A 115343-nucleotide genomic window follows, 5' to 3' on the forward strand; every position below is an offset into this window, starting at 1 on the left:
CTGGCGCGGCTTTGAGCCCCAGGAGGGCCACCCCGACACGGAGCGGCTCATGAAGACCGCGCGTTGGTTCGCCGAGCGCGGCGCGACCATCAAGGGCCACCCGCTGGTGTGGCACACGCTCGCGCCGCAGTGGCTCATGGACAAGTCCGATGCCGAGGTGGAGGCGACCATCCGCGCCCGCATCCGCCGCGATGCCGGGGCCTTTGCCGGGGTCATCGACCTGTGGGACGCGATCAACGAGGCCGTGATCCTGCCCGTGTTCACAGCCGAGGAGAACGCCGTCACGCACCTCGCGCAGTCCAAGGGCCAGGTGGAGATGGTGCGCATGGCGTTCGAAGAGGCCCACGCCGCAAACCCAAACGGCCGGTTCGTGCTCAACGACTTCGACCTGAGCGCCGACTACGAAGACCTCATCGAGCGGTGCCTTGACGCCGGGATCCAGATCGACGCGCTCGGCGTGCAGACCCACATGCACCAGGGTTACCGCGGAGACGAGGCCATCACCGCAATCCTCGATCGCTTTGGCCGCTTCGGCCTACCGCTGCAGATGACGGAGACCACGCTGCTGTCAGGCGAGATCATGCCGCCGCACATCGTCGATCTCAACGATTACCAGGTGGACTCCTGGCCGTCCACGCCAGAGGGCGAGGAGCGTCAGGCTCAGGAGATGGTGAGCCACTACCGCAACGTGTTCGCGCACCCTGCCACCGAGTCGCTGACGTACTGGGGCCTCGCCGACGAAGGTGCCTGGCTTGGCGCCCCCTCCGGCCTGGTGCGCCTGGACGGTACTCCCAAGCCCGCCTACAACGCGCTGCACGACCTGATCAAGGGCGAGTGGTGGATGTCCCCCACCACAGTGAAGACGGACGACGCTGGCCGCCTGGTAATCGACGGCGTGGCGGGCACGTACGCGCTGACCACGGCCGACGCCACAGCGGCGGTCGACGCGACGGCCACCGGCGTCAACGAGGTCACAGTCACCGTCGGCTAGGACGCGGCGCTGCGGCCATGTGCATCAGCGCTTGGCCGCTAAGCCATGCCTACGGCTTGAGGCGCTCCGCGAGCACTTGCGCGAGGTGCAGTCCCCGCACGCCAGCAAACGCGTCAGCCTGGGTCCGGCAGCTCACGCCATCGGCCAGGTAGACGACGCCCTCAGGAGCCTCGGCGCCCCCAACCCCAGCGTCGTCCGTGGCAAGGCCAGCCGCGCGCAAGGCTGGCAGCAGCGAGTTCTCCGCGATCTGGCGCGAGACGTCGTAGTGGCCCTTCTCGTAACCCCAGTTGCCCGCGAGTCCGCAGCAGCCGGAGGCCTCGGTGACTGTGGCCCCGGCACGGGCCAGCAGGTCGCGATCAGCGGTGTAACCCATGACCGAGTACTGGTGGCAGTGAGGCTGGACCACCGCGGTGACGTCCTCGAGGCTCGGCACTTGCCAGCCGGCACGGGGCTTCACGGGGGCGCGTCCGGTGAGCACCTCTGCCAGGGTAAACGTCGCGGCCGCAACGGCGTGCGCGCGCGGGTCGGCCGGCAGTAACTCCACGAGGTCGCCGCGCAGCACCGCGGTGCACGAGGGCTCCACACCGATGATCGGGATGCCGTTCACCGCAAACGGACCGAGCACGCTCAACAGGTGGTCCAGGTGCTTCTTGGCGCCGTCGAGTTGGCCGGTGGAGATCCAGGTGACGCCGCAGCACGCGTCGCCCGCCGTCACTAGGACGCGCAGTCCGGCGTCCTCGAGCACGCGCACGATCGCTTCTGGCACCTCGGGGCTGAGGCCGTCGGTGAAGGAGTCTGCCCACAGCACGACGGTGTTGCCGCGGATATCGGACGACGCTTCGGGGCCGTCGGCAGGTGCCTCGGTAGCGTCGGCCGCAGGCACCGCCAGCGCCTTGCCTGCCTTGCGAGACTTCGCAAACTCGGAGCGGTGGAACGGCTTCGCCGCAAACCTCGGCAGCGACCGGCGCTTGTCCAGGCCGGCAATCGGCAGGATCAGGCGGCGCAACCAGCCGACGCTCATCACACCGTTGACCAGCCACGGCACCCAGCCGATGAACTTCATCCACAGCGGCAGCCACCCGATCGAGTAGTGGCCCATGGGGCGGAACTTGCCCTTGTAGGTGCGGTACAGCGCCTCCGACTTGTAGGCGGCCATGTCCACGCCGCTGGGGCAGTCCGCACTGCACGCCTTGCAACTGAGGCACAGGTCGAGGCTTTCACGCACCTCTGGCGCAGTGAGCCCACCAATGAGGTTGCCGTTGATCGCGTCCTGCAGCACCCTCGCGCGGCCGCGCGTCACGTCCTTCTCGTCCCCCGTGGCGGCGTAGCTGGGGCACATGAAGCCGGAACTCTGGGTGATGGCGTCGGCGCGGCATTTGCCTACGCCGGTGCAGCGGTGCACCGCCTCTGTCAGGTCGCCGTGGTCGTGCGTGAAGGCGTGGCCGACGCCGGGGGTGCGGGGCGCCGACGGTCGGCGAAGATCGCGGTCGAGCGGCGCCGGGTCGACCATGACACCTGGGTTCAGCAGGCCCTCCGGATCGAAGAGGGCTTTGATTTGGCCGAACAGGGCGATCGCTTCTGCGCTGTACATGGCGGGCAGCAGTTCCGAGCGCGCGCGACCGTCGCCGTGCTCACCACTGAGCGAACCGCCATGGCGCGCCACCAACGCCGCCGCGTCCTCCATGAAGGCCCTCAAGGGGGCGCCGTCGCGCTGCAACGGGATGTCAAGGCGCACGTGAATGCAGCCATCTCCAAAGTGACCGAACGGCTGGCCAGTGACGCCGTGGCGCTCCATCACCCCGTCGAACTCGCGCAAGTAGGCGCCGAGGTTCTCCGGCGGCACCGCCGCGTCCTCCCAGCCGGGCCAGCACTCGGCGCCGTCGGCGCTGCGGCCGGAAAGCCCGGCGCCGTCGGCGCGAATGGCCCACAGTCTCACCGTCTCGGCAGGGTCACGGATGATGCGATACGTACCCGTGCCAGCGTCGGCCGCGAGTGCCGCCATCGCCTCTTCCACCTCGTCGGCGGTGTCCGCGCCCATCTCGACGAACAGCCAGCCCGCTCCGTCGGGAAGGTCCGGCACGCCCTGATTGCCCTTGGCGCCGGCAACCCGCGCCACCAGGCGGGCATCCAAGCCCTCGATCGCTTGCGGCTTGTGGGCGAGCATCGGCACGACGGCGTCGGCCGCGGACGCCATGTCGGTGTAGGCGAACACGCCCATGAGGCGGGCCTTGGGCACGTCTACCAGGTTGACGGTGGCCTCGAGAATGGTGGCGAGAGTGCCCTCTGAGCCCGCGAGGAACCTGGCGACGTGTGCTCCGTTCTCTGGCAGCAGGTGTTCGAGGCTGTAGCCGGACACCTGGCGGCCGAAGCGGCCGAACTCGGTGCGGATGAGGCTCAGGTTGGCGGACACCAACTCATCGAGACCGGGCACCGCGCCGTTGCCGCCTGGACGCGCGGTGAAGCGGCGCCCTGCACCGTCGATGAGGTCGAGCGAGGCTACGTTGTCCGAGGTCTTGCCAAACGCGACGGCGTGGGGGCCGCACGCGTTGTTGCCGATCATGCCGCCGAAGGTCGCACGGTTCGAGGTCGAGGGGTCTGGGCCGAAGCGCAGGCCGTTCGGCGCGAGTTGCTCCTGCAGGGTCGACAGCACCACGCCTGGCTGCACGCGGGCCGTCTTGGCCTCGAGGTCGATGTCCAGGATCTGGTTCATGTGGCGGCTCGTGTCCAGGACGATGCCTGGGCCGATCGAGTTGCCTGCGACGGACGTGCCGCCGCCGCGCATCGTCAGGGGGACGCCGGTCTCGCGAGCGATGCGGTGTACGGCGATGACATCGTCGGCATCGCGCGGGTAGACCACGACCTGGGGTACGACGCGGTAGTTCGACGCGTCGGAGCTGTATTCGGCGCGGCGACGCGCGGAGGCGTCCACTTCACCCTTGATGGCGGCGTGCAGCGCGCCGGCCAGGTCGGTGGCGGAGGTGTCTGAGGAGCGAGGCGCCGTTGTCGTCACGGGGCGATTGTTCCATGCCCGGGACGTCGGACCCGGGCCCTGAGTCACGTGGCGCGCGGCGGGTCCCCCAGCATCTGCTCCACCATGTCCACGAGCGACTCCTTCAGGGGGCGGTAGGTCACGCCAAGCGCTTGAAGAGACTTCGAGTTGTCCGCCACAAACGTGTGATTCACGTTGCCAGCCACATAGCGCCTGCTGATGCCCAACGCGGGAGCGATCAGCCACAGGAACCACTTGGGCATCGCGTTTCGCGGCAGCGGCAGTGCGGAACCGAAGTGCTCGCGCAGCGTCGTCCCCATCTCCAGGGTGTGCGTGCTGTGGCCCGAGACGATGTGCCTGCCCGCAGCATCGGGCAGGAACCCGGCAGCAAGATGCGCCCTCGCAAGGTCGCGCACGTCCACCACGCCGAGCGCCACGCGCGGCGCCCCAAACCGCATTTGCCCGCCGATCAGTTGGCGCATGATGGCGAAGCTCTCCGACGTGGGGCGCGGCTGCAGCGACGGCCCGATCACCAGGGAGGGGTTGATGACGACGAGGCGCCAGCGATCCTGGGCGTCCGCGATGCGCCACGCCTCGCGCTCGGCCTCCGTCTTGGAGAGGTTGTAGGGCTCGTAATCGAGTGAGGCAGTGGTGTTCCAGATGTCCTCGGTGAGCGTCCCGCCAGGCGCGGCGGCGCATTCAGCCGCGTCCGTGTAGATCGCCGCACACGAGCTGGTGACCACCACGCGCGAAACCGAGGCGGTGGCGGACGCGGTCTCGAGCACGTCGCGCGTGCCACCCACGGCGGGCTCCACCAGGTCTCGCTGCGGGTCCTTCACCTTGCGGGAGAACGGCGAAGCCGTGTGGAACACGACGCCACAGCCGGCCATCGCGTCGGCGTACGAGCCTGGTTCGGTGAGGTCCCCCGCGAAGAGCTTTAGCGCGCCCGGTGCGGCCTCGGCGGCGGCCGTGAGGTGCGCAACCTTCGCCGCGTCGTCCGGGTTGCGGACTGCAGCGTGCACCGTCGCCCCCGCGTCAAGCAGGGCCTTCACGATCCACCCGGCCACATAGCCGGTAGCCCCGGTCACGAGCGCAGGCCGCGCGGAGTCGACGTCGATACCGGTCAAGTCGATCTGGGTCACGCGTTCTCCTCGAGGTCAGGTGGCACTCATCCCACGCTAGCGCGCCAGTAGCATCGCCTCATGCGCGCCTTCGTCATCACCGGACCAGGAGCCGGCGCCGTCACTGACGTCCCTGAGCCAGTCGCCGAGCCGGGCCAAGTCGTGGTCGAGGTTGACCGCGTGGGAGTCTGCGGCACCGACATGGAGTTCTATCGCGGAGACATGGCGTATCTGGTCACTGGCGATGCCTCTTTCCCGATCCGTATCGGTCACGAGTGGTGCGGGCGGGTTGTCGCAGTGGGCACGGAACGCGACGCCTTCTGGATTGGACGCCGCGTCACCGGCGACACGATGCTCGGGTGCCGTGCGTGTCGCCTGTGCCTGAGCGGACGCCAACACCTGTGCCGCGATCGCCACGAAATCGGCATCCGCCACGGCTGGCCGGGAGCCCTCGCAGAACGACTCACCGTCCCCACTACCGCGCTGGTCGCCCTGCCGGAGGACATGGACCCCGCGCTGGGTGCGCTCGTGGAACCCGGTGGCAACGCGCTGCGCTCCGTTCGAGGAGCGAATCTGCGCGCAGGCAACTCCGTGCTGATCATTGGCGCCGGCACTATCGGGTTGCTTGTCGCTCAGATTGCTCAGGCAGAAGGCGCCGATGTGCATATCGTGGGCCGCTCCGAGCGCTCTTTGGAGTTCGCACGCAGCCTCGGTTTCGGACACGCCACCACCCTTGAAGGCCTTGATCGCACTCACGCGTTCCAAGCCGTCGTGGATGCGTCCAACAGCAAAGACTCGCCGCCGCTTGCCTTGGACCTCGTTGAACCTGGTGGCCGCATCGTGCTCGTCGGAATTGCGGGAGAGCCAAGCCTCATCGACACCCGGGACGTGGCATTGGCCGACGTCACGATGGTCGGCGTCCTGTCTGCGTCCGGGGGGCTTGAGGAAACGGCCGACCTCTACGCGACCGGAGTCGTGGACCCGCGGCCGCTCGTCGCCGCCACGGTGGGGCTCGACGCGACCGCTGCCATTCTCGCGGGCGAAAGGCCACCGGGCGCCGGGCCTGGGCCCAAGTTCCACATCGACCCCCGTCGCTGACGCCCGCCGCTGAACAGCCCTCGCGACCGGCCGGGCACGCCAGATCGCGCTCGCGCCGTTCGCTAGCATCGGCGTCATGCGCGAACTCTCGCCCGGTTGGGCCACGGACCTCGCCGTTCTCGAGCACTCCGGCTCGGTCATCGACGATCGTGGCGACCACCTGGTGGTGCGAAGTCCCCAGAACCCCGACTTCCACTGGGGCAACTCTGTGTTCGTCACGGATACCACCGCGGTGAACGACGCCGACCGCTGGGTCACGACGTTCCGGACGGCCTTTCCCGACGCCGGGTGGGTGGCGATTGGGTTGAATCGCATGCCGGACGACGCCGACGCTTGGCCCGCGCATAGGCTTGAGGTGGAGTTGGACGAGGTGCTTTCCACTGCCACCCTCCCCTACGAGGCGCCGCTTCCCCCTGGGTACGCGGTGCGCCGGTTCGACCGCGATGACTGGGAACTCTCGGTCGCGCGCAGCATCGCGGAGAACCAGCGCACCGGCGAGCAAGAAGCGCAAGGCTTCGAGCGTTTTGTGAGGGCAGAGGCGGAGACGCGGCGAGATCTCTCCGCGCGGGAGGTCGGGGCCTGGTTTGGAGCGTTCGCGGACGACGCCCTGGTCGCTGAACTCGGCATCGTCCGGTGTGGCGCTGTCGCCAGGTATCAAGCCGTCGGCACGGACGAGGAGCACCGAGGACGCGGGCTCGCCTCCCACCTGCTGGGGGTCGCCGCCAGGTGGGCGGGCGATCACGGCTGCGACCAATGGGTCATCGTGACGGAGGCAACCAACCCGGCTGGACGCGTCTATCGCCGCGCGGGCTTCGAGCCGGACAGCGGCATCGTCACGGCGTATCGCACGCCTGGGGGCCCGTCCTGACCGCCGGAGGTCACCGTGCTTGAACTGCTCGGCGGTTCGCTGGGCACCGTGCTCCTCATGGCGCTGGCCGCGGTCATCATCGGTTTCTCCAAGACGGCCCTGGGCGGCCTCGCCGTGATCTCCATCGCGATCTTCGCGACGATCCTGCCCGCTAAGGAGTCCACCGCTGCCATCCTGGTGCTGCTCATCGTGGGCGACCTGGTCGCGGTATGGCATTACCGCCACGACGCCGACTGGTCACTGATCCGCCGGTTGCTCCCTGCGGTGCTCCCTGGACTCGTACTCGGCGCGCTCTTCCTCCAAGTCGTGTCGGACAGCGTCCTGCGTCGGAGCATCGGCGCGGTCCTGCTCGCGCTCCTCGTGGTTCAGTTGTTGGTCAAGTGGCGCAGCCTGGCATCCGCCTCCACCGCCCACGAACATCGAGCCGCCGCATGGACCGCAGGGATAGGCGCGGGTTTCGCCACGATGACGGCCAACGCCGCAGGCGCGGTGATGACCCTCTACCTGTCTGCTTCCGGGATCGACAAGCGACGGTTCATCGGCACCAATGCCTGGTTCTTCCTGATCGTGAACCTGGTGAAGGTGCCGTTCTCGGTGGGTCTTGGGCTCATGCACTGGGCCGACGTGGGACGCGCCGGGCTGCTCGCGCCGCTCATCCTGCTGGGCGGAATCCTCGGATACGCGACCGTCCGCCGCATCAGCCAATACCGCTTCGACATCGCTGTGCTGCTCGGGTCGGCCATCGCGGCCGCCGCGCTGTTGCTGTAGAAGGCCAGGGAGTGCCGTGCGCTTGACCCTGCAACTGGCCAGCTTTGCATCCGCCGAGTTTCCTCAGATCTCGACTCACACTGACTGATCCCTCTAGGTACAGGTCAGATTCTGTGCCGCTTTGGAGGAAACGACGGCTGTTCCGCCGAGCACGACCTTCTTGGAGGGCGCGAGTGTCACCACCGAGTCGTGAACCGGTCGGGGCGCGCACGCCTGTCTCGAGATGTACAGCGGCGCGCGCAGTTGTCCCGCCAACGCTGCACCCGCCAACGCATCGGGGAAGTTCTCTCCGGTGGCCAGGAACATTGTGTCCGACGAGTTCCTGGGGAAGAACTCGTTGTTCAATAGCGCCGCGGTCGCATACCGATCAGCTCCACCGAAGCGCTCGACGCGATAGCCGCGACCCTTAAGCTGCGTGACGATCTTCGAAGAGATGACACCCTCGCCGCCAGCGACAATCACATCGGTCACACCCAACCTCTCCAACGTCGACAAGGTCGCGGCATTGACGCTTGATGCGGTGCCGTCTATGAGAATCACCGGCGCGCCCAGCTTCCCAGCTACCCCGGTAGCCGACAAGGCGTCCGGGAATGAGCGGCCAGTCGCAAGAACCGCGATGGAAGAGTTGTCGAAAGCATCGTTGACGATCTTGAGGCCCGTTTCATACCGATCAGACCCGCCCAACCGCTGCACAGGGGCGATTGTCTCGAGCGCCGCCACGACCTGGACAGATACTGCGCCCGTGCCACCGATGACGTAGATCTTCTGCGGAGCTAGTCGCTGAATCTCCGCCTTCACGGCCGCCGGCAGGCTTGTAGGACTTGTCAGCAGCAAGGGTCCACCCGCGTACGCAGCTGCAGCGGCTGCAGAAAGCGCGTCGGGAAAGTTGGTGCCCGTCGCCACGTACACCGCAGGAACACCGGGCGAGTAGTTCCTCGCCACCTGAACGGCTGTCTCGTACCGTGACGCTCCAGAAAGACGCGTCGTCCCGTCTGGGAACTCGCCAATGCCACCTGACTCTGCAGGCGGAGTGACGAAAGTGAACGCCGCCGGCGCAGACGAACCCGCGGGGCTCGTGACCAGCACCTCCACAGATCCTTCCGCGTGGGCAGGCGTCAAGACTGCGATCGTGTTGTCCGAAACCACGGTCATGTCCGTGCCCGCGACGCCCCCAAACCTCACCGACGACGCACCCGTGAAGTGGGTTCCCGAGACCGTCACCCACGTGCCACCACCGGTGCTGCCCGAAAGGACAGAGAGCTCATCAAGAGACGGCTTGGCCACCGGGTCCACGGACAAGGTGCCTTGGGCTCCGCGATAAATGTCGTAGAGACCGTTCGTGTCCGCAGGGTTGAGTTGCATTCCAGTCACCGTCGCGGTGTACTCGCCGCCGCGACTCAGCACCCACCAGAAGCCCGCGCGATCTGTCGAGGCGAGCGTGGCTCTCGTACCGTTCGGGAACAACGTGACCAACTCAGATCCGGAGCTTCCACGCGGGAACGCTGGCACGCGCTCAAGGGGTGCCACGACGTATGCACAGCCGCCGCCTGCCGCGACTGCGCCGACGCTACTCTTCTGAGCCTTCTCGTCGAAGTTCACTGTCTGACCGTCTGAGACCCGGTAGCAGCGCACGTCTTGGCCGGTAGCCGTGGCAAACGCAATCGCCGAGCCGTCGAGACTCATCTGCGCGGTGCCCGGCAAGACACCCGTCGCGGCGCTCACATAAGAACCGTTTCCCACTGTGTACACCCGCAGCGAATACGAGCTCGAGAGCCCCTGACGGTACTCGACAGCGACTGTCGAGTCCGTGACGGCGACGACGCGAACGTCATCCGCCGCGGCAAAGGTCGCGACCGGGGTCGTGGTACCGAAGGCGGTGCCCCCCTGCCAGTACAGAGTCTCGGTCCCTGCGGCGACGACCGTGAAGGCTGCGGCGTCTCCGCTAGCGCTGATCTCAGGGCGGCCATACCAATCGAAGGTAATGGGCCTCGCCTGCGACCCGATCTCAACGTTGGTTCCCGATGTGCGGTCATGAACGAACGCCACGTCTCGACTGTCGGCATCCCCTGCCACAGCGCCTGCTCCCCCACTGGGCTCGTACAGCAACACCCGGTTGCCGTCGTCGGACATCCCGAGGACTTCGATTGGACTCACAGCGGTCTGGGAGATGCTCAGCTCTTCTGCGGCATCGGACCCTGCGTCCACCGTGAAAGGACCCGGGTAATTGCCTGCCTCGACGGCCGGAGCCCGTGCGAGGAAGGAATCTGGCGATGATGCCGCGATGGTGCCATTCGATGACACCCATACTCCGTCGGAGAAGACGTCTCCGAACTGGAACTGCACGCCATCCCTGACAACTTGGCCGGTTACCGTCGGCGTCGGCGTGTACTGGACGCTCACTACGTCGGCGATGCCCCCGCCTGCGGTCAAGGCAATGCGCCCGCCCGACGCCGGCGAGGCAGGGACGTGACCCGGGTCTGCCGTGACGACGAACGTCGCGGTTGTTCCAGCGGGCCCCGCGGGGAGACTCACAGATGCGGGAGCGAGCAGCCCCAGCGACGGCGCGAGCGTGATGCTCGCTGCAGAACTCGAGGCAGCGGTACGTTCAATCGTGACGGTGGCTGATCCCGAACTATCGAGGGCGACGTCGGACGCATGAATCCCCGCACGAATCGCTAAGGTCCCATCCACTCCTGGCGCCGAAACCGCCACCTCGTAAGCCAGGTCCGTCGTGATTTTGAGCCACGTTGTCTCCGTGGTCGGCGCGCTATAGAAGGAGAAGTTGCGGCGTTCGTCGGAGGGGTTGAGCCATGAGCAGTAGATCGAGTTGGTCACCGTCAGGTTGCACGGACCCTGCACCTCCCACGTCGCACCTGTGCTATCCATCCACACGTACTCGAAGTGGCGGCGCGCGTCGCTTCCTTCAATCTCATTGAGCAACACGGTGACCGTGACAGGGTCTGTATGCGGTGGTATCTCAACGTAGTTCGGGGCGATGGTATCGAGCGCAGTCTCCACATGAGCCGCCGCGCCCGACGTCTCGCCATTGAGTGAGGAGCTCGCTCGTACGAGTCCCCTTCCACTCGCCGCGTCGGGACCAGTCTCAAACCAATCGCCCGCCGAAATGCTGCTCTCGATCGCGTTCGACATCGAGGCGAGCACCACTCCCTCCAGACAACCGGGACCGACGTCGCACGCCGTACCTGATGGCGCGTTGGCGGGGCTCTGTTGCAGCAGTAGGGCCGCGAGCCCAGCCACGTAGGGAGCGGCCATGGACGTCCCGCCTTGCACCACTGTGTTCGCCGAGAACCAATCGAGCGCCGTCGACTTGGCAGCTTTGATAGATGAGCCGGCAGCGAGAACGTCGATTCCGACGCCGATGTCGGTGGGTCCGTGGCTTGAGAAAGGTGACAGATACTCGCCGTATCGCGTCACACCCGCAGAACCGACGGTGGTTGCGAAGCGTGCTGTGCCAGGGCTGTAGATTGACGACGCGTGGTCGCCGGAGTTGCCAGCAGCCACCGACACGAACAAGCCCTCAGCAACCAATCGATTCACCTGAACACTGGTCGTATCTTGGCCATTCTGCGGGCCGCCGTTTGAACCGAGCGAAAGGTTCACGACGGTAATCCCGTAGGTCGCGTGGTTGTCAATGATCCATTGCAGTGCACCGTCAAGGCTCGATGTCGTTGTGTCTCCATTGCAGTTGAAGACCCTGACGTCGACAATCGAAGCTCCGGGCGCCACACCCTCGATTCCAGGTGCGCTGCTCGTCGCCGCACCGGCAGCGATCGAGGCCACGTGAGTACCGTGGCCCACGGGGTCAAGATCGCCACTGTCAGAGCACACGGCGGTCGTTGGGGAGAAATCTTGGCGGTGGACTACCTTGCCGCCGCCGAGGCCTGGCGCGGCGGTATCTACGCCGGTGTCGACGATCGCGACGACTTGGTCCGTCCCCTGAATACCCAACGAAGTACGCGTCGCCGCAAGATCCGGATCGACGCTGGGGACCGTCGTGACGGTGTCAACCAGCAACTCGAAACTCGAATCCTTGAGTTCGATATCCGAGGGCCCGACGGGGTCGTCCACCGTGATCAGGAGATCTGCAGAGACCCGCAAACCAGTGACGTCGCTGACCGAAGCGAGGTCCGTCTTGCTCACGTCGCCCCGATAGACCCCTTCGCCCACCTGCTCGAGGCGGGCAGCGAGGTTCACGAATGCCTGGTTGTCAAACGCCCTCTCGTCCGCGAGAAAGACGGCGTCGACCGTTGCCCCGTCACCGGCGACCGCGAGCGCTTCCAAGACCCCAGCGTCGGCCGACGAGTACTCACCGTCGGGAACTGGAGGCGACTCGACTGTTGGATCGTTCGGTGGCTCGGCGCTCCCCTCAGATGGAGCCGCCGTTGGTATGGGTGATCGCTCGACTGCGGACGCGTCGACGGATTGCCCGCTCGCCGTATCAGGCGCAGACCCCGTCGCACCGGGCGTGGAGAAACCCGTAGCCCAGACAATCGACGCGATCAGTGCGGCCAGACAGAGCCCACCGACAACGCCGAGCGAACGTCCATTCAGTCGACTCATGTGATGTCACTCCTCAGCACTGCGCAGTCTGCGGCCCCCGGTGCCCGCGTGGCGCCAATGTACCCCGGACAGAACCGGATAGGGGCGCCCTCTTTCTCCCGTAGGCGCAGCCATGTGACCAATCCGACGACGGCATCGTCGACGTCGCCCGCGGGTTGCAGCACGGCAACCGCGTGAGCGGGACGGGATTCCGAGTGGAGCGGAGGGCAACCGGCACTCCGCACGAGTGCAATTCAGCCCATGCAAACTCGCACCAATGGAGCCGCCTAAGGGAATCGAACCCTTGACCTATTCATTACGAGTGAATCGCTCTGCCAACTGAGCTAAGGCGGCGTGCGCCACGGATGGCGCGGTCAGTAAGTCTAGCGCCTACCGAAGCCACGCCAAATCGCGACCTCTGGGAAGCGTCGGCGCCCTGCCTGGCGTCAGCAGCGGACCCCGTCCTCCGGCACCACGCCGTCCACCAAGTAGGCATCGACAACGTCCGTCACGCACTGGTTCGAGCGGCCGTAGGCGGTGTGGCCCTCTCCGCTGTAGGTCAGCAGCGGCGCGCCGAGGTCCTCGGCCAAAGCCTCTGCCCAGCGGTACGGCGTGGCGGGGTCGTTCGTGGTGCCGATGACCAGCATGGGGTTCGCGGAGTCGGCCGCCGCGCCGAGTTCCGTGAGCACCTCGTCGGCCGCATAGGGCCACCCCTCGCAACCACCGGAGCCTGCGAACCACCAACCGAAGGTGGGCGACACCTCGTTCACCTGACGGGCGAAGTCGCGTTGGTCCGCGATCGTCCAGTCGTCGCCGAGACCCGCGGAGTCGAGGCAGGAGATCGCGGTGAACGCCACGCCGGAGTTGCCGTTCCACTCGCCGGTCTCCTCGTTGCGGTCGAGGTAGAAGTTTCCGAGGGACGAGAAGATGCGGGCGGTTTCAGACTCCAGCACCTCGTTGAGCGCGAGCTCCAGGTACTCCCAGTTGATCTCGTCGTACAGGGTGACGATCATGCCGTAGATCATCAGGTTGCCGTTCACGGGCGTCGCGCCGTCGGCGGGGTACGGGTCCTCGAGCGCGTTCTTGGCGATCTGCGCGACCTGCCTGCGTGCGGTCTCGACATCGGGGTTGAGGTCGCACGATTCCCGTTCCACACACCACTCGAGAAAGCTCGTCAGCGCGTTCTCGAAACCGGCCGCTTGCTGCAGCGACTGTTGGGTCGAGTCGAGCAACACGTCAACAGCGCCGTCGAGCACCACGCGGCCCACACGCTCGGGGTAGAACTGGGCGTACGTCGCGCCCAGTTGCGTGCCGTAGGAGAAGCCGAGGAAGTTGAGCTTGTCGTCGCCAAGGACCGCCCTCATCACGTCGAGGTCGCGCGCCGCGCTGACGGTATCGACATTCTCGATCAGCCGACCGGAGAGCTCCCGACAGTTCTCCGCGAACTGCCTGGTCCGTGACCTCGCCTGCTCGAGCTCGTCCTGCGTCTCGACGATGTAGTCGTTCACGTAGTACTCGTCGAGGGTCTTGCCGTCTCCGCAATCCACGGGCGAAGATTCGCCCACGCCGCGGGGGTCGAAGCCGACAATGTCGTAGGCGGCCAGCAGGGTGCCGCTCGCAATGTCCTCGATGCTGTCCAAGAGGTCGATGCCCGAGCCACCGGGGCCGCCTGGGTTGATCAGGAGCGAGCCGATGCGGCCGTCCCTGTCGTCGGCAGGCCTGCGCGACAACGCGATCGCGAAAGTGGGCCCGTCGGGCTCCGACCAGTCGAGCGGCACGTCAATGCTCGCGCACTCAAAGTCTCCGCACGAGCGCCACGTGAGTTCTTGGTCGTAGACGGCCGACGCTTCGGGGTTCTCCGGCGGTCCGCTGCGGCTCGGGCCGTCGTCCTCGATCGACGACGGGCCGGTCGCGTCGTCGCCCCACGGCAGCACGGAGCATCCCGTCAGGGACACGGCGACGACGAGGGCGAGGGCGATGCGCTTCATAGGAAGAGGGTATGCGGTGAGCGGCGTCGCCGACGCACGTAGCGGCAGCGCGACTCGGCTACCCCGCCCTCATCGCTTGGCCGAGCTTGGTGCGCTTCGTGGCGCTCAGTTCCAGCAGCGCCGTCGCGAGACACCCTGCCGTCAGGGTCGGGACGACCAGCCACACCCACCCAGGCACGCTCAACGGCGGACGGCCCTCCTGACCCGTGAGCGCGGCGAGGTCGAGGGGCTCCACCACCGCCCCTGCCAGCGCAATCCCGGCAGCGACCCCTGCCGCGCTGGCCACGACCACCGGCATGGCGAGCGACGCGGCGCCGATCCACGCGGCTCGCGTACGGCACAGACCCAAGACGCGCCACCGCACCGCGCCGGCGGCCCGAAGTGGTGCGCCCGCTACGGCGACGACCACCACCGCGAGGCCACTCATCAGCGCGAGGAGCGCCGCCGCCCCCGGAAGGAGCCAGCGGAAGGCGTGGGCGATCGGGGCTTGGCGATGATCGTCCAGCCACTGGGCACGGGTCACCACCGTGGCGTTCTCCAGCCCTGGTAGTTCGGCGACAGCGGCCGACGCTCCGGCGCCGGTCACCCAGACAACGCTCGGCCACAAGTCACTTGCCTGCACGCTTGACGGCAGCCGCTCGGCGAGCGCCTGCCTGTCGACCCAGACGGTGGGCACAGCGTCGGCTTCGCCGGGGAGGCCGGGAGCCCTTCCCGCCATCACCACCGCGACAGAACCTCCCGGCCACCGCAGCGTGAGTTCCTCGTCACTGTTCGGCACGCCGGTACTCAGCAGCGGGAGCGCGTCAGCCTGGTCAGCGCCCTCGAGCCTGGCGAGTGCCGCGGCATCGGGCAGCGGAGACGTCGAGAGCAGGCGTTCCAGCAGCGCAGCGTCCACGGCAACGACCCTCACGGATTCGTCGACGCCCTGACCAAGGAGTTGGACGTTGGGCTCGATGCGGGCACCCGCGGCGGCCGTGACCCCCGGCTGTGTGGCGAGGGACGCGACGTCCACCTCGACGCCCTCGGCGAGCGGGGCCCTGATCACCACGTCGGCGCCGACGGTAGACCAGGAGGCCTCGACGTCGCCGCCGCGCACCGTCGCGTCGAGCGAGAGGGTGAGGGCGAAGAGGGCCGTGCCAAGAAACACGGCGACGACGGGCAGGCGATCGGTCCGTGTGGTCGCCGCCGTCAACACACTGAAGGGCCCCGTCGTCCTGCGCGTCGAGCGGCGCCACCACCGCCACGCGAGTGGCAACGCGCGATTGAGGGCAAGCGCACCGACAGTGAGCACCAGCACGGGCGCCGCCAGCACGGCGACGTCCGCTGCGGCATTGCCGCCGGAGGCGGCCGCCCCACGCGTCGACAAGGTCATCACTGCGACGGCAGCGGTCAGCGCTACGGCCACCTCCACCACCGTCCGACGCGACCTCGCGATCACGCGCCCCGCCCGGTGGCGGGCGGCGGAAGCGACCCTGCTGCCCCGCCGATAGACCCCCCACGCCAGCACCGGCCCTGGGAGGGCGGCGAGCACGATCACCGGCGCCATCCACAGCGGGTCCGGGCCGGAAGGCAAGAGCACCAGCGCGACGCCGAAGCCGATGGCACCACCGATCAGCGCGAGCACAGCAGACTCGACCGCGATCGCCCACACCACGGCCGCCCGGCTGCCTCCCACCGCACGTTGATGCTCGAGCGTCGGCTCCCTGCGGCGAATGACGATTCCCATCGACAACATCAGCAGCACGCCCGCGACGGCAAACACCCCTGTCAACACCACAAGCGCCTGGGCCGTCGCTGACTGAGTCTTGGCCACCACCAGGTCCAGCTGGCGATCAATCTGAGTCGTGACAGTCGAGCGCTGTCCGTACAGTTCGAAGGCCACCCTGCCCGACGCGAGCGAGCGGGCGGCGGTGGCAACGTCGGGCGCATTGCTCGCGGTCATGCTCTCGGGGACTACCTGGTACGTGAAGGACCGCGACAGTGACGTGTTGCCCACCGCGAAGCGGGCGAATGGCAAGGACTCCTCGCTCAGCAGGGCGCCCACCTCGACTCGCGCCTCGGAGCCGGACACCCTCTTGGGTTCCAGGACGGTGGGCGCGATCTCCCACGCCAGGTCGCTGGCCTCCACGGGCTCAAAGATGCCCGTGACGGTCGCCGTCACCCCGCCGCCGCGAGACATCGACAGGGCGAATTGCGAGCCGACCTGAGCGTCAAGAGTGTTGGCCACCGTGTTCGACAGGGCGATCTCGACGGGGGGCAACTCGAGTATGGGCTCATCCTCATTGGTCGAGACGTCGGAGGCCTGTGGCGGCCCACCCTGGATCCAGGTGACACCGGCGAAGTCGTCGGCCTCGAGATACACAAGCCTCATCTGTGCAGGCACATCGCCCACCCGGCCAGCCTTCATGGCAGAACTCACGAACGACGTGACGGGGCCAGCGAGCACCCCGTCCAGTTCCGTTGGCAGACCTTGCTTGATGCTCGTGGCGATGGTCCTGGCCGCATCGGCCGTGCCGGGAGCCAGCGCGAACTCAGAGCCGTAGGCGTCTTGAAGCGGTACGGAGACGGTCAGTTCCGAACGCTCCGTCTCGCTGGATACGGCCGACCTGATCTCCTCGGTCGCCACGGCCTCCACCACCCGCGGCACCGTTCCGGCCAGGAGCACCGCCACGGCAATGATGATGACCACCAGCGCGAGTGGGCCAGCGTCTCGCCGTGACTGGCGCAAGGTGCTCGCGAGCGGCACGCGGCCAAGGACGAGCCGCCCTCGCGCATGCTGCGGCACGCTCCGCCGTTCGCGCTTGGCCGGGCTCACAGCGGCTCACCCATGCGCAAGCCCACGGCTGCCGAGCGTGCCACCAGCGCCCGAGTCGCCGGCAGCCCCACGGCGATCGTGACGACGAGGATTGCGGCCACCGTCGCGGCGACCACGACCGGCGCGACCGTGAACTGGACCGCGGGAACGGCCACCCCTCCGTCCGATGCCACGACCAACAGCGGCGCGAGTACCCAGCCGACGCCGATGCCCAGGGCAGCGCCAAGCGCCACCGCTCCTGCAGTGAGCGTCATGTGCTGAAGGACGGCGCTGAGCCACACCGCGCGCCGGGGCACCCCGAGCCCCCGCAGCCGCGCCGAGCCGAGCGCGCGCGCCCTCGCCTCTGCGGCCGCGTGTGCCGCAGTGCCGATGAGGACGAGGGCCAAGCACGCCGCCATCAAGAGAGCGAGCGCCACCGGCAAGCCGACGCGCAACGGACCGCTACGCAAGGCGTCTGCCCGCTCCCACCGGGTCGAAGCGTCGGCCAGGCCAGCGTCGGCGAGGGAGGCCGTCGCGACCTGGGTGTCGCTCGACGACCACCAACCGTTGGTCAGGGGCCTGGTATCGCCCGCGGCGAGCGCCGCCCTCGAGAGGGACTCCGCGTCGGCGAGCACCACGGCGCCACGCGGTTGAGACGGCACGTAGGGGGCGATCCCCACGACCTCGACAGGCAGTTCCACCGTGCCGAGCGAGATGGCAAACCGGTCGCCTGACTCAAGACCAAGCTCGCTGGCAGCCGTCGCGGACAGCGCGACGGGAAGCACTTCTGCTGGCGTGAAGGAGAACAGGCGCAATCGATCAGGCTGCCAGCCGAGTTCGAAGGGAGAGAACGTGAACGCGGACAGCACCGTGTCAGTGGTCACCGTCGTGACGTGAGGCACCAGCGCGATGGCGCGGGACAACGGCACTGCCAACCACTCACCTGGAAGCGCCTGGCCGTCCACGACCTCGGCCTCGAGTCGCGCCTCGAGGGTGATGAACCCCACCTCCTCGTAGTCGAGCGACGTTGCCGCCGACATCGAGAAGTCCATTGCAATGACCTCCCACTGCCCGTCGCCCAAAGACACTCCGTCAGGAGCGGTCAGGGGCACCACATGTCGCTCGCCGTCCAAGGGCACGGGGTCCGCGGTCAGCGTCACGCGTCCGCCCCACTCGTCGACCGCCACCACGGTGGGCGTCGCAGTAAGGACCGTCGCTCCTGGCTCGCCGGGAGTGTAGGGGCCCTCGTCGATCTCGCCGGTGACCGCCAACGTGATCACGGGTCCAACGACTTCGATACCAGCCTCGGCCGAATCGGGTGCGAGCCCCTCGACGACAGCCTGCCACGACTCGCCGCCATCGAGGCGACCCCGCATCAGCGTGCCTGCTTGCTCGGTGTCGATCGCCACCACGCGAGCCGCACCCGGTCGCGAGCCGAGGACCACCGGAAGGTCGATCACAGGAGTCACGACGCCCCCTGTCGCCGCGGCAAGACGATCGCCCGTCCCGGGCTCGCCGACCTCGCTCAGCACGACGTCGGCCCCCGTCGCGGCATCAGCCTGGTGGTCTTGAGAGACGGTCCACGTGGACAGATACGTGACAGCGAAGAGGGCACCAGCCGTCGCGAGCACCACGAGGAAGGCTCCTCTGCGCGCGCCAGCGCGCGCGACGTTCCAGCCCACCAAGGGCCACACGATGCCTTTGCCCTTGCGCGCCTCAGCGTCGGCCGCGCGCGCGACGAGGCCCAGCAGGCGCATGGCCACCGCCGCCGCCGCAAGAACGCACAGGGCGGGCACGATGACCAAAGCGACATCGATGCCATCCCCGCTGAACTGGTGGGAACGCAATTGCACGACGCCCGCGACGGCCGCGGCGACCAGCAGCAGGTCGGCCCCCGAACGCGCGTGGCCGCTCGCCGTCGGATGCCGACCGCGAGCGCGCCTGCTCGCCAGCGCGACGATGACGAGCACGCTCGCTGGCAGCAACGCTCCCCCTGCCACTCCCGCCAAGAACGCAGGGTTGCCCAAGGCCTCGCCCAGGCTCGGCGGGGTCCCCCAAGCGGAACGAAGCGCGGGGGTCGCCGTCAAGAACCAATAGCCCGCTGCGGCGACGGGCAGCCCCAACAACACGGCCAACACCGCGAGCGCGGCGCTCTCGGCTGCGGATCGTCGCGCGAGCTGCAGCGTGGTCGCGCCGCGCTCCCGCAGCATGGCGGTCTCCGCCGCACGCCTGGTCACCACCAGTTGGGCCACCAGGCCGATGCTGGCCACGCCGAGCACAAGCGTGATGAGCACGACGGTGAGCACAAAAGACTCCGTGAGGTTGCGCTGCGCCTTCGCCGCCTCGAGCACCTCGGGCAAACCCGACCTCACGGATACTCCGTCTGCCCGATCCCCCCACACCTCCTCCAGCGCTCCTGGCGACCGGCGCACCCGCTCCACCAAAGGCTCGAAGGCCTGCGGATGTCCAGCAAGCACGGGGTCGAGCACCAGGCTGACCTTCCCAAACGGCTCTGGCCCTCCCGTGAGTTCGCCGGTTGCCACCAAGAAAGGCCCGTACGCAGGCAGCCATCCCACCCGCGGCGAGTAGCCCTCGCCTAGGAGCGGGTCCCTCACCCAGCTCTCCGAACCGTCCGGCTGCATGATGCCGACGATCACCACATCGCGGCCTGCGGGCACGCCCTCCTCGTCCCTATCCGGTGCGTCTGTCAGGCGCAGCTCGTCCCCCACGGCGAGGCCAAGATTCGTTGCCGCGGCTGCTGCGACAGCCGTCTCGATAGGACCGTCTGGCCCCGTCGCTTGCGGCCATCTGCCGCTGACAAGGGTCGCGTGCTCCTGGGCAGAGTCGGCGTCCAGCAGGTAGGCCAACCGCACGTCGTTGCCTGGGACGTACAGCATCGGCGAGGCGGCCCATGCTGACACCGCCGCGTCGTAAGGGCCTGCTATATCGAGCAGCGCCTTGGTCGCGTCGGCGAGCCTCGCCGCGTCCTCGCCTGGGCTCGCGGGCCGCGCCTCGTCGGCTGCTTCTGGCATCGCTACCGTCACCGTCAGGAGGTCGGCGCTACCGGAACCCTCCACGCCGTCGGCGTTTCTCACCTCCGCAGCGAGCGCCCGATCCTGGCCAAGGGTCAGCAATTGCATCTCGACGCCCACGAGCGCCGCGCACACCGTCAACACGGCAACGACGGTCGCCATGAGTGGCCACTGGTCGAGCGCTCGGCGGATCAGGGGACCGCCGGCGCCGCGGCGATCACGCATCCGTGAGCCGGCCGTCGACAATCCTGACGGCCCTGTCCGCCAACGCGATCATGATCGGATCGTGCGTCGACACGATTGCCGTCATGCCCTCCGCCTCCACGACCCCGCGAATCAGGGCCATCACGGCGAGGCCGGTGTCCGTGTCGAGTTGGCCCGTCGGTTCGTCCGCCACCAGGAGCTTTGGCGAGCCGGCGAGAGCGCGCGCAATCGCCACACGCTGCATCTGCCCACCAGACATCTCGTCCGGCCGGTGTTCCCCGTGGCCGCCGAGTCCCACCAGGTCAAGAAGCAGGCCGACGCGCTTCTCCCTGTCGCTCACCGACAGCTTGCGTAGCCGCAAAGGCAAGCCGACGTTCTCGGCAGCGGTGAGCTCTTGGACGAGCCCGAAGCTCTGAAAAATGAAGGACACCACGTCGCGGCGCATCGCCTCGAGTGCGTCATCCCCCAGCGACGTGAGGTCCCGACCGTCGACGACGACGTCGCCAGCGTCGGCGCGATCAAGGCCTCCCACGATGTTGAGCAACGTCGTCTTCCCCGAGCCCGATCGGCCCACGAGGGCGACCATCTCGCCCGGCCGCACGTCGAAGGAGACGTCCTGCAGTGCGTGCACCGCGGTGCGGCCCGAGCCGTACGTGCGGCGCACGTGGCGCAGGCTCACCATTGCGGGCGCTGTCGCCGTCGGCGCACCCGCCTGCTCTTCGCGTCCAAACGGGAACGCCGCGCCGCCCGGCACCGCGTCGCCGTTCATCGCGCACCGTCCGGCCACAGCGCAATATGGTCGGCCTCGAGCGCCAACCGCACCCTCCGTGTGAGCCCGAGCGCCTCCCGGTACTCACGCGGCATCTGCACCCGGCCCGCCTTGTCCATGACCGCGTACTCCTCGGCGATGATCCTGGCCCCACCGTCGGCCGTCGCCTCGGTGCGCCTGAGGACCTCCGAGCTGGTCTTGCCGTCCCTGATCGCGACCGTCCGCTCGACCTGGCCGCTCACGGCGGCGTCGTGCGTCACCACCACGACGGTGACGCCCGTGTCGTGACTCGCGGAGCGCAACACGTCAAAGATCTCTTGAGACGTGGCCGTATCCAGCTCGCCCGTTGGCTCGTCGGCCAGGAGCAAGCGTGGCTCGTTCGCCAGCGCGACCGCGATCGACACCCGCTGCTGCTCGCCGCCAGACATCTCCCTCGGCAAGCGCTGCGCGCAATGGGCGACGCCGACGCTGTCCAGCAGGTGGAGCGCGCGGTCGGCCCTGGCACGCTTGCGCATGCCAGCGAGCGACAGCGGCAAGGCGACGTTGGCTTGGGCGGTCAGGTAGGGCACCAGGTTGCGGGCCGTTTGTTGGCGCACCAAGCCGACGACGCTCCTGCGGTACTCCACAGCGTCGGCGCGAGACATCGAGGTGAGATCCCAACCGTCCACGTGGACCTTGCCGGCGCTCGGCTGATCCGCGCCAGCGAGCAGGGTCAGCAACGTCGATTTGCCTGCGCCAGACGGGCCAATCACGGCGATCATCTCGCCGCGATCAACGTGCAAGTCGAGGCCCTGCAAGGCCTGCACCTCGATGGTTCCCTGCTGGTAGATGCGCACCACGTTGTCGCACTCGATCAGGGGCGCGTTCGCGGCCCCGTTCTGACGTCCCAACTGCGTCGGCGCAGGCATGGGCACTCCTTCGAGGGATACGGCTCTGTGGTGCCCATCGTGTCAGAACTCGCGGCCGGAGTGCGCGAACGTCGTCCGCGCTTTGGGCGCCTTTTGCTAGGCGCGTGGGCGGAGCGCGAGGATCATGGCCTCGATCGCCAGGAGGGGTTGCACATTGGAGGCCAGGCGCTCGCGCGCGATCCCGAGTGCGTCGATGCGAGCCATGGTTCCTGGCAGGTCCGTGCGAGCGGCGAGTTCGCGGATGCGTCCCTCGTGCGCGACGTTATTGAGCTCCGTCGCGGCGCCAAGCTGCACGGCGGCCACGTCCCGGTATAGCGACATCAGGTCCGTCATGGCGCGGTCAAGGACGTCCCGTTTGTGGCGGGTCGCCCTGCGCTTCTGGTCCTCTTCGAGCTCCCTCACTTGAGCGCGCAAGGCAGGCGGGATGGTGCCCGTTTCGGCTCCCAACACCGCGAGTAGTTCGGCCTTCTCGTGAGCGTCGCGCTCTTGAGTCGCCGCCGCGGCGTCGTCCTCTGCCACCTGGACCAGGTCGGCCGCTGCGAGCACCGCGTCTCCCACTCCGCGCACCTCGGTCGCGAGCGCGAGCACCTGGTCCCTACGCGAGCGGGCCTTGGGGTCGCGGGCGAGCCTGCGCGCGATGCCGATGTGACTCTGGGCGGCAAGCGCGGATTCGTGAGCCAACCCTGGCTCCACGCCGTCGCGCTCCACGAGCAACCGGGCCACGATGTCGGCGGGCGGGGTCCTGAGCGCCACCACCCTGCACCGCGAGCGGATGGTGACGGAGACGTCGTGAGCGTGCGGGGCGCACAATAGCCAAACGGTGCGCGGCGGGGGTTCCTCGATCGCCTTGAGCAGCACGTTCGAGGTGCGCTCCGTCATGCGGTCGGCGTCCTCGATGATGATCACGCGCCACCGCCCCTCGCTAGGGGCGCGCTGAGCGAGCATCGACAGGTCCCTCACTTCATCGATGCCGATCGTGACCTTCTCCGTGGCGAGGAGCGTGACATCGGCGTGGGCGGCGCTGAGTGCGGTCTTGCACGCCTTGCACTCCCCGCAACCGCCGCTGGTGCATTGCAGCGCCGCGGCGAAGGCGCGCGCCGCGTGGGACCGGCCGGAGCCTGGCGGCCCGGTGATGAGCCAGGCGTGAGTCATCGCGCCCGGCCGCTCGACCGCGGCTCGTAGCGGCGCGATCTGAGTGTCTTGACCCACCACCTCTGCCCAGACCCCAGGCAGCGCGACGCTGGACTGCGCTGTCGGGGCCTGCATCGGCGCTGAAGTCACGGGGTCCCCCACGGCTCGATGCCGGGGGAAGCCGGGTCGAAGCGCGTGGTGCCGCCGACCCGCTCAAGTGCTGCGCGGACGGCCTCCCTCACGTCGGCTGCGACCTCGGCGATCGGACGCGCGGCGTCCACCACCGCGTAACGCTGTGGCGCGCGAGCCGCCCGCTCCAAGAAACCGTGTCGCATCCGTTCGGCGTGCTCCGCAGTCTCGCGTTCCACCCTGTCCAGGTCGCGGTCAAGGCGATCGGCGCGCGGCTCCATGTCCAAGATCACGGTGAGGTCCGGCAGCGCACCGTCGGTCGCCCACATCGAGATGCTCTCCACCATCTCCCCCAGGCCACGCGCCCCGCCCTGGTACACCACCGACGAGTCGAGGTAGCGGTCCTGGACCACCACGTCGCCCCTCTCCAGCGCCGGGCGCACCAACGTGGCGATGTGGTGGGCGCGATCCGCCGCATACAACAGTGCCTCGGCGTGAGGGTCAACGTGGTCGCCGTGCATGATGGCTTGACGCAACTCGATTCCTAGCGGCGTGCCGCCAGGCTCCCTGGTGGTCAGTACTGACCTGGCCCCGGCGTCGGCGCTTGAAAGCCACGCGGCGAGCAGGTCGATTTGCGTGGACTTGCCCACGCCATCGCCACCCTCGAAGACAATCCAGAAACCGCGACCAGCCATGGGGCTACGGTACCGGTTGGGGCCGACGCGGCGTCGCCCGTTGGGGATGCGCGCTCGTACCGCTGGGGACGGGGCTGCGGCTACTGCTCGTTGGGGTAGCGCAGGCCGATCTGTCCGCGCACCAAGTCCATGAGCGCCATGACTTCGCGAGTCGCCTTCCACGGCATGATCGGGCTTTCGGTAAGGCCCGCCGCGATCCCGCGCGCGACCTCGGCCGCCTGGAACTGGAAGCCGTTGTCCACCCGCCCGTCGAACTCACGGATGGTGACGTCGTCCTTGACCACGCGAATCGTGGTGGGAACGTAGAACCAGCCGTCCACCTCGATGCGGCCCTTGGTGCCGATGATCTGAGCCGTGTTGGCCGACTTCGAGACCATCGACGTGTGCAAAGACGCCTGAGCGTTGGGGTAGTCGAAGATCATGGCGACTTGGTTGTCGACGCCGCCATCCGTCAGCTGGCCCACCGCGGTCACCTTGTCGGGCACGCCTAGGAATGTGTGAGCGAACGAGATCGGGTACACGCCCAGGTCGAGGAGCGCGCCCCCTGCGAGGTCCGCGCGGTACATGCGAGGGACGTGCGTCAGGGCCTGGCCGTGATCAGCGATGATGCACGTGATGTCGCCGATCTCGCCTGCAGCGACGGCGGTGCGCAGTTCGTAGATGTGCGGCAAGTGGCGGGTCCACATGGCCTCCATCACGAACACGCCAACCTCTTCTGCTGCGGCGAGAATCGCTTCGGTCTGCACGGAGTTCTGCGCGAAGGCCTTCTCGACCAACACGTGCTTGCCAGCCTCAATCGCGAGAATGGCGGGCTCGTGATGGTTGTTGTGGGTAGTCGCGACGTAGACGGCGTCCACATCGTCCCTGGCAACCAACTCCGCATAGGACGCCACGGCATCGCCAGCGTCGTGCGCCTCGACGAACTGCTTGGCCTTGTCGAGCGACGACGCAGAGGAGACCGCGACCACATCGGACGAGGTGTAATCCCTCACGGCGTCCGCGAACTTGGCGGCGATGCCGCCAGCTCCAAGAATTCCCCAACGGATCGAGGGTGCTGTCATCGGATCTGGTGCGCTCATCCCGCCACCATATCTGAAGGGGTGGGCGGCGCCGCAAGCAGTTGGCGGAGTTGCCCGCGGTGTGCGCAACTGCCATCCGTCGTCGCGCACCCCACCTCGCGGCCAGCGCAGCACGTACCCTCCCTGACACAGCAGACGGTGCGGGCCCGGCGTGTCGCAAGCGACACGCCGGCGCACGCCTCCTAGTGGTGTCAGGCACGGTACACAGGCTCGGACGATCCGCTTGCCGCCCTCGTCACCGCGCCGACCACGCCCCTCCGAGTTGCGCGACGACGGCCCGCGCCACGCATGCGGGATCGCTCAGTACCTCGGAAGCTGCGAAGCGGAGCACTCGGAACCCCAGCTCCTGGAGCGCCCTGTCCCGCCGCCGGTCCGCGACGAACGCGATCGGGTCCGAGTGGTAATGCCGACCATCAACCTCGACAACCACCGCATCTCCCACCATGAGGTCTACCCGGCCGATGCCGTCAAAGCTCACTTGGGTCCTCACGCTGAGCCCGCGTGTCCGAAGAGCGAGCCGGGCAAGTGTCTCCGGGGGCGACTCGGCACCGGCGTTGGCTTCCTCCGCCAACCAGCGGGTGGTCGAAGGGCTGACGCACCGGATCCGCGAGGCGTCGAGCAACCTACGATGTAGCAGATGGTCTACGGCAACCAACAGACTCTCCCGCGGCATGCAGCGCGATGCGTGGTAGACGACATCGGCCGCATCGACCTCCGCGACTCCCGTGAGAGCGGCGCCTCTATGGACCACCACATCTGCGTCGATCCGCGGATCCGCACGGGTGACTCCTCGATTTCTGGGAACGGCGACGTGGGCGCCTCGGGGAGCCGGATCCAGGACAGGCACGCCCCAGTCGCGGAATGCAGTCACGCAGGTGGGGAATCCCCGCAGGGCAGCCGCTGCCACAGCGCCCCGGGAGGCACCCGGCAATGCGTAGCAACCTCGATAGGGCCGAGTCACACACCCGCGCTGTTGAGCCTGCTGAATCTCGCGGCGTGACACGCCACATATCAAGAGGTCTTCGCGACGCATCGCCCCGTGATGTGCCGCGAGCACGGCCTCGATCCGCATCTCACCAATGCTGACCATGCCTCGACTCGCAGTCGAATGGGTGGCGACCTACTTGGGGAGTAAGCGTCGGCATGCGTGTTGGGCACGACGCGCGACCGGCAAGTGATCCGGGAGTCCGCCTGTGGCAAGCCCCGTCGGTGCGTGGGCCGTGCGTTGGACGTGCGCCGGAACTGCGTCGAACGCTAGCTGCGTTCCGTCCAGAAGCCGGAACGTGATCCGTGCCTGACACAGCGCACAGTGCCCACCCGGCGTGTCGCGCGCGACACGCCGCCTCCGACCAACGTGCTGTGTCAGAGACGGTACGCGGAGGGTGCGGAGCCCGGCACGCGCGGAGGGTGCGGAGCCGGCACCGGGCGGGCGGCGGGCGGCGCGACGGGGCCGAGCCGGGCAGGCGCGGCAGGGCGCCCCGCACCCGTAGGTCCGGGGCGCCCCACTCAGAACTAGCCCAGCGCGTCCACCTCCGGCAACGACGGGACTCCGCTGACCACTCGCACCGGCGCCAGCTCCATGACATCGTTCGTGCCGTCGACCGTCAGGTACGCAAGGCGAGTGTGATAGACACCCTCAGGCGGCACCCCGTCACCGTTGCAGCTGTACGTGTCGGCCAACGCCACAAAGGTGCCCGGCTGGTCGTGTACAGGGTCCTGAATGATGCTCCACTCCAGGGAGTAGCCCCACGACAAACCGTCGGCGCTGGTGATGACCAGGATCGCGTTCCGGCCGTACTGCTCCACGCCGGCGGCATCTCCTGCGGCCTCCTGCTCCGCCGTGAGCGGAGCGATCGGGATCGGGTAGCCGCCCACGAGCACGTCGTCACCCCAGCCGTATAGCCTCCCGGTTTCGAGCACGGCCGGTATCGGAACCGACGACCCGAGGAACGGCGCCTCGGCTTGCGCGCCAGGGTAGTCAGCAGCGGCAACGGCTTCACAGGCCAGCGGCCCCTCAAGCGTCCACAGAGCGTCGGTCGCGGCCAAGTAGCCGTCTTCGCCGACGCTGGGCAGGTCAGCTACAGCCGGCAGCGACGACGCGTCGGGCAGTTCGGGTCGTCCCTGGTCCGACGCCGGGCTGGGCGCGGGGGACGGACTGACGGTGGCGGTTGAGTCTGCCTCACCTGAGCTCGGTTCCGGTTGGGACGTCGTCGGAGTGCCTGCGGGCCCAAAGGAGTCAAGCCCGAGGTGCGGCGCGGCGATCACTCCCGCGGCGAGAGCGCCAGCGGCACCAAGTACGCCCGCGCCCATCTTGACGTTCTGGACGCGGCGGCCGCGGGTGACCCGCGCCTCCAAGTGAGCGCGCGTGGCACGGTCGCGCAGGCGGCTTCCCGACGCTGCGGTGTTAGCCCGTGCGAACGCCTCAAGTTCCTCGTGAAGATCCATGGTCACTTCTTCCTCTCGACGACGCCGATGCGGTCCGCATCCCCGTCGATGTCTCCTAGTTCATGTGCCAAGCGGTCGAGCGCTTGGGAGAGGTACCGCTTCACGGTTCCCTCGGCGAGATGCATGTGCGCGGCGATGTCTGACACCTTGAGGTCGTCGTAGAACCTCAGGACGACCACGGCGCGCTCTTGCGGCGCGAGCGCCTTGAGCGCCACACCCATCCGAGCCCGGTCCATGACGGCGACGTCGGCGGAATCCACCGCGTCGGCATGAGCGAGCCGCGGCATGAGCGCTCGAAAGCGGCCCTGGCGCCTGATCCCGTCAATGTGGATTGTGCGCATCGTTGCGCGCACATACCCTTCGGCGGCACGCGGATTGTCGAGCCTTCGTTTCTTGACGAACACCTTGACGATCGCGTCCTGAACGAGATCCTCGCCCGCGTGTTGAGAGCCCGTGAGCAGGTAGCCGTAGGCCGCGAGCCGGTCGGCCCCAGCGTCGAGCATCTCGCCCAACACATCCTTTTGTTCCATGTCCACCCCTTCAGGTCGACACATAAACGCGCCGCCGCGTCGGACCGTTGTCCCTGGGCCGCTCAAGCGTACGGCCGAGCCACCGGCGACGTTGCGAGCCGTCTCTGACACAGGAGACCTGCGGACGCGGCGCGTCCCAGGCGACACGCCGACGCCGACGCCACCGCTGTGTCAGGGACGGTACAGGTCGCCCAGCCGAGGCGTGCGGCGCGGGGGTGCGGCGGGCACGCGGTCGGGTGCGGCGGGCACGCGGTCGGGTGCGGCGGGCACGCGGTCGGGTGCGGCGGGATGGTCCCCGGCACGGCGAGATGGTCCCCGGCACGGCGGGGTGGCGTGCGGCTACCCGGAGGCGCGCGGACGCTGGGCGCAGGTGCAGACCCCCGGCGCGACGGGCGCGCCGCCACCCGGAGTCGCGCGGACGCTTACTTCTTCTTGGGAGCCGCCTTCTTGGCTGCGGGCTTCTTCTTGGCGGGCGCGCGACGCGCGGGCTTCTTCGCCGGGCCCTTGGCGCGCTTGTCCGCCAACAGCTCGACCGCCTTCTCGGGCGTCAGCGTCTCCACCGTCTCGCCGCGCGGGATTGTGACGTTGGTGGTCCCGTCGGTGATGTAGTCGCCAAAGCGGCCGGACTTCGCCACGATCGGCTTCTCGCTGACAGGGTCAATGCCGAACTCGGCCAACGGCGGCGCCGCCTGCCGACCCCTGCCGCGTTTGGGCTCCGCATAGATCGCGAGCGCCTGCTCCAGAGTGATGTCCAGCAGCAAGTCCTCCGACTCGATGGTGCGCGAGTCGGTGCCCTTCTTCAGGTACGGCCCGTAGCGGCCGTTCTGGGCCGTGATCTCCGCGCCGTCGGCGGGGTCGACGCCCACCACGCGCGGCAGCGACATCAGACGCAGCGCGTCTTCGAGGCTGACCGTCTCCAGTTGCATCGACTTGAACAACGACGCCGTGCGCGCCTTGTCCTTCGATCCTTCAGGGACCACTTCGGTCACGTACGGGCCGAAGCGACCGGCCTTCGCGACGATCGGCAGTCCCGACTCTGGGTGGGTACCGAGCTCGCGCTCGTCTCCGCCCTGGTTGGCGAACAGCTCCTCTGACAGCGCGACCGTCAGCTCGTCCGGCGCGGTGTCCTCGGGGACGGAGGCGCGCTGCGTCTCCCCGTCAACTTCGCGCTCGATGTACGGACCGTAGCGGCCCACGCGCAAGGAGATGCCCTCGCCTACGGGGAACGTGTTGATGGCGCGTGCGTCGATGTCGCCCAAGTCCTCAACCAGGTGCTTGAGCCCCTCGGCGCGACCGTGCGTCGCCCCCTCGATGCCCAAGTAGAAGTCGGAGAGCCAGTCCGTGCGGTCAACGTCGCCTGACGCGATCTTGTCGAGCCCCGCCTCCATGTCGGCCGTGAAGTCGTAGTCGATGAGCCAGTCGAAGTGCTTCTCCAGCAATCCCACGATGGAGAACGCGATCCAGGTGGGGATGAGCGTCTGGCTGACCACGCGCACGTAGCCGCGGGCCACGATCAGGTCCACCGTCGAGGCGTACGTCGAGGGACGCCCGAACTTCCTGTCCTCGAGCTCCTTGATCATGGAGCCCTGCGTGAATCGTGGCGGCGGCGTGGTCGCGTGGGTGACGGGCGCGAGGTCGGTCGCGTCAACCGCCTGGCCCTCCGCGAGCTGCGGAAGCCGCGACTCCTTGTCCTCGATGACCTTCGCCTCGTCGTCGTCGTAACGCGACTTCTCGCGAGACTCCTCGTAGGCGGCCATGAAGCCAGGGAACGTGATGATGGTGCCGGAGGCGGAGAACTCGACGGCGTGGTGGTTGGCACTCGTGGCGCCGATGCGCACGGTCGAGGTGGTGCCTGCGGCGTCGGCCATCTGGGAGGCGACGGTGCGCTTCCAGATCATCTCGTACATGCGGAACTCATCACCGCGCAGGTCGGCCCGCACGGATTCCGGCGTGCGGAACGTGTCCCCAGAGGGACGGATCGCCTCGTGTGCCTCTTGGGCGTTCGTGTCCTTGCTGGAGTACACGCGTGGCGAGCTGGGGACCGAGTCGGCTCCGTACAGCTCGATGGCCTGCTTGCGTGCGGCGCGCACGGCCTCGCCAGACAGCGACGGCGAGTCGGTACGCATATAGGTGATGTAGCCGCGCTCGTACAGTCCCTGCGCGACGCGCATCGCCTCTCGCGCTCCCAGGCGCAGCTTGCGGCTTGATTCCTGGATCAGCGTCGAGGTGATGAACGGCGCAGCCGGACGACGCTTGTAGGGCTTCGAGTCGACGCCCACCACAGAGAAGGTCGAGTCGGACAGGCCAGCGGCGAGCGCACCAGCGGCGCCGGCCGTCAGGTGGGTGACCTTGTCGGCATCGGACGTGAGCACGCCGCGGTCGTCGAAGTCCTTGCCTGACGCGACCCGCTTGCCGTCGACCGAGACGAGCTTCGCACCAAAGGTGCGTCCAGCGTCGGCGCCGTCCTTGGCCGCGAACGTCGCGGTGAGGTCCCAATACTCGGCGGCCTGGAACGCCATGCGTTCGCGTTCGCGGTCCACCACCAGGCGCAGCGCGATCGACTGCACGCGGCCAGCGGACAGGCCAGGCGCGACCTTGCGCCACAGCACGGGCGAGACCTCGTAGCCGTACAGGCGGTCGAGCACCCGGCGTGCCTCTTGGGCCTCGACCAACTCCATGTCGACCTCGCGAGGGTGCTCCATGGCGCGCATGATGCCCTCTTTGGTGATCTCGTGGAACGCGAGGCGCTTCACGGGAACCTTAGGCTTCAGCACCTCGAGCAGGTGCCAGGCGATGGCCTCTCCCTCGCGGTCCTCATCAGTCGCGAGGTAAACCTCGGAGGCGTCCTTGAGCTTGGCCTTGATCTCGGCGACGACTTTCTTCTTCTCAGGGCTCACCACATAGAAGGGCTCGAAGCCGTTCTCCACGTCCACAGCAAACTTGCCGATCGAGCCCTCGCGCTTGTCGGCTGGCAGCTCGCTCGGCTGGGGAAGGTCGCGGATATGGCCGACGCTGGAGACGACGTCGTAGTCGTCGCCCAGGTAGCCGCCGATGGTGCGCGACTTGGTGGGAGACTCCACGATGACGAGCTTGCGGGCCATGAAAACCTGACTTCTATAAGGGGTGCGCCTCAGGGTCGAGACCGTCACAGGATACATACGGACCGCAGTTGCCTCTTCTTTGCCCCCTTGGCCGCGACCGGGACTGCCGGAGCGTCGGCCGGGTGCGAGACCTGACACCATGGTGTGGTGACCCTCCCCCAGAACGCGATAACTGCCGACCTGTCCACCGCCGTGCTCGCTGCCATGACCCGAGCCGCAGAGACCGAAATCTTGCCCAGGTGGCGATCACTTGCCGCGTCGGAAATCCGCACCAAGGCTCACGACTGGGACCTCGTGACGGACGCCGACGTCGAGGCAGAAAAGCAACTCACGGTGGCGCTGCGAGACATTCTCGACGTGACGGTGGTGGGCGAAGAGGCAACAGCCGTGAACCCTGCGTTGCTGGACGAGGTCGGCACCGGCGAGCCGTGCTGGGTGGTTGACCCCGTCGACGGCACCCGCAACTTTGTCCACGGCGAAGAGACCTTCGCCTGCATGGTGGCGCTTATTGACGGCGGGCGCACTCAAGCGGCATGGATTACGTACCCCACGACGGGTAGCGAGGTGCACGCTGCGCGGGGCGTCGGCGCGTTTCTTGACGGCCAGCGCCACGTGGCTCCAGCGCCTCCGCGGCCGGAGGCGCTGCGCGGCGCGGTCTCGGCGGTCTACACCGGCAAGGGGGCGGACGACGCTCTGCTGGAGCGGGCGGGGACGCTCGGCCCCGCCTCGCCGATTCGCTTCTGCGCTGGCTGGGACTACCTGGACATCGTCACGGGGCAGACGGACTACACCTCCTTCACGCGCACCTTGCCGTGGGATCACGCGCCAGGAGCGCTCATTGTGAGCGAGGCGGGCCTGCGAGTCGCGCGCTTCGATGGCAGCGAGTACCTGCCAGGAGACAAGCGCACAGGGATTCTGACCGCGCACCCCAGCGTGTGGCAGCGCGTCAGCGACGCCCTTGCGCAGTAGCGCCGTCGCAGCGCGGCACGTCGATCGAGACGGGCCTAGCGAATACCGAGTTCAACGTGGTCACGAGGCGTCATGACGTCCTTGAGGCGGAGGCTACCGAGCGCGCGCTGATACTCCTCCGACGTGCCGTCGGGCCTGGCCTCTTGCAAGACGGGCCGCGGCCCGCCCATCTCTTGGACGCGGTTTACCACCGCCCAGACGTCGTCCCGTGAATGGTGAGTCGGGTCGACGGTAAGTCGCACCTGCAGTTCGCCACCCCACGCGATCGCGATCTCCAGCGACTCCCACGCCTTAGCGCCGGAAGCAGAGATTCCCGTGATGTCCACATAGCCCTCTGGCGTGGCCTTGATGTCGAGGCCGAGCCAGGAGCAATAGGTCAGCGCATCGGCAAGCCGCACGGGATACGCCCCCGCCGAGTGAAGCCCCACACCGAAGCCCATAGCGAGCGCCTCCTGCATGGCTGGGATGAGCGCTCGTTGGCGCGTCGGCTCACCGCCGCTGAAGATCACTCCGTCAAGCTTGCCCATGCGCTGTGCCAGGTGAGATGAGACCGCCGCCCATGGCAGCAGTCCGTCCACGTACATCGGCTGCATGCCGATGTTGTGGCAGTAGGCGCACTCCCACGGACAGCCCTGAGCAAACACGGACGCGACCAACTTGCCCGGCCAGTCGACGGTGGAAAACCGCTCGAATCCCGCAATCTGAAGATCGTCAGCGGCCACCGGGGCGTCGGGACCGAAAAGGCCTGCAACCAGACTCATGTCGCCTCCCCTGCTCGATGGCCGTATGGGCATCGTGGCCGCTGCCCCGGCCGCCGATGCCAGACCAAGGTCCCCCGTCACTCTCCCCGGGCCGCGGGGCCCTCTGACACGCCCTGCTCGCGGAAGTGAGTGCGCTCGGCGTGCTCGCCCTTCTTGCCGATGTTGAACGACTGCACTGGTCGGTGGTAACCCATGACTCTCGTCCACACTTCGCACACCGTGACTTTGTCCTCGGCGGCGCACAGCGGGCACGTGGGCTGCTCTCCGTCGAGGTAGCCGTGACTCGGGCAGATGGAGAAGGTCGGGGTGATCGTGATGTACGGCAGCCGCGCCGACTCGAGCGTGCGCTTGACCAACATCTTGCACGCCTCCGAAGAACTGATGCGCTCCCCCATGTAGAGGTGCAGCACGGTGCCGCCGGTGTACTTGGACTGCATCTCGCTCTGGCGCGCCACCGCCTCGAACGGGTCGGTGGTGAAGCCCACCGGCAGCTGAGAGGAGTTCGTGTAGTACGGGTTCTCGTCGGTGCCCGCTTGGAGGATGCCCTTGTAGCGGCGACGGTCCTCCTTGGCAAAGCGGTATGTGGTGCCCTCCGCCGGCGTGGCCTCCAGGTTGTAGAGGTGTCCGGTGGACTCCTGGAACTCGACCATGCGCTCGCGCACGTGATCGAGAATCTCCAGAGCGAACGCCTCGCCGTCCGGAGTGGTGATGTCGTCAACGTCGTCAGAGAAGTTGCGAATCATCTCGTTGATGCCGTTGACGCCGATGGTGCTGAAGTGGTTGCGCAACGTGCCGAGGTAGCGCTTGGTGTAGGGGAAGAGACCGTCGTCGATCGCTTGGCCGATGACCTCGCGCTTGCGCTCGAGGCTCTCCCTGGACAACTCGAGTAGCCGGTCGAGAGCGCCGTAGAGGGCGGTCTTGTCGCCCTTATAGAGGTAGCCGAGCCTCGCCATGTTGATCGTGACCACGCCGAGTGATCCCGTCTGCTCGGCGGAACCAAACAGACCATTTCCCCGCTTCAGCAGTTCGCGCAAGTCGAGCTGGAGGCGGCAGCACATCGAGCGGACCATGTGCGGCTCCAGGTCCGACGTGATGAAGTTCTGGAAGTAGGGCAGGCCGTACTTGGCCGTCATCTCGAACAGGGCTTCGACGTTGGGGCCATCCCAATCGAAGTCCTTGGTGATGTTGTACGTGGGGATAGGGAACGTGAAGACACGCCCCTGCGCGTCGCCCGTGGTCATCACGTCGATGTACGCGCGGTTGATCATGTCCATCTCGGCCTGCAGGTCGCCGTACGTGAAGTCCATCTCGCGGCCAGCAATGACGGGCACCTGCGGCCGCAGGTCCTCCGGGCAGATCCAGTCGAACGTGAGGTTGGTGAAGGGTGTTTGGGTGCCCCACCGTGACGGCACGTTGAGGTTGTAGATGAGCTCCTGGATGCCCTGCCGCACTTGCGTGTAGTTGAGCCCTTCGAGCCTGATGAAGGGCGCCATGTAGGTGTCGAAGCTCGAGAATGCTTGGGCGCCAGCCCACTCGTTCTGGAGCGTTCCCAAGAAGTTCACGATCTGGCCCACGGCAGAGGAGAAGTGCTTGGCGGGGCTCGCCTCCACCTTGCCGCCGACGCCGTTGAAGCCTTCCGCGAGCAACGTGCGCAGCGACCAACCGGCACAGTAACCAGAGAACATGTCGAGATCGTGCAAGTGGAGATCGCCTGCTCTGTGCGCCTCGCCTACCTCCGGCTCGTACACGTGGCTCAGCCAGTAGTTGGCGATGACCTTTCCAGCCGTGTTCAGGATCAGGCCGCCAAGCGAATAGCCCTGATTCGCGTTCGCGTTGACACGCCAGTCGCGGCGGAACAGATACTCCTCGATCGAGTCCTCCACGCTGATGAGCGGGGTGCCGTTTCGCGGCGTCGTGATGTCGATGCCCATGGTGCGAGGAGCGGCTTCGGCGGTGTCTCTGGCGTCCTGGATGGCGGTCACAATTCTCCTTGAAGAAGCGAGTGGACGACGGCCCGAACACTACATCTAGTGGCGCCATTGCCCGCGAGTACCTACATCTAGTGTTCTACGCCTCTTCGACCGGCGCCATCTGGGACCATCGTCCCGGCCCAGGCGGGTTGCGGCGGACGGGTGCGGGCCGAGCGCAAGCAATGCTGCCCGCCGCCACCGCGCCTCCGCCCTATCCGCACAGCCCGCCGCCACCGCGCCTCCGCCCCATCCGCGCGTTCCGCCGCCACCGCGCCTCCCCCTATCCGCACAGCCCGCCGCCACCGCGCGTAGAAGTCACTACCAGCCGCACGTCGGAAGCCTCCTCCACACGGGGCCGAGCGGTCTGATGTCGCTGCAGTAGTGAGTTTTTGACGGAGCGCGCGCGTGGGCGGGTGCGGGCCGGAGCGAACGCAATGCGGCCCGCTGCAGAACTAGTCGCGCGGCAGCAAGCCGTCCCGCGCAAGGTCGCGCAGCAGCAAGCCGTCCCGCGCAAGCTCGCGCACGGCCGCAGCCAGTCCCGAACGCATCGTGCCCGCATCAACCTCGAGCAGCGCCGCCAGCGCATTCGCAATCTGTCCGCCGGTCAACTCCCCGTCGCACGCTCCCACGAATCCAGCCAGCGCGGTATCGGCCTTGATGGCCCTCCCTAGGCCCCCGCCCTGGCGAATCAAGATGTGCTCAGGATCGTCGAGCGTTGGCCGCCCGTACGTCTCCTTGGTGACATCCGGCGCAACGACCCAGCGCTCGGCAAGCACCTCGTCGTCGCTGCGGACAACGAGCCAATCGTGAGCTTCGAGCACCTGGGCAAGGTGCGGCCCCAGTGGCTGCGCGACGGCGCCCTCGTGCTCCTCCAGCCTGCGCAGTGTCGGCGTGCCGGCGAGCGGTCGCCGCAGCGTGATGATGCCAAAGCCCACCGCCTCGACACCCCGTGCGGCGAAGTCCTTCAGGTACGCCTCGTAGGCCGACTCGAAGCCCTCGCGATCCCGCTCGGGCACCACGCCAGCGTCCCTCAGCCAGGTCTCCGCGTATTCGGCAACGTCCAGGAGATCGCGCTGGATGACCCATGCGTCCAGCGGGACTTCCGCAGCGTCGAGCCACTGCTCGATGCGCTCGCGCCAATCGGTCCCCGCGCGCACCTCCCAGTTCCCCAGCAACTGGGCCAACCCGCCGGGCGCCAAGACGGTGCCGATGTCGCGCATCAGGGCGCCGACGATCCCGTCGCCACCGCGGCGTCCGTCGCGATAGACAAAGCTGGGCGCGCCAGGAGGGGTGATGACAAAGGGTGGGTTGGAGACCACCAGGTCGAACTGCTCGCCAGCGACCGGTTCGAGCAGGGAGCCCTCGCGGAACTCCCACGTTGCTGGCGGCTCATTGAGGCGCCGATTGAACTCGGCGAACGCGAGCGCACGGCGAGAGATATCCGTGGCGACAACGGCGTCGGCGTGAAGCGAGGCGTGCAAGGCCTGGATCCCGCAACCGGTGCCAAGGTCCAAGACCCGGCCGACGCTGGCGCGAGAGGTCGCGGCGGCGAGGGTGGCGCTCGCACCGCCGACGCCGAGCACGTGCTCGGCCGTCAGGGCGGCACCGGTGATCCGCTCGCCGAGGTCGGAGGCTATCCACCAGTGGTGCTCGCCGTCCGCGTCGGCGAAGGAGTATGGGGAAAGGTCGACGGCCGCCGTGACGCGAGCGTCGGCGCCTGCACCGCTGACGTTCACGAGACCGCTCCGCTGGGCGCCATCAACCGTGAGCATCGGCAGAGCATCGGCAGCTTGGGAGAGCGTCAACGCTTCCCCCAAGGTGAACAGGCGGGTCAGCAGCGCGACCGGGTTGTCCACGCGCCTCGCCTCCATGCGGGCGGGCACCACCTGCTCGCGCGCGAGAGCTCGCACCGCGGTCTCACCCACCACCGCGGCGACCGCGTCCACCGTCCATGCGGCGAGGTCCGAGCGCAGGGCCGACGCTGATGACTCATCGATGACGGGCGCAAGAGATGACACACCACGCAGGTTAGCGGCCGGGGCCCTCCTCACGCGTGAGATCCAGAACCCACTCCGTCTCAGGGCCGATCACACTGGTGAACGTGCGTCCCGTGGGCACGAACCCGCAGCGGACATAAGCCGCTTGCGCATGAGTATTATCCCGGTGCACGTCGAGGGTCAGCGCGCGAAGGCCCGCCGCGCGCGCCCACTTCGCCGCGTGATCAATGAGAGCATCAAGAACCCCTTTGCCTCGGCGCTCTGGCTTCACATACACGCCCACAAGGTCTGCGCGATCCTTGGGAACGGCGGCTCCGTGGTGATCGGCGTCTCCGGCGCGACGCAGGAGCACGGCAACCGACCCCATCCACTCGCCGTTGGCCTCAGCCACAAACTGAGCTACGCCATCCGAATGCGCGCCCGTGGATGTGCGCTCGCGCCAGAAGTCGGCGCTGAGCGCCAGCGACGACTCCAGCGTCTCAAGGAAGGCGACCGCCGCGTCCTTGTCGGCTAGCGATTCGAGGCGCAGGTCTCGCACTCGGTCCCACTCGGCCGCGCGGATCCGGCGGACCTCTACCCCGCTCACACCTCGCCCGCCATCAGCGGACCCGTCAACAACGCTCGATAGAACACCACTCCCCGGCCGAGCGACTCGACCTCGACCTTCTCGTTGGGGCCATGCACTGCAGCACGCTGCTGCGCGGACATGCGCAGTGGCGCGAAGCGGTAGACGGCGGGGGCGATCGCGTTGACGTGACGCGCGTCGGACGCGGCCAACATGACGTACGGAACGGTCACGGCGTCGGGGTAGGAGGCGGCGACCGCGTCACGGATGGCGAGCCACCGAGGGTCGTTGCCGCCGGGTGACACAGGCGAAGGTTCGGATCGCTCGAGCACGGAGACCGCGATGCGTTTGTCGTCAATCACGTCAATGAGGCGCGCGACCGCTTGCTCCGTGGAGGTGCCCGTGGCGACCCTGATGTTGAGCACGGCGCTCGCCCGCGTGGCAAGGACATTGTGGGAGGGGCTCGCCGCAAGCATCGTCACCGCCGTAGTGGTGCGGACCATGGCGGCCATCTCTGGCCCGAGCCGCGGCAGCACTCTCGCGATGACAGGGCGCAGCGAGTCGGCGCGCCGGAGGAGGCCCCTCATCGCGAGCGAAGCGTGAGGAGCGACCGTGGCGAAGAGTTCGACCGTCACGTCATTCACTGAGCAAGGGAAGGGGTGCTCCTCTAGCTCGCAAATCGCGGCGGCGACCAGGCCTGCGGCGGACCTCTTGGGAGGAGTGGAGGCGTGACCCCCGGTGCCCTCCGCCGAGATCTCGACCGTGAGGATGCCTTTCTCCGCCACGCCGACGACGGCGAGCTCGCGCTTGACCGTAGGGAAGGCGCCCGTCGCGACGGCGCCGCCTTCATCGAGCACGAGGTAGGGCTCGACGCCTCTGGCCGCGAGCAGCGCGGTCGCCTCGACGGCCGAGCTTCCGTACACCTCCTCGTCGGCGCCCATCAGCACGTAAAGGTCGCGCGGCGGCGTCCAGCCGTCTTCGAGCAACCCCTCGATCGCCTCCAGCATGACCGCCAGAGCGCCCTTGTCATCGAGAGCTCCCCGGCCGTGCACAAACCCGTCTGCGATCACACCGGCAAACGGCGGGCGCTCCCAGCCCTCCGCTTCCCAGTCATCCGGCACGGGCACCACGTCTTGGTGGGCCATGAGAACCACAGGACGGTCGGCTGTCTGGCCAGCGATGCGGAGGAGCAGGCCAGCACGCCCCACCTCGTCGATCTGAGCGGCGGCGAAGGTGCGCGGGTAGTACTCGGTGAGCAGGGAGCGAAAGCGCGCAAAGGACGCCTCAGCCTCGTGCTCGAGGGCCTGCCCCGCTGGAGGCGCCATGGTGGCCACCTGGATCAGACTCGAGAGACGTTGAGCGACTCGGGAGGCCGTCGCGTCCTGCTCCACCTTCTTGCGGCGCTTCATAGCAAACCATCCTGGCGCATTGCGAGGCGTTCGTCAGCGGTCGGTGCCGTTGTGGTTGCGCGGCTCGGGCGCGCCGACCGCCTCGAGCGAAAGCCCCATGGCGTCGGGATCGGCGTTGGTGAACGCCACCTTGGGCACGGTGACGAGCGCGATCACGGCGCCAACAGCCGTCACGCCGCAGATGATCCACACGGTCTGGTAGCCGGTCAGCGAAGCCGCGGTGGTCGTTTCAGGGTCGACGCCAGAGGCGAGCGCGAGGGCGAAGATGGCGGAAGCGAACGCACCGCCCAGCGTCTTGGTGGTGTTGGTGAGCCCCGTCGCCACGCCGGTCTGGTGAGGCGGCGCAGCAGCCGCGGCCATCGCAGGCAAAGCGGCCACCAGGGCGCCGGAGCCAAGCCCCGCCACCACCATGCAGGAGGCGACGATCAGCACAGAGCCGTGGAAGGGCACCAGCGCGAGGTAGCCCACCGCGACCATCGTGGAGGCGCCCATGAGCACCTGCCGCGGCGCGATCATCCGCGACACGCGAGCAAAGACTGCGGCTCCTACCAGCAGGGAGAACACGTACGCACCAATGAGATACGACCTGTTGGCCGAGTCGAGTCCAAGCCCGTAACCCACCTCGGCGGGGTCGGTCGCCGCGAAAGTCGACAGCGGCCCTTGAGCGCCCAAGACCGACACCCCGAAAAGCGCCGACGTGAGCACAACTGGCCACACCGTCGGCCGCGCGAGCAACCGCATGTCAATGACCGGCTCGTCGTGGCCGAGCTCCTTGCGCACGAACAGCCACATGAGCGCGCCGCCCACGAGGATCATGCCGATCACCCAGACGGTCACGCCATCGAGCCGCACGAGCGCAAGACCACCGGTGATCGCAAGCAACGAAAGGCTGAGCAGCACGGTGCCTGCCAAGTCGATGCCGCCCTCACCCCTCGTTCCTGGATCGGGCACCTTGAAGAGCACCACAAAGAAGGCGACGGTCACGAACAGGGCGGGAATGGACAGACTGATCCAGAGCCGGTCAGAGAACAACAGGCCAAACTGGCCGGCGAGCAAGGCGCCTCCAATGGCGCCCGCCTCGAGAGCCACGACGATGATCCCTGCACCCTTGCGCGTCAGTTCGGCCGTGTTCGGGTGCTTGCGCGCCCGCGCGTGAATGATCGCCACGTTCATGGGTAGCCAGACCACGTAGAAGCCCTGAATGGCCCACACGAGAGTGAACAGCCAGAACGACGGCGCAAACGCGATCGCCCACGATGCCGCCCCTGTCACGGCGAGCGAGCCGATGAGCACCTTGCGATGCCCCACGATGTCACCCAGCCGGGCCAGCAGCGGTACCACGATGGCGCTCAGCAACAACTGCGCCGCCTCGAACCAATTGACTTGAGCGTCGTTGATGTCGAGGTGCCGCGCTACGTCGCTGAGCAACGGCGTGTAGTAGCCCTGGATCACGCCAGAGGTGGCCTCGACCACCACGAGCGCGCCCACCACCCCTGCCAGGGGCGAGACCGAGCGTGTCATGCGCGCATCCTCTCAGGCAGAGGTGTCGACATCATGACGCGCCGCCCTAAAGCCGCGCCCGCGCTTCCCGTTCTCCGTGACCTTCTGCCTCGGCGGCCTCGTCGCCCTCAAGCTCAAGGCCCCCTGCGTGCGAACGCCGGGAAGCCGTCGCCACCGCGAACACGGCGATGCCTGCTGCGACGATCGCGATGCCCCACCGAAGCCACGGGTTTGCCCCATCGCCGTAACTCAGCGCCACCACGGCCGGCGCGATGAGCAGGGCCACCAGGTTCATGACCTTGAGCAACGGGTTGATCGCGGGACCGGCCGTGTCCTTGAAGGGGTCCCCGATCGTGTCGCCGATGACGGTGGCCTCGTGGGCCGGCGAGTTCTTGCCGCCGTACTTGCCGTCCTCGACGATCTTCTTGGCGTTGTCCCATGCCCCACCGGAGTTGGACAGGAACACGGCCATGAGCACGCCGGTGCCGATCGCGCCGGCAAGGAACCCTGCCAAGGCACCGACGCCCAGGCCGAAGCCGACGAAGATGGGCGCCATCGCCGCCAGCAAGCCGGGCGTCGTGAGTTCCCGCAGCGAGTCACGCGTGCAGATGTCAACGACGCGCCCGTACTCCGGCCGCTGCTCGCCCGTCATGATGCCAGGCATCTCCCGGAACTGCCGGCGCACCTCGAACACGATCGCGCCCGCTGCCCTCGTGACCGCGTCGATCGCGAGACCCGAGAACAGGAACACGGTCGCGCCGCCAATGATCACGCCCACCAGGGTCAGCGGGTCAATGATCTCGTAGGTGAAGTCGCTCGTGGATGCCGCCGCAGAAGCGATGGCCTCGTTGACCGCATCTGAGTACGAGCCGTAGAGCGCCGTCGCGGCGAGCACGGCTGTCGCAATAGCAATGCCCTTGGTGATCGCCTTGGTGGTGTTGCCCACCGCGTCGAGGTCGGTGAGGATCTGCGAGGCCTCCTCGTCGACCTCCCCCGACATCTCTGCGATGCCTTGGGCGTTGTCGCTCACCGGGCCAAAGGTGTCCATCGCGACAATGACGCCGACGGTGGTGAGCAGCCCGCAGCCAGCAAGGGCCACCAAGAACAGCGCGAGCGACAGCGAACCCGCGGCGACGAAGTACAAGATGACAATCGCGCCAGCGATGACCGTCGCGGTGTAGACGGCGGACTCAAGGCCCAGCCCGATGCCTGAGAGGACCACGGTCGCCGCGCCTGTGCGCGACGTCTCCGCCACGCGCTTGGTAGGCTTCGATGCGGTGTCGGTGAAGTATCCCGTCAGCCACAAGATCGCGCCCGCGAGGCCGATGCCGATGAAGACGGCCACCGTCGCGACGACGCGGGGGTCGGCTTCCAAGTCAGCGAGGGAGGAGCCATTGAACTCGCTGAACGAGCTGGGCAGGTACACGAACGCCGCGATGGCAGACAGCACGGCCCCCACGGCAGCCGAAGTGTAGAAGCCCCTGTTGATGGCGCGCAGCCCGGGCTCGCCCTCGCGCACCTTGGTCATGAACACGCCAAGTGCGGCGGTGAGCGCGCCTACCGACGTCACAATGAGCGGGAAGATGAGGCCTTCTTCGCCGAAGGCCACCTTGCCGAGGATGAGCGCCGCCACGAGCGTCACGGCGTACGACTCGAAGAGGTCGGCGGCCATGCCTGCACAGTCGCCGACGTTGTCGCCCACGTTGTCGGCGATCGTCGCGGGGTTGCGGGGGTCGTCTTCAGGGATGTGGTTCTCGACCTTGCCCACCAAGTCGGCGCCAACGTCGGCCGCTTTGGTGAAGATGCCTCCACCCACGCGCATGAACATGGCCAGGAGCGCTGCGCCAAAGCCGAAGCCCTCAAGCACAGCCGGCGCGTCCTCGCGGAAAATGAAGACGACGGCCGCTGCACCAGCGAGGCCCTGACCCACCACACCCATGCCGACGGCTCCGCCGGTACGGAACGCGATGCGCGCTCCCTTCTCGCGGCCACCTGGCTCTGTCGCGGCAGAGGCCACCCGCACGTTGGCGCGCACGGCAAGCCACATGCCCATATAGCCGATGGAGGCGGAACAAAAGGCGCCCAGCAGGAAGAAGAGCGAACGGCCGATGCGCACCCCCGTGTCGCCTGGCAGCAAGAAGAGCAATCCAAAGACCACCGCCGCGAACACGATGAGCGTGCGCAGTTGGCGGTTGAGGAACGCTGCGGCGCCCTCCTGGATCGCCTTCGCGATCTCCTGCATCTTGGACGTGCCATCGCGAGCGCTCAGCACTTGTTGTCGTAGCGTCCACGACAACAACAGAGCGGCCGCGGCGACGACGCCGATGACCACCACAATGACGACACTTGACTGACCGAATTCCAGGCCGGGGACAGTGGCCAAATGCATTCGTCCTCCTTGACGACCTGCGCGCCCCATTGCGCGCATTGCAGTACGCGGCGAGTCTAGGTCAGAACTCGGTTTCGCGTCTCACACCCAACGTTTCTGACCCGCCGGGCGTCGACATGGTGAAGAGCCTCAAAGGAGGGCACATGGCCAACTGGCTGGATGGGATGGAACGCCTGGTCCGCGAGCGCGAGAAGGCGCTGCTGGGCTACGCGTACGTCGTCTGCGGCGACCCGACGCTTGCCCAGGACCTGGTCCAGGACGCGCTCGTGAAGACGTTCTCGCGGCCCCGTGAGGGCCTGTCGCAAGTCAAGGCAGAGGCCTACGTGCGACGCGCAATCACCACGTTGTACGTGGATCACTACCGGCGCCAGCAGCGGTGGCAGCGCGTGCAGCATCTGTTCAGGCCACAGGTCGTTCAGGAGTCATCGACGGTGTTCTCCGACTTGAGCGCCGACGTCGCAGTCGCGCTTGCCGACTTGCCGCCGCGGGTTCGCGCCTGCGTGGTGCTCCGCTTCTTTGACGACCTGACGGTGCCGGACATCGCCGGCCAACTGGGCCTCGCCCCAGGCTCCGTCAAGCGCTACCTCTCCGATGGAATGCGCGCTCTTGAACTTCGACTCGGCTCCTTGGACGACGCTGACCATGCGTTCACCACGGAAGTCGACGTTGCCACCACGAAAGGACACTCCCATGACTAGGCTCTCGGATCACTTGCGCGGGCTTGCCGATAGGGCTCCCGTGGCCGACTCCACGATCTCGGTGGACGTCGCGTCCCGGCGGATTCACCGCCAGCGCAGGCTGCGCGCCGGCGCCAACGCTGCCGCTGGGCTGGGTGCTGCCGCCGTGATCGCGGTCGCAGCCGTTAACCCTGGTGCAGGAGGAAACGACCTCGCGGCCGACGCTGCGGCGCCAGACATCGCCGGCGGCGCGAGTGACGGAGCGATGGCCACGGAAGACCAGGCGACTCGACTCGCATGGGGCTTGTGCGGCTCATACCCACTCGAGGAGCTCGTCGCGGTGGACCCCGTCAACTCGCTGACCTTGAGAGGCGCCCCTGAAGAGGCGACAGGCGGCGCGGCGATCACTCTCGACGCGACCCTCATGCCCGCATCATCAGGCGAGGTGGAGACCTTCGGTCCTCAAGCGCTCGTGTTGTGGAACGGCATGGTGGTTGCCTCAGGCGCAACTGAGGCCGTCGACGCCGCTGTCCTGTCGCTGACGGCAGGCGAGGCGATCGAACAGTCCGTGGCAATCGACCTCGTTGACTGCTGGGAAGGGGCGCCTCTGCCCGGCGGCAAGTACCAGGTGATTGCGGTTCAGGAACTGTACTCGGCGCTCGCTGAAGAGCCCGCACTGCCGGAAGAGCCTGTGACGGAGCCTGGCACCGAGCCGGGCACCATCGAGCCTGCCAACACCGAGCCAGCCTCTCCTGACACTCCTGTTGACGATGGCACCGTCACGAGCGGGGGCCTCGCCGCCGACGCCGTTGACTACGTTCGCGTGGTGTCCACTCCTGTGGACTTCGCCGTCGCCGGCGACGTTCCCGACGACCCCTTCGGGCAGTACCAGCCCAAGCCCGTCGAGCCGGTTGAGCTCCCTGACGACGCGCTCACGCCCGCCGCAGCACGCGCCGAGTTTGCGGCCCGCGCGACCATGACTCCATGGGCGATGCAGAAGGGCTCTCAACGAGTGGTCAAGGTCAACGACTCGCTTGAGGACAACCCCGACACAGCCTGGGAGCGGAACTTCTTTGGCTGCACGTGGGACTCCACCACCAAGTCGACCTTCCCGGCGACGAGTGCCTCGTGGGATCTGCTCGGGGTCACGGCAAGCCTGCCCGGCACCATCGATGTCTCGTACGGCTGGGTGGTCGAGGGCAACCCGACCGTCGAGCTCGAGGTCACCAACGTGTCCGGGTACACCCTCCCTGGGTACTGGGGCTCCGACCCCAACACCGCGCTCATGTTGGTGAGAGACGGCGCGGTGGTCGCGGAGGGCTACCCCGTGGCGAGGGACCGCGACGGCCAGTACAGCGAGATAGACATCGCGCAAGACTCGATGCTGAGCCCTGGAGAAACCCTCGGAGGGACCTACCTGTGGCGCGAAGTGAATGCTTGCTCCACTGATGGCGGCTCGGCCGAACTAGCGCCGGGTACCTACACGGTGGTCAACGTCCAGTCGGTCTACATCGAGACTGGCCAGCCGTACTACGAGACCTTTGGCGAAGAAGGTGTTCCAGAGGTCGCCATCGATACCCCGGTGGCCAGGGACGGCGCGGCAACTGCTGGAGACGGCGGCGATGCGGCAGGATCATCGACGAGCGCTATCGCTCCGGCACCTGTTGACTACGACTGGCTCGAACTGCAGGTCTGGACCTCGCTTGGAACTGTCACGGTGAGCTGAATTCCCGTTCCCTCGCCGTGCCTCGGCGCGGCCGACGCCCCCCTCGTCGGCCGCGCCGCTTTTCTGTCTCCTCCTAGAAATCCTCGCGACATGCCGTGACCGCCCATGTGAGATATCTCACAAAGGAAGTTCCCGCCCCAAGGTTTCTGTCCCCCGGTCCGTATCAATAGGTACAAGCGCCAGCCAAGGGAGACTGCGTGAACAAGTGGGCGGACGTCCTCGAACGGCTGGTGCGTGAGCGCGGCCGTTCACTCGTGACGTACGGATACCTGCTCACTGGCAACAGCCGTGACGCAGAAGATCTCTTTCACGACGCCGTCGTGAAGACCTTCGCGCGAGGCAGAGCGTCGGTATCGCTCGGCGAGGCAGAGGCCTATGTGCGGCGCGCGATGTTCTCCGCACACATGGACGCTGGTCGCAGGGATTCGGCGTGGCGGCGCGTGTTCCACTTGCTTGGCAACGACGAAGCACAATCGTCCGACGCTACCGCCGTCGAGTTCCGCACCGACCTTCACGAGGCACTGCAGCAACTCACCCCACGCGAGCGCGCCTGCACCGTACTCCGCTTCTATGACGACCTCACTGCAGTCGCCATTGCCCGCGAACTCGGCATCACGGAGGGCGCGGTGCGCCGCTACCTCTCGGATGCCGCCGTGAAACTGCGCGCGACGCTCGGAGCCTTCCACGACAACCCCTCGGAGGGTGTCGCGTACGCACAAGTCAACGAAACCTCACGAAAGGGGGCGCTCCCATGAACATCAACGACGAGATGAGAGAACTCGCCACACAGGGCGGCCTGGCGTACGCGCCCAGTGATGACATGATCGCCGACCTCTTGGGCCGCACCAGGCGAGCCCGCTCCACCAGGCAATCGGTCGCGACGATCGCCACCACGGTGGGTGCGATGGCTCTCGGTCTTGGCGCCGCTCAGGCCTATAGCGCCGCGAAGGACGATCCGGCCTTCAGGGATCGCAACATCATCAACAACAAGGACGGACTCACCCCGATCGAGTTGTACCGCGCCAAGTTCGGGGCCGATAACCCCACGCGCAATTACGACTCCCAGGTCGACCTGAGTTCGATCATCGACAAGCTGAAGACGGCGGCGCAGACCGACCCGAACCCTCCGAACGTCAAGACCGTCATCCCGGCCAGCGGCGGTACGTCGGGGTCAGGCAAGACCTCCGGCTCCACCGGTTCAACAGCGAAGGACCCCTACGCCGAGTGCAAGGCCGACCACCCGGACAAGCCGTACAAGTACTTCGATTGCGCCAAGCAACAGTGGATCATCAAGGACGGTTGGTACAAGGATCCGGCGAACTCGACGTACTACGAGTGCGCCAACCAGCCCGCCTACGTGGGCTACACGTACAACTGCTCCACCGGCTCCTATGCGCCGAAGTCCGGATACTTCCTGTTCGGCAATGGCGCCGTCTACAAGGCGATCACGTGGACGGATGCTGCGACGGGGGCCTCCTCGCTCGGCAACTGGAGCGGTAGCGGCAACTGGGGCGGATGGGACAACAAGGCGATTCTGGTCTCCTCCGGCTCAAGCACCTACAGCGAGTACAAGTACATGGCTGGCGATGCGACCTGGAGCGGCTCCACCTGTACGGGCAAGACGGCGTCGAAGTACGGCGCGACCCTGCAACTGAGTTGCCTACCCACGTGGAAGGTTGAATCGCTCGGCCTGAACAATGGCAGCCCCAAGATCTCCAACGACTGGATCCTCCGCGACACGCATCTGAAGTGGTTCGACCCGGACTGCAGATATGCCGATCCCCTCAACCCACCTGAGGGATGGACGTGGACGGGATCGGCGTGGACGGAGACGCCGGTCACTCCCAGTCCATAGCAGACGGTTTCAACGGTGCCTCGTCAGCGCTGCTGAAAGCCAGGATCGCCAGTCGGGCGGTTGCGTGAATCCCACGCAGCACGGCCGGTCGGCGTATCCTTAGAAACGCCCGGCGGCGGCTCAGATCCCTCAGCCTGAGTCGCCGTCGGGTCTTTCTGTGTGCGGGCACCCTTATCCCCTCGCGGGACCCGCCCGCGCAGTGGCCGTCGCTGGTTGCGGCCAGCCCCGAATGGGCACGCTCACCGACACCACAACCGATGCTCCCGCGCCGCGGGAACAGTCCGTCAACGCGGCCTGGTTGACGCGCGCGACGCTTGACGCCACGTCGCACGCCGCGGCGAGGGCCGAAGAGGCCGTGAAGCCCTGCGCCCTGAGGTCGCGGTCGGTCCGCGCCGCGCCCAGCGCCACCAAGTCGGCGGCCGCACTCGCTCGCGCCTCTCCCACGAGCGCGGCGCCCACCTGGGCGCTCGCCCCTGCGAGCACCATGACCACGGCGACCATGGCGACGACGAGGGGGCTCGCCGAACCGCGATCCCCTGCATCAGCGCTCACTGTTGCGACCTTGCTGTCGCGCAGCGCTCGTACGCTGGCCACGGCGACCTCCGTCCGGCGACGCAAGCGGTCACATACTCGCCACTTCTGACGACGCTGACGTCGGACTGACCAGACACGCGCCTACCCACCGCTGCCGCCTCAACATCGGAAGACGTGATCGCCGCGCGCGCCGCCTCGCCAGCACCGCGCTGCGCCACCTGGACGTCGAGCATCCACGCCAGGGCGCTGATCGCGAGCGCCATCACGAGCACCACGCTGGGCAAACCAAGCGCGAATTCGACGGTCACGGATCCGGCGTCATCGCCCGCGGCGCAGCTGGCACCACGCGCCACGGCTTCATCCCCCCGAGAGGGCACCGCTGACGATGGACGTGAGCGCCGAGCGCACCTCCGGTGATTTGACGATGGCGATGAGTACCGCTGCGAAGGCGGCGGCAGCCACCGTGACGAGCGCATACTCCACCGTCGCCATGCCGTCGTCCTTGCGCGCGTCAAGCCGCCGCAACACATGAGTGATCATGATGGTCTTCCCTTCTCTTGAGGGCCGTGGGCCCCGATCTCCCCCGGCGAGTGCCGGGGAACCTCTTGCGGCAGGAACGCACTCTTCACGGTGCGCCGCCGGCACTGCCCACCACGGTGCTCGCAAGAGCGATGAGCAGCGGCACGATCCCCGTGAGCACGAAGGCAGGCATGAGACACAAGGCCAGCGGCAGGGCAATGCGCACGCCGAGTTCGGCAGCCGCGCTCTCCCCAGCCGCTGTCGCCCTGTCCACCAGCGCGTCCCCCAGCGCCGCGAGTGAGGCCACTGGGCTGGTGCCTTGGTGCCACGCTGGAGACAGCGCGCGTGCCAGGCCCTGGAATCGTTCGGGCGAAGCGTCCCATGCGGCGTCCCATGCAACGCCCTGCCCCAGCGCCACGGCGACCCCGCATAGAGCCTGCGCCTCGCGTCCTGTCGAGCGCCCTACATGCTCGAGCGCGCTCCTCACGTCGAGTCCACAACTCAGCGCCGCCCCCAGGAGCGCCGCGACCGACGCCACCGAGACCTGCCCGGTCACGGAACCACTCCCGCGCGCTCCGCTGCGCGCACGAGCGCACGCATCCACCACCTACCGAGCCACACCAGCAACCCCGACACGCTCAGGAGGGCCCAGCCGAGCGGGGTGGCCAGCAGCACCGCAGCCGTCTTTGGCTCGACGATCACTCCGAGTAGCACGCCTGCCGCTGGCAGCCAGGCGAGTACTCGCGCCGACGCGGTGGCGCCGGCGAGCGCGGCCTCGCGTCTTCTGGCGGCATCCGCGCGCGCCTTCGCCACTCGCACCAGGCAGTCGAGCACGTCGGCGAGCGGCACTCCCGAGCGGTACGCAAGCCGTGCGGCCGCTCGCGCCTCGGAGGTGAGGACATCATCGCGATCCCATAGCGGCGCCCCTTCGTGGTCGAGGGCGAGCGTCGGCTCCCACGCTCGCCACGCCTGCGCGGCCGGCAGGCCAGCCCGGGAGGCAGCTGCCACCGCAACGAGGCGCTCAATGTCCGTGACCTGATCGCTCATGCGGCGTCCAGCAGCGGTGAGCCGCGGCGGCCGAGTCCGGAGCCAACCCCGCCGTCGAGTTGCGTCTCGCGCGCCGCATCCGCCCGCTCATCCACGCCCGCCGCCGCAGCCAGGAGCGGCCACGCCTCGCGAAGAACCAGCCTGCCCTCAGCGTCAACGCTCGCAGCCGAGACGGTGCGCAAGCGGCCCCCCGTGGCGTCTAGCAGGGCCACCTCGGCGACCCTTCTCCTGCCCTCGAATTGCTCCAGGTGCACCACCGCGGTGAAGGCCGCGGCGGCATGCAATGCCACGGCACGCTCAGAGAGATCAGCGAGCGCACCGAGGCCAACCAAGCGCGCGGGAACATCCTGAGCTGCATTCGCGTGGAGCGTGGTCAGGCTTCCGCGGTGGCCGGTGTTGAGCGCGAGAAGCACGTCCCTGATCTCCGCTCCCCTGCATTCGCCAAGGACGATGCGGTCTGGGCGCATCCTGAGGGCCTCCCGCACCAGCCGCGCGAGCGCCACCTCGCCAGCACCGTCGACGTTTGCCGCCCGCTCCACGAGCCGCACCACGTGAGGGTGATCGGCCCTGATCTCGCCCGCCTCTTCAATCAGGACAATGCGCTCCGCCGGGTCGACTTGCGCAAGGCACGACGCCAGCAAGGTGGTCTTGCCAGACCCTGTCGCACCCGACACGACCAGGGACCTCTTTGATCGCACAAGACCGCGTACCACCGGCGCGAGGCCCGGGTGCAGCATTCCCGACATGACGAGGTCCTCCCATGCAAGCGAGGACGGCCTTACCGTGCGCAGTGACAACACGGCGCAACCGTCGGCAATCGGCGGCAAGACGGCGTGAAGACGGGTGCCGTCGGGAAGCCTCGCATCCACCGCTGGCGAAGCGTCGTCGAGCCGCCTGCCACCCAAGGAGGCGAAGCGCACCGCGAGCGCGCGGACGTCGGCCGCCTCCCACTCCGGAAGCGCCCCTGGCACCACCTCGTCGGCGCGCTCCAAGCCAAGCCCACGATCAATCCACACGTCGCGAGGCGTGTTGATCAGCACGTCGGTGATGCCTGGTACCTCGAGGATGTGGCGAAGCCAATCGGGGACCCACTCAAGCGTCGTCATGGCAACACCGTGGCGGCGTAGCGTCGGAAATGGGAGCCAAGGGCCGCTCACCAGGGGAAACGGGTTTCACACTGCTCCTGTGGACGACGCTCCACGCCTTCCCCGCGTCGGCCGGTGAGGTTAGGCTGGACGCATGGCAGGACCCAGCGCAGCGTTCTTCGACCTCGACAAGACGATCATCGCCACGTCGTCGTCGGCGGCGTTCTCGCGCCCGTTCATGCGGGAGGGTCTCGTGACCCGATCCGACGCCGTCCGGGCGGCGTACGCGCACTTCTTGTTCTCCGTCGGCGGCGCCGACGAACGCCAGACCAGTCGGCTTCGCGACGCCCTGTCGGAACTGGTCAAGGGTTGGGACGTCGCGAAGGTGACGGACATCGTCTCTGAGACCGTTCAGGAGCTCATCGACCCCGTTGTCTACCTGGAAGCACTCGCCCTCATCAGGCGTCACCAAGAAAATGGCCGCGACGTCGTTATCGTGAGCGCCTCTGGAGCCGAACTCGTGGCGCCCATTGCCCAGCTCCTTGGCGCGGAACACTGGGTCGCCTCACGCATGGAGATCGCCGACGGCGTCTACACCGGCGAGATCACGTTCTACGCCTACGGGGAGAACAAGGCGGCGGCCATTCGGGAACTCGCCGCAGAGCGCGGCTATGACCTCGCCACCTCGTACGCCTACTCCGATTCCATTACCGACGCACCCATGCTCAACGCCGTCGGTCACGGCTTTGTGGTCAATCCCGACAGAGGTTTGCGTCGCGCGGCCGTCAGGAACGGTTGGGGCGTGCTGTACTTCCGCAAGCCGGTCGCCCTTCGCAAGGCCGACGCGAGGGGACCGGCGATCGCGACGGTCGCCTTCGTCGCGCTCGGGATTGTCATCGGCGCCCTGGTCATGAGGGCCGCGCGGCGGCGCAGGCTGGAGTCCTGATGTCCAGGTCCCGTCGGGTCGAGCTTGCGCGCGAGGCGCTTCCTTCCGTCACGGCGTGGGCGGAACTCGTGATTGGTCCTGGCGAAGAGGCCCACCACTACGCGTCCGACGCCGTCGTCGCCGCAGCGTCGGCCTCCGGCATCGCGAGCGTGACCGAACTTGGGCGAGCCGCGCGGGAGCACATCGCTCGCAGGCTCGCTGGCGGCATCTCCGCGATCCCCGTGGCGCGTGACGCCGACGAGCGCGACGGCGGGACGCCGCCGGACGCTGAGGTACATGAGCTGTCGGCGGCGGCTTCGGACGGGCCAGAGGAAGCATCCGGGGACTCGCGCTCTGGCCGGCACCCCGACACCTCGCCCTACGCCCCCGGCAATGCACACTCGGCCTATGCACCCCCGTCCGCGGACGAGCGGCATCCCGCTGACTCCGCCGTCGGCGCTGGCGCCGACGAAATCCGCGAGACGCCTGCTCACCGCACCCCCGCCGAGCGCCTCGCCGACGCCCTGGCTGGCATGCCACCGCACGAGCGGCTCGCCTCAGTGCGCTTCTACCTTGACGGCGAACCGGTCGACTCGATCGCGGCGCTCTTTCGCATCGAGCGCGAGGCGGCGGTGTCGCTCCTTGAGTCCGTCACCGACGTGCTGGCCCCCATCGTGGGCGAGCACGATCTTCCCGACTTCAGCGCCAGGGCCGACGCGACCGAGATCGAGGTGGTGACCCGATGAGCGCCCCACTGCTCAGGCAAGCCCTGGCGACGCTGGTTCGTGACAAGCGCGACAGCGCCTTCACCCTCCCCTCCGGTGCCGAGCGTTCCATCCGACGTCACGTCGCCGCACGCTGGGGAGCATGGATCGCGACGGTCGCTGTGCTTGGCGCTGCGGGGGCCGCGGGCGCATCGGTCGGCATGGACGTGCTGAGCGCTGACGAGCCGGCGCCCACACCAGACGCGCTTGCCGTTCCGGTGGTCGCGCACGTCCCCATCGACGGCGGGCCACAGTACGAGATCCGCTGGGGAGAGTACGTGTGCGGCGACCCCGCGCCCACACCCCAGCCGGATGCATCTGAGCAGCGCCTCTCGCTCGATCTCGAACACCACGGTGCGAGCAACTTGGCCACGGTCGCGCTCACGTGGGGCGCTCCCGAAGAGCCGATCGCCGGACGCAGCGAGCCCGTCGTGGGCATCGGTGCCGTGGAGCTGCTCGCGGTACGCGACGGCGTCGTGGTGGGCACGATCATCACTCAAGACGCGACGCTTGGGTGGCAGCAGCACGGTCTCACCAGGACGGCAGGCGGTCCAGACGTTCTGGACGCCGAGGAGTTCTACTGCATCACGCTCGACGAAATCTCTGATTCGTACCTGTACCACGAGCAGTTGCTCGAACCCGGCACGTACGAGGTGTATGCCGCAGTGCGCGTCTTCGCGACTCCAGAATCCGTCGCGCTGTTCCAGTCGCTCGCGCGCACCGACTTCCTCGTGATCGACGAACGCGCGAAGCAAAAGGGTGTCGTGTATACGCCGGGTTCGAGAGGTTGCAGAGCCTTCCAGTCGCAATACGTCACGGTGCGCTCGTGCCTTCCGGAGGCGATCCCCACCGCCACCCTTGACGAGGAAGAGGGCATCGTCACGCTGCTGTACGACGCCTCCGCCCTACCCCAGGAGTTCGACGTCACGCTGGTGAGCGAGCCCGTCGAGATGGTGATTGAGTGACGTCACCGCGTCTGCGGGAGGTGCTCGCATCGCTCCATCACGAGCGTCTCCGCGCCGCTCCACCGCTCAGCCAGGATGCCGAGCGTGCGATTGGACGTCGCCTGGCGCGGAGGTGGGCGCTACGCGGCGTCGCTTTCGCGGCGGCCGGTTCGCTCGTGGTCGCCGGGGCGGCCGCGTGGGTGACCTCATCGCAGGCGTCCGACGCCGACGCCGAGGCCACTGCCTCGCCCTCCCCGTCGGAGACTCCAGTGCCGACGCTCGCACGCATTCCCCTTGGCGGCGGCCCCGAGTTCACCTCGATCGAGGACTTCCCCATCTGTGGCGAGCCAGTTCCTCTGCCAGACGCCGATTCTCAGGGGTTCTCCTTGGCCGTGGCGTCGGCCGGCGCCGCGGAAGGGTGGCCGACCGAAGACGTGGGTTTCCTTACCGCGAGCCTCTCCCACGCCACCGAAGACCCCGACCCGGCCGCGCGCGGACCCCTGTGGATACTGCTCGTGCAGGATGGGCGCATTGCCGGAGCGACATGGATCGATGCATCACGAGTTCGCGACGTTCTCGCTCAGGACTCCTACAGTGCCGAGTTCGTTGTCCCGGCAGCGAGCGAGTCGTTCTCCTGTCGCAAGTTGTCGCTACGCGGCCCTCGCGAGTACGACCTGTTTCCCATCGAGCCCGGCGACTATACCGCCGTCGCGTACACGCGCGTCTTCGCCACCGAAGAGTCGGTGGCGCTTGGCCAAGCGCTCCCGATCGGCTATGAGATTCGGGAGGAAGCGAAAGCCCCCGGCGGGGTGTACCTGCCAGGCTCCTACGATTGCGCGGTAATTCAAGGCAGCGGCATCGCGGTGCGCGGTTGCTTTCCCGACCTGGTGCCAGGCGCGCAAGTAGATGCCGACAGCCAGACTCTCTCTTTGCTGTACGACGCCACCGGGTTCACCGAAGCCTTCGACGTGACTCTCGTGAGCGAGCCGCTCAGCGTGACCTTGTCATCGATTGCCGACTCAGAGCCTGGCTACATGGACCACTATGACAACCCGACGCGTTTCGCCTCCGCCTCGGACGTCGTCTGCGGCGCAGTTGTCGACGACTACCAGGGGCTCGGAGAGCCGCAAGAGGTGGATCATGGCTACTTCTTCGGGTGGAACGACGTCATCATCGACGCACGTCTGCCTGCGCTCGAGCACCTGTCGGAAGGGACGCAGGAAGCCCGAGTCATGCCGCTCCTTGGTCCCGATGGAACCACGGTGCGGCTCGAAGCAGGCGCGCAACTGGTCTACTTCCGCCCACAAACCACCGACGACGAGTCGGGGTGGATCGGCTACGAGGTGGTCGGCTTCGCCCCCGTCGAGATCCTCGATGAGATTGTTCACGACCGTTACAGGGGCCCGGTAGATGTCGCGCTGCAGGTGGGCTCACCCGCGCCGTGCCCCGGCGTCGATGGCGGCATCCTTCTCAGCCAAGACGCCGCCCTGCTCGGCACGTGGACGACGGTCACCCACGGTGGTCTCGAGAGCAAGCACGAACTGATGACGCCGACCATGGCGTACCTACCCCGCGCTGATGAGATCCTGTCGATGGGCTGAGCGACCCCCCTGCACAGTCTCGGAGGCCGCGACCCGCGCGTCAGCCGGTCTTGCGCCTGAACTGCGTGGGTGCGTGACCAGCGCCGTTTCCGTGCAGGTGTGAGCCTGGTCCCGTCGGCCCGCCGGAGACCCTGCCGTTCGAGTGCTGCGCACCCACGGCGTCGTCCATGATCTGCTGGGGGTCGCCGTCCTTGATGGCCGCCAGGAACTTCTGGGCGTCCTCATCCTTCAACATCTTGGCCAACTTGCCCTGATGGAAGATGTGAACCTCTCCGTTGGTGCGGGTGCGATAGTCAAATCCATTCGGTCCACTCATAGCCTCATAGGACCACGCACGGCGGCGTCGCGCAAGCCGGAATCGCTCAGCGCCGGTTGGCCCAGCGCGAGGTGAGCGCCGGCTTCTCGATCCAGCGCCAGCTGAGCGCCGCCATCCCGTACGAGATGGCGAGCAGGATCCCGCCCAGTGCAAGGTGCTGACCCCAGCTGAAGATGCCGAAGTACTCGAAGCGTCCCTCGGTGACGTAGGACAACAGGTACAGCAGCAGGTAGTGCCAGATGTAGAGCCCAAAGGAGATGGTCGCGGTGTACCGAGCGAAGCGGTTGTCGACCACCCGGCCCAGCCAACGCGAGTGCGCGAGGCCCATGAGTGCCACCGCGATCGCGAGCGGGAACCAGGGGAACAGGTAGGGCTGTTGTTGGAAGTTGTCGAGGTGGTTCGGTTCTGCTGGGAGGCGGTTGAACCACACCAGTGCAGCCGCACCCGCGAGACCAGCGACCGCCACCGCGTCCCACCACCACCTGGTCAACTCGCTGGCCCCAGCGTCGGCGTGGCGCCTGCGCTGGCGAGCCCGCCATGCGGCGATAGCCCAACCGGCGAGAATGCCAAGCAAGAAGTGTGCGAAGAATCCCAGCGGGTTGTAGCCGGGCATCCACTCCTTCGCCCCGCCGATGTCGCCGAAGTCCCAGCCCTTGCCCTCGTCGGAAAGGCTGATGGTGGACACGATGAGGCCGTTGAGCACCAGCACGAGCGCGAAGACCCCGGCCCAGTAGAGGCCGGCACGGAGGGCGCCGCCCCGCCGCGGACCGGCGTCGTCGCCAGCCTTGGACGCCGCCCGGCGCTTGGCCCACCAGAAGAAGGCCGCCATCATGAGCGCGAGCAGCACGTAACTGAAGACCTCGAAGCTGATGGACCACAGCGGCCCATTCACAGGCGACGGGAAGAACGTGACGTAGTGGAAGTCTGACGTGAAGGTGAGGCCAGCGATCAGGCGCCACACCTGGTGTTCGGCGTCTGGGGTGAGCCAGAAGGCCAGGATGAAGCTCACGATGAGGCTGACGTAGTAGCCGGGCACGATGCGGGCGGCACGGCGGCGCGCGAAGTGCCGCAAGTTGGGCATCGGCTCACCCGCCAGGTATGCCCTCCAGAAGGGGAAGCTGAGGAGCATTCCTGACAGGACGAAGAACACCGACACCCCGAAGGCGCCCTTCATGAGCACCCACTGCACCTGCTGGCACCAGTCCTGCTGCATCATCGGGTTGAGGCGTTGGTACAGGTGGGAAAGGATGACCGCTAGCGCGGCCGCTGCTCGCAGGCCGTCGGCTCCCACAATGCGGTCGACACGGCTCCGATCGACATCGTTGTCCATGACGGGAGAATAGCGCCTGGTGGGAGGCCCACTGTGCGCCCTATGGCCGTGGCGTCAGGGGCGCTCGTTTCCGCGAACTGGCCCTCCCCGCCGACGCGGGCACCAACCTTTCGCCCCCCCGCGCTCGTGTTGTATGAGAGACGCGGTAGAGAATATCTGGCAAGGGGGATGCGTGGCACGGTGGCAAGGCTTCTACGACGAGCTCGCGGCGGAGCGCTATCCAGCCCTGCTCGCGTACGCCGTTGCCTTCACCGGCCAGCGCGCCACCGCGGAGGACCTCGTCCAAGAGGCGATGGTGCGGACCTTCTCCTCGCCACGTCGCCTGACGTCGGCCGCGCACGCCGAGCACTACGTGCGGCGTGCGATCGCATCCGTGTTTGTCGATGACAAGCGACGCGAGCAGCTGTTCAGGCGTTCCGCCGCGCGGCTCGCGAGTGCGGAGGTGGGGCCCGACCACGCCGGTGACGTTGACGCCAGGGACGCCGTCACGCTTGCCCTCGCCGACCTCACTCCGCGAGTGCGCGCATGCGTCGTATTGCGCTACTACGACGACCTCACGATGGCCCAGATCGCCGACCAACTGCACCTCGCCGTCGGCACCGTGAAGCGCTACCTGCACGACGGCGCAGAGGCTCTGCGCGGCACGCTCGGTGCCGAGCCAGATGACGAACGCGTTCAGGTCCTCGTGACCCCGCGAAGGGAGAAGTGACATGCCTACACTTCACGACCTCATGTCCGAGTCGATCGACGGCAGGGCCAGGGCCTTTCAGGCGGCCGACGCCTCGCCTGGGGGCGCCACGCGTGGACTCATCGGCCGACGTCGGCGACGCAACGCGGCGATGGCGGGTGGATCGTCGGCGCTTGCTATCGGCGGTCTAGTGACCGCCGGACTTCTTCAGGACGCTCGCCGGGACGACGCTCCTGCAGCGACGGCCGACGCTGGCGCAGTGGCGTATGCCACGGTTCCGGCGGTGAGCGAGAACGGGCCCTACGTGGTCCTCAACAACGAGTCACGCGTCGCCTGCGGCGATGCCGTCCCGGAGTCGGGTGGCTCCATCGAGGGGTTCACCCTGCAAACCGCACTGTTCACGGGCTCGGACACCCGCACTCCCGCCGAGGCGACGCTCGACGATGGCACGTCGGTGCTCACCACTGTCACCTACAGCGGCTCAGCGCACGCTCCGGTGTTCCTCGACGTCGGCTACGGCGTGCTGGCCAAGGATGGCGTGGTCGTCGCCTTGGTGGACCAGGCATCCGCACATAGCGACCTGCGCTTCTCGCCACTGCTCGACGGGTACTCGTGGACCGACGTGGTGAACCTCGGTAGGAACCTGGACCTGTGCTCTGACTCGCCCCTGGAAGTCTCCTCGTACGACGATCTCACCCTCCCCGCAGGCGACTACCAGTTCTACGCGGTCGCGCACGCGAACGTGACCGAGGAGATGATCGGTCTCCACGTCCTGGCTGAGGCCGGCTACGGACCCGTCGGCTCACAAGGTGCATGGGCGCCGGGGTCCATCGACTGTGCGCGTCAGCTCGAATATCGAGAGTCCGACACCGGGCCGGCAGATCCCCTGCCCCTGGCATGCGAGCCCGATGGAGTACCGGGCGCATCGATCGACGCTGACGCGGGCACCATCTCGGTGCCGTACCCCGCGGTCGACTACACGGAAGACGTGGACGTCACCATGGTCTCGGAGGCCCTCCCCATCCGTCTTTCCGAACCGCTCTCCACGGTCCCGCCCGAGATGTGGGCGAGCATCGATGGGTACCCGGATCCCACGCTTGCGTCGGAGCTTGAGTGCGGCCTCGACTTCAGTTGGATCAATGCCGATGCACCCGTTGAAGGGCGGGTTGCTGACGGCATCGACGCGCTGCTCGCCCATGGCAGCGGGCCGATCCTGCTTGACGAGTGGGCCGACCCGACCGGCGCAACAGTGACGCTCGGCGCGTCGAGCGAGGCATGGCTCACGGGCCGGGATAACGAAAGAGGCAACTACATTGCGGGCCACGCAACGGCCACCTTCACGCCGTCGCGCGGCATCGTGATTGACCGGTACTCGGAATACCCGGATGTCTCGATTACCCTCACAGATGTGACGTGGTGCGAACCGCAGCCGAACCCCATTCAGAGCATCATCATCACGGGCGATGTGACGATCACGGGCACCGACGGAACCGTAACGCGCGGCACGTCCTGGAACATCCAGCCCCGATAGCGACTGCGCGCCGTGACGACCGCCTGCGTCCTGCGAGGACATGAGTGCACATTCGGACGGGTTCTGAGCACTCATGTCCTCGCAGGACGCTGCGGTTGAGTTCGCTGGTCGACTGAACCGCGTCAGTCCTCGTCAGGATGTGTCCTGAGGTACCACGCCTCGAGCGCGTACACCACCGCGACGGCCACCACCGCGCCCACGATGACCCACGGTTGCCCGGCGCCCCGTGCCGCCATGAATGCCACCAAGACCACAGCGTCGGCCGCGATCGCGGAGATGACCACCCATCGCCGCGCGCCCACATCCTCACGGAGCCGCGTCAACACGCCCCAGTGGATCACCACATCCATCACTAGGTAGAACACGATGCCGACGGCGGCGATCTGCGACAGGTCGAGGCTCACCGCGAGGACCGCAGCGACCACGCCCAAGTACACGAGCAGGTGGTGACGCACCTTGCCAGGCATCCCAAAGTGGCGATGAGGGATCATCTTCATGTCGGTGACCATGGTGAGCATGCGCGAGACCGCATACATCGAGGCCACCAGCCCGGTCGCGCAGGCGACCACTGCCACCACGACGGTCGCGATCACACCCGCGCTACCGAGCGCCGGCCGTGCCGCCTCGGCGAGCGCATAGTCCTGCGCGGCCACGATCTCCTGGACGGTGAGGGTGGACCCCGCACCGACGGCGACGATCAGGTAGACGGCCGCACAGATGGCCAGCGACCAGACGATCGCGCGGCCCACGTTGCGGGCCGGGTCTTTGAGCTCTGCGCCGTCGTTGGTGATCGTGGTGAAGCCCTTATAAGCCAGCACGCCCAGGCCAGCGGCGGCGACGAATCCGAGAATCCCCGACTCGGGAGCGAAATCCTCAGAGGCCGCCTCGTATCCCCCGCCAGACGCGATCATCGCGGCGATGGCCAGCACGCCGATGCCGCCCACCTTGATGACGGCGCCGGCCGTCTGAAACCAACCGATGTTCTCGTTGCGCGCCAGGTTGATAGCGACGGCCACCACGATGATGAACAGCGCGAGGCCCGATACGAGCCACCTCGAACCCCACCCGAAGGGTTCGAGCAGATAGGTACCAAAGGTGCGCGCCACAAGCGCCTCGTTGAGCACCATCGAGAGAGCCATGAGCATGGCCGAGCCAGCCGTGATGGTGGAGCGCCCGTACGCCTGGTTCAGAATCATGGCGATGCCACCGGCCGACGGGTGGGCTCGGGTCACCTTGATGTACGAGTAGGAGCCGAGGCCGGCCACGCCGGCGGCGGCCAGGAGCGCGAGGGGGAACAGCGGCCCGGCAAGGTCGGCCACTTGCCCCGTGAGGGCGAAGATCCCAGCCCCCACCATGACGCCTGTGCCCATGGCGACGGCGCCTCGAAGTGACAGAGATCCCTCGCGGTATTCGGTGTCAGCCATTCATCCATGCTGGCACGGGCGCGCTGTCGGCGCGCCTTCTAGTCGCGCAACTGTGTGACCGTCGCTGCGCACATCCGTGCGGCCGACATGGATGGCGCTGTCCACAACCCGGGTGGGTTGCGCGGCGTGGCGTCGGTGGAGCGGCATACGCTGGGGTCTACCGACGGAAGGAGTGCAGGATGACCGCATCGATGCCGATGCCAGAGCCCGCCTCCCACGGTTCGGCGTCCGAGGCCGCCATGGGCGAGGTCTCGGCCGTGTTGCTTAACCTTGAGCACACCATCAGCCGCGCCAAGAACGGCCTCGCCAAGGTGCGTCGCGCGGGGGGCGAAAACAATGTGGAGTTGGCGCTGGAGTCCGCCATCAAGGAACTGACCGCTCAGCACAAGCGCCTCATGCAAGACACGTACTACGCGGGCGACGCCATCCGGTTGTTGTAGTCCGGAACGCGACGGAGTGTGAGGAACCGAATCGGCATAGCGAGCGCCTCTCGCAACGTGGCGAAGCTCGCAGAACGCTACGCGCATCGCATGCGGGACAATGGAACGCCCGGGTGCGAAGATGTGAAGTGTAGGAAGGAGGCCTCATGATGGCGATTCCAGAACAGTTGTCGACGCCTCTGTACACACTTACCGAGGCGGCACGCCTCGTGGGCATCCCGCCCGCGACGTTGCGGTCGTGGGCGCGAGGGCGCGACTTTCCCACGGCTTCGGGGGAGATACGCCACTCTGACGCGCTCGTGACGGATGCCGGCGCAGGCCCGGCAGGCTTCGCCACCATGCCTTTCGTAGGCCTCGCCGAAGCGGCCTTCCTTGCCGCCGTCAAAGCCACTGGCGTACCGATGCAGCGCATCCGTCCCGCACTTGAGAAGTTGCGAGATGAGATGGGAGTCGAGCACGCGCTCGCGAGCCAGATGCTCTATACGGACGGCGCCGAACTGCTACGAAGCGTCGGTCCCGCCTCGGGCGCTACTGATCGCGAGCTCGAACTCGTAGTCGTGAGGACCGACCAAGGAGTATTCACCCCCGTGGTCCGCAACTTCCTCAACCACGTCCGATTCGGCCCGTCGGGATACGCAGAGTCAATCAGGCTGCCCAAGTATGGGGAGGCCGAAGTCATAGTCGATCCACGGTTTGGTTTTGGTCAGCCAGTGCTAGAACGCAACGGTGTGCGCGTCGAGGACGTCCTCGATCGATTCCACGCCGGAGAATCCATGGACGTCATCGCAGATGACTTCAACATGCCCCAGAGAACCGTCGAGCAACTGATTCGAGCGAGTTTGCCGATTGCCGCATAGGTTCCTCATTGATCGCAACCTCGGCACGAAGGTGCTGCCGCGGGCCCTTCGAGGCGCGGGCTGGCAGGTCTCGACCCTCGCGGATGAGTTTGGAGAGGCTCGCGCGCAACAGGCGACCGACGAAGAATGGTTGCAGTATGCGGGCGAACGAGGACTCGCAGTTCTGATGAAGGACAAGCGCATTCGATACCGGCGTTCTGAACGCGAGACCCTCACGCGCTTCGAGGTGCGCGCATTCTGCCTGTCGCAAGGATCCCTCACCGGCGACCAGCAGTCTGCGGCGTTTCTGCGAGCGGAGTCGCGCATCATGCGGGCTTGCGAGGATGCCGGGCCGTTTCTCTATGTACTGACAGCTAGGGACATCCGGCGCGTTGAGCTCTAGTCACGCAACTGTGTGACCGTCGCCGCGCACAGGTGCTCGAGCCTGGGCATGAGGCGCTTGCTGAGGTCTGTCGCGCCCGTAGCGTCCAGCTGCTGCGAGAAGGCCACGGGGATAGTCTCGGCCTGGCGACGCACCTCGTCGCGGAGACGTTCCGTGTCCACACCCATGCCCTTCGCAAGCCGATCCCAATGCCTTCCGTGGACGGAGCCGAACACCCGTTTCCCGCCTAGCGACATGGCTGCCTGGTTGATTTCTGAGCCGGCGGCGGCGTCGTACGGCAACGCGGATGCCACGTCGTAGAGCGGCGTGATGCGCGTCAGACCCGGCGCGTGCATGATCGAGTAGTTCTTCGCATGGGCGTCTGGCGCCCCGATGAGATAGTTGAACACCAACGCCTGCGCGAACTCCCACACGTCCGCCTCGCCATCGGTGCAGTTGTCGCGCAGCAGGCGGGCGATGTCGGCGGCCGAGGGGCCGCCGCTTGCCTCGTACTTCTTGCGCGGATACACCGCGAGCGCCTGACACATGTCCTCTTGGTGGACACGCACGATGCTGCCGTCGCGCGCACGCCGACGGTCAAAGCGCGTCACCACGAGTGCGGGCTCGCCGTCAAACTCGCGATACTCGGTCTTGGCAGCGCGCAATCCCACCGCGCGGGCCGTCTGCATGGACAGGTGCTCCACTAACGCCTGATACGGATACTCGCCGATACCGGGCTTCACGATGTGCGTTGACGGGGCATCGCCTCGCACCTCAGCCCAACGCCCATCTGGCTGGCGCGTGAGGGTGAACTTGCTCTGCGCGCCCGCGAGGGACCACCGCTCACCAGAGACGGCCCACTCGGAGGTCTCGCTACGCAGTTCACTCAGTCTTACACCGATGTCTGCATCTACAAGCGCGCGCACCTGCACGGTTCGAGCGGATATGCCCTCCGGCACGAAGCGTGCACCACCAGCGCAGTCAAGCCCCATATGCACGAGCAACGCAAAGGGATTCTGCGCGGAGACTCCGAACTCAGTCGCCCATCGCGAGCGAACCTCATTGCTGTCCGGCAGTAACCCCCACATGAACGGGGAGACACTCTTTCCTCGAAATCGGGCCCGACTGACGGGCATCGATAGCGAGAGCGGCGGCCGGCTCGCGTCTGCGGCGTAGTCGGAGTCATAGGCGAATGAGAGACGGCCGAAGTCGTCCTGGACCGCGGCACCGATCACCGCTCCATACAGTTCGACATTGAGGTGGTGTGCCACGACTACAGTTCCTCAGTTCCTTCGAGTATCGAAGGATCGAATCCTGCGCGCGTGCTCTGCTCAGGCAAGTCGCTCCCACGCGAACGCCTCGAGTTCAATGAGATTTCGAGGTCGAGAGCCTTGGCCGCTGCGATGAGTGTGGTCGCATCGATCCGCGCTCCAGACTCGAGCGCAACGACAGTCGCCCTACTGAGCCCCGCTTTTTCCGCGAGCGCCTTCTGAGTCAGACCCTGGCTCTCGCGCTCCGCGCGCAACGCGGCGCCGAAGGCGTGAAGTGTTCCGATTCCTCGCATGATGTCAGCCTACGTTTACTTTGCGCAAAGTCAAGCAACATCGACATTTGGCGAACTGCATGTCAACTACAGTTGACTTTGCGCAATGTCAACTGTAGTTGACATGCCGCCCACAGTGCGGGTCGAGACCCCCAAGCTGCGGGGACGGTGTGGCTATCCTGCGGAACCGTGCGCACCCCGTCTCCGCCTTGATCATCGCCTTCGTCTTCGTCGTGATCATCGCCTTCGTCTTCGTCGTGATCATCGCCTTCGTCTTCGTCGTGATCATCGTCATGATCCTCATCCTGATGCAGACGTTGATCTTCGAGGAGCCCCCACCCCGCGGGCGCCGTCGGCGTCGATACCTACTGGGGTCTTACCAGGCTCCCTAACAAACCCCTCGGGCCCCATTTTACGAGGCGGGACCTTGGCCCTAGGCTGGCCCCATGGTCAAAGACGCCCATGTCCCTGGCGGCTACGCTCCGTCCCGCCACACCCTCGAGAACCTGCACACCGAGAAGCGGATCTTCCCGCCCCTGGTCAGCATGGCCGCGCACGCCAATGCGACCAGCTACGAGTACAAGAAGGCGCGCGCCGATCGCCTGCAGTACTGGCGCGAGGCCGCGCTACGCCTCGAATGGCACGAGCCCTTCAGCGAGATCCTCGACTGGTCCGACGCCCCCGTGGCCCGCTGGTTCCACGACGGCACCCTCAACGCGTGTGACAACGCGGTGGACCGTCACGTGCGCGAGGGCCGCGGCGACCGAGTCGCCTTCCACTTTGTGGGCGAGCCAGGCGACACCCAGACGCTCACCTACTCCGACATGCACGAGCGCGTCCAGAAGGCCGCGCGCGGCCTCGAGTCGATCGGCATCGGCAAGGGCGACAGGGTCGCCATCTACCTGCCCCAAATCCCAGAAGCCGTCGTGGCGATGCTCGCCTGCGCCCGCGTCGGCGCCATCCACTCGGTGGTCTTTGGTGGCTTCAGCGCGGAAAGCTTGCGCCAAAGGATTGACGACGCCGAGGCGAAGTTGGTCATCACGGCCGACGGTGGCAACCGGCGGGGCTCCCATCTCGCCTTGAAGCCCCTCGTGGACGAGGCCCTCGCGAGTCACGGCGAAGGCACCGCGCATCCAGGGCCCTGCGAGTCGGTCAAGCACGTACTCACAGTGAAGCGCACCGGACAGGACACCGCCTGGACCGAGGGGCGCGACGTGTGGTGGCACGACGTCGTGGACCCTCAACCGGCCGAGCACGAGCCCGTCTGGGTGGAGTCGGAGCACCCGCTGTTCATCCTCTACACCTCTGGCACCACCGGCACCCCCAAGGGGCTCTATCACACCACCGGCGGCTACCTCACGGGAGTGGCACACACCCATCGGATCGTGTTCGACATCAAGCCGGAGACGGATGTCTACTGGTGCACGGCAGACGTGGGCTGGGTGACCGGCCACTCCTACATCGTCTACGGACCGATGATCAACGGCACCACCCAGGTGCTCTACGAGGGCACCCCCAACACTCCGCACGAGGGCCGCTGGTGGGAGATCGTCCAGGAGTACAAGGTCACCATCCTGTACACGGCGCCCACCGCGATTCGCACCTTCATGAAGTGGGGCGAGGCCATCCCCGGCCGGTATGACCTCAGCTCGCTGCGCCTGCTCGGCTCCGTGGGAGAGCCCATCAACCCCGAGGCCTGGATGTGGTACCGCCGGGTGATCGGGTACGACCGCTGCCCCATCGTCGACACGTGGTGGCAGACAGAGACCGGCTCCATCATGATCTCCCCCTTGCCTGGCGTCACGGGCACCAAACCAGGCTCCGCCATGACGGCCATCCCGGGGATTGCGATCGACGTGGTCGACGACGCTGGCTCGCCAGTGCGCAACGGCGAGGGCGGGTACTTGGTGGTCACCGAGCCGTGGCCGGCGATGCTACGCGGCATCTGGGGCGACCGTCACCGCTACCAGTCCACCTACTGGAATCACTTTGACGGCATGTACTTTGCCGGCGACGGGGCCAAGAAGGACGTGGACGGAGACCTGTGGTTGCTGGGTCGCGTTGACGACGTCATGAACGTCTCCGGCCACCGCCTCACCACCACCGAGATTGAGCACGCGCTCGTGTCTCACCCGTGGGTCGCGGAGGCCGCAGTGGTGGGTGCGAACGATGAGATCACCGGCCAGGCAGTGGTCGCATTCGTCATCGTGCGCTCCGACGCGGCCGACGTGCCCACAGAGGGCGAGGCCGTCACCACCGCTCTGCGCGAGCACGTGCGCAAGCAGATAGGTCCGCTCGCCAAGCCGCGCGACATCCTGGTGGTGGCCGAGGTCCCCAAGACCCGCTCCGGAAAGATCATGCGCCGCTTGCTGCGCGACGTGGCGGAGAACCGTGTGGTGGGCGACGTGACCACGCTCGCCGACTCCTCCGTGATGGACGCGATCAAGGAAGGCCTGGCCGCGGGCAAGGCCGACTAGCTCGCGCGGTCCCGCCGCGCGCTATCCGCACACCCTGCGGGGCACTCACGCACCCTCCCGCGCGCTATCCGCACACGACGCCCGGTCTTCTCGGTCGCACCAAGCGTGGTGTGCGGACAGGGCGCAGCGCCGTGTGGAACATGGCGCCATGCAAAACTTGGCCATGCGTATCGAGATCGAGAGCCCCTACGCGCCAGACATCGTCGCGCTCCTGGAGGAGCACCTCGCCGACATGCATCTCACCTCGCCGCCAGAGTCCGTCCACGCACTTGACGTGGCGAGGCTGGCCGCGCGTCACGTGACGTTCGTCGCCGCACGGCGCCCAGACGGAGCCCTGCTCGGAGTGGGGGCTCTAGCGGCCCTCGGCGAGGCTCACTCGGAGATCAAGTCGATGAGGACCACGCCAGCGGCAAGGGGCAGAGGCGTCGCGGCAGCCGTCCTGACCCGCTTGCTCGACATCGCCAAAGAGCGCGGCGATATCCGCGTCAGCCTCGAGACCGGCTCGCAGGAGTTCTTCTCTCCCGCTCACCGGCTCTACGAGCGTCACGCCTTCGCCGAGTGCGAGCCCTTCGGCTCCTACGTCCGCGACCCGCACTCGAGATTCTTCACCCTCGACCTGACCCACCGCGCCTGAGGGTTCGCCCCCTAGCCGCTAGCCGCTAGCCGCTAGCCCAGCCGCCTGCGACCGCGCAGCACCAGCACCACGCCGCCAGCCACCAGCACCAGCGCAAACAGCACCAGCGTCGTCCAGCCTGTCGCGCCCGTGAAGGCGAGCTCGCTGTCGTAGCTGTTGGTCAGGGTGACGGTGACCGTCCCTGCCGAGATGGGCACCGAGGCGCTCACCCTGGTGATCGGCGTGACGCCCTCGCCCGCGAAGGTCACGGTGCTGGCCGCGCCAGAGTCGGACTCCGTCAGCACGCACTCGGAACCGACGGGCAGTCCCTCGACGAGCGCCGTGAACCCATCGGCGCGGGTCAAGTCAAGGCGGGCGTAGGCGCCCATGTTCAGCGGCGCTCCCTCCACCGTGCACGCGACGTCCACTGCAAACCGGCTCGGCGCAAGGTCGGCATAGACACCGGCGACCACCTTGTCGATCTGCAGGGCGCCCGTCATGAGGTGAATGCCCATGCGCGCCGGCGCGATCTTGCGATACGCGGTGGCGCCCGTGTCCAGGTACTTCACACCGAACTGGTTCCACGCGTACGTATCAGCAACCGGCACATCCACGCTCGCCCCGCTCGGGTCAGCGGCCGTCGCTGGCACGTTGGTGGTGCTGTACGTGACGTCTACGAAGGCACCAGGTGCCAGCAGGCCTGCGTCGGTACCGCCGAAGTCGAGCGAGATCCTGAACGCCGTCACCTGAGACCAGTCGTCGTCCGGCCCAGCAACCACCCATACCTCGCCGTTCTGCTCACAAGCGGCCTGGCCCTCAAGTCCTGCCCACGTGCCCGCGCAGGGGTTGAGCGATGACGTCACCTCGACCTGAATGTCGGTTCCCTCCGGCGCGACGATGTTGAGGTCGTCGAGCATCTGCGGCCGGTACATCGAGCCTCGGCTCGAGCCGGAGATCAGGTAGGTGTCTCCCCGCGCCGGCAAGGCGTCGAAGATGACCATCTCGTCCAAGCCTGTGGTGCCAGCGTTCTGTGCGCGCAGCACCCAGGCGTCGTCGCCGCCCATCACACTGTTGGCCGCACATGGAGCCCTGAAGTACGAGCCCCCAGTCGCCTCGAGAGAGGCCCTGCACTCTTGCTCGGGGTTGAGCGGGTTGGAGGCGCCTTCGATCGAGCCGCGCACGCCCTTCACCGTAAACAGGTTGGGGCCGACGCTGGGGGTGACATAGTCGGTCGTGCCACACGTGGTCGGGTCAGTAGCCCATGCCGACGTCGTGGAGCCCCCGCTGGCGATGTTGGCGCAGGACGCGAGCGTCTCGGCAGTGGTGACCGTCATCTCGTTCGTGGCGCGATCGCCCGCGGCGAGGCCAGGCTGCACCTCAAGCATGATCCGCACCGAGAAGGTCTCGCCTGGCGCCATGGTGCGGTCACCGTCTGGCCACGTGAACACGAGTTCGTTGCCGGTCTGGGTCATGTCCGCCGGCTCCGGAAGCAAGCCGGAGGCATCGGTCGTGTACACGGGGTCCGTGTCGCCGAGATAGACGAGCTGCGCAGGAAGCGTGTCCCGCAACTCGGTGATCGTCAGGTAGCCCGTGCCAGCGTTCCTGAACGTCACGTCCCACGGCACCGATTCGCCTGCGCTCGCGGTGTGGTTGCCGTCGTTGGCCAACTTGTTGACCTCGATGGCGTATGTCCCGGGGCTCAGGCCGATCTGCGCGCTCGCCGCGCGGACCACAGAGGACTCTCCGTTGAGGCGATCGCTGATGACCTCGACCGTGTTGTCAACGGAACCCGCAAGTACCACCGGCTCACCAGAGTCGCGGTATGTGTCCCGCAACTGCACGGTGAACGTCGACGACGTGCTCCACTGCTGCGCCGGCATGGTGCTGGAGAAGAAGCCAGCGTCGGCGCGGGAGAACGCGAGCCGCAGGCCCTGGACGTCCTCGTACTGGTCGGGGGGAACCGGAACCGTGGCGCCTGCGATCGGATGGGCCGCACTCGAAACCCACGTCATCGTGCCCGCTGGCCCAAACGGCCCGTAGACGGACACCACGACCTGATCGGAGCCAGCGGGGGGCGTGAGGTCTCCCAAGCCAGTGAAGGAGAACTGGTTCCAGAAGTCGGGTGACGTGGACGCGTCATCAGTGAGGCGCACCTCGGCGGGCGGAAGGGAACTGACGGGCGCCTGGCCCTGGTTCGCGCCCAGCGTCACGGTGACGGGGTTGTTGCGCGTCGGCTCCGTCAGCGCAGCGGGAGAGATCGACTTCAGCGCGGCGACGTTGATGTCGCCACCCGTCAGCCTGGCGGAGGCTTCGTCAACATCGCCGACGGCGACACCGTCGCTGAGCACCGGGTCATAGGACTGCGCGAAGGCGCGGTTCGGCACCGTCAGCCGCTCGTTTGCGGCGACGGTCTGCGCCTCGCCACTCACACGCAGGTGGGTGCGCAAGCGAGTATCGAGCGAGACCCACAAGCGGTTGCCCCGGGAGATGCTGCCGCCATCCGCTACAGGGTCCGTGTCTTGGAAAGTCACGGAGACGCCGACGACGTCGCTCAGTTGGCCAGGGGTCATTGCGTTGACCTCGGCGGCGGTGTGGCTCGTGGTTGAGTATGAACCAGCGGCGTAACGCAACAGCCACACGGTGGAGGCGCCCAGGTCAACCTCCGCTGGGATCGACGCGCTGATGGTCACGCCCGTCAGGTCGAAGCGATCGAAGGGGTTGCCCTGACCAGACGTGGTGAGCCAGTCAACGCCAGGAGTGAAGGGATCGGCGAGCGCGCCGGCAGCCGTGGCTGGGCTCTCACAATCTGCGATCGGGTCGGCGTCGGTGCACACCGGCGAGTCCATGACCCTCACGTAGGAGGCCTGCGACACCGAGTTGTTGTTGGCCTCGACGGCGAACCTCACGGTGGGGTAGCTCAAGGCGGGAGTGCCCTCCATGGGCACGTAGATAAGAGACGAGGGATTCACCGCCTTGTCGACGGTCACGCCCGGTCCAGGGTTGGTGATGAGGATCTCGTCGTTCGCGGTGTCGGTCGCGTCCGAGCCGCCACCCAACGGCGTCGCCTCAAGCAGGACCGTGTTGTCCACCACTCCCAGATCGACGGTGTTGTAGGTCACCGCGTCGGTCACCCAGTCCTCACTGACGCGCATCTTGTCGCGCAATTGCCACGTCAGGGAGAACTCACGAGTGGTGCTCGGCGAGGCCACGCCGGTGCCGACCTCTGGGGCATAAGGGTCGTAGGCGGAACCGGCCTGGCGAGCGGCCGTGCGAGCAGCGGCGTTCTCGCTGAGAACGATCCTGACTCCCGTCGCCTCTGCCGACTCCGTGGCCGTCAGCGTGTAGCCAACGAACCGGCCGGAGGCGTTGATCCAGCCGCTGGCCGGCTCCGTCACCGGCACCCACGACCCCGCACGGTAGAGCTCGACCGCGTCGACGGTGTCGTACTTCAGGTACCAGCCATTGCTGAAGGGTGTGCCGCTCGCGGCGATCGGGGCGATGGAGACCAGGTTGAAGGCCTCGAAGACGGTCGTCTCTGGGTCACTCGCGTCGACAGGGTCGGTGATGGTGACAGTCTCGTAGCCCTCGGCCACCGACCACGTGAGGCGGGTCGAGCGCTGCGCGCCAGACTGTGCCGGCACGGTGACTTGGTTCCACGCCTTGTCGATCCCGGCGGGGCCCTCGCCCACTCCGGACTCCACGGTCGCGGGATCAACGTCGAGGTCAGAGTCCGTCAGCGGAGTGCCCGTCTCGGTCTCGCCGGAGCCTCCTGCGAAGCCGGAGTTCTCAAACTCGACCGTCTCGTCGTCCACGGGCACGGTCGGTCCGCCAGTGCGCAACGTGGCCGACGCCCTCGACACGACGTAGGGAGTGACGGTGGTGTCGGACGCGAAGCCGGCCGCAGTCGCGTTCTCAAAGGTGAAACGGATACCAGTGGCCGCCGTGAGCGCGGCCGGGCTTCCGAGCGCGGTCTCCAGTTCCGCCCTGGTCAGCGACGCGAGGAAGGGCGTCGCGCTCGCGGCGAAGAGACCCACCTGGGTCCAGGTCGACAAGTCCGCGCCCTGGACCTCGACAGTGAGTGACGTGTTCGCAGGGACCTGGGTGGGAGCCATGCTGTCGAGCACAAAGGCGTCCCAGAAGCTGCCGACACCGCTGTAGGCGTCCTCGACCACGATCTCGTCGGCCGTGATGTAGTCCGAGGTGGTGGTCAGGCGCGTCCGCAAGGACGTGACGACACGCTCGCCGGGAGTCACGGTCGTGGACGGCAAGATCGACTTGTTCAGCGTGATGTCGATCGCCGGACGGAGCAACACCAGGCTTGCATCGTCGCTCGCGTCGTCGGTGAGGCCGTTAGCCGCCTCGACGGTGGTCACCACGGTATTGGTGGTGTTCAGGGAGTTCGCCGTGCCGATCGCCGACTCTGCGGTGTCGATGTCGAAATCGATGGTGCTGGAAGCTCCCGCCTCGATCGTGCCGGCGGCGGCGCTGAACACCACCTCGAAACCGGAGATGGGTTGCGCGGGCGCGGCGGGAGTCGCTCCGTCACTAAACGGAAGCGTGACCTCGGGGCTGCCGTCGAGCGGGTAGTACGTCACCGCCGCGGATACGGTCCCAGCGGGCCACGACGGCGGGGCAGTGAAGCCGCCGAAGGTGACGTCAGCGGTGAAGTAGCCAAGGTCGGCCGCGCGAAGTTCTACGACATCGACATCGGAGGCATTGGTCGCGACGATCCGACCGGCGGTCGAGGCTCCGGCAGCGATCCGCCCGGGAGTGATGTCCTTGGTGGTCGCGGCGAGCACGGTCGCAGGATTGACGGTGTGCGGCGCCGTCGCGGTGTCGGAGGCGGGAGTGTGGCCGGCGGCGGAAGCGGTCGCCTCGACGACGTTGGTGACGGCGTGGATCGCGGCGGACAGGCCAGCGCCCTCGCGGTCGGTGGCGCGCTGCTCGACATCGAGCGTCACGGCCGCTGACGCGCCTGGCGCGATCTCGTCGCCAGTGAAGACGAATCGCAAGCCGCCCACGTCGGCCGCGGCGACGCCAGAGGGCAGTGCGGGAGCAATGTTGGCGATGCCCTCAACCCAGCCCCAGGTGCCCGCCTGGAACACGTACGCATCCACCTGGACAACGTCGGCGCCCGCAGGCATGGCGAAGCCGTCAAAGCCCGCGAAGTCCTTGATCGTGAAGGGGTTTGACGCGTCGAGCACCGTGGCGCCGTCGGGCGCGGTCTGGGGCTCCTGCACCACGATCGAGTCGACAGGGATGTTGGAGGTGTTGGTGGCCGTCAGCGCGATCGCCGACGCCCGTCCCACCTGGAAGGTCTGCGTGGCTGGAGTCCAAGCCTTGGTCACATCGACGGCGATACGTTCCGGCATGGTGACGGTGATGGTCGCCGAGTCCGAGGAGTCTGAGGAGTTCTCCGCGGTTGTCGACGCCGTGTTGATGATCTCCGTGGTGCCTGGCGGCAACTCGTCGGGGACCTGCATGGTGAGCTGGACCGTGAAGGTCTGGCCATTTTGAAGACCGGTGCCGGTGGGTGCGGTCACGTCGCCAGTGAAGTCGACGACCAAGCGCGTGTCGTTGTTGGCCGCGGCGGGTGCGGAAGACCCTGGAACGCCGTCGACAATCCAGGTGATGTCACGCGGAATGACCGAGTCGCTGGGCGTGAAGGACACTTCCTCGATCGCATACCCAGCGAGTTCTGCGGGCAGAGGGTCATCCAAGCGCGCGTTAATGCACGAGGCCTCTGAGCAGCTCACCCGGATGGTGTACGTGAAGGGTTCGCCCGGCTCGGGGGTCGCGTTCGACACCGTCTTGGTGACCGATAGATAGAGGGGATCGCCCGGCCCTGCCTGGGCGGGACCAGCCGTCACCACCGTCGTTCCAAGAACAACAACCGCCAGTAAGGCGGCCCACAATGGGCGCGCGACAGCAGAAAGCCTCATGCAGTTAGCCCCTCAGCTAAGTTCACTCCGCCGGCGCACGTCAGGGGACATCAGTCGCGCATCACGTCCGGAGCGTGTGGCCAGGCTAACGTGACAAATGTCACACTGGCAAGCACCTGCCGCCAAGTGTCCGCTTTACCCGTTATTTCCCTGCAAATGTGGCCATCATGGCCCAGATGCGGTCGGGCTCACGCCCTGCGGGGCACTCACGCGCCCTCCGCGCGCACTCCGCCGTCCTGCGGGGCACTCACGCACCCGCGTCAGCTGCGCGCAGCGCCTCCCACTGAGCCCGCCGTGATGCCTGCTCGACGGGATCAGGCACCGGCAGCGAAGCCAGCAACCGCTGCGTGTACGGCTCGCGCGGGGAGCCGAGCACCTCGTCTCCTGTCCCCTCCTCGACCAGGCGACCCTTGTGCAACACGGCGATCCTGTCAGCGAGCATGTCCACCACCGCGAGGTCGTGGCTAATGAACAGCGCGGCGAAACCCAGTTCCCTGTGCAACTCATCAAAAAGGTCGAGCACGCGCGCTTGCACCGATACATCCAGCGCCGACGTTGGCTCGTCGGCGATCAGGAATTCGGGGTCGAGGGCAATGGCCCTCGCAAGCGACGCCCGCTGGCGCTGACCGCCAGACAACTCATGGGGGTAGCGATTGCCAAACGCAGCTGGCAACTGCACGGCCTCGAGCAACTCGTTGACCTTGACCCGAGCGTCGGCGGCGTTCTCTGCCAGCCCGTGCACCACGAGCGGCTCAGCCACGCACTGCGCGATGGTGAGCAGCGGGTTGAAGCTTGTCGCCGGGTCTTGGAAGACGAAGCCGATGCGCCGCCGCGTGGGACGGAACTGCCGTTCGCGCATGCCGTGCATTTCGACGTCGAGCACCCGCAGTGAGCCGCCTGACACCCTGGTGAGGCCTGCCATCGCACGGCCGATGGTGGTCTTGCCACTCCCCGACTCGCCCACGAGCCCGAGCACCTCGCCCGGTCGGATCGCCAAGTCCACGCCGTCAACGGCCACGAAGTCGGGCTGCCGGAAGCGACCGGGATACGTGATCCGCAGGTCCTTCGCCTCCACGACGGGCTTGTGTTCTGCCCAGCCTTCAGGGCGGCGGGCGGCGCGCTCGTGCGCCCTTGCAAGCCCCTCGCCGATGCGGGGAACGGCCGCGAGCAGTTGCTGGGTGTAGGGGTCTTGCGGGGAACTGAACAGCGTCTTGACGTCGGCGTGTTCGACGATCTTGCCTTGATACATCACGGCCACGCGGTCGGCGAGATCTGCCACGACGCCCATGTTGTGGGTGATGAGCACGATCGCGGCACCAAACTCGTCCCTGCACCGGCGCAGCAAGTCGAGAATCTCGGCCTGCACCGTGACGTCGAGCGCCGTGGTCGGCTCGTCCGCCACGATCACGCCGGGATTGAGCACCAAGGCCTGAGCGATGACGATGCGCTGCTTCTGACCCCCCGAGAACTGGTGGGGGTAGTGGTTGATGCGCGTCTCAGGATCAGGGATGCCCACCCGGCCCATCACGTCGATGACCTTGGCCCGGATCTCTTTGCGCGACAGTTTGCCGTGCGCGCGCAAGCCCTCAGCGATCTGCCAGCCGACGGGGAACACGGGGTTCAACGCGGTCGACGGCTCTTGGAACACCATCGCGGCGTCACGTCCGCGTAGTTCCCGCAACCTGCTGCCTGACACTTGCACCACGTCACCCTCGGTGGCGCCATCCCTGCTGGTCAGCACCACGGCACCGCGCACCGAGGCGGTCTCGGGAAGCAGGCCGAGGATGGTCTTGGCAGTGACGGTCTTGCCACTTCCCGACTCGCCGACGACGGCGAGCACCTCCCCCTCGCGCACGGCGAAGCTCACGCCGTCAACGGCCTTCACTGGCCCCGAGTCGGTGGCGAAGGTGACGGCGAGGTCGCGGATATCGACGACGTTGGTCATAGCGACCCCTCCTTTGGCGTCTGCGCGCCGTCGTCCTTGCGGGACAACTCCACGCCCAGGTCCTCCACAGGCTCCGCCCCTGCGGCCCGCTTGCGAAGCCGGGGATCGGCGAGGTCGTTGAGACTCTCTCCCACGAGCGTGAGCCCCAGCACGACGAGCACAATCGCGGCACCAGGGAACACCGACGTCCACCAGATCCCGCTCGTGACGTCCGAGAGCGACTTGTTGAGGTCGTAGCCCCACTCGGCGGCTGCGGTCGGTTCAATGCCGAATCCGAGGAAGCCCAGCCCCGCCAGGGTGAGGATCGCCTCCGAGGCATTCAGCGTCAGAATCAGCGGAAGCGTCCTCGTGGCGTTGCGCAGCACGTGCTTGGTCATGATGCGGATGTTGGAGGCGCCGATCACGCGCGCCGATTCCACGAAGGCCTCCGCTTTCACCCGCACCACCTCCGCTCGGGTAACGCGTAAGTACTGCGGGATGAAGATCACGGTGATGGAGAGCGCAGCCGCGAAGATGCCTCCCCACATGTCCGATTGCCCGCCACTGATGACGATCGCGAGCACGATGGCCAGCAGCAGCGACGGGAAAGAGTAGATGGCGTCGGCCATGACGATGAGCGTGCGGTCGAGCCATCCGCCAAAGTAGCCGGAGATCAAACCAAGAATGACGCCGATGACGATCGACGCAGCCACCGCGACCACGATCACGTAGAGCGCGGTGCGTGAACCCCAGATGAGGCGCGACAGCACGTCGAGCCCGCCTTGGGTGGTGCCGAGCCAGTGCTCGCTCGACGGCGGCTGCTGCGCGCCGAAGGCGCCGGACTCGTCGCGGAGTTGAGAGAAGCCGTAGGGGGCAAGCAAGGGCGCCAAGAGGGCGGTCAGCAAGAACAGGCCAGTGAGCACCAGTCCGGCCACGAGCATGCCGTGCTGCACTCCCACGCTGATGCGCAAGTGGGAGACGATCGGGAGTCGCTGCCACCGCGACCGGTGAGGCGCGAGGTCCTCTGCGGGTATCTGGCTCATGTCAGTACCTCACCCTCGGGTCAATGAGCGCCGCGATGATGTCGACAAAGAAGTTGGTCAGCGCGACGATCACCGCCAACAGGGCGACGATGCCCTGGACGGCAACGAAGTCGCGCGCCTGCAGGTATTGGGCGAGTTGGAAGCCCAGGCCCTTCCATTCGAAGGTGGTCTCCGTCAGCACTGCACCGCTCAACAGGAGCGCAATTTGCAGACCCATGACCGTGACAATGGGAATGAGCGCCGGGCGGTAGGCGTGCTTGCGCAGCAGGCGCCGCTCCGGCACTCCGCGAGAACGCGCTGCCTCGATGAAACCTGCCCCAAACGTCGAGATCACGTTGGTACGCACGAGTCGCAGGAACACTCCCGCGGTGAGCAGGCCGAGCGCGAGGGCAGGCAAGACGGCATGCTGCAGGACGTCCATGATCGCTCCGACATCGCCCGTCTTGATCGCATCAATCAAGTAGATGTTTGTCGGATTGTCCACGCGTTGCAGGTCGAGCTCGGTGCGTGTCGAGGCGCGACCGGCCACGGGAAGGATGTCGAGCCACACTGCAAAGATCAACTTGAGAAGCAGGCCCGCGAAGAACACGGGCGTGGCGTAAGCGAGGATGGCGGAGACACGCAGTACGGCGTCAGGCGCCTTGTCGCGGTGGTAGGCCGCGAGCCTTCCCAGCGGAATACCGAGTGCGAAGGCCACAAGCAGGGCGTAAAAGGCCAGCTCGAGGGTGGCCGCGCCAAACGTGGTGAGCACCTCGGTGACCGGGCGGTGGTCTGACAGCGTGGTGCCAAAGTCGCCGCTCGCGATGTCCGTGAGGTAGTCCCAGTACTGCACCAGGATGGGCCGGTCGTAGCCAGCCTGCGCGATACGCTCCGCGAGCTGGTCCGGCGGCAGCTTGCCGCCCTGTGCCGCGGTGATCGGGTCGCCCGTCGAGCGCATCAACACGAACACGGTCGTGACGAGGATGAACACCGTAGGGATGATGAGCAGCCCTCGCACAGCGATGTACCGCCCGAGCGAGCCGCCCGACTTCTCGCGCGGGGCCTTGGGGGCCTTGGTGTCAACCGACGTCGTCATACTCGCGTCCTCAATGGTCTTTGCTGGACTCTACAGGCGGGTGGATACGCAAAAGCGTGGGGGCCGGGAAACCCGACCCCCACGCTGTGCGCTTAGCCCTTTGACAGGGCGCCGTAGCGGAACTTGAACGAGGCGTCCAAGGTGTCTTCCGCTCCCGACACATCGGCACGCGTCACCGCAACCTGTGCACCCTGCAACAACGGCAGGGTGGAGAGGTCTGCGGCGACGGCCTTCTGAATGTCCTCGATGAGCGCGGTGCGCGCGGCCGGGTCGTTCGTGACCGCCTGCTCCAGGATCATGTCGTTGACGTCCTGGTTGACGTAGTGGTTGCCCAGGAAGTTGTCGATCAGGAAGAACGGCGCCAGGTAGTTGTCGGCGTCCGAGTAGTCCGGGTACCAGCCGAGCTGGTAGGCCGGGTAGACGTCGGCGGTGCGGTCCTTCGCGTACTGCACCCACTCGGTGGACTGCAGGTTGACCGTGAACAGGCCGCTCGACTCGAGCTGGTCCTTGACCAACGCGTACTCGTCGGCCGAACCGCCGCCGTAATGGTCGGGGTTGTACTGAAGGTTGAGCTCGACAGGCGTGCTCACCCCAGCGTCGGCCAGGACGGCCTCAGCAGCGTCGAGGTCAGGGCCACCGGAACCATCGCCGTACATCTCCTTGAGCGCCTCGGTCTGACCTGTCAGGCCGGCAGGCACAAACGAGTACAAGGGGATGTAGGTGTCGCGGTAGACCTGCGACGAGATCTCCGCCCTGTCGACCAGGTTCGCGACCGCCTGACGGACGGCCAGAGCCTTGTCAGCGTCGGCGTCTGGCGTTGCCGCACCGTAAGGCTGCGTGTTGAAGTTGAAGACGATGTAGCGGATCTCTCCGCCCGGTCCGTCAATCACCTTCACGCTGTCATCGCCGCGCAGGTCCTCGATGTCGGTGGCCGACAGCGAGCGGTAGGCCACGTCGATGTTGCCCTGCTGGATGTCCAGCTTGAGGTTCGACTCCTCGGCGTAGTACTTCACGTCGATGGCGGACGTCTTCGGAGCACCGAGCACACCCTGATACACATCGTTCGCTTCGTAGCTGATGAGGTTGTTCTGGTCATAGCTGAGGATGGTGTACGGGCCAGCAAAGGCTTCCCCTGCAACGATGTCGGCGTCAGGGGTCAGTGCGTCGGCCGCGAACACCTCTTCGTCGACGATCGGACCAGCAGGGCTCGACAAGATCTGCGGGAAGATTTGGTCGTTCGGCGACTTCAACGTGAAGACGACGGTGGTGTCGTCAGGCGCCTCGACGCTGTCGAGGTTGTACAGCAGCGAGCCGGGGCCGTTGCCTTCGTCAGCACCAGACTCGAAGATCGCCATCTGACGGTCAAAAGTGAACTTGACGTCGGAGGACGTGAGCTCGTTGCCGTTCGCGAAGGTGAGACCGGGCTTCAACGTGACCGTGTACTCGTCAGGAGAGGTGAACTCGGCGGACTCAGCGATGTCGGGCTCGACGTCCGACGTGCCATAAGGCGAGTTCATCAGGAACGGGAACACCTGGTTCATGACAGCGAAGGAACCGTTGTCGTACGACCCTGCAGGGTCGATCGTCGTGATCTTGTCGGTGGTGCCGATAATGAGCGACTCGCCTGAGCCGCTCGAGCCGTCGGCGGTGGCATCCGTATCGGCGTCGTCGCTAGAGCAGGCCGCGAGGGCCAACGAAGCGAGAGCGATTCCGGACGCAAGCGCCGCACGCCTGTGATTGAACGAGCGCAACATCCTTACCTTCTTTCATGTGGCGTCACCACACCCACGGGCGACAGCCTTGCGAAACTCCTTGTTAGCACACCTTGACCCTGCGTTTACCTGCGCTGACGCTTTTTTAACGTCGCTGCAACACTCAGGGACGGCACTACCGCGTACCGTGACCAAATTGTGACCTGGCGGCGTGATCCTCGCGGCAGCGTTCAGGACCTGCACACAATGGCCTCATGACTCTTCATCACCAGCACTTTGACACCATCGTCATCGGCGGCGGCCAGGCCGGGCCCTCCCTCGCATCCAAGCTCGATGCGGCAGGAGAGAAGGTGGCCGTCTTCCAAGAGGGCCCCTTCGGCGGCACGTGCCTCAACGACGGTTGCCGCCCCACCAAGGCGCTGCGGGCAAGCGCCCACGCGGCGCACGCTGCCCGCACCGCCGCTCGCTACGGCGTCCATGTCGAGGGCGTCACCGTCAATGTGGGAGAGGCGATCGATCGCAAGGACGGACTCATCGGCGCATGGCGAGACGGAGCGACCGACTACTACGAGAACCACGACACCATCAGCTATGTCACGGCCAGGGCGCGTCTCGACGGCAAGGAGGGCGACCACTATCGCGTCACGTTTGACGGCACCACCGTCACCGCGCCGCGCATCGTGCTCAATCCAGGTGCGCGCTCGGTCCCGCCTCCGATCGAGGGTCTCGGTTCCATTGACTATCTCGACCACCACACGCTGCTCGACCTCAAGGAGGCGCCAGGCCACCTCATCGTCATTGGCGGCTCGTACATCGGGCTCGAACTGGGCCAAGTGTGGGCGCGGTTCGGCTCGCGCGTCACCATCCTTGAGCAAGGCGACCACGTCATCGCCCGCGAAGACCACGACGTTTCCGATGCCGTCGCGCAGATGCTTCGCGACGAGGGTCTCGACGTGGGTACTGGCGTGCAGATTGAGAGCGTCGAGCCCGACGGCGAGGGCGTCGTCGTGGTGCTGGCTGCCGGAGAGCGGCTCGCAGGCGACCGCGTGCTGGTGGCTGCTGGGCGCATTCCCAATAGCGACGACCTTGGGCTCGCCACCGTGGGAGTCGAGACCGACGACCGTGGCTACATCACGACGGATGAGCACTTCCTCACTTCTGCACCCGGCATCTACGCGCTGGGTGACGTCAACGGGCGTGGCGCCTTCACCCACACCAGCTATCAAGACCACGAGATCCTCGCCGACCACCTCGCCGGCGGCGACCGGTCGGTGAAGGGCAGGATCGCGACGTACGCGCTGTTCACCGATCCCCCGCTGGGGCGTGTGGGGCTCACGGAACAGCAAGCTCGCGATGCGTACCCGAACGTATCCGTCGCCAATTACGAGATGGCCTCAGTGACCCGAGCAGCGCTCGATGGCATCAGCCCTGGACTGGTGCGCTTAGTGGTAGACGCCGACGCCGACAGGCTGCTGGGAGCCGCGGTCTTTGGCCTGCACGGTGACGAGGTGATTCACGCACTCTCGCTCCTCATGCATGTGGACGGCCCTGCTTCTGCGCTCGCCACGTGGCTCGCCATCCACCCCACAGTGGCCGAGTTCTTGCCCACGATCTATGGCGGCTTGGAGTCCTCTTAACACCGGCGGACTGCCGTTTCGCTACGCCGAGGTGACTGCAGCGTCGTCCGCGCGACGCCGACGAAGGTCGAGCCATCGCGACGCAGCCACCACGAGCCCGAGGGTCACCAAGCCGAGGCACGCGCCAGCGAGCACGTCCGTCACAAAGTGGTAGCCCAGATACAGCCTGCTGCCTCCGACAATCAGCACAATGACCACGGAGACGAGTCCCCACGCGGCGAGAGATCTGCGGCCGCGCCGACGCCGCCACAGGAGATAGGCCGTCACCAGCACAAGGGTGGTGGCGCCAGTGGTGTGCCCCGAGGGAAACGAATAGGACGTCTCGAGGCCAGGGATCACCTGAAGATCGTCGGCAGGGCGCGGGCGAGCAACCAGCATCTTGACCGTCATCGCGACCACCGTCGACATGACCATGGCGGCTGCAAGCAGGAAGGGATCTCGCCACGCCCTCGTGAGGCGCGCCCACACGACACATGCGACGCCTATGACAATGGGCAAGATCACGGGCCCGAAGGCATTGGTGATCACTGTGAGCGTGGTGGTGAGCCAAGGGGTACGGATCTCGATCAACCAGTCAAGCGCCGGTTGATCGACTAGGTAGATGTCCTCTCTCTCGAGGAACTGATCGAGCACCCCAACGAAGGCCCACACGCCCGCCGCGGTGAGCGCGAGACCGGGGAGAACTGCCCGCATCACCGGCGACGTGAGACGGTCGATGAGGTCAACAATCATCTGACCAGCCTAAGCGAGGCCACACCGACGAGCCCGGCTATACCCATGCCGACGCCCGTTCCGCTTGGCTCTGGACGGCCGGTCCGTATGCCATCGGTCGCCCGAGGATGGCACCGGCGGCGCACACATGCGTGAACGTCTGCCAAAGACGCTCGCCACCATGCTCGCCGTCATGCCACGATGGGTCCATGTCCTTCGACCCTCAGTTACCCGCCAACGCAGGCCAGCAAGCCTCCCAGCCCGGCGGCGAGGTGCAGCCCGAGGAAGAGCACTTCCCCCGCCCGGCGGATCCCACCACGGAGGCGCTCACCTTGGTGGAGTCAGAAGAGACCTTTCCCGTGCCGATGCTCCCCCACCCCATCGAGCCGAGCCACGGCGCCCCGGAGGGGCTGCCAGAAGACCGCTTCCTCGACAGGGAACTGAGCTGGCTGGCCTTCAACGAACGCGTGCTGGAACTCGCTGAAGACGAGTCGACTCCGCTGCTGGAGCGCGCACGCTTTCTCGCGATCTTCGCCTCCAACCTTGACGAGTTCTTCATGGTGCGGGTGGCGGGGCTGAAGCGGCGCATCGCGGCGGGCTTCGCGGTGCCGAGCGCGACGGGATTGAGCGCGACCAGGCTGGTCGAGCTGCTCACAGAGAACGCCCACGAATTGATGGACAGGCACGCGGCCGTGTTCCACGACCAGTTGCGCCCCGCCCTTGCCTCTGAAGGCATCACGCTGGTGCGCCACGACGACCTCGAGGAGCCCGAGCGGGGACGACTGCGCAAACTGTTCCGCTCCGACATCTTCCCGGTGCTGACCCCGCTCGCGGTGGACCCTGCCCACCCGTTCCCTTACATTTCCGGCCTGTCGCTCAACTTGGCGGTCGAGATCAGGGACCCCGACACTGGCAAGGACTTCTTTGCCCGCGTGAAGGTCCCCGAGACCCTGCCGCGGTTCCTCAGCGTCGACGCCAAAGGCAAGGCTTCTCAGGTCACCGACGCCTCGGTGTTGTCGGACGAGCCCCGCAGCTTTGTCCCGCTAGAAGAGGTGATCGGCGCTCACCTCGACTACCTGTTCCCCGGCATGGAAGTGGTGGATCACTACACCTTCAGGGTCACTCGCAACGAGGACGTTGAGGTCGAAGAAGACGACGCCGAGAACCTGCTGAAGGCGATGGAGCGCGAGCTCTTGAGGCGGCGCTTCGGCCCAGCGGTGCGCCTCGAGGTCGCCGAGGACTTGAGCCCCAAGGTGCGCGAGCTACTGGTGCGCGAACTCGGCATCTCGGACTCCGACGTCTACCAGCTCCCTGCCCCTTTGGACCTGAGGGGGCTCGACGTGATCGCGGACCTCGACCGCCCTCGCCTTCAGTTCCCGGCCTTCAGGCCCACCACTCACCACAAACTGGCTCCCGTGGAGACGGCAGACGAGCAGAACGTGTTCCAGGCGCTCAGCCGCTCGGACGTGTTGCTTCACCACCCGTACGACTCCTTCTCCACGTCAGTGCAGGCATTTGTGGCGCAAGCAGCGGTCGACCCCAAGGTGCTCGCCATCAAGCAGACGCTGTACCGCACGTCCGGGGACTCGCCAATTGTCGACGCCCTGATCGAGGCGGCGCGCAACGGCAAGCAGGTGCTGGCGCTGGTGGAAATCAAGGCCAGGTTCGACGAACAGCGCAACATCTCGTGGGCACGCAAGCTCGAACAGGCAGGCGTGCACGTGGTGTACGGCCTGGTGGGTCTCAAGACCCACTGCAAGTTGCTGCTGGTGGTCCGCCAAGAGGACGACGGCCTGCACCGCTATTGCCACATCGGCACCGGCAACTATCACCCGCGCACCGCACGGCTGTACGAGGACTACGGACTGCTCACCAAGGACCCCGACGTCGGCTCCGACCTCACCAAGCTCTTCAACCAGCTCTCCGGCTATGCGCCGAAGGCCAAGTTCCGCCGGCTCCTGGTCGCACCCACCTCGGTGCGCGCGGGGCTGATCGATCTGATCGACGCTCAAGCCGATCGCGCCCGCGAGGGCAGGGAGGCGTGGGTCAAGTTCAAGGTCAACTCTGTGGTCGACGAGAAGATCATCGACGCCCTCTACCGCGCGTCTCAGGCTGGCGTTCACGTGGACCTGGTGGTGCGCGGCATTTGCGCGATGAGGGCCGGGGTTCCTGGCCTCAGTGACAACATCAGAATCAGGTCAGTGCTCGGGCGATTCCTGGAGCACTCCAGGGTCTATGCGTTCCACGGCGAGGACGAACCGGTGGTCTACATCGGCTCTGCCGACCTGATGCACCGCAACCTTGACAGGCGCATCGAGGCGCTCATCTCCATTTCCGACGCCACGCAGCGTGAGTTGCTGATCGAGAACATCGACCTGGCGATGGGCGACGACGTCGCGGCGTGGGAGTTGGGCGCAGACGGCGAGTGGACCCGCTCGACATCGGGACCTGACGGCCCACTACGCGACTTGCAGTCGATGTATATCGAGCGTCAGCCAGAGCGCAGGACTCGGCGCAAGTGAAGGTAGAGCCCACCGACGTCGTCCTGGCGGCTGGTGCCCTGGTGTGGCGCGTCCGCAAGGGCGAACTCCAAGTGCTCGCTGTGCATCGTCCCCGCTACGACGACTGGTCGTGGCCCAAGGGAAAACTTGACCTCGGCGAGACCCTGCCCGCCTGTGCGGTGCGGGAGGTCGCAGAAGAGACGGGCAAAGTCATCGAACTCGGGCAGCCTTTGCCGACGCTGAGGTACCCGATCGGCGGCGGCAAGGTCAAGATCGTTCGCTACTGGGCGGCGCACGTCATCTCCCCTGACACTCCCGCAGCAATCGCCCGCGAGGCGGTCAAGGAGGCCTCCAAGAACGAAATCGATAGCGTCAAGTGGCTCACGATCGAGGAAGCGCGCCACCTGATCACCTTTCACGACGACCTGCGGCCGCTTGAACGATTGATTGACGAACACGAGGCTGGCCGACTGCGCAGCCGGGTCCTCATCCTCACGCGCCATGCGCGCGCCAAGCGCCGCAAGGCCTGGCCCGGCAAGGACATCGACCGCCCGCTCACGAAGGCTGGCAGGGAGCGGGCCCAGGCACTCGTGGGCCTGTTCGCGGCCTTCGGCGCATCCAAGATCACGTCCTCGCCGGCGGCCCGCTGTCGCCAGACCCTTGAGCCGTATGCCGAAGCGGCAGGCCTGCCAATGAGCACCATCGCATCCTTCACCGAGCCAGCTCACGCCAAGCGGCCGGAGAAGACGGCCAAGGCGTTCGCCGCGCTGCTCGACAAGAAGCGTGATCGGGCCGTGAGTGTTCACCGGCCCACGTTGCCCACCATCGTCAAGGTGCTCAGGGAACACACCACGTCTAAGACGAGGGGGGCCCTGCCGAGGACGATGCCGTATCTACCGGCCGGGGGCGTGCTCATCGCGCACGTGGTCGACCGCGACGGTCAGCCACAAGTGATCGCCGTCGAGAGCCACTTGCTGAAGCCTGGTCTCTAGCAGGGCAATCGGCGCTGGGCTGGTGGCACGCGGCCCTGAGGGCAGAGAAGAAGCGCCGGACCGGGAGCGCCAGACGGCGCTTAGGCCGCTCTAGGCGGCTGGTGTTGGAGCCCGGGGCTGCCACGGTCCGACGCCTCCCTAACGATACTGCGGGATAGCTTCTCGCGAGTCAAGTCAGTGACGAAGACGACACGGTACGCGAGCCCATCGCGGCGCAGAAAGAGTCAGTCGAGCTTCTCTTCGCGCCACAGCGCCGCGGAGCGTTCGAGCTCTTCTCCCGTGCGCAGTAGCTGAGCCGCGCGCACCGTCGCCTCGTGGGCGCGAGCGTCGGCGTGACCCTCGTCCGACTGTGCCTCGAAGGCGGCGCCCGTCGCGACCACGCGGCAGAAGGCCCCTGCCCGCTCAAGTGCTACGGCCAGGTCGCCAGAGAACACCCCCGACAGGATCAGGTCGGCAAGTGTGCGCACCTCGTCCGGACCTGGAGGATCCTCGACGCCAGCGATCGCGTGGCGCACGTGAGCGGCATGCACGCCGTGGTGGTAGGAGCGGGCGACCGACTCGGCGGAGAACTTCACCCATTCGCGCAGCATGTAGATGCGCCACAACGCTCCTGGCAAAGTGTGCGGCTCGGCCTTCGACCACATCATGGCGACGGTGTCGATGCCTTCCTCGTCCACGAGCCTGATCAGCCGCGCTGTCACCTCAGGGTCGCGCAAGAGGCGGGCCTGGGCCACGAGAGCCGCGGCAGACTCGTGCGCCACCAGCGCGCGGTCCAAGGGGTCGATGTCCCCCTCGATCTGCTCGGCTTCCTCCATGTCGAGCATCGCCGGGCGGCGGTACCGTCGTTGTTCCACCACTTAGTCGGCCTCGCCGGGCTCGGCATCGTCAAAGGTCAACGACACCGAGTTGATGCAGAAGCGGTTTCCAGTGGGAGTCTGCGGTGCGTCGGGGAACACGTGTCCCAAGTGGGAGTCGCACGCGGCGCAGCGCGCCTCAACCCTCACCATGCCGAGGCTGCGGTCCTCTTCGAGGGTCACCGCGTCGTTCTCGGCCTCGAAGAAGCTGGGCCAGCCGCAGTGCGAGTCGAACTTGGTGTCTGAACGGAACAGCTCCGCCTGACACGCCCTGCACCGATAGACGCCCTCGCGCTTCTCTTCCAGCAGTTCGCCGGTCCAGGGGCGCTCGGTTGCGGCCTCTCGCAACACCTTGTACTCGAAGTCCCCGAGCTGGGCACGCCATTCGGCGTCGGTCTTCACGATCTTGTTGGGTGACATTGCCACTCCTTCCGTGACTCACGCTAGCGGGCCGCACGGAGCCATCTCGACAAAGTCATCGGGAGGCCGAGCCGGGCCTGGCGCGGCGCCACACGGCCGCGCGCCCGCCAGAGTGCGAGACCCACGGGAAGAGAGCGCAGGCGCCCAACTCCGAGGGGGGGTTGGAGCTGGGCGCCGCACTGACATCTCCCCGTGAGGCTCGCGCCTTGGCGGGTACATCGATCCCAACGACGAAGACAGGCTTCTTGTTCCCGGCGTTCCAAGCATTCTTGAACCGGGTTCTCACACGGGTTCGAGGCTCCAGCCTGGCGGTGTCATCCGTGCATGCCAGACTGGCCCGGTGACACCCCAACGGCCCGACTCTTTCTCGGGGGACCGCGACGGCGGTGCGGCCAACGGCGGCCCCATTCTCGGCATAGGCCGCCTTCAATGGGCCGACGCTTGGGCGGGGTTGAAGGCGATCGCGCCGCTCATGCCGGGTTCCGCCGCGTTCGGTCTTGCCTTCGGCGCGCTGGTGCCCGTCGCCGGCATCAATCCGTGGACGGGCCTGTACGCGTCGGTGTCCGTCGTGGCTGGCGCCAGCCAGTTCTCCGTGGTCGAGTCCGTGCGCGCGAATGCGCCGGCCGTCATCGCCGTGCTCACCGCGCTGATCATCAATGCGCGCTTTGCCCTCTACTCGGCGGCGCTCGGGCCCGTGTTCTCTGCCTTCCCACGCCGCTGGAAACTTGGCCTCGCGCACATCATGACGGACCAGGCCGCGGTGGTGGCGCTCCACCATGCCGACCGCTTCCCCGATCCCGTGCGGCGGCGCTGGTTCGTGGTGGGTGGCGCACTGCCGTTCGTGTTGGTGTGGATCGTCGGCACCTTGGTGGGGGTGCTCGCCGGTCCCGTCATCCCCGAGTCCTGGCAGATCGGCTTCATCGTGCCGCTCATGTTCATCGCCGTGATGGTGCCCACTCTACGTCGCTCCGAGGACGTGGTCGCGCTCGCGGTCACCGGCGTGGTGGTGCTCGTGACGCGCGGCCTTCCTTACGGCCTGAACGTGATGGTGGGCATTGTGGTGGGCATCGTGGCCGGCACTGCGTGGGCGGAGTGGGCGGATGCACGCAGGCGCCGCCGCGGCGACTCGCCCGAGTCGGTGGCCGAGGCCGCCGAACACGAGGCGGAGGGCGGGCTATGAGAGTGTTCCTGATCTTCACCGCAGTGGCCATCGGCACGTACATCATCCGCGTCTCCGGCATCGCTCTGCTCAGCGACCCCCAGAAGATTCCGCCGCGTGTGCGCAGGGCGTTGGGGCTCGTCGCCCCGACCGCGATGGGAGCGATCATCGTGAACGCCCTGTTCCTCGACGAGTCGGGCTGGCGCGAGTTCGGCGCCTGGCACATTGCGGCGGCGGTGGCCGTGGGGGTGGCGCTGTGGCGCCGGTCCGCCGGTTGGGCAATGTCCCTTGGCGCGGCAGCGTTCGCTCTGCTCCTGATCGCCGGCGTCTAGCCAAAAGGTCCAACTGCTGGCAATGTGCCAGAACGAGAGGAAGGAACAACCAGTGGCTCAGTACTTGCTCACCGTCCACAACGACTACTCCGTGCCTCAGCCAAGCGAAGAGCGCATGCACGAGTTCCAAGCCGCCGTCGGTGCCTTCAACTCCATGCTGCGCGACACGGGCGCGTGGGTGTTTGCCGCGGGACTGGCCGAGCCGTCGTCGGCCGCAGTGGTGTCCTCCGAGGACGGCAAGACGCTCACTACCGCTGGCCCCTACGCCCAGACTTCCGAGCACGTCGGCGGCCTGTGGGTGGTCGAGACGGCCGACCTCAACGAGGCTCTGCGCCTTGGCGCTCAGGCTTCCGAAGCCTGCGGTGCACCTATCGAGGTGCGGCCATTGCTCGGTTCGTGAACTCCGTCCCGCACTAGTCGTCAGGCGCCGGGCAAGACACGCGTGGAGGCGTGAAACACTGAGTCAGTGACGGAACGCGATGCCTTCTCCCTGCGCGTTCCCCGTCACCTCCGCCAGCAGTTCGCTGCGGGCGCGCGGGAGATGCTGCCGCTGTCAGTCGGCGGGGCCGTGTTCGGACTGGCTATGGGCGCGCTGATTGCCGCGTCGGGTATGCCGCTGTGGGCCGCTGGCATCGGCACCGTGCTCATCAACGCCGGCGCCGCTCAACTCGCTCTGATCGACCTGGTGGTGAAGGGCGCCCCCTGGATCATCATCCTGGCTACGGTTGCCGTGGTGCAGGCCCGCTTCGCGCTGTACTCCGCCGCGCTTGCCCCCGTGTACAAGGTGTTCCCGCGACGATGGCGGTTCGCGCTCGCATTCCTCCTCACGGACCAGGCCGCAGCCTTCGAGAAGCACTTCACGCCGCTCATTCCCGACCCGGTGCGGCGCCGCTGGTTCTTCCTTGGAGGGGCCTCGCTCTTTGCAGGGCTGGCGATCGTCGGCACGCTCGTGGGCATCCTCGTGGGTCCTGTCATCCCCGCTTCGTGGCAGATCGGGTTCATCGTGCCACTGATGTTCTTGGCCATCATTTTGCGCACCGTGAGCGACAGGCCCGGCATCATGGCGGCCGTCATCGCGGCCGCCGTGGCCGTCATCAGCCGCGACCTCCCCTACGGCTCCAACGTGATCGTGGCGACGGTCGCAGGCATCGCGGTCACGCGACTCGTGGCACCGGCCTCTTGGTACAGAGGCGCGCCCACCGGCGAAGAGGCCGAGCCGCGGGAGGGGGCGCCGTGAGCACTCTGATCCTCTTTGTGCTCGCCGCGGCGCTCACGTTCGCGATCCGCTACTCGGGCATCGCCCTGTTCGCGGGCGACCGCGAGCTCTCACCCGGCTGGGCGCGCACCCTCGAGCTTGCGGGGCCCGCAGCAATGGCAGCCATCGCGGCCAATACCTTGCTCATCGCCGACGACGGCTTCCGCAGTCTCGGTGCGTGGCACCTGATGGCGGTCGCCGCCGCCGCGATGGCCGTGTGGAAGCGAGACACCAACTGGATCCTGCTGGCGGGAGCCGCTGGCTTCGTGGTCTTCAGGCTGCTGGGACTTTAGGACGGCGCGTGACCCTTACCAGCGTCGTCTCTACTTCTGGATGGGGCCCTTCTTGCCTTCCCAGCCGGAGTGATTCATGCCTTGGCTGCGCTGCTGCTTCTGGATCTGGGAGTCAGGCGGCTGCTTGGCGTCGGGATTCTGGTTCTCCGCATCGCCTGAGCCGCTCTGCCACGGAGGCGCTCCGGCGTGGTCTGGTCGGTGGTCGGCCGCGTTGGGAACGTCGATGGGCTTGTCTTGGTCGCGAGGTTCCTGGTCGGTCATCGTGGACTCCCTTCTTCGGAACGGTCGGTCACTAGTGCAACCATATGGACGGGCGACTTCATCCCTCCTGGTCAACATGGGGGCCGCGCTCTGGCACCGATGGGCGGCCTCAGTCGTTGTTCGCCCACAGGGAGGGACATGATGGCGCGCATGTGGGAATCGTTCGGCATCACCACGGCGGTGCTCGCCGGCGCCGGGGTTGTCGCTGCCCTCGCGCTGCTGGTGGTGCTGGTCGCGGTGCTGGGCGGGATGCGTCGCGCCTTGCGGATCACTCCCTGGGTGCTGCTCGCCATGACGACCGTTGCGATCCTGGTGGCAACGCTCGGCTTTGGCGTGGGCGACCCCGACGCTCAGGCAGGGCTCAATCTCGAGCCGTTCACGGAGATTCGGCGAGGGTTGCGCGCCGGAGCCTCCGACGCGGTGGCCGCGAACGTGTGGGGAAACGTCGCGATGTTTGTACCGATTGGCCTGCTGCTGGTGTGGCTGCTCACCTCGCCGCTCATCGCGCGGGTGATCATGGCGACCATCGCCGGCATCGGACTGTCGGTGATCATTGAACTCGCGCAGCTGACGCTGCGCCGCGTGGCCGACATCGATGACGTGATTCTCAATGGCTCCGGGGCGCTACTTGGAGCGCTGGTGGGCATGGTGACGGTGCTGCTGTGGAGGCTCGTGACGTGGATCGCGCGGAGTGTGCGCGCGCGGCGTCACCCTTCAGCCCCGGCCGCCTAGCGCCCGTCGCAGCTTCGGGGCACGCCGCCCATGCAGCAAACTCACTACCGCATCGACACTGGCCCGCCGACCCCTGCGGAAGATGCGTCTCACCTGTCAGTTCAGTAGTGACTTCTCGACGGCAGGGTGCGACGGACCGCGAAGGGCGACGGACGGCACACGGTGTCGGACCGTGGAGCGCGCGGCGGACGGAAGACGGTGTCGGTCTCGCGAGGACGGCTAGTGCACCAGGGGCGGCGCCACCAACCGGTTCACGAGCGCTGGCACGGTCAGGTCGATGGGCCCGCGAATCACCTCTGACGCGTAGCGGTCGTAGTCGGTGGGCTCGGCGGTGACGATGATCAGGTCGGCGCCGGCCTCCACCGCCATGCCGGCGAGGCTCGCCACCGGATAGACCGACAGGCTGGTGCCGATCGCGATGAACACGTCGCACGTGGTCGCGGCCCGCACCGCGCGGTCGATCGCCGCCGCGGGCAGGATCTCGCCAAAGTAGACGATGTCGGGCTTGAGGACTCCGCCGCAGTCCACGCAGGCTGGGTCGGGGTTAGCGGCCAGGCCAGCGACGACGTCGGCCGTGTTCACGCTGTTGCCGCACCCCCGGCACGACGTGGTGCGGAGGGTGCCGTGCATCTCGACCACGTCGCTCTCCGCGAGCCCGCCGGCCTGGTGAAGCCCGTCGAAGTTCTGGGTGAGCACCACGTCAAGGCGGCCAGCGTCGGCGAGGCGGGCGAGCGCCTTGTGGGCGGCGCTGGGGGACGACGTCCAGGCAGGGTGGTCGCGCCAATCGCGCCATCCGGCGATGCGGACTTCCCTGTCGCGCACAAAGGCGTCGATGTCGAGCAACCGCGCGCGCTCGGGGTTGAGGGTCCACACCCCGGCGGGGCCGCGGAAGTCGGGGATGCCGGAGCCTGTCGAGATGCCCGCCCCTGTGAGGACCGCGATCCGTTGGCTTGGCACACGGTGATGGTACGTCGGCGCAGGCGGGCGTGAGCGCGAACGCCCAAGGATGAAGTGGCGCCCCGACTCCCCTTAGGATTGCGGGGCGGGCCTCTAGCTCAGTTGGTAGAGCAGCGGACTTTTAATCCGCGGGTCGTGGGTTCGAGCCCCACGGGGCCCACTAGGTAGATCACCGAATGGTGGTCGCGACACGGGTGTGGTTCGAGGCAAATCCCCTTCAAAACCCCTCCGATGCTCATCTCGGCTGGCCCGTCGGCTTCGCGGCAGCCCGAGTCGATGTCAGTGGTGCGTCGTAGAATCCGACCATGGCTCAATGCACGGCTCCTGTCTACGGCCACCGCACGGCGAGCGGTGCTGCGAACTGCCCCGCGTGCGGGGGACGCTATGGAGGGTACGGAGGTGGCTACTACTCGCCTCGACCCAGCTACTCGCCGCCTCCGCCCCCGCCCAGGCATCCGAGTTTCGCAAGCCGGTCTTCTGGCAGTGGCGGGGGTACCTCGTCAAGGAGTCGAGCGCGCCGAGCATCCGTGACGTACTCAGCACGTGAGTATCAGACGCTTCGACCGGTACGCGATCAAGCAGTTCGAGTTGCGGAGACTCGGCCCGACCTCCGCGACCTGTTCCTCTGCCATGCGTGGGCTGACAGAGGCGGCGCAGCGCTGGAGTTCTACGAGTTCCTGGTCGGTTTCGGGGTGTCCGTTTGGTTTAGCGAGAAGGATCTGCCGCTCGGAACTCCCATGATGCGCCAGATCGACAAAGGTCTCAAGAATTCGAGAGTGGGCGTGGTTCTCGTGACTCCAGCAATGCTGGACAGCCTCGACTCCGAAGGCATTGCAGACAAGGAACTGTCAGTGTTGCTCGGGTCAGGCCGCGTGATTCCGATCGCACACGACACGACGTTTGACCTCATGCGGGACGTGAGCCCGATGCTCGCGTCACACTCAGGACTCACGACCGCAGACTATGGGTCGCTTGAGGAAGTCGCGCTGAGGATCGCGGACACTGTCCTGCTCGACTAGCCACCATCGCTTCGCCCCGCAACGCGGTGATCGGCGCTACGAGGAAGACGACTCCGAGGAATCACCCCAGAACCACTGCACGAACTCACGAGGCACCAGAAAGTGCGAGGCGAGCACATAGCTATCGGGCGACTCGTAGACGGCGACCAGCGGTTCGGGCAGTGACTTGGAGGACAACGCTTCCTCCGCCTGCAGTTGCTTCATCACCGTCCGCGTCGGGCGCGTGAATCCTCGCAATGTTCTGTCGCTGTCGAAGCCACCCATCTCGTAGATACGCTCGCGCGATATCCTCCCGCCGTTGCCGGCGGCTTCCTCTACGACCAGTGCATGCAGTGACGAGTACGCCGCAAGACGTTCCATGAACAGTTCGATGTCGTAGTCGGTCCAAAGCGATCCGCTGGACGAGACCTGGTCGATCGAGCTCAGTGACTCCTCAGTGATCTGCGCGTCGAGCGCTTTGCGCGAGAGGTCGAGTAGTCGCGCGGTACGCACTAAGAGCAACTGCGCACCAGCGTAATCGCGGGCCTCACGAACGAGCGCAAGGTTAGCTCCCACCGTCGCTCCGCCCTCACGCTCGAACCAGTCCCCCTTCTCCGAGTCCTCGGTCACGACTACGAGATAGCGAACCTGCCGTGCTTTTGCCTCCCGGAGTGCCTGTATCCACACAAGGTAGTCGCCAGCGCGGGCCTCACCCGACTTGTCGGTATCGCCGTATCCAGGAGGCACCTTCTGGTCGAATCGCTTCAGCCCGTCCGCGATATCCGCAGATTGGGTGGATGGTTCAGATTTCGAGCCCACCTTGCCCACGAATACGACCCGCAACCTGCCGAGGACCGCGTCGGTGCGCGTATCGACTTCGTGCTTCGTCTCACCAGCGCGAAGTGCAATGTCCTCGCGAGCACCCTGCAACGCCGAGTCGACTTCACCGAACAGGCCCGCCGACACAGCCTCGGGTGCCCCCGTTCGACGTCGCCAGAAGGAGAGTTTCTCTTCAATTTGCTGACCGAAAGACTCCAGAGACTTGAGAATCTCCTCGATGTCCTTCGAGCGCTGCCTAATGACCGTGCGTCGCCGCGACCAAAACTCGCGAGCAACTTGGTGCGGCACGTAGAGGCGATCGCCTATGAGTTGCAGGACGGCGAAGAGCGCGTCTGCCGCGGACTGGTCGTAGCGGTAGAGGTTCAACACGACATTGGTGTCGAGTACCACAAGGCCCTCGCGAACGGCCTCGACCTGTTGCTCATCGGTGAGCTGCTCATACTCCGCAAAGTCATCATCGAGCGAGCCAAGCACCATTCCCCCACCCCTCATCATCGAAGTTCGACGCGGTGAATACCCACGACACTAGCGCCCCTCGGCCACGGAGCCATCAAACTTCTCCACATGGCTCGCGTAGTTACTTGGGTAAGGGTGCGCATAGGCCGCGTCGGCCGTGGCGAGGCTGGCGAGGCTGGCGAGGCTGGCGAGGCCGAGCCAACGGGACACCTCATACGGCGGTGCAAGCCTGCCGCCTGCCGACCGCTGGCGAGCAAAATCGGGACACGCCATTCGAACGCTTGTGCGATTAGCACTCTCGTGCGTAGAGTGCTAGTCGTGGCCCCGCTAGAGGGCTAGGGTCACGCGCCCGCCTCAGCCCTCAGACAGGTCAGCAACTCCCATGAGCATCGAGATCACGCATGTGCGCTTCGGCAGCACCGCAGCGAGCCACGAGACGATCACCGCCTACAAGTGGCGCAACGACCAGACTGGTCACGTTGGATCCAGTGACAAGCCAGCGATGGTCGCCTGGGTCGACATTGAGTCCAACGTCGCTCACGTCGGGCAAGGTGACAAGTATGTAGCGGTCGGCGCTGTCCATCCGACCAGTGGCGAGGCACACTTGCGCACCCATGCCGACGGTCAGTGGACCAACAACCTCCTGTCACTTCCGACCTACTAGTCGGCCAGCGGGTGGATAGCCAGCGCGCACAGCAAATCGCTCGAAGCGGCGAGCATCTGGCTCGTGTAGTGGGCGCGTGGCGACAAATCTGGGTGTCTGATGACTCCGTGGAAGTGCCGGTGCTGGACCAGACCATCACTTCCGGCTTCGTTCATCTCGCGTGGGCCCACCATGCGGTGAGAATCTCAGAGTCCGTCGACGCGCTCTACGAGAGAGCCATGTACCTGCAGGCGGTCCCTCTCATCCGACAGACACTCGAAACGGCAATTACTTCATTGTGGGCTGCGAACGTATCCCAGGCAGGCGAGCGAGCGTACGTCGCCCACCTACTGTCGCGCCGCACCATGCTCCGAGAGATGGGTGGACTCGGCATGCCTGTCTCCGATGGCCTCGCAGAACTGGCGACAGAGATCGCCCAACGTGAGGCGATGCATGGCAAACTCGACAAGTTCAAGATGCCCCTTCTCTCCAACCGTGCAACCGCCGTCCGGGGTGGGCGCGATCTGTATGTTCACTATCGTCACCTGTCGGAGCTCGCACACCCGACGTTCTGGTTAGCAGACGGGTACGCACACCCTGTCGACCTGCCGGACAGCCGGTTCGCTTTGTCAGACTCGTCAAGGTACGACGGCGCGCCGCTCGCCCTGAACTACCAACTCGTGTCGGTCTGTCACACGCTCGGAATCTGGTCGACACTGCCCCATCAGTCGGATCGCTACCAGTCTTTGCTCGCCACACTCGACGATGTTGGACGGGAGTTCGACTTCTCGGTTGCGAGACATCCTGAGGGCAGCGGGTCGTAGATCCCCTCCAGAATCCCCTCCGACCGCGCCGCTTGCGTGAGCGACCGAGGTCGACCGTCCTCGCCCGGCTTGGCTCCCAGCGGTGCTCAGGACGGTCAGTTCCACGCTCAAAAGGGCCAGGTCGGTCTGAGCCGGTCGCCCATCACCAGGGTCTTTTAATCCGCGGGTCGTGGGTTCGAGCCCCACGGGGCCCACTTGGTGGATCGCCGCACAGTGCCTCGGCATGCGGTTCGAGGTCTTACTCGTGCTCCGGGAGCCGCGGCGCGCTCAAGCCAGCGTCGCGTCCTATCAGCGCCGCGCGCGTGACGGCCGCCGCCCCAAAGCGGTTGCGAACGGCATCGAGCGCCGAGTCGATGCGCGCGCCGTCGTGCCAATCCAGTGGCAGCTCTGGCTGGACGTCACCGGACCGCACCAGACCCGCAAGCGAGACACCGATGAGCGTCACGCCGCGCTCGGAGACTTCGCGCGCCACGCTCGTCAGCAACGTGTGCGCGGCGCCGAGCAGCACCTCCGTGCGATCGGTGGGAGCACCCAACGTCCGCGAACGCGTCGCACTCGTGTAGTCGCCAAAGCGCACGCGGACCGTGATGGTCGAGCACGAGGACTCTCGTTCGCGCAGTCGCTTCGCGAGCCCGTCCATGATCTGGGTGACGATGAGCGCGAGTTCATCGAGAGTGCGCGGACGGTTGCCCAGCGCGCGTTGCGAGCCGATCGAACTGCGCCGCTTGGCGTCCTCCACCGGTCGCGGATCACGCAGTCTCGCGAGGGCGTGCAGGTGCGCGCCCGCCGCTCTACCCAAGAGGCGTTCGGCCATCTCCGTCTCCAACTCCGCCAGTTGCCCGACGGTATGGATGCCTCGTGAGTGCAGCTTCTGGGCGGTCACGGCCCCGACACCCCAGAGGCGTTCCACCGGGAGCGGATGGAGGAAGGCCTCTTCGCGGTCGGGTTCCACGACGAGCAGCCCGTCGGGTTTGCTGACGGCGCTCGCGACCTTGGCGAGGAACTTGGTGCGCGCGACGCCCACCGAGATCGCGAGCCCCACCTCGGTCCGGACGCGCTCTCGCAGCCGCACAGCAATCTGTTCGGGGGTGCCGGCGATGCGTCGCAGCCCGCCCACCTCGAGGAAGGCCTCGTCGATCGACAGGCCCTCCACGTGCGGCGTGGTGTCGTAGAAGATCGCGAAAACGGCGCGGCTTGCCGCAGAGTAAGCCTCCATCCGGGGCGCGACCACGACGGCCTCGGGACACAACGCGCGCGCTCTCGAGGTCGCCATCGCTGTACGCACTCCGCGGGCCTTCGCCTCGTAACTCGCGGCCGCCACCACGCCAGCGCCGACGATCAAGGGCCGTCCCCGCAGCGACGGCGTGTCTCGCTGTTCTACAGAGGCGTAGAAAGCGTCGAGGTCAGCATGCAGCACCGTCGCTTCGCCTCGCACGCCACACCTCCTGCTGGTACCCGCCCGTAGGAGCATCGTCCCACTGAGGCACGACGTCGAGAGGACATCTCGCAGGAATGCCCGCGAGCTTGGGAGACGGCACCTACTCGGGCGGAACCACGGTCTCCAAGTGGGCGGGCTCTCGCTGCGAGGTCAGCGCGATCGCCGCCGAGACCGCGACCAAGCCGATCGCCTCGACGAGTGTGGGGACCTCCGCGAGCATCACCACCCCCACCAGCAGTGCGGTGGCGGGGAACACGGACAGCAACACGGAGAAGCGCGCCGTGGGCGCGTGGCGCAACACCAGTTGATCGATGCCGTACGGCAACACGGACGAGAACACCGCCACCACGAGGAGCAGCGCCAGCAGGCCGGGATCGGCGATGGGTGGCGCGTCTCCGGTGACCATGCCTGGCAGCCCGAAGGGGGCGTAGATCAAGGCACCCACTGCCATCGACACCGACAGCGACTCCAGCCCGGATGGCTCCCCCGGTCGGGGAGTCGCAACCTTGCGGCCCAGCATGATGTACCCAGCCCAGCCCCCGGCGGCCAACAGTATCCAGGCCAAGCCGACGGCAGCGTCGGCGCCGCCGATGTCGAGCGTCACGCCCACAATCATCACCACGCCAACGGCGGCAAGCGCGATGGCCACACGTTCTCGCCAGCCGCGACCCGTCAAAGCGCCGACGGCCACCGGGCCAATGAACTCGATCGCGACGGCGGTGCCCAGGGGAAGATGCTCGAGCGCCAGGTAGAAGGCGATATTCATGCCCGCCAGCACCGCGCCAAAGGCCGACGCTCGCCACCAGGTCCGACGGGTCCAGCGGCGCCGCCATGGGCGCATCAGCAGGACCAACACCACCGCCGCGATCGCGATCCTTGACCATGCGACCGAGGCCGCGGGCATGCGGTCGAACAGCCCCACGGCCACTCCGGCGCCGATGTACTGGAACGTTCCAGACAGCACAAACACGAGCGGCGCGAGCGTCACAAAGGCCGAGCGGCGGGTCACGGCGTCACGCTAGCACCGCAGTGCTGGTCGAGATCGTCTGCAGTGGCGCGCTCCTCTTGCCCGCTTCGCGCGAACCCAGAGGCACGTCGATCGCGAGCAAGCGTCGTCGCCTCGTGGAACACTTCAGGCATGCCGATCACTCTCAGGCCGATGAGCGCAGACCACCTGCCCCAGTGGCTCGCGACGTCCAACGCTCAGTACATCGACGAACTGGTCGCAGGCGGCCGCACACGCGAGGACGCCACCCACCACGCAGCCAAGTTCATCGACCCCGCATTCCCCGACGGCCGCCCCGCACACGGCTACGCCGTCTTCGACGTCCTCAACGAGGCGGGCGCCGTCGTGGGCTACCTGTGGGTCGGTCCAGACACCAGCGACGATCCCGCCGCGTGGTGGGTATGGGACATCGAGATCGATGCCACTCAGCGCGGGCATGGCTATGGCCGCACTGCGATGCTCCTTGGTGAGGAGTACGCATACGAGCACGGCGCGCGCACGCTCGGGCTCAACGTGGTGGGTTCCAACGCTGTCGCGCGCGGCCTCTACGAGTCGCTCGACTACGAGGCCACCGCTGTGCAGATGCGCAAGCGCCTGGGCCCGGCCCCGCAGGAGGGCTAGCTACCCGTCACCGGTGCGCCTGATCCCAACCCGCGTCTGCCCACTACCGGACGGACGCGCCGTCCTGCTTCTCAAGCCAGGCCACCATGAGGTCATTGAGTTGCTCCGGCAGCTCCTCCTGGATCCAGTGGCCGCAATCGAGGCTCACCACATCCACGTTCGGCACGAACTGGGCGAGGTTGGCCGACTTGGCCACCATGTCCTGTTCGCCGTAGACCATGAGCGCGGACTGCTGGATGACCGGCTCGACCTCCGCCAACAGGTGCCAATTGCGGTCAAGATTCCGATACCAATTGATGCTGCCCGTGAACCCCGAGCGCTCGAATGCGGAAATGTAGACCCCGAGGTCCGCGTCGCTCATGACCGGGTCACCTGCCGGGGTCTTCGCTTGGGCCAGGTTGATCATCATCATCCCCGGCTCGGGCGGCACGGCAGGCAGGTTCTTGCGGTACAGATTGCGCAAGAACTGCGACGTATTGGCGTCGAGCACCGCATCGGCCACGCCCGGCTGCCGGTTGAAGTGCACAAAGTAGAAGTCACCACCGAGGAACTGCTCCATCCCCTCGATCCACGGCATCTCACCTCGCTCCTGGTACGGCAGGCTGAGGTTGATCACCTGGGTGACGCGCTCGGGGTGGAGCAGTGTCAGCCCCCACACCACCATGGCGCCCCAGTCGTGACCCACGAACGTCGCGTCCTTGTATCCGTAGTAATCGAGCAGCGCGACCAGGTCGCCTGTCAGATGAGTGAGGTCGTAGTCCGTCACCTCGGTGGGGCGGGATGAGTTTCCGTAGCCCCGCTGATTGGGGACGATGACGTGGTAGCCAGCCGCGACGAGGGCTGGCACCTGGTGTCGCCACGAGTAGGCGTGCTCCGGCCAGCCGTGGCAGAGCACGATGGGCTTGCCGAAGTTCACTTGACCGGCCTCGAAGACTTCGAGTTCCACGCCGTTCACTGAGACAAGGGTGGGCTCCGGGAAAGCGCTGGGGTTGGTCATGTCGTGTCCTTTCAATGGGGCGCCGACGCTGGGTTCGGCGTGTTGGGTGCCACCACCGTAGGAAGCATTGCGGACAGATTCAGTCCTCTAAACGTGCGAGACTTTGGACATGCGGAAAGACCCCACCGGCCGAGCGCTGCAGTTGCTCTCGCTGCTGCAGACGCATCGGTTCTGGCGCGGCACCGAACTGGCCGACCGCCTTGAGACCACGGAGCGCACCGTGCGCCGGGACGTTGACCGGCTCCGCGAACTGGGCTACCCGGTGGATGCCACGTCGGGCAAGTTCGGCGGCTATCGGCTTGCATCGGGGGCGCACCTTCCACCGCTCGTCCTCGACGATGACGAGGCCGTCGCGGTGGCCGTGGGGCTGCGTTACGCCGCTGGCGCCGCGATCGACGGTATCGAGGAAACCTCGTTGCGCGCGCTCACCAAGATCGAGGCGCTCCTACCCCACCGCCTGCGGCGGCGGGTCTCGGCGCTGCACTCAAGCGTCACGTCGGCACCCGTCCTGTCCGACGACCACGTGGTCGATCCCGAGGCGCTCAGCGTGCTCGCCGCTGCCTGTCGCGACCACGAGGATGTGCGCTTCGGGTACCAGTCAAGCGAGGGCGAAGCGAGCCGCCGCCGCGTCGCGCCACACCAGTTGGTGACCGCCGGCCGACGTTGGTACCTGGTGGCGTGGGACCACGATCGCGCCGACTGGCGGATGTTTCGCCTCGACCGGATCCAGGACCCGCGCGCGGTGGGGAGCCACTTCACACCTCGCGATATCCCTGGCGGGGGCGCGGCGGCCTTCGTCGCGAGCGCCCTCGGTTCGACCCCGCGCCACGTTGAGGCGACGCTCGCCATCGACGCCACGGCCGCCGAACTCCAGGGCGTGCTGCGGTGGATCGATCACACTCCCGTCCAGACGGAGGGTGACCGCTGCGTCGTTCAGATCCGTAGTGAAGACCTCGGCCGACTCACGATGACGGTTGCGCGCCTTGCGCTCACCGCGCCGGTCGAGGTGATCGAGCCTGCCGAACTCGCGGACGCCGTTCGCGCGCTCGCCCGGCACCTCGGCGGCGCGCCGCGCTAGACACCCGCGAGAACGTCGGCGATTGCCCCCTACTGTCTCGTGGCCCTACTGCCCGATGCCCCAGTTCTCTATCACGTAGTCCATGTCCTTGTCGCCGCGCCCGGAGAGGTTCACTAGCACGGTCCCCGTGCCCATCTCGCGGGCCGTGACCAGAGCATGCGCCACGGCGTGCGCGCTCTCGAGCGCCGGGATGATTCCCTCTTTGCGGCTCAGCGCGAAGAACGCGTCGCGGCAGTCGTCGTCGCTCGCCGTGACGTAGCGGACGCGGCCGGTGTCCTTCAGGTAGCTGTGCTCCGGCCCGACGCCCGGGTAGTCCAGCCCACTCGCGCACGAGTACACGGGCGACGGGTTTCCCTCGGAGTCCTGGAGGAGGTAGCAGTTGAAGCCGTGGATGACGCCGGGGGTGCCGTACGTCATGGTCGCGGCGTTCTCGCCCACCTCGGTGCCGCGGCCGAGCGGCTCCACCCCGATGAGCTCCACCGGGTCGTCCAGGAACGCCGAGAACATGCCAATCGCGTTGGACCCGCCGCCCACGCAAGCCTCGACGACGTCGGGAAGGTTGCCCGTCATCTCGTGGAACTGCTCGCGTGCCTCGATGCCCACCACCTTTTGGAAGTCGCGCACCATCATCGGGAATGGGTGCGGCCCCACTACGGAGCCGATGCAGTAGATCGAGTTCTCGTAGTCGGCCAGGTACGCCTCGAACGCCGAGTCCACGGCCTCCTTGAGCGTGCGCAGCCCGTGCGTGACGGGGACAACCGTCGCACCGAGCAACTGCATCCGGCTGACGTTGGGAGCCTGCTTCTCGATGTCGACCTGGCCCATGTGGATCTCGCACTCGAGGCCAAAGTGCGCCGCGGCGGTCGCGAGCGCGACGCCATGTTGGCCTGCGCCCGTCTCCGCAATCAGCTTCTTCTTGCCCATGTACTTGGCGAGCAGGCCCTCGCCCATGCAGTGGTTGAGCTTATGCGCCCCGGTGTGGTTGAGGTCCTCGCGCTTGAGGTAGATCTGAGCCCCGCCGTTCTCCAGTGAGAGCGTGCGCGCGTGGTAGACCGGCGTCGGCCGTCCTTGGAAGTGCGTGCGGATGTAGCGCAGCTCGTTGATGAACGCGGCGTCGTTCTCGATCTCGTGATACGCCCTGGTGATCTCCGCGAAGGGGCCTTCAAGTTGCGGCGGGAGGAACTGGCCGCCGAAGGCTCCGAAGAAGCCGCTCTGGTCAGGGACGGTTGCGCGGCGGAAGCCCTCGCGCGTGCTGGTCTGCTCGCTCATCACACACCTCATCGTGGTCGGTCGTCAGGCGCGGCGAGCCTACACCCGGGAGGTGCGAGTGGAGTGGGACTCACACCCTGGTGAAACACTCGGAGCGCTTCGCGCGGTTCCTGCGCGAGCGATGGCGGCGGTTGACGGACGCGGGTGACGGCGGTTGACGGACGCGGGTCGCGGCGGTTGACGAAGCGCGGGGCGAGCCGGGGCGAGCGACGAAGATCGCCCGCGACTGGGCCCAGTCGGGCCGGCCTACCGGTGCTCCTCGGGACTTGTCGGCACCTCAGCGGACCCTCCCTGACACCAGGCACGGCGCTCGACCGGCGCGCCGCCCGCGACACGCCGAGGTTCGTACCCGCGGTGTGTCAGGGAAGGTACACCAGCGGCGCGCAAGGTGCGTGAGTGCCCCGCAGGGCGCGGGGCGGCGCGCAGAGTGCGTGAGTGCCCCGCAGGGCGCGGGGCGGCGCAAAAAGGGGTACGTGAGTGCCCCGCAGCGATGGGGGGCCAGTGGCCGAGCACACCCCGTCAGGTCAAGTCCTCCGCCTCCATCGCGGCGTTGAACTCCTTCTTGCTCGACTGCCAGCCGTCCTCGTTCAGTCCGGTACGCCAGTACCCAGAAATGGACACCCGTGCGCGATCAAGCCCCACCTCACGGAACAGAAACCGTCGCAGGGGCTTCACCATGTCCGCGTTGCCGTGCACAAACGCCTCCACCACGCCATCCGGCACGCCCGAAGCGATCACCGCCCGCACCAGCGCCTCGCCATAGGGCAGCCCGTGTTCGTCGCGATGCACCCACGTGACCGTGGTGCGAGACGGCACTCGCAGCGGCTGGTGGTGCGCGGCCGATGCCACCTCCAGGAACACCCACGCACGGGCATCGGCCGGCAAAGCGTCGAGCGCGGCGGCGATAGCCGGAATGGCCGCCTCATCTCCCACCAACAAGTGCGCATCGGCGTCGGGAGCGGGAGCCCAAGCCCCGCCGGGCCCCATGAACGAAATCTCGTCCCCAGGTTGCGCGCGCGCCGCCCACGGCCCCGCCAACCCCTCGTCGCCATGGATCACAAAGTCGATCGCCATTTCGTTCGCGACACGGTCGAACCAGCGCACCGTGTAGGTCCGTGTCACGTCGCCAAACATCAACTTCACGTAGTGGTCAGTGAACGTGAGCTCTGGCAGCGCGCGCAGGCCCTCGCCGGTGAGGATCACGCGCACCATGTCGGTCGCGTTCACCTTGGTGCGAGAGACCGTCGCGGTGTGGACGGGGCGCGGCGGACGCGTGGGAGTAGTCATTACCCCCAGCCTACGTTCATGGCCCCGGCCGTCCGAGCCCGTGGTCCGTCGACCACGCCGATCTAGCATGGAGACTGTCGCCCGATCAGCACCCCTCAGGAGGAGCTCATGAAGATCGTCGTCACAGGGGCCAGTGGCAACGTCGGCACGGCGGTCCTGCGAGCGCTGCGCGAGGCGGACGACGTCACCGAAGTGGTCGGCCTGGCGCGACGGATACCGCGACGCACCCCTGGCCCGCCCTACGACGTCGCGACGTGGCACAGCGTCGACCTTGGCGCGAGTGACGCAGCAAAGGTGAGCGACGCCCTTGCCCGCGCGATGGATGGCGCCGACGCTGTGATCCACCTGGCCTGGGCGATCCAGCCCAACCATGACAGGGCTCGCTTGCGCCGCACCAACGTCCTGGGGTCATCCCGCGTTCTTGCGGCCGCGCGTGCGGCGAGGGTTGATCACGTGGTGGTCGCGTCTTCCGTTGGCGCCTACTCGCCCTGCCACGACGACGCCCTGCACGACGAGTCGTGGCCCACCAAGGGCATCCCCACCAGCGAGTACAGCGTTGACAAAGCGGACCTGGAGACGCTGCTCGATGAGCACGAGACCAACCACCCCGAGGTGCTCATCACCAGGCTCAGACCGGCGCTCATCTTCCAGCGCGATGCGGGCTCGGAGATCATGCGGTACTTCTTCGGCCCCTGGGTGCCCGCGAGCGCTCTGAGCGGCCACCTACCTGCGATCGCGTGGCCGCGCGGCACCAGGATTCAGGCCCTCCATGCGGACGACGTGGCGCAGGCCTATCTTGCCGCTGTCAGGCTGCGGCCGGGCGGGGCATTCAACGTCGCGGCCGACGATGTTCTGGGCGGGACCGAGATTGCGGGCTTGCTCTCGGGCGGCCGATTCAAAGAGACTCCCGCGCCTGCCCTGCGCGCGGCGATCTCGGCAGCCTGGAACACGCGAGTGGTGCCCGTCAGCCCCGGTTGGCTCGACATGGCCGCGTCCGTCGCCCTGATGTCGTCGGACAAGGCGCGCGCCCACCTCGGATGGCAGCCGCGCTATTCGGCGCTGGAGACTGTGGCCGAGGTGCTCGACGGCATGGTGGACGGAGCCGGGACAGAGAGCGCCCCACTGCGCGCGTCTCACTAACGCCGTTTACCATGGCAAAGATGAGCGAATCTCGCCCAGAAAGCGCTGCCGATGCGAGCAACGTCACGCCCGCCGCAGGCCCTCGCATCTCCGTGTTGGCACCCGCCCCCCTCGTCGTCGTAGAGATCACCGACGATCCTGGTGGCGATGGCGGAGACGCCAAGCCGACCATCCACATGCACCCAGGCGGCCAGGGCGCGTGGGTCGCCAGTATGGCGGCGGCGCTCGGCGCGAATGTCAGCATCTGCGCGCCGCTCGGAGGCGAACTGGGCGAGCCCTTGCGCCACCTCCTCATCGCGGACGGCATCACCGTGATGGATGTGGGCGTTGGCGCTGGCACCGGCGCTGCCGTCGTTGACCTGCGCAGCGGCGAGCGCGTCGAGGTCGCCACCATGCCCCCGCCACCACTCGACCGCCACGACCTGGACGACCTCTACGGCATGGCTCTGGTGGACGCCCTCGAGTCGAAGGCCGCCGTGATCACGGGAGTTGACCCACCGGAACTGGTCCCGCCCGACTTCTTTGGCCGCTTGGTGGCCGACGTGCGAACCGCGCGCATCCCCGTGGTTGCTGACGTGGCGGGCGACGCGGCGCTGGCGGTGATTGCCGAGGCCCCCACCGTTCTCAAGATGAGCCATGAGGAGGTGCTCGCCGCCGGCCTTGCGGAGCACGACGACCTGGCCACCTTGCGCGCCGCAGCGGAGGCCCTCGTGGAGCGAGGCATCACCGCCGTGGTCATCTCGCGGGCAGACAAACCAGCGCTGCTCGTCACCGCTAATGGCGCACGCCTGGTGTCAAGCCCCGCCATCCGGCCCGTCGTGCATCGCGGCGCTGGCGACTCGATGACCGCCGGCATCGCCGTCGGCCTGGCCAGGGGCCTCGACATCGAGGACGCGTTGCGGTTGGGCGCGGCCGCGGGGACGCTCAACGTCGCAAGACGCGGGCTCGGCTCCGGTAGGCGCGAGCAAATCGAGCGTTTCGCCGACAAGATCGAGGTCACCGACGCTGGCGATACCGACGCCGACGCCGGCGACACCGATACGGAGAGGAGCGTCTGACATGCGCGTACTTGTCACCAACGACGACGGGATCGGCTCGGCGGGATTGACGGTCTTGGCCGACGCGGCCCTCGCCGCAGGTCACGAGGTGGCCGTTGTCGCCCCGCACCACCAATACTCGGGATCGAGCGCCGCTCTGATGTCGCACGAGGAGGACGGGCAACTCGTCTTTGTGGACGGCAGGCCTCCCGGACTCGACGCCAGTGTCAAGGCGTTCGGGGTCAAGGCCGCGCCGGGCCTGATCGGCTTTGTGGCGAGCTCGGGGGCCTTCGGCTTCACGCCCGACATCGTGCTCTCGGGAATCAACATCGGCGCCAACACGGGGCGTGCGGTGCTGCACTCGGGCACCGTGGGTGCCGCGCTTTCGGCCGCCGCGCACGGCGTGCGCGGCATGGCGGTATCAATCGCCTCTGCGGAGCCCCAACACTGGCCGACCGCTCGCGCCGTGGTCGACCGCAGCCTCGAGTGGCTCACCGACCACGACATTGGCGACAGGGTGCTGAACGTCAACATCCCTGATGTTCCCCTGGAGAAGCTGCGCGGCATTCGTCCGGCGACGCTCGCCAGCTTCGGTGCCGTGCAGGCGCGCGTCAAGGAGGAGGGCGTCGGCTTCGTCAACCTGACCTACGCAAAGGTGGAGCCAGGGGAAGAGCCCGACACGGACCACCAGTTGCTGAGTCGCGGCTGGGCGACCTGGACTCTGGTGCGCGCGCCCGTCGCCGATCAGGACGACGTCGATCTGCCTCGCATCGACCTGGCTGATCTCGCCGACGAGCCCGTCAGTGTGGCGGCCGGAACGGTGATGTCAACGACCCCCGGCGAACCCAACCCGCCTGCGGGGCACTGAGGCACCCTCAAGGCACGTCACCCCAGAGCTGCGGGGCACTCACGCACCCTCACCGGGCAAGCCAACGAGTAGCCCCAACCTAGGCGTCCCCGGTCACGATCGCGAGGTACTCGGCATCAACCACCCGGCCTGAGAGGTCGACCAGGCCAAAGTCCATCGCCTTGTAGGTCCAGATGGCGCTCCCAAAGCCGTGCTCGCGGAGCAACGAGTAGAAGTCCGCCAGCCAGCGTCGGCGGCTGCCTGGGTCGACCCAGTCGGCCACGCCAAACTCGCCGCAATACAGCTCACGGCCAGTGCGCGCGGCAAACTCCACCGCAGGCGCCACCACGTCGGCCAGGAGTTCGCGATCCATCCGCCTGTCCACGTGCTCGTCCCCAAACTGGTTGTGCTGCGGATGCGCTGCCAACCATTCGGCAAGGCCGTCGAGGTAGCCGGGATACGCGGGCGCCTGGCCCCACTCTCGGGGCCCTGCAGCCCACGGCGCATTCTGGTGCGTGAAGTACAAGGGCTCATAAGTGTGGAAGGTGTAGATGACGCGGGGATCGTCAATCTCCACCAGGCCAGCGAGCCCACTCACCGCGTTGTTGTGGGTACCCCCGATCATCACCACGGCGTCAGGCGACACCGCATGGATCGCCTCGACCGTGCGAGCTGCGAGCGGGTTCCACCGACTGTTGTCGGGAAGCGTCACCTCGTTGAGCAGCTCGAGCACGAGCGGAACCGGGGCGTCGGCATAGCGGCGTGCAACCATCTGCCACAGCGCCACGAAGCGGTCTTGCACCGCGGCGTCTTCAAAGAGCGTGTTGCCGGCAGCGTCGCCCTCCTCAAGGTCGTTGCGGAACGTGAACCCCGGCGCCTCGTGCAGATCGAGCACCACGGCCAGACCGGCGTCGGCGCACCACTCGAGACACGCGTCAACGTAGGCGAAGCCCTGGTCGTTCGGCACGCCCGGAGCGTCGTCCGACTCGAAGAGGGGGTAGTCGACGGGCAGCCGCACGTGATCGAGTCCCCACGAAGCAATCTGCTCGATGTCGCCGCGGGTGATGAACGTGCGGAAGTGATCGTGGTCGTAGGCCGCGTATTGCGACAGCCAACCCCCCAGATTGACGCCCTTGACGAAGTGCTCCATTGCCTACCTCTCGCAGTCTTGTGATGGAGAAATCCTAGGGGGCGGCTCACCTACCAGGAGGGACTTGAGGCGCATCCGTGAGGGCCCGCCCGCAGCCGCTGCGGAGTGTTAGCGTCGGGCCGTGGATGCGACCAAGGGCGACGGCTCATGAGCAACGACATCACACCCCCCGTGGCGCATCCCTCGATCACGCTCGAGACCGTGACGGCCCTGATCGCCGAGCAACTGCCCGACCACACGCACCTTGAACTCGGCGAGCGCTTCGACGGATGGGACTGCGCGATGTTCCGTCTCGGCGATGCTCTCGCCGTGCGGCTACCGCGCACTCAAGACGCCGTGCGCTTCCTCCAGGCCGAGATGCATTGGGTCCCCCAGTTGTCAGGCGGCTGGGACTTCCCCGCGCCGACGTTCGTCGCCCACGGCCTTCCCTCGCACGGCTACCCGTGGCCATGGGCGGTGGTGACGTGGGTGCCAGGCGATACGGCCGACGCCGTCCCCCTTGACGCCGACGCCGGCACCAGCGTCGGCCGCGCCCTCGCCCAAGTGCATACGCCCGCGCCGGACGACGCCCCTTTCAACGTCGAACAATCGATCCCGATGGCGGATCGCGACGTGAAGGTTCGCGAGCGCGTCGCTCGACTTGCCGCCACTATCGGACCTGCTGGCGAACGCATTGACACAGAAGCAGCCGCGGCTATCTGGACCGAAGCGCTCGCGGCAAGCGAGCATGCCGAATGGGTGTGGTCCCACGCCGACCTCCACGGAGCGAACGTGCTCAGCCACGGCGGAGCCTTTGGCGGGATCGTGGACTGGGGCTCGATGGCGATGTGTGACCCTGCCGTCGATCTTGGCTTCGCTTACACGCTCATGCCGCGCGAGGGCGTGGACGACGCCGTGGCCGAGTACGGCAGGCTCACCGGGAGGGTCGACGCCAACCTCCTTGCGAGAATGCGGGGCATCGCGCTCAGCAAATGCGTCGGCGTCGCCTTGTCGCCGCGACCGGTGACCACGGCGATGGGCTGGCGAGGACTCGTGGCGCTTGGGGCGGCGCGCGCCGCGTAGCCTAGGGCTGCCCCGAACTCTCAGAGGAACCTCGTGAGTCAGACTCGCCCGCCGATGGCCAGCCGCATGGCCTGGCTCGTGTTCGCCACGGCGGCGGCCGCCTACTTCGTGGCGGTCGTGCATCGCACCGCGCTGGGCGTGGCCGGCGTCGAGGCGCTTGACCGCTTCGGTATCGAGGCCACGGCGCTCTCGCTCCTGGCAGTCCTCCAGATCGCCGTGTACGCGGCGATGCAAGTGCCGGCAGGCAATCTGCTCGACCGCTACGGGCCTGCCGCCGTGATCGCGGTCGGCTCGCTCGTGATGGCGCTTGGGCAGGCCATGATGGCCTTTGCCCCGAACTTTGGGTGGGCGCTGGCGGCGAGAGTGCTGATCGGCGCGGGCGACGCTCCCGTGTTCATCGCTGCCACAAGGCTGGTCGCCCACCACTTCCCGGCGCGGCGGGTGCCACTGATGGTCCAGGTCACCGGCTTGATCGGCCAGTCGGGCCAACTCGCCACCGCGATCCCGCTTGCCTTCGTGCTGCACTGGGCCGGTTGGACCGCGGCGCTCGGCTCCCTCGCGATCGTCGGTGCGATGACGGCCGCGGCGGTGTGGTGGCTGCTGATTCGCCCACGGGACGCCTCGTTCTCTCCCGAGCGCTCCTCGTCGATCTCGGTGCGCGCCGCGATGACCACCTCGATGCGAACGGCGGGAGTGAGGCTCGGATTCTGGAGCCACTTCGTGGGGCCGTTCTCCGCTAACACGATCGCACTGTTGTGGGGGTATCCCTACTTCACGACGGCCCAGGGCCGCTCCCCTGCCGAGGGAAGCCTCCTGCTCACCGCCATGGTGATCGCCATCATCGCCGCCGCGCCCGTCATTGGTGCGCTCACGGCACGCCATCCTTTGCGCCGCAGCTGGCTCGTGATCGGTGGCGCCGTCATCACGGCGCTCGCATGGGTCGCGATCCTTGTGCCCACGACGCCGCGTCCCTTGTGGCAGCTGATCGTGTTCGTGTGCGTGGTGGGCGCTGGCGGGCCGATGTCGCTGGTGGGCATGGACTTCGCACGCACCTTCGCGGTGAGCGGGAGGCTCGGGAGCGCCACTGGCTTTGTGAACATGGGCGGATTCATCTCGACCATCATCAGCGTGCTGTTGGTAGGCGTGGTGCTGCAGGCGGTGTCCCCCGCCGGATCCTCCGAGTACTCGCTGGCCGAGTATCGCGTCGCCTTCGCCGCGCTCGCAGTTCCGTGGCTCGTGGGGATCGCAGGCGTGGTGGGAAGCCGGCGTGACACCAGGGCCGTCATGGCAAGCGACGGCTTGCTGGTGCCGAGCATCCGTGAGGTGTGGCGCAGGCGCCGCGACCGCTAGCTGTTCTGGCTCATGACGTTGGTGACGCGGGCTTTGAGTCGTGAGGCTGGGGGCCGGTCCCCGATGGCAGTGTGGTCACGATGGTAGTTGTAGTGGATGTTCCAGCGCTCGATCGCGGCCGCGCGCTGTGCTTCGGATAGCCAGATCCGGGCGTAGAGCAACTCGTTCGCGATGATCCGGTTGTAGCGTTCGACTTTGCCGTTGTGTCGGGGCGTGTAGGGACGGATGTATTGATGCCGGGACGCAGTCGCGGCGATGGTCCGGATGAAGTCTTTGGCCCGATAGTTGGCTCCGTTGTCGGTGACGACGGTCACGACCCGCTCGATGCCATGCGCTTTGAAGAATGCGCGGGCGCGGGCATAGAAGCCGATCGTGGTCGACGCTTTCTCGTCGGCCAGGTGTTCGGTGTAGGCCAGGCGGGAGTACCCATCGACGATCGAGTGCAGGAACACGTAGCCGGCTTTGGCGCCTGCGACTTTGGCTCGCTCGGTGGCGCGATGCTGCTCGGATCCGCGGCCGTGGATACGATGACCACCACCATCGGGGATGCGGCCGACTTTCTTCACGTCGAGGTGGACCATGTGACCGGGGAAACGTGCCGTGATGGTGCCCACGACCCGGTTGGTGGACCCGTCAGGGTCCAGATCCCGCAACCTTGAGATCCCCAACCGTTTCAGCCACCGACCGACGGTGGCCAGTGACACAACGTGGCCGTGGGCGACCAGTTCGCGGCGGATCGCCCGAGCTGTCCAGTGATGCTCGCGCCGCCACGTCTCGATCAGCTCCACAACCTCGGGCGCGGTGATCGTGGGGCGCGCATGCGGGGCCGAAGATCGATCTGCGAGCCCGGCGAAACCATCGCTATCGAACCGGGATTTCCACTTCGACAAACACGCCCGCGATACCCCCGCCTCGGCGGCGACGTGAGCGATCGGACGGTGCTGGCAACGCTGGATCAAACGCAGCCGGCCTTCGGCAGTGAGCGGGGCATTAGCGTGGTGCATGAGGGATAGGTCCTTTTGGTCAGAACGGTCGTAGTGGTACTTCCATCCTGCCTGGGGGCCTATCCCTCGCTCACGGCCCCGCCGTCACCAACCTCATGAGACGCAACAGCTAGCCCACGACGGAGACGTGCTCCCTGTGGTGCTCGTCGTTGTCGATCAGGTCAAGGATCGCCGCCGCGAAGTCGGGTGCCGAGATGAAGGACTTGCCGTCCTCATCGAAGATGGCCACCTCGCCGCCTAAGCGATACCGACCGGTCGCCTCGCCTGGAGCGAAGGCTCCGAACGTGGCGGCCGGGCTCACGAAGGTCCAATCAAGCGCGGGGTCAGCGGCAAGTAGCGACTCGTAGACGGCGTGTCCGGCCTGCGCTTCTGCACGGTACTCCTCGGGAACCTCGCCCTCGATGAAGCGGGCCGCACCTGGTGCCGGTCGCAGCGAAGAGAAGCCGCCCACCACAATCAGCCTTGCGCCGGACTGGATCGCCGACTCGGCCAACAGGGAGGCCAAGTCAAGGTGGTGATCCACCATGTCTCCGCGAGGGGAGGTGGCGGTGACCACGGCGTCGGCGCCCTCGAAGGCACGCGCCCGCACGTCTCCTGAAAGCGCCGAACCCTGCAGATACGTCACTCCGTCAACAGGGACCATCGGAACGGATCGCGCGACCGCCGTCACGCGGTGAACGCGCGCGGCCGCCTCGGCAACGATCGCGGCACCCGCATAGCCGGTGCCCCCGATCACGGTGATGCTTGCCATGTGAACCTCCTGGTTGCTGCGTCGACGTGCAGGAACGCAGCGCCTCTTCGTGGACGCAACACCGCGTGCCGCCCTGCGATTCCGCACTGGCCGTTCCGGGAGGTCCAGCCGCCGCGTTCGTCGTAGCCTGGGACCATGACCATCCCCACGCACTTGCTCAACGACGGCCACTCGATCCCCTCCATCGGCTTTGGCACGTACCCCCTTCAAGGCAAGGAGGGCTACGCAGCCGTCAGGTCGGCGCTCGACACTGGATACCGGCTCATCGACACCGCCTTCAACTACGAGAACGAGGGCATGGTGGGCCGCGCCATCCGCGACTTCTTGCGCGAGTCAGGCACGCCGCGAGAAGACATCACGGTGCAGACCAAGTTGCCCGGCCGTCACCACGACACCGAGCGCGCGATCGCTTCTGGCTACGAGTCTCTGCAGCGACTGGGGCTCGATCAGATCGACGTGATGCTCATTCACTGGCCGAACCCGATCACCGGCAAGTACCTGGAGGCGTGGCGGGGACTCGTGATGCTCCGCGAGGAGGGCATCGCGCGCAGCATCGGCGTCAGCAACTTCACCGATGAACACCTGGGTCGCATCATTGCCGACACCGACGTCACGCCGGTTGTCAATCAAATCGAGTTGCACCCGCTGTTCATTCAAGAGCAGATGCGAGCGGCCCACCGCCAGCGCGGCATCGCGACCGAATCGTGGAGCCCGCTCGGCAAGCGGAACGCGCCCTTCGAAGTGGGTGCGGTGGCCGACGCCGCAGAGGCTCACGGCGTCGCTCCCGCACAGGTGGTGCTCAGGTGGCAGGTCCAGTTGGGCAACATTCCGCTTCCGAAGTCCGCCAACGCGGCACGCCAGGCGGCCAATCTCGACGTGTTCAGCTTCGAGTTGAGCGATGAGGAGATGGCCGGCATCAGCGCGCTTGACCGCCCGGATGGACGGCTGTTCGGCGGCGACCCGAACACGCACGAGGAGATGTAGGGCCCGCCCCGTCGCCCGCTGGCTGGGTTGCCCTCCCGCGTGGGCCGCACGCGGGCTGGGTCGCTAGTCCGGCCACGCAGCCTCGCCTCTCCCCTACCCTGTGGGCACGGCTCCGACGCCTCACGCACCGTGGGACGAGCCGCCACAGACCGCCGAGGAGCCGCCATGGCCGCACGCGTATCGCGCCGCGCGTGGTGGGTCTTTGCCGCCGCGAGCGCCGCGTACTTCATGGCGATCATGCACCGCACGGCGCTCGGTGTAGCGGGCGTCGATGCGCTCGACCGGTTTGCGATCGGTGCGACCGCTCTGTCGGCGCTCTCCATGACCCAGATCGCGGCCTACGCGATCCTGCAGGTGCCCTCCGGGAGACTCCTTGATCGGTTCGGTCCGCGCACGGTGATGGTCGCGGGTTCTCTCCTGATGGCGATCGGCCAGGTCCTCATGGCCACCACCGAGAGCTTCACGTGGGCAATCGTGGCCCGCGTGCTGATCGGCGCTGGCGACGCCCCGATCTTCATCTCCGCCTCGCGCCTGGTCGCTCACTGGTTTCCGCCCAGGCGCGCACCGCAAATGGTGCAGTTGACCGCGCAAGTGGGTCAGGCGGGTCAGCTCGCCACCGCCATCCCCGTGGCGTGGCTACTTCATGCCCAAGGCTGGTCCACGACCTTCCTGGTGCTGGCGGGCCTGGGGATCGTGGCGGCAGTGGTCGTGTCGGGCGTGCGCACTCCAGGAGCGGCCGACGCCGACGACGTCCCAGCAGTAGCCGTCGCCCAGTCGCGTCCCACGGTGTCAAAGGCGGGGGTAAGGCTCGGCTTCTGGACTCACTTCACGGCGCTGTTCTCCGCCAATACCGTAGCGCTGCTGTGGGGAGTGCCGTTCTTCGTCACCGCGCAAGGGCGCTCGGTGGCAGAGGCGAGCCTCCTGCTCACCGCACTCACCCTGTCGAAGTTTGTGGTGAGCCCGTTCGTGGGTACCGCGACCGCGAGGCACCCGTTCAGGCGCTCCTGGATGGTGCTCATGTTCGCTTGCGTGACGGCGGTGGCTTGGGCGCTCCTGTTGATCCCGAGCACCCCGCGCCCCATGTGGCAGCTCGTCTTGTTCGTCATGGCGATTGCCGCGGGCGGGCCGGTGTCTCTCGTGGGCCTCGACTATGCGCGGACCTTCGCGGACCACAGTCGCCTTGGTGCGGCAAACGGCTTGGTCAACACTGGCGGTTTCGTCTCCACGATCGTGGCAGTCGGCCTGGTCGGCGCGGTATTGCAACTCGCCGCGCCCGACGGCAACTACGACCTCGACGCATACCGCTTGGCCTTCGCCGCGCTCGCTCTTCCGTGGGCCGTCGGCGTGGTCGGCATCGTCCGCAACCGCGCGAAGGCGCGTGCCGACTGGGCGGCAAACGGCGTCCTGGTGCCGCCGCTACGCGAGGTTCTCGAGCGTCGGCGTTCGGGGCGGCGCGGCGACTAGCGTGCGACGTGCTCCGTGATGACCCAGTTGACGATGTCGTGGAGCGCCATCTCGAGGTCGATGTAGTCGGGGTGGCGCAGCCATGCGCCCTGCACGCCTTCGAGCGCGGCGATCAGGGTCCTCGCAAGCGTCTCGGTGTCGTCGTACTGACCGTCCAGGCGCTCCACGAGGAACGCGACCACGGCTTCGTCACGTTGTTTGCACGCGTCGTGGGCAGGGTGGCTGGGGTCCATGGCTTCGATAGACAGCACGGTGCGGAGCCTGGCGGCGTGCGGGTCTTCCAACATGGACTGCAGGACTCCGTCCGCGATGTCCTTGCCCGTCAGGGTGCCACCGGGGCCGGTAGGCACAAAGCGATCGCCATCGAGCGCGTCGCGACGCCTCAGCACGGCAATCAGCAGGGTCTGCATGTCCTTGAAGTAGTACGTGACGGCTGGCGCGGTCAGTCCACATCGAGTCGCCACCGCCTTCATGGTCAACCCGCGATAGCCCCGCTCAGCGAGCATCTCCATGGCGGTGTCAAGGATCTGCTCGCGGCGCACTTGGGGTGGGAGTCGTTGCGCCAAGAACACCTCCTGCAGTTGTCTGCTTCCCACAATAGGCCGAAACGCTAATCTTTCCGCAGTAAAGTAACGGTCCAGGGGGACGAGTCCGCCATCGTCGTTGGGAGTTCGCGAATGTCTTTTCACGAATACCTCGCGCTCGCCTCCACGATCGTCTCTTCGCTCGATGGTGACACCAAGATCACCTTGCTGACCGGCAAGGACTTTTGGACGACCGTCCCTCTGCCCGACCATGACGTGCCGTCGTTCGTGATGGCCGACGGACCCCACGGGCTGCGCCACCAAGATGGAAGCGGCGACCACGCAGGTCTGGGCGGCGCACAACCGGCGACATGCTTCCCCACCGCGTCAGCTCTTGGCGCGACGTGGGACGCCGAACTTGTCGAACAGGTGGGCGCTGCGATCGGCCGCGAGGCGGCAAGCGCTGGCGTTGACGTGGTGCTCGGGCCTGGCCTCAACATCAAGCGCCATCCAGCAGGCGGCAGAAACTTCGAGTACTTCTCGGAGGACCCATTGCTGTCCGGCGTGCTCGCGGCGGCTTTGGTGCGGGGCATCCAGTCAGAAGGCGTCGGCGCGTGCCTCAAGCACTACGCCGCCAACAACCAGGAATCGGACAGGTTCCGTCTCGACACGATCGTGGACGAGCGCACGCTCCGAGAGATCTACCTGACGGGATTCGAGACGGCCCTCAAACTGTCAGAGCCGTGGATGGTGATGTCCTCCTACAACCTCATCAATGGCACTCACGTGGGCGAGTCGGAGGTGATGATCCACGACATCCTGCGCAGTGAGTTCGGCTTCTTGGGAGTGGTGGTCTCCGACTGGCTAGCAGTGTCCGACAGGGTGGAAGCGGTGCGCGCAGGGCTCGACCTCGAGATGCCGTCGAGCGGAAGCGCGTGGGACCGCGAGATCTCCAAAGCCCTCACCAGCGGCCACTTGACCCACCGGACGATCGACCTGGCGTGCACCCGCATCGTCGCGCTCGCCTTGCAGGCTGGCCACGCCCGCGACGGTCGGCTCACTGACGTCGACCATGATGCTCACCACGCTCTCGCCCGCACGGCGGCGGCGGCGGGCGCCGTCTTGCTCACGAACGACGGGCTGCTTCCGCTCGACGCCGCTTCCCAGCACAAGGTGGCCGTGATCGGTGCCTTTGCCGAACACCCTCGCTTCCAAGGCGCTGGCAGCTCCCAAGTGAACGCGACCAGAGTCTCGACCTTGGTCGAAGCGCTTCGTACCAGGGGTGTCAGTGCCACGTACGCGCCTGGCTACGATCCTCGATCGGGCGACACCACCCCTGATCTGCTCGCAGAGGCGACCCGAGCGGCCGAGAAGGCCGACGTCGTCGTCCTCCACGTGGGCCTTCCCCCCAGCGCCGAAAGCGAGGGCTTCGACAGGAGCCACTTGCGTCTGCCAGACGGGCACCTGGAGCTCATCGCTGCCGTGCTCGCCGCCAACCCCCGTACGGCGATCGCGGTGTCGGCAGGCGCCCCGATCGAGACGCCGTGGGCGGACGACGCCGCGGCCGTGTTGCTGACATACCTTGGCGGGCAGGCGTCTGGCGAGGCGCTCGCCGACATGTTGTTCGGCAACGAGGAGCCGGGCGGCAGGCTGGCGGAGTCCTTCCCTGAGGCGGTCTTTGACCTTCCTTCTGACGCTCACTTCGCCGACCACCCCACTCAAGTGGAGTACCGCGAGGGCCTCTACGTCGGCTACCGCTTCCACGACACGTTCGGCCTGCCTGCGCGCTTCCCCTTCGGGCACGGCCTGGGCTATGCCGCCTTCGATGTCGACACGCTGCGCGTCGCGCCGTGGGGAGGCAAACACTCGGTCTCCGTCGACGTCACCAACACCTCCGCCCGCGCCGGCAGCACCGTGGTGCAGGTGTACGTGAAGGATGTGAAGTCGACCCTGTATCGCCCCGAGCAGGAACTCAAGGGCTTCGCGAAGGTCCGGCTCGTGCCCGGTGAGACTCAGGCGGTGACGATCGACCTCGATCACCGCGCCTTCGCCGCGTACGACGTCCAGGCTGCAGCGTGGGTCGTCGAGTCGGGAGAGTTCGAGATCAGGGTGGGCCTTTCGTCCACCGACATCAGAGCGTCGTCGACGATCGTCGTCGAAGGCACGAGGAAGGTGTCCCCCGCCGCTGCGCTCGCCTGTTCGATCGCGAGCCGGGCCGAGTTTGAGGACATGCTCGGCCGCCCGATTCCCTTACCTGCCGCAACGCTTCCGTACACCAGGGAGACGCTGATCGGAGATCTCCATCAGACCGCTCTTGGACGGGTACTGCGCAGGATTCTGTTCAGGACGATCTCGGCCAAGATGGGCATCGACGCCTCGGGCGACGACGCTCCCACAGAGATGGCCTTCATCGAGAGCACCCCTTTGCGCGCCTTGGCCACCGCGTCGGCCGGGAAGGTCTCATTGCGCACGGTAGACCTGATCGTGCGGGTGCTCAACATCGGAGTCAAGCGGCGCTTGCGCTAGTGGCCCTCTGACTCCAGCACGTCGACAACAAAGCCGGTGATGACGTCCACGTCGGCGTCAGCGAACCGGGCGGTGCACTCCGGATAAGCCACGTGCCAATTGTTGATGGCCTCGTACCCGGCGCCTACGGCCGCGATCGCCCTGATCAGGTGCTCCGGGCGGATGGCGTCGGGATCGGTCGTACCACTGAGTCCCATCGCGAGTAGGGCAGCCAACCGGTGCGTGATACC

General features: G+C 67.0%; 98 protein-coding genes and 2 tRNA genes (2 of these 100 running past the window's edge). 44 read left to right on the plus strand and 56 right to left on the minus strand.

Annotation, left to right across the window (positions count from 1 at the left end):
• Window positions 1-991: the 3' portion of an endo-1,4-beta-xylanase gene (locus LGT36_RS09535; protein WP_226096559.1), read on the plus strand. It extends 290 nt beyond the left edge of the window; 991 of the gene's 1281 nt are visible here — the last part of the coding sequence; its start codon lies off the left edge, out of view; it ends in the stop codon at window positions 989-991.
• Window positions 992-1040: 49 nt separating this feature from the next.
• On the opposite strand, the gene LGT36_RS09540 is transcribed toward LGT36_RS09535, so the two are convergent.
• Both LGT36_RS09540 and LGT36_RS09545 read right to left on the minus strand, forming a co-directional pair.
• Window positions 1041-4001: an FAD-binding and (Fe-S)-binding domain-containing protein gene (locus LGT36_RS09540; protein WP_226096560.1), complete on the minus strand. Its 2961-nt coding sequence runs from the start codon at window positions 3999-4001 to the stop codon at window positions 1041-1043.
• A gap of 44 nt (window positions 4002-4045) precedes the next feature.
• On the minus strand, window positions 4046-5122 hold the full coding sequence (locus LGT36_RS09545) for an NAD-dependent epimerase/dehydratase family protein (RefSeq protein WP_226096561.1): 1077 nt from the start codon (window positions 5120-5122) through the stop codon (window positions 4046-4048).
• Between the two features lie 60 nt (window positions 5123-5182).
• Here LGT36_RS09545 and LGT36_RS09550 point away from each other — a divergent pair, with 60 nt between their 5' ends.
• The 3 genes from LGT36_RS09550 to LGT36_RS09560 all read left to right on the plus strand — a co-directional run bounded on the left by LGT36_RS09550 (window position 5183) and on the right by LGT36_RS09560 (window position 7835).
• Window positions 5183-6199: a zinc-binding dehydrogenase gene (locus LGT36_RS09550; RefSeq protein ID WP_226096562.1), complete on the plus strand. Its 1017-nt coding sequence runs from the start codon at window positions 5183-5185 to the stop codon at window positions 6197-6199.
• A gap of 76 nt (window positions 6200-6275) precedes the next feature.
• Entirely contained in the window at window positions 6276-7067 is a 792-nt protein-coding gene (locus tag LGT36_RS09555) for a GNAT family N-acetyltransferase (RefSeq protein WP_226096563.1), read from the plus strand.
• Between the two features lie 15 nt (window positions 7068-7082).
• Window positions 7083-7835 (plus strand): sulfite exporter TauE/SafE family protein, encoded by a 753-nt coding sequence (locus LGT36_RS09560; RefSeq protein WP_226096564.1) that lies wholly within the window; start codon window positions 7083-7085, stop codon window positions 7833-7835.
• A 93-nt stretch (window positions 7836-7928) separates the two neighbouring features.
• On the opposite strand, the gene LGT36_RS09565 is transcribed toward LGT36_RS09560, so the two are convergent.
• From LGT36_RS09565 to topA, 14 genes are all read right to left on the minus strand, one after another.
• Window positions 7929-12416, minus strand: a complete 4488-nt coding sequence (locus LGT36_RS09565) for a cell wall-binding repeat-containing protein (RefSeq protein ID WP_226096565.1) — start codon at window positions 12414-12416, stop codon at window positions 7929-7931.
• 257 nt (window positions 12417-12673) lie between these two features.
• Window positions 12674-12749 (minus strand) — tRNA-Thr (locus LGT36_RS09570).
• A gap of 92 nt (window positions 12750-12841) precedes the next feature.
• Window positions 12842-14383, minus strand: coding sequence for an alpha/beta hydrolase (locus LGT36_RS09575; RefSeq protein ID WP_226096566.1), 1542 nt, complete (start codon window positions 14381-14383; stop codon window positions 12842-12844).
• A gap of 58 nt (window positions 14384-14441) precedes the next feature.
• Entirely contained in the window at window positions 14442-17198 is a 2757-nt protein-coding gene (locus LGT36_RS09580; protein WP_226096567.1) for an FtsX-like permease family protein, read from the minus strand.
• Complete coding sequence (locus tag LGT36_RS09585) at window positions 17195-20371, minus strand: FtsX-like permease family protein (protein ID WP_226264619.1); 3177 nt, start codon at window positions 20369-20371, stop codon at window positions 17195-17197. Before LGT36_RS09585 ends, LGT36_RS09580 begins: the two co-directional genes overlap by 4 nt.
• A gap of 55 nt (window positions 20372-20426) precedes the next feature.
• The gene (locus tag LGT36_RS09590) at window positions 20427-21095 is read right to left on the minus strand and encodes an ABC transporter ATP-binding protein (RefSeq protein ID WP_226097282.1); all 669 of its coding nucleotides are present in this window, start codon (window positions 21093-21095) and stop codon (window positions 20427-20429) included.
• An 83-nt stretch (window positions 21096-21178) separates the two neighbouring features.
• Window positions 21179-22090, minus strand: coding sequence for an ATP-binding cassette domain-containing protein (locus tag LGT36_RS09595; protein WP_226097279.1), 912 nt, complete (start codon window positions 22088-22090; stop codon window positions 21179-21181).
• Between the two features lie 96 nt (window positions 22091-22186).
• On the minus strand, window positions 22187-23356 hold the full coding sequence (locus tag LGT36_RS09600; RefSeq protein ID WP_226097281.1) for a DNA polymerase III subunit delta': 1170 nt from the start codon (window positions 23354-23356) through the stop codon (window positions 22187-22189).
• Between the two features lie 11 nt (window positions 23357-23367).
• Entirely contained in the window at window positions 23368-24045 is a 678-nt protein-coding gene (gene tmk / locus LGT36_RS09605; RefSeq protein WP_226097278.1) for a dTMP kinase, read from the minus strand.
• Between the two features lie 80 nt (window positions 24046-24125).
• Entirely contained in the window at window positions 24126-25124 is a 999-nt protein-coding gene (locus LGT36_RS09610; protein ID WP_226097277.1) for a Gfo/Idh/MocA family protein, read from the minus strand.
• Window positions 25125-25359: 235 nt separating this feature from the next.
• Window positions 25360-26214 carry a DUF559 domain-containing protein gene (locus LGT36_RS14245; RefSeq protein ID WP_226097276.1) on the minus strand — a complete coding sequence of 285 codons (855 nt, stop codon included), beginning with the start codon at window positions 26212-26214 and terminating at the stop codon, window positions 25360-25362.
• A 422-nt stretch (window positions 26215-26636) separates the two neighbouring features.
• Entirely contained in the window at window positions 26637-27569 is a 933-nt protein-coding gene (locus LGT36_RS09620) for a hypothetical protein (protein WP_226097275.1), read from the minus strand.
• A gap of 2 nt (window positions 27570-27571) precedes the next feature.
• Window positions 27572-28099, minus strand: a complete 528-nt coding sequence (locus LGT36_RS09625) for an RNA polymerase sigma factor (RefSeq protein WP_226097274.1) — start codon at window positions 28097-28099, stop codon at window positions 27572-27574.
• Between the two features lie 422 nt (window positions 28100-28521).
• Window positions 28522-31200 carry a type I DNA topoisomerase gene (topA, locus tag LGT36_RS09630; RefSeq protein ID WP_226097273.1) on the minus strand — a complete coding sequence of 893 codons (2679 nt, stop codon included), beginning with the start codon at window positions 31198-31200 and terminating at the stop codon, window positions 28522-28524.
• A gap of 147 nt (window positions 31201-31347) precedes the next feature.
• Here topA and LGT36_RS09635 point away from each other — a divergent pair, with 147 nt between their 5' ends.
• Window positions 31348-32169: an inositol monophosphatase family protein gene (locus LGT36_RS09635; RefSeq protein WP_226097272.1), complete on the plus strand. Its 822-nt coding sequence runs from the start codon at window positions 31348-31350 to the stop codon at window positions 32167-32169.
• A gap of 35 nt (window positions 32170-32204) precedes the next feature.
• Here LGT36_RS09635 and LGT36_RS09640 read toward each other — a convergent pair whose 3' ends face one another.
• The 7 genes from LGT36_RS09640 to LGT36_RS09670 all read right to left on the minus strand — a co-directional run bounded on the left by LGT36_RS09640 (window position 32205) and on the right by LGT36_RS09670 (window position 42760).
• Window positions 32205-32930: an anaerobic ribonucleoside-triphosphate reductase activating protein gene (locus LGT36_RS09640; protein WP_226097271.1), complete on the minus strand. Its 726-nt coding sequence runs from the start codon at window positions 32928-32930 to the stop codon at window positions 32205-32207.
• 77 nt (window positions 32931-33007) lie between these two features.
• Window positions 33008-34861, minus strand: a complete 1854-nt coding sequence (locus LGT36_RS09645) for a ribonucleoside triphosphate reductase (protein WP_226097280.1) — start codon at window positions 34859-34861, stop codon at window positions 33008-33010.
• A 491-nt stretch (window positions 34862-35352) separates the two neighbouring features.
• Window positions 35353-36918 (minus strand): methyltransferase, encoded by a 1566-nt coding sequence (locus LGT36_RS09650; RefSeq protein WP_226097270.1) that lies wholly within the window; start codon window positions 36916-36918, stop codon window positions 35353-35355.
• 10 nt (window positions 36919-36928) lie between these two features.
• A complete protein-coding gene (locus LGT36_RS09655; RefSeq protein ID WP_226097269.1) occupies window positions 36929-37483 on the minus strand; it encodes a GNAT family N-acetyltransferase in 555 nt (184 codons plus the stop codon).
• A complete protein-coding gene (locus LGT36_RS09660) occupies window positions 37480-38871 on the minus strand; it encodes a M20/M25/M40 family metallo-hydrolase (RefSeq protein ID WP_226097268.1) in 1392 nt (463 codons plus the stop codon). The genes LGT36_RS09655 and LGT36_RS09660 overlap by 4 nt, the downstream gene beginning before the upstream one ends.
• A 33-nt stretch (window positions 38872-38904) precedes the next feature.
• Window positions 38905-40392, minus strand: a complete 1488-nt coding sequence (locus tag LGT36_RS09665; RefSeq protein ID WP_226097267.1) for an MFS transporter — start codon at window positions 40390-40392, stop codon at window positions 38905-38907.
• A 46-nt stretch (window positions 40393-40438) separates the two neighbouring features.
• Window positions 40439-42760: a sodium-translocating pyrophosphatase gene (locus tag LGT36_RS09670; protein WP_226097266.1), complete on the minus strand. Its 2322-nt coding sequence runs from the start codon at window positions 42758-42760 to the stop codon at window positions 40439-40441.
• Window positions 42761-42903: 143 nt separating this feature from the next.
• On the opposite strand from LGT36_RS09670, the gene LGT36_RS09675 reads away from it, so the two are divergent.
• From LGT36_RS09675 to LGT36_RS09690, 4 genes are all read left to right on the plus strand, one after another.
• Complete coding sequence (locus LGT36_RS09675) at window positions 42904-43458, plus strand: sigma-70 family RNA polymerase sigma factor (protein WP_226097265.1); 555 nt, start codon at window positions 42904-42906, stop codon at window positions 43456-43458.
• A complete protein-coding gene (locus LGT36_RS09680; protein ID WP_226097264.1) occupies window positions 43451-45163 on the plus strand; it encodes a hypothetical protein in 1713 nt (570 codons plus the stop codon). Before LGT36_RS09675 ends, LGT36_RS09680 begins: the two co-directional genes overlap by 8 nt.
• A gap of 197 nt (window positions 45164-45360) precedes the next feature.
• On the plus strand, window positions 45361-45918 hold the full coding sequence (locus LGT36_RS09685) for a sigma-70 family RNA polymerase sigma factor (RefSeq protein ID WP_226097263.1): 558 nt from the start codon (window positions 45361-45363) through the stop codon (window positions 45916-45918).
• Window positions 45915-47018, plus strand: a complete 1104-nt coding sequence (locus LGT36_RS09690; protein WP_226097262.1) for a hypothetical protein — start codon at window positions 45915-45917, stop codon at window positions 47016-47018. The genes LGT36_RS09685 and LGT36_RS09690 overlap by 4 nt, the downstream gene beginning before the upstream one ends.
• Before the next feature lie 171 nt (window positions 47019-47189).
• On the opposite strand, the gene LGT36_RS09695 is transcribed toward LGT36_RS09690, so the two are convergent.
• From LGT36_RS09695 to LGT36_RS09720, 6 genes are all read right to left on the minus strand, one after another.
• Window positions 47190-47570, minus strand: coding sequence for an Rv3654c family TadE-like protein (locus LGT36_RS09695; protein ID WP_226097261.1), 381 nt, complete (start codon window positions 47568-47570; stop codon window positions 47190-47192).
• Entirely contained in the window at window positions 47567-47860 is a 294-nt protein-coding gene (locus LGT36_RS09700) for a TadE/TadG family type IV pilus assembly protein (RefSeq protein ID WP_226097260.1), read from the minus strand. Before LGT36_RS09700 ends, LGT36_RS09695 begins: the two co-directional genes overlap by 4 nt.
• 49 nt (window positions 47861-47909) lie before the next feature.
• Window positions 47910-48092: a DUF4244 domain-containing protein gene (locus LGT36_RS09705; RefSeq protein ID WP_226097259.1), complete on the minus strand. Its 183-nt coding sequence runs from the start codon at window positions 48090-48092 to the stop codon at window positions 47910-47912.
• Between the two features lie 85 nt (window positions 48093-48177).
• A complete protein-coding gene (locus LGT36_RS09710) occupies window positions 48178-48627 on the minus strand; it encodes a type II secretion system F family protein (RefSeq protein WP_226097258.1) in 450 nt (149 codons plus the stop codon).
• The gene (locus LGT36_RS09715) at window positions 48624-49118 is read right to left on the minus strand and encodes a hypothetical protein (protein ID WP_226097257.1); all 495 of its coding nucleotides are present in this window, start codon (window positions 49116-49118) and stop codon (window positions 48624-48626) included. Before LGT36_RS09715 ends, LGT36_RS09710 begins: the two co-directional genes overlap by 4 nt.
• Complete coding sequence (locus LGT36_RS09720; protein ID WP_226097256.1) at window positions 49115-50224, minus strand: TadA family conjugal transfer-associated ATPase; 1110 nt, start codon at window positions 50222-50224, stop codon at window positions 49115-49117. The genes LGT36_RS09715 and LGT36_RS09720 overlap by 4 nt, the downstream gene beginning before the upstream one ends.
• 133 nt (window positions 50225-50357) lie before the next feature.
• Here LGT36_RS09720 and LGT36_RS09725 point away from each other — a divergent pair, with 133 nt between their 5' ends.
• From LGT36_RS09725 to LGT36_RS09740, 4 genes are read left to right on the plus strand one after another with little or no spacing between them, the layout of a single operon-like run.
• Window positions 50358-51149, plus strand: coding sequence for an HAD family phosphatase (locus LGT36_RS09725; protein WP_226097255.1), 792 nt, complete (start codon window positions 50358-50360; stop codon window positions 51147-51149).
• Window positions 51149-51874 (plus strand): hypothetical protein, encoded by a 726-nt coding sequence (locus tag LGT36_RS09730; protein ID WP_226097254.1) that lies wholly within the window; start codon window positions 51149-51151, stop codon window positions 51872-51874. Before LGT36_RS09725 ends, LGT36_RS09730 begins: the two co-directional genes overlap by 1 nt.
• The gene (locus LGT36_RS09735; RefSeq protein WP_226097253.1) at window positions 51871-52857 is read left to right on the plus strand and encodes a hypothetical protein; all 987 of its coding nucleotides are present in this window, start codon (window positions 51871-51873) and stop codon (window positions 52855-52857) included. Before LGT36_RS09730 ends, LGT36_RS09735 begins: the two co-directional genes overlap by 4 nt.
• Window positions 52854-54437 carry a hypothetical protein gene (locus LGT36_RS09740; protein WP_226097252.1) on the plus strand — a complete coding sequence of 528 codons (1584 nt, stop codon included), beginning with the start codon at window positions 52854-52856 and terminating at the stop codon, window positions 54435-54437. Before LGT36_RS09735 ends, LGT36_RS09740 begins: the two co-directional genes overlap by 4 nt.
• Before the next feature lie 40 nt (window positions 54438-54477).
• Here the strand turns inward: LGT36_RS09740 and LGT36_RS09745 are convergent, their stop codons facing one another.
• The gene (locus tag LGT36_RS09745; RefSeq protein ID WP_226097251.1) at window positions 54478-54753 is read right to left on the minus strand and encodes a hypothetical protein; all 276 of its coding nucleotides are present in this window, start codon (window positions 54751-54753) and stop codon (window positions 54478-54480) included.
• A gap of 46 nt (window positions 54754-54799) precedes the next feature.
• Entirely contained in the window at window positions 54800-56083 is a 1284-nt protein-coding gene (locus LGT36_RS09750) for an acyltransferase (protein WP_226097250.1), read from the minus strand.
• Between the two features lie 172 nt (window positions 56084-56255).
• Between LGT36_RS09750 and LGT36_RS09755 the strand changes: the two genes are divergently transcribed.
• Both LGT36_RS09755 and LGT36_RS09760 read left to right on the plus strand, forming a co-directional pair.
• A complete protein-coding gene (locus LGT36_RS09755) occupies window positions 56256-56792 on the plus strand; it encodes a sigma-70 family RNA polymerase sigma factor (protein WP_226097249.1) in 537 nt (178 codons plus the stop codon).
• 1 nt (window position 56793) lies between these two features.
• The gene (locus LGT36_RS09760) at window positions 56794-58302 is read left to right on the plus strand and encodes a hypothetical protein (protein ID WP_226264593.1); all 1509 of its coding nucleotides are present in this window, start codon (window positions 56794-56796) and stop codon (window positions 58300-58302) included.
• Between the two features lie 122 nt (window positions 58303-58424).
• Here LGT36_RS09760 and LGT36_RS09765 read toward each other — a convergent pair whose 3' ends face one another.
• On the minus strand, window positions 58425-59726 hold the full coding sequence (locus LGT36_RS09765; RefSeq protein WP_226096011.1) for an APC family permease: 1302 nt from the start codon (window positions 59724-59726) through the stop codon (window positions 58425-58427).
• Window positions 59727-59905: 179 nt separating this feature from the next.
• On the opposite strand from LGT36_RS09765, the gene LGT36_RS09770 reads away from it, so the two are divergent.
• From LGT36_RS09770 to LGT36_RS09780, 3 genes are all read left to right on the plus strand, one after another.
• Window positions 59906-60166 (plus strand): hypothetical protein, encoded by a 261-nt coding sequence (locus LGT36_RS09770; RefSeq protein ID WP_226096010.1) that lies wholly within the window; start codon window positions 59906-59908, stop codon window positions 60164-60166.
• 146 nt (window positions 60167-60312) lie between these two features.
• Window positions 60313-61023, plus strand: coding sequence for a DUF433 domain-containing protein (locus LGT36_RS09775; protein ID WP_226096009.1), 711 nt, complete (start codon window positions 60313-60315; stop codon window positions 61021-61023).
• Entirely contained in the window at window positions 61013-61405 is a 393-nt protein-coding gene (locus tag LGT36_RS09780) for a hypothetical protein (protein ID WP_226096008.1), read from the plus strand. Before LGT36_RS09775 ends, LGT36_RS09780 begins: the two co-directional genes overlap by 11 nt.
• Here the strand turns inward: LGT36_RS09780 and LGT36_RS09785 are convergent.
• Window positions 61402-62655, minus strand: a complete 1254-nt coding sequence (locus tag LGT36_RS09785; protein ID WP_226096007.1) for a type II toxin-antitoxin system HipA family toxin — start codon at window positions 62653-62655, stop codon at window positions 61402-61404. The two genes, LGT36_RS09780 and LGT36_RS09785, sit on opposite strands and share 4 nt — an antisense overlap.
• A 2-nt stretch (window positions 62656-62657) precedes the next feature.
• Entirely contained in the window at window positions 62658-62948 is a 291-nt protein-coding gene (locus tag LGT36_RS09790; protein WP_226096006.1) for a helix-turn-helix domain-containing protein, read from the minus strand.
• 149 nt (window positions 62949-63097) lie between these two features.
• Between LGT36_RS09790 and LGT36_RS09795 the strand changes: the two genes are divergently transcribed.
• The 3 genes from LGT36_RS09795 (at window position 63098) to LGT36_RS09805 (ending at window position 66038) form a co-directional block, all read left to right on the plus strand.
• Window positions 63098-63319, plus strand: a complete 222-nt coding sequence (locus tag LGT36_RS09795; RefSeq protein ID WP_226096005.1) for a hypothetical protein — start codon at window positions 63098-63100, stop codon at window positions 63317-63319.
• Window positions 63320-63373: 54 nt separating this feature from the next.
• On the plus strand, window positions 63374-65404 hold the full coding sequence (gene acs, locus LGT36_RS09800; RefSeq protein ID WP_226096004.1) for an acetate--CoA ligase: 2031 nt from the start codon (window positions 63374-63376) through the stop codon (window positions 65402-65404).
• 148 nt (window positions 65405-65552) lie between these two features.
• Complete coding sequence (locus LGT36_RS09805; RefSeq protein ID WP_226096003.1) at window positions 65553-66038, plus strand: GNAT family N-acetyltransferase; 486 nt, start codon at window positions 65553-65555, stop codon at window positions 66036-66038.
• Between the two features lie 32 nt (window positions 66039-66070).
• On the opposite strand, the gene LGT36_RS09810 is transcribed toward LGT36_RS09805, so the two are convergent.
• From LGT36_RS09810 to LGT36_RS09830, 5 genes are all read right to left on the minus strand, one after another.
• Complete coding sequence (locus tag LGT36_RS09810) at window positions 66071-71959, minus strand: DUF5979 domain-containing protein (RefSeq protein ID WP_226096002.1); 5889 nt, start codon at window positions 71957-71959, stop codon at window positions 66071-66073.
• A 247-nt stretch (window positions 71960-72206) separates the two neighbouring features.
• Window positions 72207-73904: an ABC transporter ATP-binding protein gene (locus LGT36_RS09815; protein ID WP_226264561.1), complete on the minus strand. Its 1698-nt coding sequence runs from the start codon at window positions 73902-73904 to the stop codon at window positions 72207-72209.
• A complete protein-coding gene (locus LGT36_RS09820) occupies window positions 73901-74926 on the minus strand; it encodes an ABC transporter permease (protein ID WP_226264562.1) in 1026 nt (341 codons plus the stop codon). Before LGT36_RS09820 ends, LGT36_RS09815 begins: the two co-directional genes overlap by 4 nt.
• Window position 74927: 1 nt before the next feature.
• Window positions 74928-76001 (minus strand): ABC transporter permease, encoded by a 1074-nt coding sequence (locus tag LGT36_RS09825; RefSeq protein WP_226264563.1) that lies wholly within the window; start codon window positions 75999-76001, stop codon window positions 74928-74930.
• A gap of 92 nt (window positions 76002-76093) precedes the next feature.
• A complete protein-coding gene (locus LGT36_RS09830; protein ID WP_226096466.1) occupies window positions 76094-77755 on the minus strand; it encodes an ABC transporter substrate-binding protein in 1662 nt (553 codons plus the stop codon).
• A 212-nt stretch (window positions 77756-77967) separates the two neighbouring features.
• On the opposite strand from LGT36_RS09830, the gene LGT36_RS09835 reads away from it, so the two are divergent.
• Window positions 77968-79350: an FAD-dependent oxidoreductase gene (locus LGT36_RS09835; protein ID WP_226096465.1), complete on the plus strand. Its 1383-nt coding sequence runs from the start codon at window positions 77968-77970 to the stop codon at window positions 79348-79350.
• Between the two features lie 21 nt (window positions 79351-79371).
• Here the strand turns inward: LGT36_RS09835 and LGT36_RS09840 are convergent, their stop codons facing one another.
• Complete coding sequence (locus LGT36_RS09840) at window positions 79372-80082, minus strand: phosphatase PAP2 family protein (RefSeq protein WP_226096464.1); 711 nt, start codon at window positions 80080-80082, stop codon at window positions 79372-79374.
• A gap of 344 nt (window positions 80083-80426) precedes the next feature.
• On the opposite strand from LGT36_RS09840, the gene LGT36_RS09845 reads away from it, so the two are divergent.
• Together LGT36_RS09845 and LGT36_RS09850 are read left to right on the plus strand one after the other, a co-directional pair.
• Window positions 80427-82583, plus strand: a complete 2157-nt coding sequence (locus tag LGT36_RS09845) for an RNA degradosome polyphosphate kinase (protein WP_226096468.1) — start codon at window positions 80427-80429, stop codon at window positions 82581-82583.
• The gene (locus tag LGT36_RS09850) at window positions 82580-83554 is read left to right on the plus strand and encodes an NUDIX hydrolase (protein WP_226096463.1); all 975 of its coding nucleotides are present in this window, start codon (window positions 82580-82582) and stop codon (window positions 83552-83554) included. Before LGT36_RS09845 ends, LGT36_RS09850 begins: the two co-directional genes overlap by 4 nt.
• Window positions 83555-83778: 224 nt before the next feature.
• On the opposite strand, the gene LGT36_RS09855 is transcribed toward LGT36_RS09850, so the two are convergent.
• Together LGT36_RS09855 and msrB are read right to left on the minus strand one after the other, a co-directional pair.
• Window positions 83779-84411, minus strand: coding sequence for a hypothetical protein (locus LGT36_RS09855; RefSeq protein ID WP_370634252.1), 633 nt, complete (start codon window positions 84409-84411; stop codon window positions 83779-83781).
• Entirely contained in the window at window positions 84412-84828 is a 417-nt protein-coding gene (msrB, locus tag LGT36_RS09860) for a peptide-methionine (R)-S-oxide reductase MsrB (protein WP_226096462.1), read from the minus strand.
• A 340-nt stretch (window positions 84829-85168) separates the two neighbouring features.
• On the opposite strand from msrB, the gene LGT36_RS09865 reads away from it, so the two are divergent.
• The 5 genes from LGT36_RS09865 to LGT36_RS09885 all read left to right on the plus strand — a co-directional run bounded on the left by LGT36_RS09865 (window position 85169) and on the right by LGT36_RS09885 (window position 87867).
• On the plus strand, window positions 85169-86008 hold the full coding sequence (locus LGT36_RS09865) for an AzlC family ABC transporter permease (RefSeq protein ID WP_226096461.1): 840 nt from the start codon (window positions 85169-85171) through the stop codon (window positions 86006-86008).
• Window positions 86005-86319 (plus strand): AzlD domain-containing protein, encoded by a 315-nt coding sequence (locus tag LGT36_RS09870; RefSeq protein WP_226096460.1) that lies wholly within the window; start codon window positions 86005-86007, stop codon window positions 86317-86319. The genes LGT36_RS09865 and LGT36_RS09870 overlap by 4 nt, the downstream gene beginning before the upstream one ends.
• Before the next feature lie 52 nt (window positions 86320-86371).
• On the plus strand, window positions 86372-86719 hold the full coding sequence (locus LGT36_RS09875; protein ID WP_226096459.1) for a YciI family protein: 348 nt from the start codon (window positions 86372-86374) through the stop codon (window positions 86717-86719).
• 66 nt (window positions 86720-86785) lie between these two features.
• On the plus strand, window positions 86786-87556 hold the full coding sequence (locus LGT36_RS09880; protein ID WP_226096458.1) for an AzlC family ABC transporter permease: 771 nt from the start codon (window positions 86786-86788) through the stop codon (window positions 87554-87556).
• A complete protein-coding gene (locus LGT36_RS09885; RefSeq protein ID WP_226096457.1) occupies window positions 87553-87867 on the plus strand; it encodes an AzlD domain-containing protein in 315 nt (104 codons plus the stop codon). Before LGT36_RS09880 ends, LGT36_RS09885 begins: the two co-directional genes overlap by 4 nt.
• 30 nt (window positions 87868-87897) lie before the next feature.
• On the opposite strand, the gene LGT36_RS09890 is transcribed toward LGT36_RS09885, so the two are convergent.
• Window positions 87898-88128 (minus strand): hypothetical protein, encoded by a 231-nt coding sequence (locus tag LGT36_RS09890; protein WP_226096456.1) that lies wholly within the window; start codon window positions 88126-88128, stop codon window positions 87898-87900.
• Window positions 88129-88266: 138 nt separating this feature from the next.
• Between LGT36_RS09890 and LGT36_RS09895 the strand changes: the two genes are divergently transcribed.
• Window positions 88267-88860, plus strand: coding sequence for a VanZ family protein (locus tag LGT36_RS09895; RefSeq protein ID WP_226096455.1), 594 nt, complete (start codon window positions 88267-88269; stop codon window positions 88858-88860).
• A 219-nt stretch (window positions 88861-89079) separates the two neighbouring features.
• Here LGT36_RS09895 and LGT36_RS09900 read toward each other — a convergent pair whose 3' ends face one another.
• Window positions 89080-89817 carry a Sir2 family NAD-dependent protein deacetylase gene (locus tag LGT36_RS09900; RefSeq protein WP_226096454.1) on the minus strand — a complete coding sequence of 246 codons (738 nt, stop codon included), beginning with the start codon at window positions 89815-89817 and terminating at the stop codon, window positions 89080-89082.
• A gap of 87 nt (window positions 89818-89904) precedes the next feature.
• Here LGT36_RS09900 and LGT36_RS09905 point away from each other — a divergent pair.
• A tRNA-Lys gene (locus tag LGT36_RS09905) sits at window positions 89905-89977 on the plus strand.
• A gap of 367 nt (window positions 89978-90344) precedes the next feature.
• The gene (locus tag LGT36_RS09910) at window positions 90345-90836 is read left to right on the plus strand and encodes a toll/interleukin-1 receptor domain-containing protein (RefSeq protein WP_226096453.1); all 492 of its coding nucleotides are present in this window, start codon (window positions 90345-90347) and stop codon (window positions 90834-90836) included.
• 36 nt (window positions 90837-90872) lie between these two features.
• On the opposite strand, the gene LGT36_RS09915 is transcribed toward LGT36_RS09910, so the two are convergent.
• Together LGT36_RS09915 and LGT36_RS09920 are read right to left on the minus strand one after the other, a co-directional pair.
• Window positions 90873-92132: a PIN-like domain-containing protein gene (locus LGT36_RS09915; protein WP_226096452.1), complete on the minus strand. Its 1260-nt coding sequence runs from the start codon at window positions 92130-92132 to the stop codon at window positions 90873-90875.
• A gap of 48 nt (window positions 92133-92180) precedes the next feature.
• Window positions 92181-92384, minus strand: a complete 204-nt coding sequence (locus LGT36_RS09920; RefSeq protein ID WP_226096451.1) for a hypothetical protein — start codon at window positions 92382-92384, stop codon at window positions 92181-92183.
• A gap of 109 nt (window positions 92385-92493) precedes the next feature.
• Between LGT36_RS09920 and LGT36_RS09925 the strand changes: the two genes are divergently transcribed.
• Together LGT36_RS09925 and LGT36_RS09930 are read left to right on the plus strand one after the other, a co-directional pair.
• Window positions 92494-92775 (plus strand): DUF3892 domain-containing protein, encoded by a 282-nt coding sequence (locus LGT36_RS09925; protein ID WP_226096450.1) that lies wholly within the window; start codon window positions 92494-92496, stop codon window positions 92773-92775.
• A 92-nt stretch (window positions 92776-92867) separates the two neighbouring features.
• Window positions 92868-93578 carry a DUF5677 domain-containing protein gene (locus LGT36_RS09930; RefSeq protein WP_226096449.1) on the plus strand — a complete coding sequence of 237 codons (711 nt, stop codon included), beginning with the start codon at window positions 92868-92870 and terminating at the stop codon, window positions 93576-93578.
• A 238-nt stretch (window positions 93579-93816) separates the two neighbouring features.
• Here LGT36_RS09930 and dinB read toward each other — a convergent pair whose 3' ends face one another.
• Window positions 93817-95013 carry a DNA polymerase IV gene (dinB, locus tag LGT36_RS09935; RefSeq protein ID WP_226264532.1) on the minus strand — a complete coding sequence of 399 codons (1197 nt, stop codon included), beginning with the start codon at window positions 95011-95013 and terminating at the stop codon, window positions 93817-93819.
• 103 nt (window positions 95014-95116) lie between these two features.
• Window positions 95117-96025: a DMT family transporter gene (locus LGT36_RS09940; RefSeq protein ID WP_226095104.1), complete on the minus strand. Its 909-nt coding sequence runs from the start codon at window positions 96023-96025 to the stop codon at window positions 95117-95119.
• A 129-nt stretch (window positions 96026-96154) separates the two neighbouring features.
• Between LGT36_RS09940 and LGT36_RS09945 the strand changes: the two genes are divergently transcribed.
• Window positions 96155-96643, plus strand: a complete 489-nt coding sequence (locus LGT36_RS09945) for a GNAT family N-acetyltransferase (RefSeq protein ID WP_226095105.1) — start codon at window positions 96155-96157, stop codon at window positions 96641-96643.
• A 43-nt stretch (window positions 96644-96686) separates the two neighbouring features.
• On the opposite strand, the gene LGT36_RS09950 is transcribed toward LGT36_RS09945, so the two are convergent.
• Window positions 96687-97640 carry an alpha/beta fold hydrolase gene (locus tag LGT36_RS09950; protein ID WP_226095106.1) on the minus strand — a complete coding sequence of 318 codons (954 nt, stop codon included), beginning with the start codon at window positions 97638-97640 and terminating at the stop codon, window positions 96687-96689.
• Window positions 97641-97749: 109 nt separating this feature from the next.
• On the opposite strand from LGT36_RS09950, the gene LGT36_RS09955 reads away from it, so the two are divergent.
• The gene (locus LGT36_RS09955) at window positions 97750-98718 is read left to right on the plus strand and encodes a YafY family protein (RefSeq protein ID WP_226095107.1); all 969 of its coding nucleotides are present in this window, start codon (window positions 97750-97752) and stop codon (window positions 98716-98718) included.
• Window positions 98719-98763: 45 nt separating this feature from the next.
• On the opposite strand, the gene trpB is transcribed toward LGT36_RS09955, so the two are convergent.
• Window positions 98764-99987, minus strand: coding sequence for a tryptophan synthase subunit beta (gene trpB, locus LGT36_RS09960; protein WP_226095108.1), 1224 nt, complete (start codon window positions 99985-99987; stop codon window positions 98764-98766).
• A gap of 519 nt (window positions 99988-100506) precedes the next feature.
• Window positions 100507-101274 (minus strand): siderophore-interacting protein, encoded by a 768-nt coding sequence (locus tag LGT36_RS09965; protein WP_226264533.1) that lies wholly within the window; start codon window positions 101272-101274, stop codon window positions 100507-100509.
• Window positions 101275-101382: 108 nt separating this feature from the next.
• Between LGT36_RS09965 and LGT36_RS09970 the strand changes: the two genes are divergently transcribed.
• From LGT36_RS09970 to surE, 3 genes are read left to right on the plus strand one after another with little or no spacing between them, the layout of a single operon-like run.
• On the plus strand, window positions 101383-102414 hold the full coding sequence (locus tag LGT36_RS09970; protein WP_226095181.1) for an NAD-dependent epimerase/dehydratase family protein: 1032 nt from the start codon (window positions 101383-101385) through the stop codon (window positions 102412-102414).
• Between the two features lie 20 nt (window positions 102415-102434).
• The gene (locus LGT36_RS09975) at window positions 102435-103472 is read left to right on the plus strand and encodes a 1-phosphofructokinase family hexose kinase (protein ID WP_226095182.1); all 1038 of its coding nucleotides are present in this window, start codon (window positions 102435-102437) and stop codon (window positions 103470-103472) included.
• 1 nt (window position 103473) lies between these two features.
• The gene (gene surE, locus LGT36_RS09980) at window positions 103474-104319 is read left to right on the plus strand and encodes a 5'/3'-nucleotidase SurE (RefSeq protein WP_226095183.1); all 846 of its coding nucleotides are present in this window, start codon (window positions 103474-103476) and stop codon (window positions 104317-104319) included.
• A 79-nt stretch (window positions 104320-104398) separates the two neighbouring features.
• On the opposite strand, the gene LGT36_RS09985 is transcribed toward surE, so the two are convergent.
• Window positions 104399-105448, minus strand: a complete 1050-nt coding sequence (locus tag LGT36_RS09985; RefSeq protein ID WP_226095184.1) for a glycoside hydrolase family 5 protein — start codon at window positions 105446-105448, stop codon at window positions 104399-104401.
• Window positions 105449-105595: 147 nt separating this feature from the next.
• Between LGT36_RS09985 and LGT36_RS09990 the strand changes: the two genes are divergently transcribed.
• Both LGT36_RS09990 and LGT36_RS09995 read left to right on the plus strand, forming a co-directional pair.
• On the plus strand, window positions 105596-106510 hold the full coding sequence (locus LGT36_RS09990; protein ID WP_226095185.1) for a phosphotransferase: 915 nt from the start codon (window positions 105596-105598) through the stop codon (window positions 106508-106510).
• Window positions 106511-106543: 33 nt separating this feature from the next.
• On the plus strand, window positions 106544-107860 hold the full coding sequence (locus LGT36_RS09995; RefSeq protein WP_226095186.1) for a nitrate/nitrite transporter: 1317 nt from the start codon (window positions 106544-106546) through the stop codon (window positions 107858-107860).
• Here the strand turns inward: LGT36_RS09995 and LGT36_RS10000 are convergent.
• Both LGT36_RS10000 and LGT36_RS10005 read right to left on the minus strand, forming a co-directional pair.
• Window positions 107857-108864 carry an IS481 family transposase gene (locus LGT36_RS10000; RefSeq protein WP_248642061.1) on the minus strand — a complete coding sequence of 336 codons (1008 nt, stop codon included), beginning with the start codon at window positions 108862-108864 and terminating at the stop codon, window positions 107857-107859. The two genes, LGT36_RS09995 and LGT36_RS10000, sit on opposite strands and share 4 nt — an antisense overlap.
• Window positions 108865-108973: 109 nt before the next feature.
• Window positions 108974-109615, minus strand: a complete 642-nt coding sequence (locus LGT36_RS10005; protein WP_226094678.1) for an NAD(P)-dependent oxidoreductase — start codon at window positions 109613-109615, stop codon at window positions 108974-108976.
• 135 nt (window positions 109616-109750) lie between these two features.
• Here LGT36_RS10005 and LGT36_RS10010 point away from each other — a divergent pair, with 135 nt between their 5' ends.
• A complete protein-coding gene (locus tag LGT36_RS10010) occupies window positions 109751-110599 on the plus strand; it encodes an aldo/keto reductase (protein ID WP_226094677.1) in 849 nt (282 codons plus the stop codon).
• A gap of 165 nt (window positions 110600-110764) precedes the next feature.
• Entirely contained in the window at window positions 110765-112063 is a 1299-nt protein-coding gene (locus tag LGT36_RS10015; RefSeq protein WP_226264390.1) for an MFS transporter, read from the plus strand.
• Here LGT36_RS10015 and LGT36_RS10020 read toward each other — a convergent pair.
• Complete coding sequence (locus LGT36_RS10020; RefSeq protein WP_226264389.1) at window positions 112060-112629, minus strand: TetR/AcrR family transcriptional regulator; 570 nt, start codon at window positions 112627-112629, stop codon at window positions 112060-112062. The two genes, LGT36_RS10015 and LGT36_RS10020, sit on opposite strands and share 4 nt — an antisense overlap.
• A gap of 111 nt (window positions 112630-112740) precedes the next feature.
• Here LGT36_RS10020 and LGT36_RS10025 point away from each other — a divergent pair, with 111 nt between their 5' ends.
• Complete coding sequence (locus LGT36_RS10025; RefSeq protein WP_248642062.1) at window positions 112741-115113, plus strand: beta-glucosidase; 2373 nt, start codon at window positions 112741-112743, stop codon at window positions 115111-115113.
• Here LGT36_RS10025 and LGT36_RS10030 read toward each other — a convergent pair.
• Window positions 115110-115343: the final stretch of a TetR/AcrR family transcriptional regulator gene (locus tag LGT36_RS10030; RefSeq protein ID WP_226264401.1), read on the minus strand. 378 nt of this gene lie beyond the right edge of the window; 234 of the gene's 612 nt are visible here — the last part of the coding sequence; its start codon lies off the right edge, out of view; the stop codon is at window positions 115110-115112. The two genes, LGT36_RS10025 and LGT36_RS10030, sit on opposite strands and share 4 nt — an antisense overlap.

The organism is Demequina sp. TMPB413, assembly GCF_020447105.2.
GTDB lineage: Bacteria > Actinomycetota > Actinomycetes > Actinomycetales > Demequinaceae > Demequina.

Bases quoted from the DNA above. Each gene is read 5' to 3' on its own strand.
- LGT36_RS09890 (WP_226096456.1), bottom strand. From the start codon at position 88,128: ATGACCGACCAGGAACCTCGCGACCAAGACAAGCCCATCGACGTTCCC.
- LGT36_RS09970 (WP_226095181.1), top strand. From the start codon at position 101,383: ATGAAGATCGTCGTCACAGGGGCCAGTGGCAACGTCGGCACGGCGGTC.
- trpB (WP_226095108.1), bottom strand. From the start codon at position 99,987: ATGAGCGAGCAGACCAGCACGCGCGAGGGCTTCCGCCGCGCAACCGTC.
- LGT36_RS09680 (WP_226097264.1), top strand. From the start codon at position 43,451: ATGACTAGGCTCTCGGATCACTTGCGCGGGCTTGCCGATAGGGCTCCC.
- LGT36_RS09670 (WP_226097266.1), bottom strand. From the start codon at position 42,760: ATGCATTTGGCCACTGTCCCCGGCCTGGAATTCGGTCAGTCAAGTGTC.
- LGT36_RS09575 (WP_226096566.1), bottom strand. From the start codon at position 14,383: ATGAAGCGCATCGCCCTCGCCCTCGTCGTCGCCGTGTCCCTGACGGGA.
- LGT36_RS10015 (WP_226264390.1), top strand. From the start codon at position 110,765: ATGGCCGCACGCGTATCGCGCCGCGCGTGGTGGGTCTTTGCCGCCGCG.
- msrB (WP_226096462.1), bottom strand. From the start codon at position 84,828: ATGTCACCCAACAAGATCGTGAAGACCGACGCCGAATGGCGTGCCCAG.
- LGT36_RS10005 (WP_226094678.1), bottom strand. From the start codon at position 109,615: ATGGCAAGCATCACCGTGATCGGGGGCACCGGCTATGCGGGTGCCGCG.
- LGT36_RS09640 (WP_226097271.1), bottom strand. From the start codon at position 32,930: ATGAGTCTGGTTGCAGGCCTTTTCGGTCCCGACGCCCCGGTGGCCGCT.
- LGT36_RS09585 (WP_226264619.1), bottom strand. From the start codon at position 20,371: ATGGCGACCGTCGTTGCCGTGTTGACGGTGTGCGCGGCGCTCGTGGGC.
- acs (WP_226096004.1), top strand. From the start codon at position 63,374: ATGGTCAAAGACGCCCATGTCCCTGGCGGCTACGCTCCGTCCCGCCAC.
- LGT36_RS09595 (WP_226097279.1), bottom strand. From the start codon at position 22,090: ATGCCTGCGCCGACGCAGTTGGGACGTCAGAACGGGGCCGCGAACGCG.
- LGT36_RS09620 (WP_226097275.1), bottom strand. From the start codon at position 27,569: ATGGATCTTCACGAGGAACTTGAGGCGTTCGCACGGGCTAACACCGCA.
- LGT36_RS09720 (WP_226097256.1), bottom strand. From the start codon at position 50,224: ATGACGACGCTTGAGTGGGTCCCCGATTGGCTTCGCCACATCCTCGAG.
- LGT36_RS09565 (WP_226096565.1), bottom strand. From the start codon at position 12,416: ATGAGTCGACTGAATGGACGTTCGCTCGGCGTTGTCGGTGGGCTCTGT.
- LGT36_RS09975 (WP_226095182.1), top strand. From the start codon at position 102,435: ATGAGCGAATCTCGCCCAGAAAGCGCTGCCGATGCGAGCAACGTCACG.
- LGT36_RS09925 (WP_226096450.1), top strand. From the start codon at position 92,494: ATGAGCATCGAGATCACGCATGTGCGCTTCGGCAGCACCGCAGCGAGC.
- LGT36_RS09665 (WP_226097267.1), bottom strand. From the start codon at position 40,392: ATGACACGCTCGGTCTCGCCCCTGGCAGGGGTGGTGGGCGCGCTCGTG.
- LGT36_RS09625 (WP_226097274.1), bottom strand. From the start codon at position 28,099: ATGGAACAAAAGGATGTGTTGGGCGAGATGCTCGACGCTGGGGCCGAC.
- LGT36_RS09915 (WP_226096452.1), bottom strand. From the start codon at position 92,132: ATGGTGCTTGGCTCGCTCGATGATGACTTTGCGGAGTATGAGCAGCTC.
- LGT36_RS09825 (WP_226264563.1), bottom strand. From the start codon at position 76,001: ATGACGACGTCGGTTGACACCAAGGCCCCCAAGGCCCCGCGCGAGAAG.
- LGT36_RS09945 (WP_226095105.1), top strand. From the start codon at position 96,155: ATGCCGATCACTCTCAGGCCGATGAGCGCAGACCACCTGCCCCAGTGG.
- LGT36_RS09870 (WP_226096460.1), top strand. From the start codon at position 86,005: ATGAGAGTGTTCCTGATCTTCACCGCAGTGGCCATCGGCACGTACATC.
- LGT36_RS09765 (WP_226096011.1), bottom strand. From the start codon at position 59,726: ATGGCTGACACCGAATACCGCGAGGGATCTCTGTCACTTCGAGGCGCC.
- LGT36_RS09715 (WP_226097257.1), bottom strand. From the start codon at position 49,118: ATGAGCGATCAGGTCACGGACATTGAGCGCCTCGTTGCGGTGGCAGCT.
- surE (WP_226095183.1), top strand. From the start codon at position 103,474: ATGCGCGTACTTGTCACCAACGACGACGGGATCGGCTCGGCGGGATTG.
- LGT36_RS09745 (WP_226097251.1), bottom strand. From the start codon at position 54,753: ATGAGTGGACCGAATGGATTTGACTATCGCACCCGCACCAACGGAGAG.
- LGT36_RS09735 (WP_226097253.1), top strand. From the start codon at position 51,871: ATGAGCGCCCCACTGCTCAGGCAAGCCCTGGCGACGCTGGTTCGTGAC.
- LGT36_RS09600 (WP_226097281.1), bottom strand. From the start codon at position 23,356: ATGCAGGCCCCGACAGCGCAGTCCAGCGTCGCGCTGCCTGGGGTCTGG.
- LGT36_RS10025 (WP_248642062.1), top strand. From the start codon at position 112,741: ATGTCTTTTCACGAATACCTCGCGCTCGCCTCCACGATCGTCTCTTCG.
- LGT36_RS09920 (WP_226096451.1), bottom strand. From the start codon at position 92,384: ATGGCGTGTCCCGATTTTGCTCGCCAGCGGTCGGCAGGCGGCAGGCTT.
- LGT36_RS09815 (WP_226264561.1), bottom strand. From the start codon at position 73,904: ATGACCAACGTCGTCGATATCCGCGACCTCGCCGTCACCTTCGCCACC.
- LGT36_RS10010 (WP_226094677.1), top strand. From the start codon at position 109,751: ATGACCATCCCCACGCACTTGCTCAACGACGGCCACTCGATCCCCTCC.
- LGT36_RS09775 (WP_226096009.1), top strand. From the start codon at position 60,313: ATGATGGCGATTCCAGAACAGTTGTCGACGCCTCTGTACACACTTACC.
- LGT36_RS09590 (WP_226097282.1), bottom strand. From the start codon at position 21,095: ATGGTGAGCCTGCGCCACGTGCGCCGCACGTACGGCTCGGGCCGCACC.
- LGT36_RS09730 (WP_226097254.1), top strand. From the start codon at position 51,149: ATGTCCAGGTCCCGTCGGGTCGAGCTTGCGCGCGAGGCGCTTCCTTCC.
- LGT36_RS09830 (WP_226096466.1), bottom strand. From the start codon at position 77,755: ATGTTGCGCTCGTTCAATCACAGGCGTGCGGCGCTTGCGTCCGGAATC.
- LGT36_RS09555 (WP_226096563.1), top strand. From the start codon at position 6,276: ATGCGCGAACTCTCGCCCGGTTGGGCCACGGACCTCGCCGTTCTCGAG.
- topA (WP_226097273.1), bottom strand. From the start codon at position 31,200: ATGGCCCGCAAGCTCGTCATCGTGGAGTCTCCCACCAAGTCGCGCACC.
- LGT36_RS09965 (WP_226264533.1), bottom strand. From the start codon at position 101,274: ATGACTACTCCCACGCGTCCGCCGCGCCCCGTCCACACCGCGACGGTC.
- LGT36_RS09845 (WP_226096468.1), top strand. From the start codon at position 80,427: ATGCTCCCCCACCCCATCGAGCCGAGCCACGGCGCCCCGGAGGGGCTG.
- LGT36_RS09610 (WP_226097277.1), bottom strand. From the start codon at position 25,124: ATGAGCGCACCAGATCCGATGACAGCACCCTCGATCCGTTGGGGAATT.
- LGT36_RS09645 (WP_226097280.1), bottom strand. From the start codon at position 34,861: ATGGGCATCGACATCACGACGCCGCGAAACGGCACCCCGCTCATCAGC.
- LGT36_RS09725 (WP_226097255.1), top strand. From the start codon at position 50,358: ATGGCAGGACCCAGCGCAGCGTTCTTCGACCTCGACAAGACGATCATC.
- LGT36_RS09690 (WP_226097262.1), top strand. From the start codon at position 45,915: ATGAACATCAACGACGAGATGAGAGAACTCGCCACACAGGGCGGCCTG.
- LGT36_RS09820 (WP_226264562.1), bottom strand. From the start codon at position 74,926: ATGAGCCAGATACCCGCAGAGGACCTCGCGCCTCACCGGTCGCGGTGG.
- LGT36_RS09790 (WP_226096006.1), bottom strand. From the start codon at position 62,948: ATGCGAGGAATCGGAACACTTCACGCCTTCGGCGCCGCGTTGCGCGCG.
- LGT36_RS09810 (WP_226096002.1), bottom strand. From the start codon at position 71,959: ATGAGGCTTTCTGCTGTCGCGCGCCCATTGTGGGCCGCCTTACTGGCG.
- LGT36_RS09705 (WP_226097259.1), bottom strand. From the start codon at position 48,092: ATGATCACTCATGTGTTGCGGCGGCTTGACGCGCGCAAGGACGACGGC.
- LGT36_RS09985 (WP_226095184.1), bottom strand. From the start codon at position 105,448: ATGGAGCACTTCGTCAAGGGCGTCAATCTGGGGGGTTGGCTGTCGCAA.
- LGT36_RS09805 (WP_226096003.1), top strand. From the start codon at position 65,553: ATGCAAAACTTGGCCATGCGTATCGAGATCGAGAGCCCCTACGCGCCA.
- LGT36_RS09750 (WP_226097250.1), bottom strand. From the start codon at position 56,083: ATGGACAACGATGTCGATCGGAGCCGTGTCGACCGCATTGTGGGAGCC.
- LGT36_RS09550 (WP_226096562.1), top strand. From the start codon at position 5,183: ATGCGCGCCTTCGTCATCACCGGACCAGGAGCCGGCGCCGTCACTGAC.
- LGT36_RS09895 (WP_226096455.1), top strand. From the start codon at position 88,267: ATGATGGCGCGCATGTGGGAATCGTTCGGCATCACCACGGCGGTGCTC.
- LGT36_RS09990 (WP_226095185.1), top strand. From the start codon at position 105,596: ATGAGCAACGACATCACACCCCCCGTGGCGCATCCCTCGATCACGCTC.
- LGT36_RS09675 (WP_226097265.1), top strand. From the start codon at position 42,904: ATGGCCAACTGGCTGGATGGGATGGAACGCCTGGTCCGCGAGCGCGAG.
- LGT36_RS09840 (WP_226096464.1), bottom strand. From the start codon at position 80,082: ATGATTGTTGACCTCATCGACCGTCTCACGTCGCCGGTGATGCGGGCA.
- LGT36_RS09950 (WP_226095106.1), bottom strand. From the start codon at position 97,640: ATGACCAACCCCAGCGCTTTCCCGGAGCCCACCCTTGTCTCAGTGAAC.
- LGT36_RS10000 (WP_248642061.1), bottom strand. From the start codon at position 108,864: ATGCACCACGCTAATGCCCCGCTCACTGCCGAAGGCCGGCTGCGTTTG.
- LGT36_RS09760 (WP_226264593.1), top strand. From the start codon at position 56,794: ATGCCTACACTTCACGACCTCATGTCCGAGTCGATCGACGGCAGGGCC.
- LGT36_RS09770 (WP_226096010.1), top strand. From the start codon at position 59,906: ATGACCGCATCGATGCCGATGCCAGAGCCCGCCTCCCACGGTTCGGCG.
- tmk (WP_226097278.1), bottom strand. From the start codon at position 24,045: ATGGCTGGTCGCGGTTTCTGGATTGTCTTCGAGGGTGGCGATGGCGTG.
- LGT36_RS09835 (WP_226096465.1), top strand. From the start codon at position 77,968: ATGACTCTTCATCACCAGCACTTTGACACCATCGTCATCGGCGGCGGC.
- LGT36_RS14245 (WP_226097276.1), bottom strand. From the start codon at position 26,214: ATGGTCAGCATTGGTGAGATGCGGATCGAGGCCGTGCTCGCGGCACAT.
- LGT36_RS09660 (WP_226097268.1), bottom strand. From the start codon at position 38,871: ATGAAGCGCCGCAAGAAGGTGGAGCAGGACGCGACGGCCTCCCGAGTC.
- LGT36_RS09955 (WP_226095107.1), top strand. From the start codon at position 97,750: ATGCGGAAAGACCCCACCGGCCGAGCGCTGCAGTTGCTCTCGCTGCTG.